The sequence below is a fragment of the Pseudomonas sp. NFACC04-2 genome (assembly GCF_900119265.1).
Classification (GTDB): Bacteria; Pseudomonadota; Gammaproteobacteria; order Pseudomonadales; family Pseudomonadaceae; genus Aquipseudomonas; species Aquipseudomonas fluorescens_AA.
In genome coordinates this window covers 55,066-170,408 of sequence record NZ_FPJC01000011.1, presented here as the reverse complement: position 1 = coordinate 170,408, position 115,343 = coordinate 55,066, and the positions used below count along the sequence as shown (strand labels likewise).

Sequence of the window (115,343 nt, the reverse complement as noted above, 5' to 3'; positions counted from 1 at the left end):
GAACTGGAAGCGGCTGGGCGAGTCGTGGGACGTGTTGCCTACGATACGCCCTCGATCATCGACATCGAGCGCCAGTCACCGGATGTGATCATCCTTCAGGGTCGCTACAACGTGGGTAAGTTCAAGGACATCACTCAAGTCAAGACTTACTCCAACGCCATGCGCATCTACGAATTGGATGACTACATCGCCAGGGTCCCGGAAAAAAACGAACACCGCCGCAATATGCCGGACAATCTCGAGGACTTGCTACGCCAAGGGATCGGCCTGTGTGATCGGGTGGTAGTGTCCACTCATCCGTTGGCGGATGCCTTGTCGAGCATGCACCACGATATCCGCGTGGTACCGAACATGCTGGCTGCCGGCCTGTGGAACCAGCTCAGAAGCCAGCGTGCTACCTCCAGCAAGCCGCGTATTGGCTGGGGCGGCGGCACCAGCCACCGTGGCGACCTGGAGCTGATCGCCGATGTCGTTCGGGAATTGGCCGACGAAGTCGAATGGGTGTTCTTTGGCATGTGCCCCGATTTGCTCAAGCCTTATATCCATGAGTTTCATCCGGGCGTGAGCCTGGCGGCTTATCCGGCGAAGCTGGCCAGCTTGAACCTCGACCTGGCCTTGGCGCCGTTGGAGTTCCATATTTTCAACGACTGCAAGAGCAACCTTCGCCTGTTGGAATACGGTGCGTGCGGCTATCCGGTCATTTGTTCGGATACCGAGGCTTACCGGGGGCACCTGCCTTGTACCCGGGTCCTCACCAACAGCACCGAGGAATGGCTGGAGGCCATCCGTATGCACCTGGCGGATCCGATTGCCAGTTACCGGATGGGCGATGAATTACGTGAAGTGGTGCTGCGCGACTTTATCTTGCGCGGCGATAACCTGCAGTACTGGGCCAATGGTTGGCTACCGGATTGACGGGGTTGAATCCCGAACATCCCAGTGTCGCTGATGTGGCAACCCACTTGTTAAGGAATGAATATGCAAAGCAATGCCCCAACAGAATCGACTGCGCCGTTGAATGAACGGTTTACCCTGGTGCTGCTCGCTCATGACCAGTCGACTGCCCTGCGGCGGGCGTTGCGCCATTATCGCGATAGTTCGTTCGCGGTGCTGGTGATCGACTCATCGAGCCTGATCGACGCTGATATCATGGCCGCATTCCCCGATGTGCAATACCTGCACGCACCCGCGGCCACTGGTTTCGGCGATAAGGTTCGCCAGGCTGTCGAGCGCGTCGCCACGCCTTACCTGGCGATGGCCGATGCCGAGAGTTTTCTGTTGCCCCGGGCGCTTGAACAAGCGTTGAGTTTCCTGGAAGCGCACGCTGAATACAGTGCCTGTCAAGGCTACAGCCTGGCGTTCGAGGCCCATGCCGACCGTGTCGACTATTACCTGCTCGATCGCAAGGGTTGTGAAGATTATTTCAGCGCATCGGCCGAAGCCCGGCTGGCCGTTTATGCCGAGGATTGCCCATCGCTGGTGAGCGCCCTCACACGCACTGAAAGCCTGCGGCGTAGCTACGCTTCGTTGCCCGCCGGCTTTGATTCATGGTTGCAGGAGGCTGGCCATTGCTTTGGGTTGGTGACAGATGCAAAGGTCCGCCTGCTGGACATTCCTTATGGTGTACACGAGCGCAGGCGCGTGGCGAAGCCTCGGGTCCCGGTTGGCATGGCGCGTGATGCCGAGGACTTGCGAGCAGTCGCTGAACAGGACCGCATGGGCACGATGCTGGGCGGCGCCTTTGGCACGGATGCTTCGGCGCGGGAACATGCCCGGGCCATACTCAAGAAGCTGGCCGAACGTTCGGTGCCGCAGACAGGGAAACTGTTCGAGTCGACCTGGGATTCGCGGCGCGGCGAACCGGTTCGGCGTTTCGAGCCGACGCAATACGTTGAGTTGCCCTTTTATAACCAGGCTTTTTTCGACGTGCTCACTTCGCTGGAATTCCTGCTTCATGCGGCGCCAAGCGGGCAGGTGCAGTTGAAAGAGCTGGAAGCCGTCATGCTCAAGCAGAAGGAACTGTCTCGCCCCCAGCGCAACACCAGCGCCGAGCCGCTTGATGAACAGCTGGCGAGGGCTTTCCTGAGCTATGCGTTCAACCAGGATCTGGTGAAGCAACTGCTGGAGGTCATGCAGGCCAAAGGTGACAAGCGCTACGTGCAAATGCTCCAGGCCTGGGACCAACGGCTCAAGGCGGCGGCGTTTGAAAATACCGCGAGGTTGTTCGACCTCACGCGCTCCGGTCAATTGCTGCGCTGGCTCGAGGCGCGTGAACCGAACGCCAGTGAGGCCCGGAAAGTGTCCAAATACCTGGCCGCTCGCAACGGTGGCCCGACGTTTGGCATTTTGATCCTGGACCTGGACGCCGACATCTTCAAGATGCAGGCAACCTTCGACAGCGTGATCAATGGCTATTGCCGGGCGTTCAAAATTGTCGTGTTCACTACCGGTGAGCTGCCGAGCGAGACTACACCGCAGAACGTCCTGCACTTCGTCAAAGTCAACGAAAGCAATTACATCGACAAAATCAATCAGGTTGTCAGCCAGAGCGATTGCGATTGGATCGTCATGGCCGAGGCAGGCGATGAATTGACGCCCGGCGGGCTGTTCCGCGCGGGTGTGGAATTGCTGGCCGCGCCGCAATGCCAGGCCGTGGCAATGGACGAGGTCCAGCGCCAGCCTGACGGGACCCTGGCCGATGTCTTCCGGCCAGGGTTCAACCTTGACTTGCTGCAAAGCGCTCCGGCGTTGATGGCCCGTCATTGGCTGGTACGCCGGGAGACATTGGTGAAACTCGGCGGTTATTCGCGCGAATTCAAGAACGCTATGGAGTTCGACCTGCTGCTGCGTCTTATCGAGCAGGAAGGCCTGGAGGGGCTTGCCCATCTGGATGAGCCGCTGCTGATTTGCCAGGCACCTCCAGTGGAAGACAACGCCGATGAACGCAAGACATTGCTGCGTCATCTGGCGGTTCGTGGCTATCAGGCCGATGTGAGCGCTGTCGTGCCGGGCACGCATAAAATCGACTACCGCTTTGCCGAGCGCCCCATGGTGTCGATCATTGTCCACGGTGCCTGCGACCTGACGACCCGACAACGCTGCCTGCTCAGCGTCCTGCAGCGCACGCGATATCAGCGCTACGAGGTATTGTTCTGCGCCGCCGCGGCAGACAATGCTGTCTTGCGTACCTGGCTCCAGGGGCAGGGGCACCAGGCAAGTCGTGTTCGCTTGTTGGATATCGAACCAGGCATGGCGACGGGCTCATTGATCAATACTGCCAGCCAGGAGGCCAAGGGCGACTATCTGGTGACGCTGGCGGCAGACGGTGAAGTGCTCAACGTCAACTGGATCGAATCGTTGCTCAACCAGGCCTTGCGTCCGGAAGTCGGCGTGGTCGGCGCCAAGCTGGTCGAGCGCGACGGACGTATCACCCAGGCGGGCCTGATTCTGGGCTTGAACGACGAAGTCGGCTCGGCGTTCGTGGGCGAGCCGAAGACTGCCAGAGGCTACATGAACAGGTTGGTTGTCGAGCAGAACTGTTCGGCGGTGTCGTTTGCTTGTCTGATGATTTCCAAGCAACTGTTCGAAGCGGCTGACGGCATAGACAGCGGTTTGTTCGACGATGCCTTGGGTGATGTGGACCTGTGCCTCAGGGTCGGCCAGGCCGGTTACCTGACGGTCTGGACGCCGCATGTGCAGGTTATCCAGTCCGGCGTGCTGGCGAGTACGCCACAGACGCGTGCGGCGCTGCGTGAGAAGTGGTCCGGGGTGTTCGCTCAGGATCGGTTCTATAACGCTAACCTGGCGCTGCAAGGCGCTGGTTTCGCCCTGGGGCCGGTGCGCAACGTACCCTGGACCGACTTGCTGGCATAACCCCGCCTTCCGAGGCGAACCATCGACGCTGGCAGGTAAAACCTGCCGGCGCTCTCGCCCCATTGCACCGCCATCCTCAAGATTTCTGTCTAGTACCCAATACCGTCGCGGGAAATGACACAGCTTGGTTTGTCATGAAAAAATGCCCCTTCAGGACAAAACAGCGTGACGTATAGGTCATAAAGTGCATCTTCACTGTATTGTATTCCCCGGAGTGGAGGCCTGTTCGTTCGCCTGATAAGGCATCCGCCCTTGGAAATCAACCATTTTTGAAGCGCCCCTGAGCTTTCGGGGGTGAACCTAGTCGCAGTTCATGATCGGGAAGCCATGATGATTGGCATAAAAAGCATAGCGAGTTATGTGCCGACCGCTGGTGTGGATAACTACGCTCAGGGTGCCAAATTCGAGAAGGATGAAGAGTTCATCCTTGGCAAGATCGGTTCGGCGTTCCTGCCGCGCAAAGACGCTGACCAGGAAACCTCGGACCTGTGTGTCGAAGCAGTGAATGCATTGTTCGCCAACAACCCGCAGCTTTCGCGCGAATCCATCGACGCGTTGATCGTTGTCACCCAGAACGGTGATGAAGAAGGGTTGCCGCACACGGCCGCCATCGTGCAGGACAAGCTCGGGTTGCCGACCCATGTGGCGGCATTCGATATATCGCTGGGCTGCTCGGGTTATGTATACGGCATTTATGCCCTGAAAGGCTTCATGGAGGCCGCAGGGTTGAAGAACGGGTTGCTGGTAACCGCCGACCCGTATTCGAAAATCGTCGACCCTGAAGACCGCAACACCACCATGCTGTTCGGCGATGCCGCCACGGCTACCTGGATGGCCGAGGGCGCCAACTGGCAATTGGGCAAGGCCAAGTTCGGCACCGATGGTTCCGGCGCGCCACACCTGAAGGTCAGCGACGGGGTGTTTTTCATGAACGGTCGCCAGGTGTTCAATTTTGCCTTGCTGAAAGTACCGGCTCATTTGCACGAACTGCTGGACGAATCCTCATTGCAAGCCAGCGACATCGACGCATTCTGTATCCACCAGGGCAGTGCGGCGATTGTCGATGCCGTGGCAAGGCGTTTCGAGGGGGAGCCTGAGAAATTCATCAAGGACATGGTCGAGACCGGCAATACCGTGTCCTCGAGCATTCCGCTGCTGCTGGAAAAGCATGTTCTGGATGCTGACTGGAAGCGCGTGGCGATCAGCGGTTTCGGTGTGGGCCTGTCGTGGGGCTCGGCGATTCTGTATCGCGATTGATCGAACCACGTTCTTCCAATAGCGCTTCAGGTTGACCTGCGGCGCTTTTTTTTGCCCGCGACATTGTTCTGCGGTTTATTGACGCCATTTTTCGGGCCTTCCCCCATGGCTAAGCCCTTGTTTCACAAGGGGTGGCAGTCTGCTAGCAAATTTTTTGAAAAAAGCCCTCAAGCAAGTTCCCAATCCGACGATAACTATTACGAAGGTTCTCTAGGCCACACCCGGCGGTTGCCAGGGCCGGAAGCCGCAGTACCCAACCAACGAGGAATTCGTCATGGCTTTAACAGTAAACACTAACGTCACATCGTTGAACGTTCAGAAGAACCTGAACAAGGCTTCCGATGCTCTGTCCACTTCGATGACCCGCCTGTCTTCCGGCCTGAAAATCAACAGCGCCAAAGATGACGCCGCCGGCCTGCAGATCGCTACCCGTATGACCTCGCAAATCCGCGGTCAGAACATGGCGATCAAAAACGCCAACGACGGTATCTCCATGGCGCAGACCGCTGAAGGCGCGATGCAGGAGCAGACCAACATTCTGCAACGTATGCGTGAACTGGCCATCCAGTCTCGTAACGACAGCAACAGCGCAGATGACCGTATTGCTCTGAACAAAGAGTTCTCGCAGATGAGCGACGAACTGACCCGTATCGCCAACAGCACCAACCTGAACGGCAAGAACCTGATGGACGGCACCGCGAGCACCATGACCTTCCAGGTCGGTGCTGAAAACGGTTCTGACAACCAGATCACCCTGACTCTGAGCGCCAGCTTCGACGCCGCAACCCTGGGTGTTGACTCGGCAATCACCATCGTTGGTTCCGACAGCGCTGCTTCGGAAACCAACTTCTCGGCCGCCATGGATGCAATCACCAGCGCGATCGACACCATCAACAGTGCTCGTGCCGACCTCGGTGCTGCCCAGAACCGTCTGAACAGCACCATCTCCAACCTGCAGAACATCAACGAAAACGCCAGTGCTGCACTGGGTCGCGTACAAGATACCGACTTCGCTGCTGAAACTGCACAACTGACCAAGCAGCAGACTCTGCAGCAAGCGTCTACCTCGGTTCTGGCCCAGGCCAACCAACTGCCATCCGCTGTACTGAAGCTGCTTCAGTAATAGCTGGATGAGTTTTAGCGGGGGAGTGCGCTTGCGTGCTCTCTCGCTTTTTCCGTTCAAGAGGTGATGGACATGGATATGAGCGTGAAGCTGAACTTGTCTTATCCAGCGGCGAAGCCGGCACCTACAGTGGCCGACAAGCCCGTGGAGAAGCCTCAAGCCGACGTTGCTACCTTGACCCCGGTCAAGGAAACTCCCAAGGATGCTGCCGCCGAGCAGGACAAACTCAAGAAGGCCGTTCAGGAAATCGAGAAGTTCGTCCAGTCGGTCAAGCGCAACCTGGAGTTTTCTATTGACGAGCCTTCAGGCAAAGTAGTGGTCAAAGTGATTGCCAGTGGTTCCGGTGAAGTGATTCGCCAGATCCCGAACGAAGAAGTTCTGAAGCTGGCCAATAGTTTGAATGATGCAAACAGCTTGTTGTTCAGCGCCGAAGCCTGACAGCCAGCACGAATTTTGTTGTTATGTTCTTTTGGGCGTTGTAAAGGTCAAAAGGCCGGCGACACACTGAAGGGAGTCCCACATGGCAAGTCCAATTCTACCTGGCTTGGGTCTAGGCTCTGGCCTTGATACTACTGCGATCGTCAAGGTACTGGTCGATTCCGACAAGGCCGCCAAGCAAGGTCAGATCACCCGAGCGACGACGAAGACTAACGACAGTATCTCCGGGGTCGGAACCCTGAAGTCGTTGCTGGCGGCGTTCAAGACCGCCATGAAGGACTTGTCCAGCACCACGACCCCGCAATTCTCGGGTTTTGCTGCAACATCCTCGACCCCCGCTGTTCTGACGGCAACCGCCAGTAACTCAGCGGTGGGCGGTACCTATGCAATCAAGGTCGACAACATCGCAACGGCTTCCAAGGTCACCTCGGCGGCCTTCGCCGGTGGCACTAGCAGTGCCATCCCGAGCGGCACGTTGACCATCAAGCAGAACGGTGTCGACTACAACCTCAACGTGGCGTCCGGTGCGACCCTGCAATCGGTTCGTGACGCAATCAATGCCGACACTTCGCTCAAGGCTGCGGGTTTCAGTGCCAACATCATCACCGACTCTTTCGGTTCGCGCCTGGTGCTGGGTTCAAGCACGACCGGCGCCGGTTCCGACATCTCGGTGAGCGGTATTGCGGGGCTGGAGATCGATGGAACGAACGTCGTGGGTGCTGGTGGGGCTGCGCTGACGGCCACTTCGGCGGGCGCCATCGGTGCCCTGGCCCAGGATGCCAAGTTCTCCGTCGACGGCATGGCGCTGACCAGCAAGAGCAATACGGTAAGCACGGCGATTTCCGGGTTGACCTTGAATTTGCTCAGTGGCGGACCGACCGCCAGTTCAACCGTCACCGTGGCGCCGAACAACGACGGCCTGAAAGCTTCGATCCAGAAATTCGTCGATGCCTATAACGCGATCGCCAATAGCGTCACCGCACTGACCAAGCCGTCGCTCGACGATGATGGGAAGTTGACGGTGTCGGCAAAGTTGACCGGTGACGCGTTGCCTCGCGCGCTGCTGGCATCGATTCGAACGCCTTTGTCTGAAACCGGCGCTGGCGACAAGCTGACGTCGCTGGCCCAATTGGGTATTACCACCGATCAGAAGACAGGTGCGTTGAACTTCGATACCACCAAGTTCAACGCGGCGATGAACGACAAGAAGCTCAGCGGTGAAGTCCAGACGTTGTTTACGGGCACCAATGGCCTGCTGGAACGCATGGGCAAGGCGATCGAACCCTACAGCCAGACGGGTGGTATCCTCGATCAACGGAGCACGACGCTGACCAGGACACAGACCCGCCTGAAGAACGATCAGGAGGCCCTGGATCGCCGGGTCGTGACCCTGACCGCCACGCTGACCAAAAAGTACAACGACATGGACGCCTTGGTCGGCAAGTTGAAGGCTACTGCTAACAATATCACCTCGATGTTTGAAGCAATGGCGGCGCAACAGAAAAACAGCTGATTTTCGACGGATACAAAAAGCCCGGCAACGTTTTGACAACGTTCCGGGCTTTCGGCTTTTCGACCTAAAGTTTTTTGACGCAGCGTCGATACGCTGTTTATACGAACCGAAGTTTTTTTGATGAGGTAGAACATGAATCCGATGTTAGCCCTTCGCCAATACCAGAAGATTGGCGCCCAGGCGCAAACCTCCGAAGCAAGTCCCCATCGTCTTGTGCAAATGCTCATGGAAGGCGGGCTGGATCGTATCGCCCAGGCCAAGGGCGCGATGGAGCGCAAGGATATTGCAAACAGAGGCATCCTGATCAGCAAGGCCATCGGCATTGTCGGTGGTTTGCGTGAAGGCCTGGACCTGGAAAACCAGGCCGAGTCGGTCGCCGAATTGGATGCTCTCTACGCTTACATGATGAAACGTCTGGCCGAAGCCAACATCAAGGCCGATCCGAAGATCCTCGACGAAGTCGCCGATCTGCTTCGCACGGTCAAGGAAGGCTGGGACGCCATTGCCGCACCTGGTCCGCAATTTTAAGGAGTGCTCTCATGAGTCTTGTCCTGCAGCGAATCGAACACACCCGTGATGCCCTGGTCGATGCCTTGGCTGAGCGCAATTGGGAGGCCATCGGACAATTGGACCTGGCCTGCCGTTCCTGCATGGAAGACGTCCTGAGCGAGTCCGAGGTGGATGAGGCGGCGTTGCGTAATAATCTTGAGGAGTTACTGGGGGTGTACCGGCAATTGCTGGAGGCGGCCACAGGAGAGCGTCAGGCGATCGTCGACGAGATGCAACAGATCCATCAAGCACAGAACGCCGCAAAGGTTTACCATCTGTTCGGTTAATGCTCAGTTAATCCGAGCCCGTTGCGCCATAAATTTGACTGTGCACGGTTTTTTGACTTAACTAGTATCTGTTTACAGATTTAAGGCGTCTACAGGCATGACAAGTCTGCAAGCGTCTAGCTTGCCCCCTAATTTCGGGCATTGGGTTGACTAGGGAAGTTGCTATTGCATGTGGCGTGAAACCAAAATTCTCCTGATCGATGACGATAGCGTCCGCCGCCGCGACCTGGCGGTGATCCTGAATTTTCTTGGCGAAGAAAATTTACCCTGCGGAAGCCATGATTGGCAGCAGGCTGTCGGCTCATTGTCGTCCAGTCGTGAAGTCATCTGTGTCCTTATCGGGACCGTAAATGCTCCCGCAACGCTTTTGGGCTTGCTAAAGACACTCTCAACCTGGGATGAGTTCCTTCCGGTTTTGTTAATGGGCGAAAATTCTTCCCTTGACTTGCCTGAAGACCAGCGTCGCCGGGTACTTTCCACGCTCGAAATGCCGCCCAGCTACAGCAAGCTGCTCGATTCGCTGCACCGCGCTCAGGTTTATCGCGAGATGTACGATCAGGCTCGCGAGCGCGGCAGGCATCGCGAACCCAACCTGTTCCGCAGCCTCGTCGGCACCAGCCGGGCGATCCAGCACGTGCGCCAGATGATGCAGCAGGTCGCCGATACCGACGCCAGCGTGCTGATCCTGGGCGAGTCGGGCACCGGCAAGGAAGTGGTCGCGCGCAACCTGCATTACCACTCCAAGCGCCGCGAAGCGCCGTTCGTGCCGGTCAACTGTGGCGCGATCCCGGCCGAGTTGCTGGAAAGCGAACTGTTTGGCCATGAGAAAGGCGCCTTCACCGGCGCGATCACCAGCCGCGCCGGGCGTTTCGAACTGGCCAACGGCGGTACGCTGTTTCTCGACGAGATCGGCGACATGCCGCTGCCGATGCAGGTCAAGCTCTTGCGGGTCCTGCAGGAGCGCACCTTCGAGCGCGTGGGCAGCAACAAGACCCAGAGCGTCGATGTGCGGATCATTGCCGCTACGCACAAGAATCTCGAGAGCATGATCGAGGTCGGCAGTTTCCGCGAAGACCTCTATTACCGCCTCAATGTTTTCCCGATCGAAATGGCACCGCTGCGTGAACGCGTCGAAGACATTCCGTTGCTGATGAACGAACTGATCTCGCGCATGGAGCACGAAAAGCGCGGTTCGATCCGATTCAACTCGGCGGCGATCATGTCCCTGTGTCGCCATGGTTGGCCGGGCAACGTCCGCGAACTGGCCAACCTGGTGGAGCGCATGGCGATCATGCACCCGTACGGGGTGATCGGCGTGAATGAGTTGCCAAAGAAATTCCGCTACGTCGACGACGAAGACGAGCAAATGGTCGACAGCCTGCGCAGCGACTTGGAGGAGCGGGTGGCGATCAACGGTCACACGCCGGACTTTACCGCCAATGCCTTGTTGCCGCCCGAAGGCCTGGATCTCAAGGATTACCTGGGAGGCCTTGAACAAGGGCTGATCCAGCAGGCGCTGGACGATGCCAACGGCATCGTGGCCCGCGCGGCAGAACGCCTGCGCATCCGTCGTACCACCCTGGTGGAGAAGATGCGCAAGTACGGCATGAGCCGTCGCGAAGGAGATGAACAGGCGGATGATTGACGCCTGTTTTCCAACCGCCTGATTTTCAGGCGGTTTTTTTTCGGCACGGGTATTGCTATAGCCCTCGCAACGTTCCGTTTAACTGACGGTCAGCCAAGCGAGAGAGCACGATGACCCAAGCCGCCCAGATGTCTCCTGTCCTTGAACCGGGACACATGCCGTCCGCCGAACAGGCAAGCCGGCTTGGACTTGAGCAGGCATTTTCGCTGTTCAGCCAGATGTCCAGCCAACTGACGGATTCCTACAGCCTGCTCGAAGCACGGGTCACCGAGCTCAAGGGCGAGTTGGCCGTGGTCAGCGCCCAGCGCATGCAGGAGCTGGCGGAAAAGGAACGCCTGGCCAATCGTCTGCAAAATCTCCTCGACCTGTTGCCCGGTGGCGTGATCGTCATCGACGCCCACGGCCGTGTGCGAGAAGCCAACCCGGCGGCCTGTGAGTTGCTCGGCCTACCCTTGGAAGGCGAGCTTTGGCGGCACGTCATCGCCCGTTGCTTTGCGCCCCGGGACGACGACGGCCATGAAGTGTCCCTCAAGGACGGTCGGCGCCTGTCCATCTCGACGCGCTCGCTGGACGCCGAGCCTGGGCAGTTGGTGTTGCTCAATGACTTGACTGAAACCCGTCATCTGCAAGATCAGTTGGCTCGCCACGAGCGCCTGTCTTCCCTGGGGCGGATGGTGGCCTCGCTGGCCCACCAGATTCGTACGCCGCTGTCCGCCGCGCTGCTCTATGCCAGTCACCTGACCGAGCAGCAATTGCCGATGGAAACCCAGCAACGCTTCGCCGGACGCTTGAAAGAGCGCCTGCACGAACTGGAGCACCAAGTGCGCGACATGCTGGTGTTCGCGCGCGGCGAGCTGCCGTTGACCGACCGCGTCACCCCCAAGGCCTTGTTGCAATCGCTGCAGGCCGCGGCGTCGCCCCATGTGCAAGAGCTGCCGATCCGCTGGCAGTGCGATAGCCATGTCGGTGAAGTGTTGTGCAACCGCGACACACTGGTGGGCGCGGTGTTGAACCTCATCGAAAATGCGATCCAGGCCAGCGGCGGCGACGTCCGGCTGAAAGTGCACTTGTACACACGCGACAACACCTTGCGCTTGTCTGTCAGCGACAACGGTAGCGGTATCGAGCCGGCCGTGCTGGCGCGCCTGGGCGAGCCGTTCTTTACCACCAAGACCACCGGCACGGGCCTGGGGCTGACCGTGGTCAAGGCCGTGGCCCGTGCTCATCAGGGAGAATTGCAGTTGCGCTCGCGGCTGGGCCGTGGCACCTGTGCGACGGTGTGCTTGCCGCTGTTTTCCAATGCGCCAGGGGTGGAGTGAAAGCAATGGCGATCAAGGTGTTGCTGGTTGAGGATGACCGGGCCCTGCGCGAGGCGCTGGCCGATACCCTGGCGCTGGCCGGGCACGATTACGCCGCCGTCGGTTCGGCGGAGGAAGCGCTGCTGGCGGTGGACCGGGAAGCGTTCAGCCTGGTGGTCAGTGACGTCAACATGCCGGGCATGGACGGCCATCAATTGCTCGGCCTGTTACGTGCCCGTCAGCCGCAACTGCCCGTCTTGCTGATGACCGCTCACGGTGCCGTCGAGCGAGCGGTGGACGCCATGCGCCAGGGCGCGGCGGATTACCTGGTCAAGCCGTTCGAACCAAAAGCGCTGCTGGACCTGGTCGCGCGCCATGCCTTGGGCAGTCTCGCGGTCGAGGGCGAAGGCCCGGTGGCCATCGAGCCGGCCAGTGCGCAACTGCTGGAATTGGCCGCACGGGTCGCTCGCAGTGATTCAACCGTATTGATTTCCGGCGAGTCCGGTACGGGCAAGGAAGTGCTGGCCCGCTACATCCATCAACAATCCCGGCGTGCCGGGGAGCCGTTCATTGCCATTAATTGCGCGGCGATTCCCGACAACATGCTCGAGGCGACACTGTTCGGCCACGAAAAGGGTTCCTTCACCGGCGCCATCGCGGCCCAGGCCGGCAAGTTCGAGCAGGCCGACGGTGGCACGATCCTGCTCGATGAAATTTCCGAAATGCCGTTGGGCCTGCAAGCCAAGCTGCTGCGGGTATTGCAGGAGCGGGAAGTGGAGCGGGTGGGGGCGCGCAAGCCCATCAACCTGGACATTCGCGTGGTGGCGACGACCAACCGCGACCTGGCCGGCGAAGTGGCGGCGGGGCGTTTCCGTGAAGACCTCTATTACCGTTTGTCGGTATTCCCGCTGGCCTGGCGTCCGTTGCGTGAGCGTACCGCCGATATCCTGCCGCTGGCCGAGCGCCTGCTGAACAAACACGTCAATAAAATGAAGCACGCGGCGGCCCGGCTTTCAGCCGAGGCCCGGGCCTGTCTGGTTGCCTATCCGTGGCCGGGCAATGTCCGAGAGCTGGATAACGCCATTCAGCGGGCCTTGATCCTGCAACAGGGCGGTTTGATCCAGCCGGAGGATTTCTGTCTGGCCGGTCCGGTGGCCTGCGCGCCATTGCCCGCATTAGCACCGGCACCGACCGCAACCCCTATGCCACCGATGGATGTCGAAGGCGATTCGGTCGGCGCCTTGGGCGATGACCTGCGGCGTCGCGAGTTCCAGATGATCATCGACACCCTGCGCGCCGAACGCGGACGTCGCAAGGAGGCCGCCGAACGCCTGGGGATCAGTCCGCGCACGCTGCGCTACAAACTGGCGCAAATGCGTGACGCTGGCATGGATGTCGAGGCTTATCTGTTCGCCAGTTGAACAAGCACCGAAACCCCTGTGGGAGCGAGCTTGCTCGCGATAGCGGTGGGTCAGTCAAGGTGAGGTAGGAGGTAGTGGGTTATCGCGAGCAAGCTCGCTCCCACAATGGGATTGCGCGCGCATTTGTTTTCTATCGCCATGGAGCTGGCACCCTTGTTGCTAATACCTGAATACCCGCTGAGTAAGTGTCAAAAAAATGCGGGCCGCCAGAGAGAGTAGACCATGAGCCAAGGTATTGAATTTAATCGGTTGATGTTGGACATGCGGGCCATGCAAATGGACGCCATGGCCCAGCCTAAATCGGTCGCGGTCCCCCAGGTGGGTGGCAGCAGCTTTTCCGACATGCTCGGTCAGGCCGTCAATAAAGTGAACGATACCCAGCAGGCGTCGAACCAGTTGGCCAGTGCTTTCGAGATTGGCAAAAGTGGCGTCGACCTGACGGACGTAATGATCTCCTCGCAGAAAGCCAGTGTCTCGTTTCAGGCGCTGACCCAGGTTCGCAACAAACTGGTTCAAGCCTACCAAGACATCATGCAGATGCCGGTTTAAGGAAATTATTGAGTCATGGCAGAAGCAGCCGTTGATAACGTTCCAGCCAAGGCCACTCCGGTAGACGGCAAACCGCCGTTGTTCGGCCTGTCCTTCCTGGAAAATCTCTCCGAGATGACCATGCTGCGTCAGGTTGGCCTGTTGGTCGGCCTGGCTGCCAGCGTGGCGATTGGTTTTGCCGTGGTGCTGTGGTCCCAGCAACCGGACTACCGTCCGCTGTATGGCAGTCTGGCCGGCATGGACGCCAAGCAAGTCATGGAGACCCTGGCTTCCGCCGACATTCCTTATACCGTCGAACCCAATTCCGGCGCCTTGCTGGTCAAGGCCGATGATGTCGCTCGTGCGCGCCTCAAGCTCGCCGCGGCCGGCGTGACCCCGACCGATGGCAACATCGGTTTCGAGATCCTCGACAAGGACCAGGGCCTGGGCACCAGCCAGTTCATGGAAGCGACCCGTTATCGCCGCGGCCTGGAAGGCGAGCTGGCACGCACCATCTCCAGCCTGAACAACGTCAAGGGGGCCCGTGTGCACCTGGCGATTCCGAAAAGCTCGGTGTTCGTGCGCGACGAGCGCAAGCCCAGCGCCTCGGTATTGGTCGAGCTGTATTCGGGCCGTTCCCTGGAGCCAGGGCAGGTGGTGGCCATCGTCAATCTGGTGGCGACCAGCGTACCCGAACTGAGCAAATCGCAAATCACCGTGGTCGACCAGAAGGGCAACCTGCTGTCAGACCAGGCGGAAAACTCCGAATTGACCATGGCCGGCAAGCAATTCGATTACAGCCGTCGCATGGAAGGCATGCTGACCCAGCGGGTGCACAACATTCTGCAACCGATCCTGGGTAACGATCGCTATAAAGCCGAAGTGTCGGCCGATGTCGACTTCAGCGCCGTCGAGTCCACTTCCGAGCAGTTCAACCCGGACCAGCCGGCGTTGCGCAGCGAGCAGTCGGTAAATGAACAACGCACCGCCAGCAATGGCCCGCAAGGCGTCCCGGGTGCCTTGAGCAACCAGCCGCCGTCGCCGGCCAGCGCGCCGCAAACCACCGGTGGCGCCACGGCGGCCGCTGGTATGGTGCAGCCGGGCCAGCCGCTGATCGATGCCAATGGCCAGCAGATCATGGACCCGGCCACCGGCCAGCCGATGCTGGCGCCGTACCCGGCCGACAAGCGTCAGCAGTCGACCAAGAACTTCGAGCTCGACCGTTCCATCAGCCACACCAAGCAACAGCAGGGCCGTTTGAATCGCTTGTCGGTCGCGGTGGTGGTGGACGATCAGGTCAAGGTCAACCCGGCCAACGGCGAAACCAGCCGTGCGCCATGGAGCGCCGACGAATTGGCACGCTTTACTCGCCTGGTACAGGACGCCGTTGGTTTCGACGCCAGCCGAGGCGACAGCGTCAGCGTGATCAACGTGCCGTTCTCCCTGGAGCGCGGTGAAGTGATCGCCGATATTCCATTTTATTCGCAACCCTGGTTCTGGGATGTGGTCAAGCAAGTACTGGGTGTGCTGTTCATCCTGATACTGGTGTTCGGCGTACTGCGTCCGGTGCTCAATAACATCACCAATGGCGGCAGGAACAAGCAGTTGGCCGGCTTGGGTGATGTGGAACTGGGCGGCATGGGCGGCCTGGATGGCGAATTGGCCAATGATCGCGTCAGCCTCGGCGGGCCGCAGAGCATTCTGCTGCCAAGCCCGAGCGAAGGCTATGACGCTCAGTTGAACGCTATCAAGAGTCTGGTGGCAGAAGACCCGGGTCGTGTGGCCCAGGTCGTGAAAGAGTGGATTAACGCAGATGAGTGATAATCGAGCCGCTGTTGCCAAATTGTCCCGGGTCGACAAAGCCGCGATCCTGCTGCTGTCCCTGGGCTCGACCGACGCCGCCCAAGTGCTGCGCCACATGGGGCCCAAGGAGGTCCAGCGCGTGGGCGTGGCCATGGCGCAGATGGGCAACGTGCACCGTGAGCAGGTCGAGCAGGTGATGAGCGAGTTCGTCGACATCGTCGGCGATCAAACCAGCCTGGGCGTGGGTTCCGACGACTACGTGCGCAAGATGCTCACCCAGGCGCTGGGCGAGGACAAGGCCAACGGTCTCATCGACCGGATCCTGCTGGGTGGCAATACCAGCGGCCTGGACAGCCTCAAGTGGATGGAGCCGCGGGCGGTTGCCGACGTGATCCGTTACGAGCACCCGCAGATCCAGGCGATCGTGGTGGCTTACCTCGACCCGGACCAGGCCGGCGAAGTGCTGGGCAATTTCGACCACAAGGTGCGCCTGGACATCATCCTGCGCGTGTCTTCGCTCAATACCGTGCAGCCGGCGGCCCTGAAAGAATTGAACCAGATTCTCGAGAAGCAGTTCTCGGGCAACTCCAATGCCTCGCGCACCACCCTGGGTGGTATCAAGCGTGCGGCGGACATCATGAACTTCCTCGACAGTTCGATCGAAGGTCAGTTGATGGACTCGATCCGCGAATTCGACGAAGACCTGTCCGGTCAGATCGAAGACCTCATGTTCGTGTTCAACAACCTGTCCGATGTCGACGATCGTGGCATCCAGGCTCTGTTGCGCGAAGTCTCGTCCGACGTGCTGGTACTGGCCCTCAAGGGCTCGGACGAAGGCGTCAAGGAAAAAATCTTCAAGAATATGTCCAAACGGGCGGCCGAACTGTTGCGCGACGATCTCGAGGCCAAGGGCCCGGTGCGCGTCAGCGATGTGGAAACCGCGCAGAAGGAAATCCTCACCATCGCCCGCCGCATGGCCGAAGCCGGGGAGATCGTTCTCGGTGGCAAGGGCGGCGAAGAGATGATCTAAGGTCGTTATGTCTGCCAAGAGTGATGAAGCCCCCAGCGACCTGATCCGCGCCCGGGACGTCGGTGGTTTCGACGTCTGGTCGCTGCCCAGCTTCGACCCCCACGTGCCCGAGCCTGAGCCGGCGCCGGTGGAAGAGCTGCCGGAAATGGAGGAGGTGCCGCTGGAAGAAGTCCAGCCACTGACCCTCGAGGAAGTCGAGAGCATCCGCCAGGAAGCCTATAACGAAGGCTTTGCGGTGGGTGAAAAGGAGGGCTTTCACAGCACCACGCTCAAGGTCCGCCAGGAAGCCGATGTGGCGCTGACGGCCAAGCTCCGTGCGTTGGAATCGCTGATGCTCAACCTGTTCGACCCCATCGCCGAGCAGGACACCCAGATCGAGAAATCCCTGGTGGGCCTGGTGCAACATATCGCCAAACAAGTGATCCAGCGCGAACTGGCCATCGATTCGAGCCAGATCGAACACGTCATGCGTGAAGCGCTCAAGTTGTTGCCGTTGGGCGTGGGTAACGTGCGGCTGTACATCAATCCCCAGGACTTCGAACTGGTCAAGGCCCTGCGCGAGCGCCATGAAGAAACCTGGCGTATCGTCGAGGACGCGGCGTTGCTGCCGGGCGGTTGTCGGGTGGAAACCGAACACAGCCGCATCGATGCCACCGTTGAAACCCGTATCAGCCAGATCATGGCCAAGTTGTTCGACCAACTGCACGAACAGGCCCTGCACCCGGCCGCAGCCGACCTGAGCCTGGAGTTGCCGGACGATCCCCTGATCAGTGCCGATGCCGCGCCGGTCGATGTGGAGCTGGAGATGCCTGAATTGGACGCTTCTGTATTGGACAGCCGCGATGCGCCTTGAGCGAACCAGCTTCGGCAAGCGCCTGGGCAGCTACGCCGAGGCCAGTGAGCTGGCCGGCCAACCGATCCTGGAAGGTCGCCTGCTGCGCATGGTCGGCCTGACCCTTGAAGCCGAGGGCCTGCGTGCCGCCATGGGTAGTCGCTGCATGGTGATCAACGACGACAGCTACCACCCGGTACAGGTCGAAGCCGAAGTCATGGGCTTCTCCGGCAGCAAGGTCTTCTTGATGCCGGTGGGCAGCGTCGCCGGCATCGCACCCGGCGCGCGCGTCGTGCCCCTGGCCGACAATGGTCGCCTGCCCATGGGCATGAGCATGCTCGGGCGCGTGCTGGACGGGGCCGGGCGCGCCCTGGACGGCAAGGGCGGCATGAAGGCCGAGGATTGGGTGCCGATGGACGGCCCGACGATCAACCCCCTCAAGCGTGACCCCATCAGCGTGCCGCTGGACGTGGGTATTCGTTGCATCAACGGTTTATTGACGGTCGGCCGCGGCCAACGCCTGGGCCTGTTTGCCGGTACCGGGGTGGGCAAGAGTGTGCTGTTGGGCATGATGACCCGCTTCACCGAAGCCGACATCATCGTGGTGGGGCTGATCGGTGAACGGGGCCGTGAGGTCAAGGAATTCATCGAGCACATCCTCGGCGAGGAAGGGCTCAAGCGCTCGGTGGTGGTGGCTTCGCCTGCGGACGATGCGCCGTTGATGCGGCTGCGGGCTGCCATGTATTGCACACGCATCGCCGAGTATTTCCGCGACAAGGGCAAGAACGTCCTGTTGCTGATGGATTCGCTGACCCGTTTCGCCCAGGCCCAGCGGGAAATCGCCCTGGCCATCGGCGAACCGCCGGCTACCAAGGGCTATCCGCCTTCGGTGTTCGCCAAGTTGCCGAAACTGGTGGAGCGCGCCGGCAATGCGGAGAAGGGCGGCGGTTCGATCACCGCGTTCTATACCGTGCTGTCCGAAGGTGACGACCAGCAAGACCCTATCGCCGACTCGGCCCGGGGTGTGCTCGACGGTCACATCGTGCTGTCCAGGCGCCTGGCCGAAGAAGGTCACTACCCGGCCATCGACATCGAGGCGTCCATCAGCCGGGTCATGCCGTCGGTGATCAGTGCCGAACACATGAAACGGGCCCAGCAGTTCAAGCAGTACTGGTCGCGCTACCAGCAGAGCCGTGACCTGATCAGCGTCGGTGCCTATGTGCCCGGCGGTGACCGCGAGACCGACACCGCCATCAGTCTTTACCCGGCCATGGCCGTCTACCTGCGCCAAAGCTTGAACGACAACATCGGCATGGGCGCCAGCGAGGCGCACTTGCAGACTATTTTCGCGCCGGTCTCAGGCACGTAACCGGCCATGGCCACGAGTCGTGCGGCGCGCCTGGCACCCGTAGTGGACATGGCGGAAAAGGCCGAGAAGACCGCCGTCCAGCGACTGGCGTATTTCCAGGGGCAAGTGGCCGTCGCCGAGAGCAAACTGGCAGACTTGGAGAACTTTCGACTCGAATACCAAGAGCAGTGGATTGCCCGAGGCAGCCACGGGGTCTCCGGGCAATGGTTGCTGGGTTACCAGGGGTTCCTGGCGCAGCTGGGCACCGCCATCGATCAGCAGCGCCAGAGCCTGGTCTGGCACCAGAACAACCTGGAGAAGGCTCGCCAGAGCTGGCAAGAGGCGTTTGCCCGAGTCGAAGGGTTGCGCAAACTGGTGCAGCGTTATATCGATGAGGCGCGACAGTTGGAAGACAAACGCGAACAGAAACTGCTCGATGAATTGTCCCAGCGTCTGCCGCGGCAGAACCCCTACTGATGCGAAATGAGGATTTTGTCGGATGAACGAGGCAAAACCTTGCTCAGAGCTGTACCAGATGCTACACCTTGTACACGTATGTCCATGACAAGGAAGCCGATCATGTCAGTCGTTACCGAAGTATCCCCCGATGGGCATAAGCTGACGATTTCGATCAAAGGTCGATTCGATTTCGGGCGGCATCAGGAGTTTCGCGAGTCCTATGAGCGGCTCGATACGAAACCCGAGTCCATCGTGGTGGATTTGAAAGAAGCCACTTATCTCGACAGTTCCGCCTTGGGCATGCTCCTGCTGTTGCGCGATCATGCCGGCGGCGACGAGTCGGATATCCGGGTCGTCAACAGCAGCTCCGACGTCAAGAAAATCCTCGCGATCTCCAATTTCGACAAGCTGTTCGACATCAGTTGATCGCCATGCAATCGTCGTCGGAGCCACTGACGGTCTTGATTGCCGAAGACAGTGCCGCTGATCGACTGCTGTTGTCGACCATTGTCCGCCGCCAGGGTCACCACGTGCTCACCGCGGCCAATGGCGCCGAAGCGGTCGACGCCTACCTGGAACAGCGTCCGCACTTGGTCCTGATGGACGCGATGATGCCAGTGATGGACGGCTTCGAAGCCGCACAGAGAATCAAGCAACTGGCTGGGGACCAATTGGTCCCGATCATTTTCCTCACTTCGCTGACGGAGAGCGAAGCCCTGGCCCGTTGCCTGGAAGCGGGCGGCGATGACTTCCTGGCCAAGCCCTACAACCAAGTAATCCTGGCGGCCAAGATCAAGGCCATGGACCGCTTGCGCCGCTTGCAGGCCACGGTAGTGGAGCAGCGCGACCAGATCGCCCGGCACCATGACTATCTACTCAACGAACAACGGGTCGCCAAGGCCGTCTTCGACAAGATCGCCCACTCCGGCTGCCTGAGTGCACCCAACATCCGCTACCTGCAATCGCCCTATGCCTTGTTCAATGGCGACTTGCTGCTGGCGGCGTTCAACCCGGCCGGCGACATGCACATCCTGCTGGGGGACTTCACCGGGCACGGTTTGCCGGCGGCGGTCGGTGCGATGCCGCTGGCGGAAGTGTTCTACGGGATGACGGCCAAGGGCTACGGCCTGGCGCAGATCCTGCGGGAGATGAATGCCAAGCTCAAGCGCATCCTGCCAGTGGACATGTTCTGTTGCGCAACGCTGTTGTGCCTCAGTTTCCAGCGTTGCACGGTGGAGATCTGGAACGGTGGCATGCCCGATGGTTACCTGCATGACAGCCTCAGTGGCGAGCGTACGCCTTTGCCGGCGCGGCACTTGCCGTTGGGCGTGCTCGCGCCGCACCTGTTCGATGACCGCACCGAGGTGCATTCGATGTCGCTGGGGGATCGGGTGTTCCTGCTGTCCGATGGCGTAATCGAGACCAGTGACCGCGATGACCGGCCGTTTGGCGTGGAGCGGTTGCAGCAGGTATTTTCGGCCAGCCGTGAACCTGACCGTCTTTTTGAGGACATTCAGCAGGCCCTGCGGGATTTTCGCGGTGAGGCCCGTGACGACTTCAGCATGGTCGAGGTGCGACTGGTCGCACCGACGCAACTCAATCCGCCACCACCGGTCTATTCCGATAGCGGGCAGTCCAGCCCACTGGACTGGTCGGTGAGCTTCGAATTCCGGGCGCAGACGCTCAAGCGCTTCAACCCGATGCCCTACCTGTTGCAGTTGCTGCTTGAGGTCCATGGGCTCAGGGCGCAGAGTGGTGCCCTTTATAGCGTGATGTCTGAGCTCTACTCCAATGCCCTGGATCACGGGGTGCTGGGGCTCGACTCGAGCCTCAAGCGCGATGCGGCGGGTTTTGCTCGCTACTACAGCGAGCGCAATACGCGCCTGGATGAACTGAGCGACGGTTACGTGCGGGTGCACTTGCACGTTTCGCCAAACGGCGAGGGTGGTCGCCTGGCCATCGAGGTCGAAGACAGCGGCGAGGGTTTCGATGTCGCCCAAGTGCTGGCACGGCCCGTGGACAGTGATCGGTTGTCGGGACGCGGCGTGAGCCTGGTACGCCAGTTGAGCCATCAGGCCAGTTGGGCAGACGATGGTCGTAGTGCGCGCGTGGAGTTTTTCTGGGAGGCTCTGGCATAATTGGCGCCATTCTTGATCAGGGAGCGAACAAGTGAACGAGATTCATCTGGACCGTGACGTGCTCAGCACGTTGAAAGAAGTCATGGAGGAGGGGTATCTGGAGTTGCTGGATACGTTTCTCAATGATTCCGAGGCTCGCCTGCGCGTGCTGCATGAAGCACGGGACGCTGAAAAATTGAGCGCCACCGCCCACAGCTTCAAAGGCAGCAGCAGCAACATGGGCGCCATTCGCCTCGCCCAGTTGTGCGGCGAGTTGGAACAGCGTGCCAAGCAGCCGTCATTGGGCGGTATCGAGAACCTGGTCAACGAAATCGACAGCGAGTTCGCCCATGTCCGCAAGCTTTGCCGGGAAGAGCGTGAAGGCTTCCACTGCTGAGATTTGACGGCCGGGCAAACGTTGGCCCGTGCCTTGCATTGCCTAGTCTCGACTGTGCAAATGATTCCAGTGCAGCGGAGACCTTTTTATGCCCGTTACCCCCAATTCACTGCTTCAGGCCTCTGTCCAGGCCAAGCCCAAGGTCGCCGTCAATTCACCGGCAGCGGCCCCGGACCTCGGGGATAGAGCCTCCAGCTTCGCTCAAGTCTTCGCCAAGCAGGCCCCTGCCAAAGCCGCGGCGGCCCCGGAGCCGGTGGTGAAATCGGCGCGCGACAAGGCCACCGATGACACCGTCAAAAAAGACACCGGCAACGAAAGTCCTGCCGCCCCGGAGCCGGCGGTTGCCGATAGCGGCAAACCCTTGCCCGCGGACAAACCAGCCAGCACCGACGACAAGGCTGCCAGCGATACCAGCGCCGACTCGGCTGAAACGCCCGTGGCGGATGCGGCACCGGTCGATCCAAGCCTTGACCCTGGTGTGCTGCCGGAGATGACGGTGCCGGTCGCGACAGCCCCGGTGGAACCTGCCCCCGTGGCGGTCACGACTGAGGCCCAGGTCGCCACCGCAGTCGCGGCGCCCGTTGTTCCATTGGCCGCCCCGGCCCAGCCTGCGGTCCCGGTCGTCGATCCAACCTTCGACCCACAAGCCGACCCTCTCGACGCATTGCCCGCCTTGCGCTTGGCGATGGAGCAGGGCGGTCATGTTTCCGCTACCAGCCAGGCGCAGCCCAAGAGCGCTGCCCCAGTGTCGCTCGACGGTGAGCCGACGTCGGCGCAGACCTTTGCCGCCGGTATGGACAGCATGCTCAGCGTGCAAGCCGATCAGAACAGTACCGAGTCCGGTAGCCAGGGGGGCGACAAGGCCTTCGGCGGTTTGATCAGCGAGGGTCTCAAGGACTTGGGCGCCGCGTCCAGCGACACCCGCGTGGATGATTTCGCCAACCGCCTGGCCGCACTGACCCAGGCCGCTACGCCCAAAACCGCCAACGCGGTGCCGGTCAACCAACCTATCGCGATGAATCAGAGCGGTTGGACCGAAGAGGTGGTCAACCGGGTGATGTACCTGTCCAGCGTCAATCTCAAGGCGGCCGACATCCAATTGCAGCCCGCTGAGCTCGGACGCCTGGATATCCGGGTGAACATGGTCCCGGACCAGCAGACCCAGGTCACGTTCATGAGCGCCCACTCCGGCGTTCGTGAAGCCCTCGAAGGCCAGTTGCATCGCTTGCGGGACAGTTTTAGCCAGCAGGGCATGGGCCAGGTCGACGTCAGCGTGTCGGATCAATCCCGGGGTTCGCAGAACCAGGAGCAGCAAGCCCAGCAGCAGGCTCGGGCCGGGCGCACGACGTCATCTGGCGGGCGGGTGGATTCAGCGGATGAAGTTGGCCCCGCCGGCATCGCTGAAGTGGCCGCCAGCACGACCAGTGTCATTGGCACCAGCGCGGTCGACTACTACGCCTGATCCAACGATGCTCTCCCCTGTGGGAGCGAGCTTGCTCGCGATAGCGGATTGTCAGTCACTTTTGCAGGGACTGGTTCATCGCTATCGCGAGCAAGCTCGCTCCCACATTGGTTTTTATGGGGACTGAAGATCCTATCTGCCTGTCATCCCGGGTACTGACACTTCTGGCATAACACTTGCTCCTGCCTTGCCGTGCAACAGTGAAAACCCCGATTAGTGACGGATTATTGGCATGGCGAAGAGTGAAGCAGCAGCTGTAAAAGACCCTGCAACCAAAGGCAAACTCAAGCTGATCATCATGATCGTGGTGGGTTTGCTCCTGGCGATCGGCGTGTCCGTAGGGGCGACCTGGTATTTCATGCACAGCGCTCAGAGCAAGCCGGCAGTGGCGGTCGAGGCTGCGCCGGTGGGCAAGCAGCCGGCGATTTTCGAACCGATGGCGCCCGCCTTCGTGGCCAACTACACCGTGAACGGTCGTCAACGCTACATGCAGGTCAGCATTACTTTGCAAGGTCGCAACCAGGCGGACCTGGAAGCGCTGCGGGTACACATGCCGCTGATCCGCAATAACCTGGTGATGCTTTTTTCCGGACAGAATTTCGACACCCTGGCCACGCCCGTTGGCCAGGAAATGCTGCGTCAGAAAGCCACGGCCAGCGTGCAGGAAGTGGCTCAGAAAGAGCTTGGCAAAGTGGTGATCGAACAGTTGCTCTTCACTAACTTCGTATTGCAGTAGGAACACGACATGGCCGTGCAGGACCTGCTGTCCCAGGACGAAATCGATGCGCTGTTGCATGGTGTCGACGACGGTCTGGTACAGACCGAGAACGCTGCTGAACCGGGCAGCGTCAAAAGCTATGACCTGACCAGCCAGGATCGCATCGTTCGCGGACGCATGCCGACCCTGGAAATGATCAACGAGCGTTTCGCCCGTTACACCCGCATCAGCATGTTCAACATGCTGCGCCGCTCGGCCGACGTGGCTGTCGGTGGCGTGCAGGTGATGAAGTTCGGCGAGTACGTGCATTCGCTGTACGTGCCCACCAGCCTCAACCTGGTGAAGATCAAGCCGTTGCGCGGCACCGCGTTGTTCATCCTCGACGCCAAGCTGGTGTTCAAGCTGGTGGACAACTTCTTTGGTGGCGACGGTCGTCACGCCAAGATCGAGGGGCGTGAATTCACCCCCACCGAGCTGCGGGTGGTGCGCATGGTGCTGGAACAGGCCTTCATCGATTTGAAGGAAGCCTGGCAGGCGATCATGGAAGTGAACTTCGAGTACATCAACTCGGAAGTGAACCCGGCCATGGCCAACATCGTCGGGCCGAGCGAGGCCATCGTGGTCTCGACCTTCCACATCGAACTCGATGGTGGTGGCGGCGACCTGCACGTGACCATGCCGTATTCGATGATCGAGCCGGTGCGCGAAATGCTCGACGCCGGTTTCCAGTCGGACCTCGACGACCAGGACGAACGCTGGATCAACGCCTTGCGCCAGGACGTGCTCGACGTCGATGTACCGATCGGCGCGACGGTCGCCCGGCGCCAACTGCGTCTGCGGGACATCCTGCACATGCAGCCGGGGGACATCATCCCCGTCGAGATGCCGGAAGATATGATCATGCGCGCCAATGGCGTGCCGGCCTTCAAGGTCAAGATGGGCTCTCACAAAGGCAACCTGGCGTTGCAGGTGATCGAGCCGATCGAACGCCGCTGAGCGCTGTCAGCTTCTTAAGCTTGTAACGGATTTTACGTTTTTTACTGATTTTTGCCCGCCGAGGACAAATGATGGCTAACGATATGAACACCCAGGATGACCAGGCGCTGGCCGACGAATGGGCCGCGGCCCTGGAAGAAACCGGCGACGCCGGGCAAGCTGACATCGATGCCTTGCTGGCCGCCGATAGCGGTAATCACGGGTCCAACCGCCTGCCGATGGAAGAGTTTGGCAGCGTGCCCAAGAGCAACGAGCCGGTCACGCTGGATGGGCCGAACCTGGATGTGATCCTCGACATCCCGGTGTCGATCTCCATGGAAGTGGGCAGCACCGATATCAACATCCGCAACCTGCTGCAGCTCAACCAGGGCTCGGTGATCGAGCTGGACCGTCTGGCCGGCGAGCCGCTCGATGTGTTGGTCAACGGCACTTTGATCGCCCATGGCGAAGTGGTGGTGGTCAACGAGAAGTTCGGCATTCGCCTGACGGACGTGATCAGTCCGAGCGAACGCATCAAGAAGCTGCGCTGAGTGAAAGGTTTCTTCGCTGCAGCGTCGATGCTGCCATTGAGCGTGCTGGCGGCCGAACCGGTTGCCACGGCGGCCGTTGCGCCGGCGGCAGGCAGCGGGGTCGCCGGGCAACTGGCGCAACTGGTGCTCGGCTTGCTGTTGGTGCTGGGCTTGATCTTCTTTCTCGCCTGGTTGTTGCGCCGCGTGCAACAAGCGGGACCGACCGGCAAGGGCCAGGTCATCGACATCGTCGGTTCGCGCGCGCTCGGGCCACGCGACCGGCTGGTGCTGGTGCAGGTCGGCAACGAGCAGATCCTGCTGGGCCTGAGCCCGGGCACTATCACCGCCTTGCACGTCCTCAAGGAGCCGGTGCAGGTACCCTCCACCGAGCCGGCAAGCCCCGAATTTGCCCAGCGCCTCATGGAGCTGCTGGGGAAAGACCAGAAGGATAAAAAGTAATGCCGTTGCGCATTCTGTTGGCATTGGCCCTGATGCTGGCCGCACCGTTGGCGTTCGCCGCCGATCCGCTGTCGATCCCGGCGATCACCCTGGGGACCAACGCCGAAGGGGCCCAGGAGTATTCGGTCAGCCTGCAGATCCTGCTGATCATGACGGCGCTGAGTTTCATTCCGGCGTTCGTCATGCTGATGACCAGTTTCACCCGGATCATCATTGTCTTTTCGATCCTGCGCCAGGCCCTGGGCCTGCAACAGACTCCCTCGAACCAGATCCTCACCGGCATGGCGCTGTTCCTGACCCTGTTCATCATGGCGCCCGTGTTCGATCGGGTGAATCAGGATGCGCTGCAACCCTACCTGGCAGAAAAAATCACGGCTCAAGATGCCGTGGCCAAGGCCCAGGTGCCGATCAAGGATTTCATGCTGGCCCAGACCCGCAGCAGTGACCTGGAGCTGTTCATGCGTCTGTCCAAGCGCACCGACATCCCCAGTGCCGACCAGGCACCGCTGACCATCCTGGTGCCGGCGTTCGTGACATCCGAGCTGAAAACCGCGTTCCAGATCGGTTTCATGATTTTCATCCCGTTCCTGATCATTGACCTGGTGGTCGCCAGCGTGCTGATGGCCATGGGTATGATGATGCTCTCGCCGCTGATCATTTCCCTGCCGTTCAAGATCATGCTGTTTGTGCTGGTGGACGGCTGGGCGTTGATCATCGGTACGCTGGCGGGCAGTTTCGGCGGTGTTTAGGCCTTTTGTGCGGGTAGGACGATATGACGCCTGAAGTAGCGGTAGACCTGTTCCGTGAAGCGCTCTGGCTGACGACCATGATGGTTGCCATCCTGGTGATCCCCAGCCTGTTGGTGGGGTTGCTGGTGGCGATGTTCCAGGCCGCGACCCAGATCAACGAACAGACCTTGAGCTTCCTGCCGCGCCTGCTGGTGATGCTGGTGACGTTGATCGTCGCCGGCCCCTGGATGGTACAAACCTTCATGGAATACATCCTGCAGCTGTACGGCAGTATTCCGCAGTTGATCGGCTGACCCCATGTCGATGCTCGAGCTGACGGACACCCAGATCAGTTCCTGGGTGGCATCGTTCGTCCTGCCACTGTTTCGCGTCACTGCGGTGCTGATGAGCATGCCGGTCTTCGGCACGACCCTGGTGCCCCGTCGCGTACGCTTGTATTTCGCCCTGGCGATCACGGTGGTCATCGCGCCCGGGCTACCACCGATGCCGCCGGTCAATGCCCTGGACCTCAGCGCACTGATGCTGGTGGCCGAGCAAATTCTCATCGGCGCCTTGATGGGATTCTCGTTGCAGCTGTTCTTCCAGGCATTCGTGGTGGCCGGGCAAATCATCTCGATCCAGATGGGCATGGCCTTCGCGTCTATGGTCGACCCCACCAATGGCGTGACGACGGCGGTGATCGGTCAGTTCCTGACGATGCTGGTGACCCTGTTGTTCCTCGCCATGAATGGGCATCTGGTGGTGTTTGAGGTGTTGACCGAGAGCTTTACCACCATGCCGGTGGGCAGTGCGCTCCTGGTCAATCACTTCTGGGAAATCGCCGGCAAGCTCGGCTGGGTCCTGGGTGCAGCGATGGTGCTGGTGTTGCCGGCGATCACCGCGCTGCTGGTGGTCAACATCGCGTTTGGCGTGATGACCCGCGCGGCGCCGCAATTGAATATTTTCTCCATTGGCTTCCCGCTCACCCTCGTGCTGGGCATGGTGATTTTCTGGGTCAGCCTGGGGGATATCCTCAATCAGTATCAGCCGCTGGCCACCCAGGCCTTGCAGCTTTTACGCGACATGGCACAGGCACGTTGAACCATGGCCGAGAGCGAGAGTGGTCAGGACAAGACAGAAGACCCCACGGAAAAACGCCTGCGCGAGTCCCGGGAAAAAGGCGAGACCGCTCGCTCCAAGGAGCTCAACACGCTGGCGATCATGCTGGCCGGGGCGGGCGGGTTGCTGATTTATGGCGGCGGGTTGGCCCTGGACCTGCTGGAAATCATGCGCCTGAATTTCTCCCTGCCCCGCGAGGTGCTGCTGTCTCCGGGGGCCATGTCCCAGTATCTGCTGCACTCGGGCAAGATCGCGATCCTGGCGGTGCAGCCAGTCTTGATCTGCTTGCTGCTGGCCGCTTTCATCGGCCCGATTTCCCTGGGCGGCTGGTTGTTCGCCGCCGGGAGCCTGGCTCCCAAGTTCAGCCGGATGAATCCGGCCGCCGGTCTCAAGCGCATGTTTTCCACCACGGCGCTGATGGAGTTGCTCAAGGCGTTTGGGAAATTCCTGCTGGTCCTGTTCGTCGCGCTGACGGTGTTGCAGGCCGACATCGACGATCTGCTGCGCATTGCCCACGAGCCGCTGGAGCAGGCGATTATCCACAGCGTGCAGTTGGTGGGCTGGAGCACGTTGTGGATGGCTTGCGGCCTGATCCTCATCGCCGCCATCGACGTGCCGATCCAGCTGTATCAGAGCAAGCAGAAGCTGATGATGACCAAGCAGGAGGTGCGCGACGAGCACAAGGATGCGGAGGGCAAGCCGGAGGTCAAGCAGCGCATCCGCCAATTGCAGCGCGAGGTCTCCCAGCGGCGGATGATGGCGGCCATCCCCGATGCCGATGTGGTCATCACCAACCCGACTCACTACGCCGTCGCCCTCAAGTACGACCCCGAAAAAGGCAACGCTCCCGTGTTGCTGGCCAAGGGCAGCGACTTCCTGGCGCTGAAGATCCGTGAGATCGCCGTGGCCAATGAGGTGATGCTGCTCGAGTCCCCGGCGCTGGCGCGATCGATCTACTACTCCACCGAACTCGATCAGGAAATCCCTGGAGGCCTGTACCTGGCCGTGGCCCAGGTATTGGCCTACGTCTATCAGATCCGCCAGCACCGCGCGGGCAAGGGCAAGCGCCCAGAGCCGCTCAAGGACCTGCCGATCCCGCCGGATTTGCGTCGCGATTCCTGACAGCGCCCGGTACTCCTGTACCTGTCAGTCCTGACAGTAGACAGCCATTCTCTCTGCCCATGTAATGCGCCTGTGGCTCACTCAACCCAGGGGTATGACATGACAACGCGCGAATACAAGAATCTTGGAGGCATGGAGCTGAACTTCGTGCTAGGGGTGGCCGAGGCCAATCCTGGCGACCGGGCCATCGCTTGTGCGTTCACCTTTGACCTGGCGCTCGATTTTGCGCGCTTCAAGGAAGCGGCAAACAAGTATGTGCCGAATTACCTGGAAAATGAGATCAATGCCATTCGACCCGAACTGGACGGGCTGGCCTACCACCTCTCCTACGATTACTTCGCCGATCAGGCGGGCAAGATCGTAAATAACGCGGCGCTGTTCCATGTCTTCACCGGTCCTGACAGCTATTTTGACGGGTGGTCGAGTGGTGTCATGGAGCGGCGTTATCACAAACCGATTTTCCAGATCCTTGACGGTAAATTGAGGCTGGCCGCGCGTACGGATTTTCGCTGGGAAGACCCCAAGCGGCTCATCACGATCGCGGATCTTCCTATCATTCAGTTCCAATGGGCGCTGAATGTGATGGAGGGCCACGATGTGAACGTTCCTGGACAGCCTGGGGCGGACATCAAGGCGCCGACTTCGATGGTGGTGTTCATGTACGCCAGCGAAGACCTGGTTGAAGTCGATGGGCAGCAAATGTACAGGGGGACGCGTTACGTCAGGGGCTGGGAACTGGATTTCGGCCCGATCGCACCGCAGCAGATACTGACAGCTCAGTGACCGACCGGTGCGTTGAAACCAGCTGAATGCATGCTGTTGCGAATGTTGGCAGCAAGTTGGAAGGCTTCTTGCAATACCCCGCCTGCGCCCCCTCCGGGCGTCAAAAGTTTGCTTCACAGGAACGGGGAAAATCGGTGGATCGCTCACAGTTACTCAGCACCGCGCGCAGCAATGTCGTAGACCTCAGCCGGGGTAATCTGGGCGTGCCGCTGTTGCTGCTGGTCATGCTCGCCATGATGATGCTGCCGGTGCCGCCGTTCCTGCTGGACGTGTTCTTCACGTTCAACATCGCGCTGTCGATCGTGGTGCTGCTGGTGTGCGTCTACGCCCTGCGGCCGCTGGATTTCGCCGTCTTCCCGACCATCCTGCTGGTGGCCACGCTGTTGCGCCTGGCGCTGAACGTGGCGTCCACCCGCGTGGTGATGCTCCACGGCCAGGACGGGCACGCCGCCGCCGGTAAGGTGATCCAGGCCTTCGGTGAGGTGGTGATTGGCGGTAACTATGTGGTCGGTATCGTGGTTTTCGCCATCTTGATGATCATCAACTTCGTCGTGGTGACCAAGGGCGCCGGGCGGATTTCCGAGGTGAGCGCGCGCTTCACCCTCGACGCGATGCCCGGCAAGCAGATGGCGATCGACGCCGACCTCAACGCCGGCCTGATCGACCAGAGCCAGGCCAAGCTGCGTCGCCTGGAAGTGGCCCAGGAAGCCGAGTTCTACGGTTCCATGGACGGTGCCAGCAAATTCGTGCGCGGTGACGCCATTGCCGGCCTGTTGATTCTGTTCATCAACCTGATCGGCGGCATGGCTGTCGGCATTTTCCAGCACAACATGTCGTTTGGCGACGCCGGCAGGGTTTACGCGTTGTTGACCATTGGTGACGGTTTGGTGGCGCAATTGCCATCACTGTTATTATCCACAGCGGCCGCGATCATGGTGACCCGTGCTTCGGGCTCCGAAGACATGGGCAAGCAGATCGGCCGGCAGATGTTCGCTTCGCCCAAGGCCCTGGCCGTCGCGGCCGGTCTGATGGCGGTGATGGGCCTGGTGCCGGGGATGCCGCACATTTCCTTCCTGACTATGGCCGCCGCCGCCGCGGGTGGTGCCTACCTGTTCTGGAAGAAGCAGAACGTGCAGAAAGTCCAGGCCCTGCAAGAGGTCAAGCGCCAGCAGGAACTGCTGCCGTCGCCGGCCCGCGCCATGGAAACCAAGGAGCTGGGCTGGGATGACGTGACCCCGATCGACATGATTGGCCTGGAGGTTGGCTATCGCTTGATTCCCTTGGTCGACCGTAACCAGGGTGGTCAGTTGCTGGCGCGGATCAAGGGCGTGCGCAAGAAGCTCTCCCAGGACCTGGGCTTCCTGATGCCTACTGTGCATATTCGCGATAACCTCGACCTGGCGCCGAGCGCCTATCGCCTGACCTTGATGGGGGTGATCCTGGCCGAAGCCGAGATCTACCCCGACCGTGAATTGGCAATCAACCCGGGCCAGGTCTATGGCAGCCTCAACGGCATCACCGCCAAGGATCCGGCTTTCGGCCTGGAAGCGGTGTGGATCGAAATCAGCCAGCGGGCCCAGGCCCAGTCCCTCGGTTATACCGTGGTGGATGCCAGTACCGTGGTGGCGACTCATTTGAACCAGATCCTGTACAAGCACTCCAGCGAGCTGATCGGCCACGAAGAAGTCCAGCAACTCCTGCAAGTGCTGGCCAAAGGCTCGCCGAAACTGGCTGAAGAGCTGGTGCCGGGCGTGGTTTCGTTGTCGCAGTTGCTCAAGGTGCTGCAGGCGCTACTGGCCGAACAAGTGCCCGTGCGCGACATACGCAGTATCGCCGAGGCCATCGCCAACAACGCCTCCAAGAGTCAAGATACCGCCGCCTTGGTGGCTGCGGTTCGGGTCGGCGTGTCCCGCGCAATCGTCCAAAGCATTGTAGGCACTGAGTCTGAGCTGCCTGTGATCACCTTGGAGCCAAGGTTGGAACAGATATTGCTCAATAGTCTGCAGAAGGCAGGACAAGGCTCGGAAGAGGGTGTTCTGCTGGAGCCAAGCATGGCCGAGAAGCTGCAGCGTTCGTTGATCGAAGCAGCCCAGCGGCAGGAGATGCAAGGCCAACCGGTGATCCTGCTGGTGGCCGGTCCGATTCGCGCGATGCTCTCGCGATTCGGTCGCCTCGCGGTCCCGGGGCTGCATGTGCTGGCGTACCAGGAAATACCGGACAACAAGCAAGTGACCATCGTTGCGACAGTAGGGCCCAACGGCTGAGGTAGTGGTTTATGCAAGTGAAGCGTTTTTTCGCCGCCGACATGCGTCAGGCCATGAAACTGGTTCGTGACGAGCTGGGCGCTGAAGCAGCCATCATTGGCAACCGTCGTATCGCCGGCGGTGTCGAGCTGACGGCGGCCCTGGATTACAAACTGTCTGCGCTGGCCCCGCGGGTTCCGAACATGGAACTCGAAGACGAGCTGCGCAAGACCCAATCGCGCATCGCCAGCGCCCAGGCCGAACTGAGCCTGCGCAGCAGCGAAGGCGAGGGTGCCGCGGGCACCAATCGTCAATTGTTCGCCGGCCAGCCGCTGACCGCGGGCCTGCCGTTGACCGCTGCCGAGCCGCTGATCGAGCAGGCCCAGGCCGAACCGCGTCGTCCTGAGCCGGCACCCGCCGCGCCTGCCCGCGGGCTCGACCCGCGCGCCCTGGACTCGATGCGCTTCGAACTCAACAGCCTGCGCGAACTGATGGAAGTCCAACTCGGCTCCCTGGCCTGGAATCAGCTGCAAGGCAGCCGTCCGGCCCAGGCCAACCTGTGGCGTCGCCTGCAACGCATCGGCTTGTCCGGCCCGTTGTCCCGGGACCTGCTGGCGCTGATCAATGGTATCGAAGAGCCTCGCCAGGCCTGGCGCATGTTGCTGGCGCACCTGGCGCGGATGATCGCCACGCCGGAAGTCGAGCCGCTGGAGGAGGGCGGGGTGATTGCCATGGTCGGTCCTGCCGGCATGGGCAAGACCACCACCCTGGCCAAGCTCGCCGCCCGTTATGTACTCAAGTACGGCGCCCAGAGCATCGCGCTGGTGAGCATGGACAGTTTCCGCATCGGTGCCCAGGAACAACTCAAGACCCTGGGCCGGATCCTCAATGTGTCGGTGACCCATGTGGATCCGGGCCAATCCCTGGCCCAGGCGCTCGAGCCGCTGCTGCGCAAGCGCGTCGTGCTGATCGATACCGCAGGCCTGCAAGCCAGCGATCCGGCCCTGCGCATGCAGCTCGAAAGCCTGGCCGGACGCGGTATCAAGTCAAAAAATTATCTCGTGTTGGCAACCACCAGCCAGAAACAGGTTCTAACCGCCGCATACCACAGCTACAAGCGCTGCGGACTGGCTGGCTGCATCCTGACTAAGCTGGACGAAACGGCAAGCCTGGGCGAGGTGTTGAGCCTGGCGATCGGTCATGAACTGCCGGTGGCCTACCTGACCGATGGGCCGCGGATCCCGGATGATTTGCATCTGCCGCGCCGTCATCAACTGGTCAGCCGTGCCGTGAGTGTGCAAATGCAGGAAGAACCCAGCGAAGAAGCCATGGCTGACATGTTCGCTGACATCTACCACAGCCCGACCAAACAGGTCGGCTGAGGTAATCATGAATATTTTTTGTACCTACATCGATGGTCTGCCATGCATTGTTCCTTATGCGAACGCGCAGCCAGTAATGTGGCCTCCGTCTAAGAAGACAAGGTAAAGAACGAACATGGGCAGCATGCATCCCGTACAGGTGATCGCGGTGACCGGCGGCAAAGGTGGCGTCGGGAAGACTAACGTGTCAGTGAACTTGTCCCTGGCTCTGGCAGAGCTTGGCCGACGGGTCATGCTGCTGGACGCCGACCTGGGCCTGGCGAACGTCGACGTGCTGCTGGGGCTTACCCCCAAACGCACCCTGGCGGACGTGATCGAGGGCCGTTGCGAACTGCGCGACGTGTTATTGCAGGGGCCGGGCGGGATTCGCATCGTGCCGGCTGCCTCCGGTACCCAGAGCATGGTTCACCTGACCCCGGCCCAGCATGCGGGTCTGATCCAGGCCTTCAGCGATATCGGCGACAACCTCGATGTGCTGGTGATCGACACTGCGGCCGGCATCGGCGACTCGGTCGTCAGTTTCGTCCGCGCCGCCCAGGAAGTGCTGCTGGTGGTCTGCGACGAACCGACGTCCATCACCGACGCCTACGCCCTGATCAAACTGCTGAACCGCGACTATGGCATGAACCGCTTCCGCGTCCTGGCCAATATGGCCCAGAGCCCGCAGGAAGGGCGCAACCTGTTCGCCAAGTTGACCAAGGTCACCGATCGTTTCCTGGACGTCGCCCTACAATACGTCGGCGCCGTGCCGTATGACGAAAGCGTACGCAAGGCTGTCCAGAAGCAACGTGCCGTTTATGAAGCTTTTCCACGTTCCAAATGCGCGCTGGCGTTCAAGGCGATCGCCCAGAAGGTCGATACCTGGCCACTGCCGGCCAACCCCCGCGGGCATCTGGAATTTTTCGTCGAGCGTCTTGTGCAACAAACAGCAGGGCCCGTGCTATGACAGCCAGCGGTTACAACCATCTCTACAAAAAATCGGCACGGGACGCCCAATACGAATTGATCGAGCGTTATGCGCCACTGGTCAAGCGTATTGCTTACCACTTGCTGGCGCGGTTGCCGGCCAGTGTCCAGGTGGAGGACTTGATCCAGGCCGGCATGATCGGCCTGCTTGAAGTGTCGAATAAATACGACGCCAGCAAAGGTGCCAGTTTCGAGACTTATGCCGGTATCCGCATTCGCGGGGCGATGCTCGATGAAGTCCGCAAGGGCGATTGGGCGCCGCGTTCGGTGCACCGCAATACCCGCATGGTCAGTGACGCGATTCGGGCAATTGAAGCGAAAACCGGGCGTGACGCTAAAGATCATGAAGTTGCGGCCGAACTCCAGTTGAGTCTCGACGATTATTACGGGATTTTGAACGATACCTTGGGCAGTCGCCTGTTCAGTTTCGACGACCTGTTGCAGGACGGCGAACACGAAGGGCTGCACGAGGATAACGCGAGTGCTCACATGGAGCCGTCGCGTGACCTGGAAGATGAACGTTTCCAGAGTGCGCTGGCGGATGCGATTGCCAATTTGCCGGAGCGTGAGCGGCTGGTCTTGGCGCTGTACTACGACGAAGAGCTGAACCTCAAGGAAATCGGTGAGGTCCTGGGGGTCAGCGAATCGCGGGTCAGCCAGTTACACAGCCAGTGCGCGGCCCGTTTGCGGGGGCGTTTGGGGGAGTGGCGAGCGCGTTGACAGGCAGTGTGGGGACACTGCGACGAGGCTGGCCTGGCAGGTGCTGCGCCAGTCTCCATCCGTTGTGCTCCAGACTGTTGTCGAGTGTTGTGCCGGATTGATTGAAATGGCGCGTCCAGGTGCTGGGCGCGTTTAAGACTGCTTGGAGGTCGAATTGGACAAGAACATGAAAATCCTCATCGTTGATGACTTCTCAACGATGCGGCGGATCATTAAAAACCTGTTGCGTGACCTTGGGTTCACCAACACGGCCGAAGCAGATGACGGGACCACTGCGCTCCCGATGTTGCACAGTGGCAACTTCGATTTTCTGGTCACCGACTGGAACATGCCGGGCATGACCGGTATCGACCTGCTGCGCCAAGTGCGTGCCGACGAAAAACTCAAGCATCTTCCGGTGCTGATGGTCACTGCCGAAGCCAAGCGCGAGCAGATCATCGAAGCGGCCCAGGCCGGTGTGAACGGCTATGTGGTCAAACCCTTCACGGCCCAGGCGTTGAAAGAGAAGATCGAAAAAATCTTCGAACGCATCGGTTAACGGCGCCACGGGGGAGCTATGGACAACGAATCTTCAATGGGCGATTTCGAATCGACCCTGAAAAAACATGCCCGCGAACTGGTCGACAGCCTTGAAAAAGGCCGCTTTGGCGATGCGGTTCAAATGATCCATGAGCTCAACCAGACCCGTGACCGCGGTCTGTATCAGGAAGTGGGCAAGCTCACGCGTGAACTGCACAGCGCGATTGTCAATTTCCAGATCGACCCGCACATGCCGCAGGCCGAGGAAGTCTCGCAGATCACCGACGCCACCGAGCGCCTGGGGTATGTGGTCAAGCTGACCGAAGCCGCGGCCAACCGCACCATGGACCTGGTGGAAAGCGCAACGCCGCTGGTCAATGGCCTGAGCGAAGACGCCCAGGCCTTGAGTACCGACTGGGGCCGGTTCATGCGTCGTGAAGTCGGTGCTGAAGAGTTTCGGGAGCTGGCCCGTCGGGTCGACGGTTTCCTGACGCGCAGCAGCACCGAGAACCGCGCCGTGGCAAGCAACCTCAACGACATTCTGCTGGCCCAGGACTATCAGGACCTGACCGGTCAGGTGATCAAGCGCGTGACCCAGTTGGTCACCGAAGTTGAAAGTAATCTGCTCAAACTGGTGTTGATGGCCAGCCAGGTCGACCGCTTTGCAGGTATCGAACACGACCGTGAAGCGATGCTCGCTGAAAAAGATCCACAAAAACATCTCTCTCAGGGTGAAGGTCCGCAAATTCATGCCGATAAAAGAGAAGACGTTATGTCCGGTCAGGACGATGTGGACGATTTGCTGTCCAGCCTTGGATTCTGAGTTTTAGCCCTGTTTTAGGAGCAGCCATTAATGAGCTTCGGCGCCGATGAAGAGATCCTTCAGGATTTCCTGGTTGAGGCCGGCGAGATTCTAGAGCAACTATCCGAACAACTGGTCGAGCTGGAAAGCCGACCTGATGATGCGGATCTGCTCAATGCAATTTTTCGCGGTTTCCACACTGTAAAAGGAGGCGCCGGCTTCCTCCAGCTCAACGAGCTGGTGGAGTGCTGTCACATTGCCGAGAACGTGTTCGACATCCTGCGCAAGGGTGAGCGTCGCGTTGACTCGGAGTTGATGGACGTGGTGCTCGAAGCGCTGGATGCGGTCAACAGCATGTTCAGCGAAGTGCGCGAGCGCTCGCCGATTACCCCTGCCACCCCTGAGTTGCTCGCCGCGCTGGCACGCCTGGCCGAGCCGCAATCGGCTGACGAAGCGGCGCCGGTTGCCGAAGCGGTGGTTGAAGAGCCGGTCGCCGCAGAATCGGGTGACATCACCGATAATGAATTCGAACAGCTGCTGGACTCCCTGAATACCGTCAAGGCCCAGGCCGAGGCGCCGGCCGCTCAGGTCGCACCTGCTGCGCAGGGCGCCGGGGCTGGCAGCGATGAAATCACCGATGCCGAGTTCGAGTCGCTGCTCGACCAGCTTCACGGCAAGGGCCAGTTCGCGCCGGATGCGGTCGTTCCGCCGACGGCCCCGGCCGCCCCGAAAGCGGCTGGCGACAGCTCCGACATCACCGACGACGAATTCGAAGCGTTGCTCGACCAGTTGCACGGCAAGGGCACCTTTGCCGTTGACGCGCTGGATTCGGCCATCGCTTCGGCACCGACGCCGGCCAAGCCTGCCGCCGCTGCCGCTGGCAGCGATCTGATCAGCGACCACGAATTCGAATCGCTGCTCGATGAGCTGCATGGCAAGGGCAAGTTCAGCGAAGTCGGTACGGCGTCTGCCGCGCCTGCCGCCACCGCGGCGGCACCGGCGGCCAAGGCCGCTGCGCCCAAACCCGCTGCCAAGGCACCGGAGCCCAAGGCCGAGCCCGCCAAGCCTGCCGCTGCCGCCCCGGCGCCAGCCCGGGCTCCGGCGGCTGCGCCAGCGGAAAAACCGGCCAGCGAAGCCGAGACCACCGTTCGGGTCGACACCGCACGCCTGGACGAGATCATGAACATGGTCGGCGAACTGGTGCTGGTGCGTAACCGTCTGGTGCGCTTGGGTCTCAACAGCCAGGACGAAGCCATGTCCAAGGCCGTGTCGAACCTCGACGTGGTCACGGCCGATTTGCAGACCGCGGTCATGAAGACGCGGATGCAGCCGATCAAGAAAGTCTTCGGGCGCTTCCCGCGCCTGGTTCGCGACCTGGCTCGCCAGCTCAAGAAAGAAATCAACCTGGAACTGGTGGGTGAAGAGACCGACCTCGACAAGAACCTTGTCGAGGCCCTGGCCGACCCGCTGGTCCACTTGGTGCGCAACGCGGTCGACCACGGCATCGAGTCGCCGGAAGAACGCGAAGCCTCGGGCAAGGTCCGCAGCGGCAAGGTGATCCTGGCCGCCGAGCAGGAAGGTGACCACATCCTGTTGTCGATCTCCGACGACGGCAAAGGCATGGACCCGAACGTGCTGCGTTCCATCGCGGTGAAACGCGGTGTAATGGACAAGGATGCCGCCGACCGCCTGAGCGACACCGAGTGCTACAACCTGATCTTCGCCCCGGGTTTCTCGACCAAGACCGAGATTTCCGACGTGTCGGGCCGTGGCGTGGGCATGGACGTGGTGAAAACCAAGATTTCCCAGCTCAACGGTTCGATCAACATCTACTCGACCAAGGGCCAGGGCTCGAAGATCGTCATCAAGGTCCCGTTGACCTTGGCGATCATGCCGACCCTGATGGTGATGCTGGGCAACCAGGCCTTCGCCTTCCCGCTGGTCAACGTCAACGAGATCTTCCACCTCGACCTGTCGCGCACCAACGTGGTGGACGGCCAGGAAGTGGTGATCGTACGGGACAAGGCATTGCCGTTGTTCTACCTCAAGCGCTGGCTGGTCAGCTCCGCGGCTCATGTGGAGCAGGGCGAGGGCCATGTGGTGATCCTTTCGGTGGGCACTCAGCGGATCGGCTTCGTCGTCGACCAGTTGGTGGGCCAGGAAGAAGTGGTCATCAAGCCGTTGGGCAAGATGCTCCAGGGCACCCCGGGCATGTCCGGCGCCACCATCACCGGCGACGGTCGCATCGCGTTGATTCTCGATGTGCCAAGCATGCTCAAGCGTTACGCCGCCCGGCGTATTTGATTCTGGAGGGGGGCGGCCCAGGGCCGCGTCTCGTCTAACGGAGTGTTTATGGTAGTTAAAGTCCTGGTGGTGGACGATTCGGGTTTTTTCCGTCGCCGCGTCTCGGAAATTCTTTCGGCGGACACGAGTATTCAGGTCGTCGGTACCGCGACTAATGGCAAAGAAGCGATCGATCAGGCCCTGGCACTCAAGCCGGACGTGATTACCATGGACTACGAGATGCCGATGATGGACGGCATCACGGCCGTGCGGCATATCATGCAGCGCTGCCCGACCCCGGTGTTGATGTTTTCGTCCCTGACTCACGAAGGCGCCCGGGTAACCCTCGATGCGCTGGACGCCGGGGCGGTGGACTTCCTGCCGAAGAATTTCGAAGACATTTCGCGCAACCCCGACAAGGTCCGGCAGTTGCTGTGCGAAAAGGTCCACAGCATTTCCCGCAGCAATCGTCGTGTCGGTGCCTACAGCACTCCGGCGCCAGCCCCGGTTGCGGCGCCAAGCCCTGTGCCAGCGCCGACGGCATCGAGCAGCTTCAATCCGGCCCCGGTACGCAGCGCCCCGGCACCTGCGCCGACGCGTTCGGCACCTGCCAGTGCAACGTCGCCGGCACCCAAGCGCAAAGCCTACAAGCTGGTGGCGATCGGTACGTCCACAGGCGGTCCGGTGGCGCTGCAACGGGTCTTGACCCAGTTGCCGGCCAACTTCCCGGCTCCCATCGTGCTGATCCAGCACATGCCCGCGGCGTTCACCAAGGCGTTTGCCGAGCGTCTGGACAAGCTGTGCAACATCAGTGTCAAGGAAGCCGAGGATGGTGACATCCTGCGTCCGGGGCTGGCCTTGTTGGCGCCGGGTGGTAAACAGATGATGATCGACGGCCGTGGCGCGGTGAAAATCCTGCCGGGCGATGAGCGCCTGAACTACAAGCCTTGCGTGGACATTACCTTCGGTTCCGCGGCCAAGTCCTACGGTGACAAAGTTCTGGCGGTGGTGCTCACCGGCATGGGCGCCGACGGTCGCGAAGGCGCACGGCTGCTCAAGCAGGGCGGCAGTGCGATCTGGGCCCAGGACGAAGCCAGTTGCGTGATCTACGGCATGCCGATGGCCATCGTCAAAGCCGATCTTGCCGATGCGGTGTACGGGTTGGACGACATCGGTAGACACCTGGTCGAGGCCTGCCTGTAATGGATGTGCTCAGCCTGATTGGCATCATCATGGCGTTCGTCGCCATCATTGGCGGCAATTACCTGGAAGGTGGTCATCTGGGCGCGTTGGCCAACGGTCCGGCGGCGTTGATCGTGCTGGGTGGCACCATTGGTGCGGCGCTGTTGCAGTCGCCCATGAGCGCTTTCAAGCGCGCCATGCAGGTGCTGATCTGGATTCTGTTCCCGCCCCGTGTCGACCTGGCCGGTGGCATCGACCGCGTGGTGAATTGGAGCCTGACCGCTCGCAAGGAAGGCCTGCTGGGCCTGGAAGGGGTGGCCGACGCCGAACCCGACAGCTACTCGCGCAAAGGCCTGCAATTGCTGGTGGACGGCGCCGAGCCGGAAGCCATCCGTAGCATCCTGGAAGTGGATTTCTACACCCAGGAAAGCCGCGACATCGAGGCGGCCAAAGTATTTGAAAGCATGGGCGGCTATGCGCCGACCATCGGCATCATCGGTGCGGTGATGGGCCTTATCCACGTGATGGGCAACCTGGCCGATCCATCGCAGCTGGGCAGTGGTATCGCCGTGGCGTTCGTCGCCACGATCTACGGCGTGGCGAGTGCCAACCTGGTGCTGCTGCCCATCGCGGCCAAGCTCAAGGCCATTGCGTTGCGCCAGTCGCGCTATCGCGAAATGCTGCTGGAAGGGATCCTGTCGATCGCCGAAGGTGAAAACCCGCGCTCCATTGAGTTGAAGCTCCAGGGCTTCATGGATTAATGGGGGATATGGCGCATGGCACGTCGCAGGCATCGTGAAGAACACGTCAACCATGAACGCTGGCTCGTTTCCTACGCCGACTTCATCACGCTGCTGTTCGCTTTTTTCGTGGTCATGTATTCGATTTCGTCGGTCAACGAAGGCAAGTACAAAGTGATTTCCGAGGCGTTGATCGGGGTCTTCACCGATTCCGACCGAGCCCTCAAGCCCATCCCTATCGGCGAGGAGCGGCCCAAGACCACCACCCCGGCCAAACCCTTGGTCAAGGACAGCGAGCAGGTCGATGCCGGTATCGCCGGCAGTAGCGATCCGTTGAAAAGCATCGCCGACGACATCAGCGCGGCGTTCGGTGACCTGATCAGCTCCAACCAGATGACCGTGCGCGGCAACGAGCTGTGGGTCGAGATCGAACTCAATTCCAGCCTGTTGTTCGGCAGTGGCGACGCCATGCCCAGCGACATGGCGTTCAACATCATCGATAAGGTCGCGGCGATCCTCAAGCCCTTCGACAACCCGATCCATGTCGAAGGCTTCACGGACGACCAGCCGATCCGTACCGCGCAATACCCGACCAACTGGGAACTGTCCTCGGCCCGTTCGGCGAGCATCGTGCGCATGCTGGCGATGCAGGGCGTGAACCCCGGTCGCCTGGCCTCGGTGGGCTACGGTGAGTTCCAGCCGGTGGCCAACAACGCGACGGCCGAGGGGCGTGCGCGCAACCGGCGGGTGGTGCTGGTGGTGTCGCGTAACCTCGATGTACGTCGTAGCCTGACCGGTACCGGTACGGCCAATGCAACCCCGGATGCGGCATTGAAGCGGGCTGGCACACAAACTGCACCGGCTCCGGTCAAGTCGCCGGGAAGACAGAGTGCCGTCAATTCTCCGTCACCCGCTTTATAACCGAGCTATTTCTCGGTCGAGCCTGTTTCGGCCGGGAGGAACGATCCGAATGAGAGTCTGGGCAGTCGCCAATCAAAAAGGTGGTGTGGGCAAGACCACATCTTCCATCGCTTTAGCCGGGTTGCTGGCCGAGGCGGGCAAGCGCGTGGTCATCGTCGATCTGGACCCCCATGGCTCGATGACCAGCTACTTCGGCTACGATCCCGACAGCTTGGAGCACAGCAACTTCGACCTGTTCCTGCACAAGGGCGTGGTGCCCGAGGGTTTGCCGGGGCAATTGTTGTTGTCCACCAGCGACGAACGGATTTCCCTGTTGCCGTCGAGCACCGCCCTGGCCACCCTGGAGCGACAATCGCCCGGGCAGAGTGGCCTGGGCCTGGTGATCGCCAAGAGTCTGGCGCAGCTGTGGCAGGATTTCGATTACGCGATCATCGACAGCCCGCCGTTGCTGGGGTTGCTGATGGTCAATGCTCTGGCCGCCAGTCAGCAATTGGTGATCCCCGTGCAGACCGAACATTTGGCCGTCAAGGGGTTGGAACGCATGGTCAATACACTGGCGATGGTCAACCGCTCGCGCAAACAGACGCTGGCCTTCAACATCGTGCCTACGCTGTTCGACCGTCGCACCCAGGCGTCCCTGGGGACCCTGCGGGTGTTGCGGGACAAGTACCCGGATGACATCTGGCAGGGCTATATCCCCGTCGACACCCGCCTGCGGGATGCCAGCCGCGCCGGTGTGACCCCTTCGCAATTCGATGGCAAGAGCCGTGGCGTGCTGGCTTACCGAGCGCTGCTCAAGCATCTGCTGGCCCAACAGCTTGTTTCGCAGCAGGTGGCTTAAGGTGACGAGGCTTTCCACTGGCAGTGTGTTCGCTTGCGAACGCTCAAGTCCTGCCGCATTCATGCCGATAACCTCTTCAAGTGGCGCACTGTTCCTATGAGCCGCCCAGTAAAGACAACCTCGCGTCCGCAAATGGCCCTGCAGTCCTATCTGGATGGCCTTTTGCAGGAAGCGACCGAAGAACTGCCACCGCCGCCAGGCGTGATCGAGGCGTTGCCCGAACACGTCGAAGCCGAGGGTGTGCTGGATGAATTTCAAGCGGCCGTGCTCGAAGAGCAGGCCCGTGACGCACAGAAGTCAGTGGTGGCCGCGGCGGTCGAAGCGCCGTTCATCAAGCCACAACTGGCGGTAATGGAGGCACCTGCTCCGATCCTGGCGCCGGTCTCGACCGTTGCGCCGTTGCTGCAGGGGTTGGTGACGCCGGTGGTGGAAGTCCACTTGCCGCCGAGCAACCCACCGCCACCGGTGCCGGGTGACGACCGTCCGGCCTGGGCCGCCGAGCCGTTCGAGTGTTTGTTGTTTGATGTGGCCGGGTTGACCCTGGCGGTGCCGCTGGTCTGCCTGGGATCGATTTATTCCCTGGCCGGGCAGGAGCTGACGCCGCTGTTCGGTCAGCCGGAATGGTTCCTCGGGATCCTGCCGAGCCAGGCGGGCAACCTGAAGGTACTGGATACGGCACGCTGGGTGATGCCGGACCGTTATCGCGATGATTTTCGCCAGGGCCTGCAATACGTGATTTCGGTGCAAGGTTATGAGTGGGGATTGGCGGTGCATCAGGTCAGCCGTTCGCTGCGCCTGGATCCGAACGAGATCAAGTGGCGCAGCCATCGAGGGCAACGGCCATGGCTGGCCGGTACGGTGATCGAACACATGTGCGCCTTGCTGGACGTTTCCGAGCTGGCGGAGTTGATCGCCAGCGGCGGGGCAAAACACCTGGGCGGCAGCAAGAAGCCGGTCCAGAAACCGAAATAAGACAACCGGTGCCGCACAGCGTCGCCGGACAGAATACACGCCGCCACAGGCGGTTTTTCGAGGGGTCAAGGTATGAATGATAAGGCGTCGTCTCAAAAGGGTTCTGAAGATCCGATTCTGCAATGGGTGACCTTCAAGCTCGATAACGAAACCTACGGCATCAACGTGATGCGCGTTCAGGAAGTGCTGCGCTATACCGAGATCGCCCCGGTACCGGGTGCACCCAGCTACGTGCTGGGCATCATCAACCTGCGTGGCAACGTCGTCACCGTGATCGATACCCGTCAGCGTTTCGGCCTGATGAACGCCGAGATCAGCGACAACACCCGGATCGTCATCATCGAAGCCGACAAGCAAGTGGTTGGCATCATGGTCGACAGCGTCGCCGAAGTGGTTTACTTGCGTCAGTCGGAAATCGAGACGGCGCCGAACGTGGGTAACGAAGAATCCGCCAAGTTCATTCAAGGCGTGTGCAACAAGAATAACGAGTTGCTGATTCTGGTTGAACTGGACAAGATGATGAGCGAAGAAGAGTGGTCGGAACTGGAGAGTATCTGATTGATTCTTGAGGTAGCAGTCATTGTCCTGTTCCTTTTCTGGGCAGGTACGCTGGCGATGTTCTTGGCATACATACGTGGCCAGCGGCAGATTGCCGCTCAGCAGGCCCAGGGCGATGCGCTGCGCGACCAGCGCATCAAGGACCTGGCCAAGCGCGTCGACGATTACCAGAACGGCACCGTGCGCATGGGCGAAGCGCTCCATGAGCTGCGTGCCGTGGTTGCGCCGTTGCCGGACAAACTCGCCCAGTTGGAGCAGCGTGACCCCTCCAGCCTGTCCTTCGCCCAGGCCGCCCGCCTGGTGGGCATGGGCGCCAGCGTCGACGAACTGACCCAAGCCTGCGGCCTGACCCAGGCCGAGGCGGAGTTGATGAGCAAGCTGCACCGAGGCGGCTGATCGCTTTCTTCGCAGCATTCATGTGGGAGCGAGCTTGCTCGCGATAGCGGTGTGACCGTCAACAGCGATGTTGAATGTGAGCCCATGATCGCGAGCAAGCTCGGCTCCCACAGTTTCTTCTGGCGCTCTCGTGGCTGTGATCAGTAATCGTCGCCGCGGTCGGTCACGTCCTTTTCGACACTCGGCGCATTCGGGTCATGGCCTTGGGGGAACTTGCCCTTGAGGTTCCAGGCGAACGCGATGATCTCGGCAATCGTGCGGTACAGCTCTTCCGGGATACTGTCCCCCAATTCCATCCGTGCCAGCAGCTTCACCAGCTCGGCATTCTCGTAGATCGGTACCTCACTTTCCCGGGCGATGCGCAGGATTTCCTCGGCCAGGGCTTCGTCGCCCTTGGCGGTGAGGGTGGGGGCGTGGTGGCCGTCGTATTTGAGGGCGATGGCCTGGCGAGGTTCGGTGTGGGTTGTCATGCGGTTTCGTCCACCCAGCGTTGTTCCAGGCGAGTCTTGGGGCCTTGGGGCGGGGTGCCGAGGTGGCAGTCCAGGTCGCCGACGGTCAGGCCACAGGTCACCAGGCGCTCACGCAGCACTGTCAGGTTGCTTTCGATCAGGCTCGCGGTGTACGGCCGTTCTGCCCACAATTGGCTGGACAGGCTGCCGCTGAGCAACTGGGCTTGAATCTGCAGCGGACCGAGCGGTTCCATGTCGAACGCCAGTTCGACCCGCCAGAGCTGCTGTTTCGGCTCGCGTTCTTCACGGCGTTCGTCTGGTTGTTCCCGGGGCGGGGTTTCCTCGCGCTGGAACTTGACCTGCAACGGCACGATGTCCTGCAGGTTGCGCATCGGGATTTCCAACTGCCAGGTGCTCATCAAGCGACCGTCGTCGGTCAGACCGGTTTGTTCCAGACTCGACAACTGATGGCTTTGCAGGCGTGACACGGCAGCGGCGGCCAGACGCAGCAGGTGCTCCAGATCGCCGCCTTCGTCCTGGTCTTTCAACTGGCGCGAGGGCAGGGGAAAACTGGTGGGTTGCGGCTTGGCGCTGACCTGGCCGAGCATCCCCAGGGCGCTGCGCACGAAACTCGGCAGGACCTGGGCCAGCGTATTGGCGGCAATGATGGCGCTCAGGTTGGTGGAGGCGGGCAGGGCCGGTGTCAGTTGGGCTATCAGTTTCAGCAGGTCGCCTTTCATGTCCGGCGCCAGGCTCGGTGGCTGGCCCGCGAGCAGTTTGCTTTCCAGGAACACCCCGCTGGCGACCATGGCCTGGGCCAAGCCCTTGGGCGTGCTCAGTTGCTGGACATCCGGCAGTCCAGCCAGCAAGCGAGTCACCGCGGCGCGCAGTTCGGTGCCGGTGTCGTCGGTGACCGGCAGGTTTTGCAGGGCAGTGATCAGGCTGTCCAGCGAACCCTGGCGGCTCACTTGGGTGAGCAGTTGCTGGCTCACAGCCAGTTGCTCCTGGCGGTTGCTCAGGGGAACGAATTTCAGCGTCTGGGCATCTTGCACCTGGGCGCTCAAGAGCGTGCCGATGCGCAGCGGTCGGGGGCTGTCGATGTCCAGGGTACTGCCGGCCTGGGCGGTATTGAGCAGGCTCACCAATGACCGATAGACCGCCGGCTGCCCGGGCAAGGACGGCAATGCCTGGCTGGTCAGCACCTTGCCTTGCAGCAGCGTGCCGACCGGCATCTGCGCCGTGTCGATGCGCGTCAAGGTGGCGACGCTGGAGGCAACGGCCTGCTGCACGGCAATCGTCAGGTTGCTGGGGGACGGTTGGGTCACGGCCAGGCTGGTGCCCTGGGGTAGCGGCTGGGTGCTGGTGGCTTGCACGGTGGTCTGGCGGCCGTTCTCCAAGGTGACCTTGAGCAACAGCTGAAAAGTCTGGTCGGCCTGCTTGAGCGACAGCACTTCGGCCTGGGCGGTCTGGCCGGGGCCGATCAGCCCTTCGGCCGGTGCCAGCAATTTGAGCAGCTCGCCCGTCACCGCTGGCATACGCGTCGTTGCCGTGGCCTGGGGCAGCGGCAGGATGTTGATGTCGCCTGTCATCTGCGGTCTTACCCTGGGAAAATAAGCCCTCTTGAGAGTAGGGCATCACATGTATAATGCCGCCCGTCTTTCAGGGAGTGGCGAAAACCTTGCAATTGTTTGACGCAGCTCTGTGGAACAGGCCGTCAAAGCATCTATGCTGCACCTCTTTAACGGCCGCTGCACCGCCGACTTGAACCGTATAAGGCCCGCGATCCCTTGACCAGTCCTCTCCTGCAAACCGTTGGCCTCGCCTGTGAGCGAGACTTGCGGCTGCTTTTCGAAAACCTGGAATTGAGACTCTCGCCGGGCGATATGGTGCAGATCAGTGGCCCCAACGGTAGCGGCAAGACCAGCCTGTTGCGCCTGCTCGCCGGATTGATGCAGCCCACCGCGGGCCAAGTGTTGCTCAATGGCCAGCCCTTGCACAGCCAGCGCAGCGAGCTGGCCCGTAACCTGCTCTGGATTGGCCATGCCGCCGGCATCAAGGACTTGCTGACCCCCGAAGAAAACCTCAGCTGGCTCTGCGCTCTGCATACGCCGGCCGGCCGCGAGGCGATCTGGCAGGCATTGGCGGCGGTCGGGCTGCGCGGCTTCGAGGATGTGCCGAGCCACACCCTGTCCGCCGGCCAGCAGCGCCGGGTGGCCCTGGCCCGGTTGTACCTGGACGGTCCACCGCTGTGGATTCTCGACGAGCCGTTCACCGCCCTGGACAAGCAGGGCGTCGCGCAGCTTGAGGAACACCTGGCCCAGCATTGCGAAAACGGCGGCATGGTGCTGTTGACCACCCACCATACGCTGGCGCGGATGCCGTCCGGCTATCGCAACATCGATCTGGGGAGCTGGGCCGTATGAGTGTGTTTGGCCTGTTACTGGCCCGCGAGGCGCGCCTGCTCTTTCGTCGTCCGGCCGAATTGGCCAATCCGTTGGTGTTCTTCGCGATCGTCATCGCACTGTTCCCGCTGGCGGTCGGTCCGGAGACTCAATTGTTGCAAACCTTGTCTCCGGGACTGGTCTGGGTGGCCGCGCTTTTATCGGTCCTGCTCTCGCTGGACGGGCTTTTCCGCAGTGATTTCGAAGACGGTTCCCTGGAACAGTGGGTCCTTTCGTCGCACCCCCTGGCCCTTCTGGTTTTGGCCAAGGTACTGGCACACTGGGTTTTTTCCGGGTTGGCGCTGGTGCTGCTCTCGCCGCTGTTGGCGATGATGCTGGGTTTGCCCGCCGCGTGCATGCCGGTGCTGCTGGTGTCGCTGCTGCTGGGCACGCCGGTGTTGAGCCTGCTCGGTGCGGTGGGCGCGGCGTTGACGGTGGGGTTGAAGCGCGGTGGCCTGTTGCTGGCGTTGCTGATCCTGCCCTTGTATATCCCGGTGCTGATCCTGGGCAGTGGTGCCTTGCAAGCGGCGTTGCAAGGCATGCCCGCGACCGGTTATCTGTTGTGGCTTGGGAGCCTGACCGCCCTGGCGATAACCCTGACACCCTTTGCAATAGCCGCTGGCCTGAAGATCAGCGTCGGCGAATAATAATGAGGCCTGGTCAAGAATTGACCACTTCTGCGGAAGTTAAGGCAGACCTGGCTGCTCGTGATGACGAGCCGCAACCGTGATGGAAACTGCAATGAACTGGACCTGGTTTCATAAGCTTGGCTCACCCAAGTGGTTCTACGGCATCAGTGGCAGACTGTTGCCCTGGTTGAGCCTCTTCGCACTGCTGCTGATTGGCGTCGGCGTGGTCTGGGGCCTGGCCTTCGCCCCACCGGATTACCAGCAGGGCAATAGCTTCCGGATCATCTACATCCACGTTCCCACCGCGATGCTGGCCCAGTCCATCTACGTGATGCTGGCGGTGTGTGGCGTGGTCGGGCTGGTGTGGAAAATGAAACTGGCCGACGTAGCCCTGCAATGCGCCGCGCCCATCGGCGCCTGGATGACCGCCGTGGCGCTGGTCACCGGGGCCATCTGGGGCAAGCCGACCTGGGGTTCCTGGTGGGTCTGGGATGCGCGACTGACGTCGATGCTGATCCTGCTGTTCCTGTACTTCGGTCTTATTGCGCTGGGCAACGCCATCAGCAATCGTGACAGTGCCGCCAAAGCCTGCGCGGTGCTGGCGATTGTCGGCGTGATCAACATCCCGATCATCAAGTATTCGGTGGAGTGGTGGAACACCCTGCACCAGGGCGCGACGTTCACCCTCACCGAAAAGCCGGCGATGCCCGTGGAAATGTGGCTGCCGCTGTTGCTGACGGTGCTGGGCTTCTACTGTTTCTTCGGCGCGGTGCTGTTGCTGCGCATGCGCCTGGAAGTGCTCAAGCGCGAATCCCGGGCCAGTTGGGTGAAGGCCGAAGTACAGAACAGCCTGGAGGCCGCTCGATGAGTTTCGCTTCATTCGGCGATTTCCTCGCCATGGGTCATCATGGCCTGTATGTCTGGTCGGCCTATGGCATTTGCCTGGTGGTGCTGGCCCTCAACGTGGCGGTGCCGATTCTGGCCCGCAAGCGGTATCTGCAACAAGAGGCGCGTCGTCTGCGCCGGGAGAACGGTCAGTGAATCCGCTGCGCAAAAAACGTCTTGTCATCATTCTGGCGATCCTGGTGGGTGTCGGTGCCGCGGTCGGCCTGGCCCTGAGTGCCCTGCAGCAGAACATCAACCTGTTTTATACCCCGACCCAGATCGCCAGTGGCGAAGCGCCCAAGGACACCCGCATCCGTGCTGGCGGCATGGTGGAGAAAGGCTCGCTGGTGCGCTCTGGAGATTCCTTGGACGTGAAATTCAATGTCACCGACTTCAACAAGACCGTGACCATCACCTATCGCGGCATCCTCCCGGACCTGTTCCGCGAAGGGCAGGGCATCGTCGCCCTGGGCAAGCTCAACGCCGATGGCGTGGTGGTGGCCGACGAAGTGCTGGCCAAGCACGACGAAAAATACATGCCGCCGGAAGTGACCAAGGCCCTGAAAGACAGCGGCCAGTCGGCGCCCGCTCCCGTGAAGGAGGGCTGATCGATGACTGCTGGCATCTTTGTTCCCGAGTTGGGCCACCTGGCGATGATCCTGGCCCTGTGTTTTTCCCTGGTACAGGCCATAGTGCCCTTGCTCGGCGCCTGGCGCGGCGACCGTCTGTGGATGAGCCTGGCCCAGCCCGCGGCGTGGGGGCAGTTCGCTTTTATGCTGTTTGCCTTTGGTTGCCTGACCTACGCCTTCATGGCCGATGATTTTTCCGTAGAGTACGTCGCCAGTAACTCCAACAGCGCCTTGCCCTGGTACTACAAGTTCAGCGCCGTGTGGGGCGCCCACGAAGGTTCGCTGTTGCTTTGGGCGTTGATTCTCGCCGGCTGGACCTTCGCGGTCTCGGTGTTTTCCCGGCAGTTGCCCCAGGTGATGCTGGCTCGGGTGCTGGCAGTGATGGGCATGATCAGCACCGGTTTCCTGTTGTTCCTGATCGTCACGTCCAACCCGTTCAAGCGCATCCTGCCCCAGATGCCGGTGGACGGACGCGACCTCAATCCGTTGCTGCAGGACATCGGCCTGATCGTTCACCCACCGATGCTCTACATGGGCTACGTCGGCTTCTCCGTGGCCTTCTCCTTTGCTATCGCCGCGTTGCTCGGTGGTCGCCTCGATGCCGCGTGGGCACGTTGGTCGCGGCCATGGACCATCGTCGCCTGGGCCTTCCTGGGCATCGGCATCACCCTCGGTTCGTGGTGGGCCTATTACGAACTCGGTTGGGGCGGCTGGTGGTTCTGGGACCCGGTGGAAAACGCTTCGTTCATGCCCTGGTTGGTGGGCACGGCGCTGATTCACTCCCTGGCTGTCACGGAAAAGCGCGGTGTGTTCAAGAGCTGGACCGTGCTGCTGGCCATCGCAGCGTTCTCCCTGAGCCTGCTGGGAACGTTCCTGGTGCGTTCCGGGGTGCTGACGTCGGTACATGCCTTCGCCTCGGACCCTGAGCGTGGCGTGTTCATCCTGATGTTCCTGCTGTTCGTCGTCGGCGGTTCGCTGACGTTGTTCGCCCTGCGTGCCCCGGTGGTCAAGAGCCAGGTTGGCTTCAACCTCTGGTCACGGGAAACCCTGTTGCTGGGCAACAACCTGGTGCTGGTGGTGGCCGCGTCGATGATCCTGCTGGGGACGTTGTACCCGCTGGTGCTCGATGCGCTGTCTGGCGCCAAGCTGTCGGTAGGCCCGCCGTATTTCAATGCGTTGTTCATCCCGCTGATGGCGATCCTGATGGTGGTGATGGCTATCGGTATGCTGGTGCGCTGGAAAGACACCCCGGTCAAGTGGCTGCTGGGCATGTTGACGCCGGTGCTGCTGGGCACGGCCGCCCTGGCCGTGGTGGCCGGCGTGGCCTATGGCGACTTCAACTGGGCGGTGCTGGCGACATTCGTGCTGGCGGCCTGGGTGTTGCTGGCCGGTGTCCGGGATATCTTCGACAAGACCCGCCACAAAGGCCTGATCAAAGGCCTGCCGACCCTGACCCGCAGTTACTGGGGCATGCAGATCGCCCACCTGGGCATCGCCGTCTGTGCCCTGGGCGTGGTGCTTTCCAGCCAGAACAGCGCCGAGCGCGACTTGCGCCTGGCGCCGGGCGAGTCCATGGACCTGGGCGGTTATCAGTTCGTGTTCGAGGGCGCCAAGCATTTCGAGGGGCCGAACTTCACGTCCGACAAAGGCACTGTGCGGGTCATTCGCAACGGTCAGGAAATCACCGTGCTGCATCCGGAAAAACGCCTCTACACCGTGCAGAACTCGGTCATGACCGAGGCTGGGATCGATGCCGGTTTCACCCGCGACCTCTACGTGGCCTTGGGCGAATCCCTGGGCGAAGGCGCATGGGCGGTGCGGGTCCACGTCAAGCCGTTCGTGCGCTGGATCTGGTTCGGTGGCTTGCTCACTGGCCTGGGTGGGGTACTGGCGGCGCTGGATCGTCGTTATCGGGTCAAGGTGAAAACCCGGGTGCGTGAAGCCCTGGGCGTGACGGGAGCCACTGCATGAAACGTTGGTTGATGGTGTTGCCGCTGGCGCTGTTCCTGTTGATGGCGGTGTTTTTGTATCGGGGGTTGTACCTGAACCCGAGCGAATTGCCCTCGGCGATGATTGGCAAGCCGTTCCCGGAGTTTTCCCTGCCTTCGGTGCAAGGTGACAAGACCCTGACCCGTGCCGACCTGCTGGGCAAGCCGGCGCTGGTCAACGTGTGGGGCACCTGGTGCATTTCCTGCCGGGTCGAACACCCGGTGCTGAACAAGCTGGCCCAGAACGGCGTGGTGATCTACGGCGTCAATTACAAGGACGTCAATGCCGACGCCTTGAAGTGGCTGGCCGAATTCCACAACCCGTATCAATTGGACATTCGTGATGAAGACGGCTCCCTGGGCCTGAACCTGGGCGTCTATGGCGCACCGGAAACCTTCTTCATCGATGCCAAGGGCGTGATCCGCGACAAGTTCGTCGGTGTGATCGACGAACAGGTCTGGCGCGAGAAACTGGCCGCCAAGTATCAGGCCCTGGTGGACGAGGCCAAGCCATGAAGCGCTGGTTAGCCGCCGCCATCCTCGGTTTGAGCCTGGTCGGTGTGGCTCATGCTGCCATCGACACCTACGAATTCGCCAACGATGGCGAGCGCGAGCGGTTTCGCGAACTGACCAAGGAACTGCGCTGCCCCAAGTGCCAGAACCAGGACATCGCCGACTCCAACGCCCCGATTGCCGCCGACCTGCGCAAGGAAATCTTTCGCATGCTCGGCGAGGGCAAGGACAACCAGCAGATCATCGACTTCATGGTCGATCGCTACGGTGAGTTCGTGCGCTACAACCCCGCCCTGTCCTCCAAGACCGCGCTGCTCTGGTTCGGCCCCGCCGGGCTGTTGCTCGGTGGTTTCGTGATCATCGCGGTGATCGTGCGCCGGCGCCGGGTCCAGCGTTCGGCCGCCCCGGACACGCTTTCTGTCGAAGAGCGCCAGCGCCTCGACCAACTGTTGGATAAAACCAAGCATGATTGATTTCTGGCTCGCCGCAGGTCTGCTTCTTCTGATTGCCCTGAGTTTTCTGTTGATCCCTGTCCTACGTGGTCGTCGCGCTCAACGCGAAGAGGACCGGACTGCGCTCAACGTGGCGCTGTACCAGGAGCGCGTGGCCGAATTGCAGGCCGAGCGGGAGGAGGGCGTGCTCAACGCCGCGCAACTGGACACCGGTCGCGCCGAAGCCGCCCGTGAACTGCTCGCCGACACCGAGGGCGCCGATGCCCCGCGTGAATCCCGGTTGGGCAAGCCGCTGCCACTGCTCGCTGCCGTGCTGGTGCCGGTGTTGGGTCTGGCGCTGTACCTGCATTTCGGTGCCAGTGACAAGGTCGAGCTGACCCGTGAATTCGCCCAGGCGCCGCAGTCGATGGAAGAGATGACCCAGCGCCTGGAGCGCGCGGTGGCGGCGCAGCCGGATAATGCCGAGGGGCTGTACTTTCTCGGGCGTACCTACATGGCTCAGGATCGGCCGGCGGACGCGGCGAAGATCTTCGAGCGCACCGTGGCCGTCGCCGGTCGTCAACCGGAACTGTTGGGCCAGTGGGCCCAGGCGCAGTATTTCGCCGATGGCAAGAAATGGTCGGATAAAATCCAGGCCTTGACCGACGAAGCGCTCAAGCTCGATCCGAAGGAGGTCACCAGCCTCGGCCTATTGGGCATCGCCGCGTTTGAAGGCGAGCGTTATCAGGATGCGATCGACTACTGGGGGCGTCTGCTCGCGCAACTGCCGGAAGGCGACAAATCTCGCGAGGCGTTGCAGGGCGGCATCACCCGTGCCACCGAGAAGCTGCAAGCCGCCGGTGGCAAAGTCGTCCAGGCCCCGGTGGCCAAGACCGGGGCATTGCTCAAGGTCCGTGTCGATCTGGCGCCGGCACTCAAGGCCAAGGTGCAGCCGGGCGACAGCGTGTTCATCTTCGCCCGTGCCGTTTCCGGCCCACCGGCGCCGCTGGCCGCCAAACGCCTGACGGTGGCCGATCTGCCGGTCACGGTGGAACTGGGCGACGCGGACGCCATGATGCCGCAGTTGAAACTGTCGAACTTCCCCGAAGTCCAACTGATGGCGCGCATCTCCCGGGCCGGTCAGCCGACCGCCGGTGAGTGGATCGGCCGCAGCCAGCCCCTGGCAAGCAGCACCACGGCGCAACAACAATTGACCATCGACAGCCCGGACAAATAACAGGAATTCGCACCATGACCGCCATCGCTCGTATCACCCTGCTCACGCTCGTCATGGGCCTGAGCGCTTGTGCGGTCCAGCGTCCGTCGGAGCCCTCGGCGCCGCTGCCACCGATTCCACCGTCGACCCCAACCACCAAACCGGCCCCATCCACGCCTCCAGGCAAGCCGACCATCCCGAACAAACCGGCCAAGCCGCTGCCGCGCACTTCCGCCAGCTTCGCCCCGCCACCGGGTGGCAACAGCCATTGGGACGCCAAGCTGGGAGTGTATGTGCTGGACAACCAGACCAATACGTTCTATCGCCAGCGTACCTATTACCGCTGGAACAACGGTTGGAGCCGTTCCGTCAGCCCGAATGGTCCGTGGGAGGACACCACCATCGAAGGCGTGCCGGCGGGCCTTGGGCGCCAGTTTCATTGACGATGATCGTTTTCACACTGGACTGGATGTGATCGGCAACCCTGTGGTGAGGGAGCTTGCTCCCGCTGGGCTGCGAAGCAGCCCCAATCCAGCCACCGCGGTCCGTCAGGCATATTTCGTTATTCGGGTTTTACGACTGCTTCGCAGCCGAGCGGGAGCAAGCTCCCTCGCCACAATAGCGTTCGGCTCAACTTCATCAGCAGGCCGGGATTTTTGTGTTTCTGGATATTCTTTGAACGAAATTTTCACTAAATCTTGCGGACAATCCCCCGCGCTCATATCGCCGTCGGTTATTTAATGGCAATGCCATAGCCGTTCGTGCAACATTTGCGCACTCGCGCAAGCCCCGGGGCCAGACTTTGGCCAACAGAGGGCGCGCCGTTGTTTCTCTTTTGTCACTCCAATTCCAATAGGGTCCTTAAACGACATGGCAATCCCGGACGCCCTGAGTCAGCAGCGCACCACGCATCGCCTGCTGCAACCGACCGTCAAATCGCACCTGGCCTACACGTTGCTTTGCGCCCTGGTGATGATGGTCATGTTAAGCCTGCTGCGCGTGGCGCTGCTGGTCTATAACCGCGAGATGATTCTCGACACCCCAGCCTCGACCTTCGTTGAAGCGTTCGCCAACGGCCTGCGCTTCGATTTGCGCCTGGTGGTCTACCTCTGCATCCCGTTGCTGCTGGCGTTGTTCAGCGCAAGGGCCATGGCTGCCCGTGGTTTTTTTCGTTTCTGGCTGACCGTCACCTCCAGCATCGCGCTGTTCCTCGGCTTGATGGAGATGGACTTCTACCGTGAGTTCCACCAGCGCCTCAACGGCCTGGTCTTCCAATATGTGAAGGAAGACCCGAAAACCGTAATGAGCATGCTCTGGTACGGTTTTCCGGTGGTGCGCTACCTGCTGGCCTGGGTCGGCGGTACCCTCATCCTCGCCTTGGCGTTCAAGGGCGCCGACCGCGCCACCCGTCCCCGTGGGCCGTTCAGTGGCGGTACTATCGGCACCCGGCAGATCGCCCCGTGGTATGGGCGTGTCGCGGTGTTCATGGTTTGCCTGCTGGTGGCCGTGGCCGCCGCGCGCGGCACCCTGCGCCAAGGTCCGCCGCTGCGTTGGGGGGATGTCTACACCACCGATTCGAACTTCGCCAACCAGTTGGGACTCAATGGCACGTTGTCGCTGGTGGCGGCGGCCAAGAGCCGGATGTCCGAAGACCGTGACAACATCTGGAAAGCTACCCTCGAGCAGCCGCTGGCACAGCAGACCGTGCGTGACATGCTGGTGATGCCTGACGACAAACTCGTGGACACCGAGACCGCCGCCGTGCGCCGCGACTACACGCCGCCGGCGGACAAGACCCTGCCGATCAAGAACGTGGTCGTGATCCTCATGGAAAGCATGGCCGGTCACTCGGTGGGCGCCTTGGGCGCGCCGGGCAACATCACGCCTTACATGGACAAACTGGCCAAGGAAGGCCTGCTGTTCGACCGTTTCTTCTCCAACGGCACCCACACCCACCAGGGTATGTTCGCCACCATGGCGTGCTTCCCGAACCTGCCGGGTTTCGAATACCTGATGCAGACGCCGGAGGGCAGCCACAAGCTGTCAGGCTTGCCGCAACTGCTCAGCGCCCGAAACTATGACGACGTGTATGTCTACAACGGCGATTTCGCCTGGGACAACCAGTCGGGGTTCTTCAGCAGCCAGGGCATGACCAACTTCATCGGGCGTAACGACTATGTGAACCCGGTGTTTTCCGATCCCACCTGGGGTGTGTCTGACCAAGACATGTTCGACCGTGGCCTGATCGAGCTCAAGGCGCGGGAAAATGGCAAGCCGTTCTATGCCTTGCTGCAAACCCTGTCCAACCACACGCCTTATGCGTTGCCGACGCCGTTGCCGGTCGAGCCGGTCACCGACCGTGGCAGCCTGAACGAGCACTTGACGGCCATGCGCTACGCCGACTGGGCGCTGGGCCAGTTCTTCGAGAAAGCCCGCAAGGAGCCTTACTTCAAGGAAACCCTGTTCGTGGTGGTGGGCGACCATGGCTTTGGCAACGAACGCCAGATCACCGAAATGGACCTGGGCCGTTTCAACGTGCCGATGCTGTTGATCGGCCCGGGCGTGCAGGAAAAATTCGGCCAGCGTAGCCATACCGTGGGTACCCAGGTCGACATCGTGCCGACCATCATGGGCCGGCTCGGTGGGCAGGTACGGAACCAGTGCTGGGGCCGTGACCTGTTGAACCTGCCGGAAGGCGACACCGGTTTTGGCGTGATCAAGCCGTCGGGCAGTGAACAGACGACGGCGATCATTCGCGACGACAAGATCCTGGTCCTGCCGAAGGAAAAGGAAATGCCGCCGAAGATGTACCGCTATGAACTGGGTGCCAACCCTCATGCGCAAATCATCCCCGACGCACCGGACACGGCGGAGATGAAACTCAAGCTCGAATCGTTCCTGCAAACGGCGACCAAGAGCCTCTTGGATAACACCGCCGGCGTCGTTGACGGCAAGCCGGACTGATAAACGGCGAGCATAAAAAAAGAGGCCTGCAAAGGCCTCTTTTTTTTTGCGCTTACTTAGCGGTTTATATTTTGCCCAGTAATAGCAGGACCAACAGCACCACCAACACTACACCAATGATACCGGACGGACCGTAACCCCAACTTCTGGAGTGCGGGAAGACCGGAAGACCACCGATCAGCAGGAGGATCAGGATGATGATAAGTATTGTGCCCATTGTAGATTTCCTTATTGGTCAGTTTTGGAGTGTTGCAACTTCCAACTACCAGCACGCATGTGTTAAATCCGGGCGGCTTAATAAGTCCGACCGTAACGTCTGGTAAAAAATTCAAAGTTTTTGTAGCGGCGACGGTTTGCCCTCGCCATTCAGCAATCTGATGGAGCGTGGGTCCGGCAGGTGCCTTCGCTACACTCGGCCTATCTCTCCCGGAACAAGGCTGTTTGCTATGCAAAATCGCATGATGATCACTGGTGCCGGCTCCGGCCTGGGTCGCGAAATCGCGCTGCGCTGGGCCCGCGAAGGCTGGCGCCTGGCCTTATCGGATGTCAGCGAACCAGGCCTTTTGGAAACCCTCAAACTTGTGCGCGCGGCGGGTGGCGACGGCTTCATCCAGCGCTGCGATGTGCGCGACTACAGCCAATTGACTGCGTTCGCCCAGGCTTGCGAAGAGAAGCTCGGTGGCATCGATATCATCGTCAACAATGCCGGCGTCGCCTCGGGCGGGTTCTTTAGCGAACTCTCCCTGGAGGATTGGGACTGGCAGATCGCGATCAACCTGATGGGCGTGGTCAAGGGCTGCAAGGCGTTCCTGCCGCTGCTGGAAAAAAGCCGCGGCAAGATCATCAATATTGCTTCCATGGCCGCCTTGATGCAGGGACCCGCCATGAGCAACTACAACGTGGCCAAGGCCGGTGTGGTGGCGTTGTCGGAAAGCCTGTTGGTGGAATTGGCGCAGCAGGAGGTCGGCGTACACGTAGTGTGCCCCTCGTTCTTCCAGACCAATCTGCTGGACTCCTTTCGCGGTCCGACCCCGGCCATGAAGGCCCAGGTGGGCAAATTGCTGGAAAGCTCGCCGATCAGCGCCGCCGACATTGCCGACTACATCTATCAGCAAGTCGCCCAGGGCCAGTTCATGATCCTGCCCCATGAACAGGGGCGCATGGCGTGGGCCCTCAAGCAGAAGAACCCAAGGTTGCTGTACGACGAAATGACCGTCATGGCCGACAAGATGCGCGCCAAGGCCCGGCAGAACCTGAATTGACCTGGCTGCCCGATGTCCTCAGGATGGCGCCATTCGGCCTTCCTGATGGACATCTGCATGCTCAATTACTTGTGGTTTTTTCTCGCCGCGCTGTTTGAAATCGCCGGTTGCTACGCCTTCTGGATGTGGCTGCGCCAAGGCAAGAGCGCCTGGTGGATCGCCCCAGCGCTACTCAGCCTGACCTTCTTCGCCCTGTTGCTGACTCGCATCGAAGCGACGTACGCCGGGCGGGCCTACGCCGCCTATGGCGGCATCTACATCATTGCCTCGATTGGCTGGCTGGCCGTGGTGGAGCGGGTCCGGCCACTGGGTTCCGACTGGATTGGCGTGGCGCTCTGCGTGTTGGGGGCGAGCGTGATTCTATTCGGCCCGCGGTTCTCGGCGTCCTGAAATCACCTACGGTCTGGGAGGGTTTTGCAGGAAGTTTCCTTCAGTCGCAAGAACTTTGCTTGTAGGGCCTTACTGAATTCTCGCCGGTGTCTTGAGAACGAGAGGCGGGCCGGGCATGGTCAGGGTCCAGACATTCTTAAGGACAAGGACCATGCTCGTATTAAGCCGTGCTGTGGGTGAGTTGATTTCCATCGGTGACGATATTTCCGTCCGCGTGCTGTCGGTCAGCGGCACCACCGTGCGTTTTGGCGTGGAAGCGCCACGGCACGTCGATGTCCATCGCTCCGAAATCTACGAAAAGATCCAGAGGAAAAAGGCCCACGCCGCCCGCAAGGCGTGTTCAGTCGAATAGGTGCTTGGGCACATCGTGCTTGAGCATCAGTTGGCACTGTTCGCTTTCGGGGTCGAAGACGATCAACGCCTGGCCTTTGGTCAGCGCTTGCCGGACCCGTAGAACCCGCGTTTCCAGGGGCGTGTCGTCACCGTTGTCGGTGCCGTCGCGGGTCACGAAGTCCTCGATCAGGCGAGTGAGTGTGTCGACTTCGAGTTGGTCGTGGGGGATGAGCATGGGGTACCTCGGCTAGACAATGAGGCGATGCTACGGCCAATGGGCTTTTGCGGCTAGCCTTGGGTTTTGTGGGGCCTGTTCTGGCCTCATCGCGAGCAAGCTCGCTCCCACAGGGGAATGCATTTCAAGTGTGGGAGCGAGCTTGCTCGCGATGGCAATAGCCCAGACAGTGAATGTTGGATCAGCTATCCGACCGCTGCCCCACCAGGCTGTCCACCGACGGCACCCGAGTATCGCTTTCCATCTGTGCATCATGCTCGATCTGGTGACTGAAGCGGTCCAGCGAGCCTTGGGACGGTTGTGCGTCGCTGGCGAACACCGGTGGGCTGAGAATGTAGGCGCCGAGCAGGCGGCTGAGGGCGGCCAGGCTGTCGATGTGGGTACGTTCGTAGCCATGGGTGGCGTCGCAGCCGAAGGCGAGCAGGGCGGTACGGATATCGTGGCCGGCGGTGATGGCCGAATGAGCGTCGCTGAAGTAGTAGCGGAACAGGTCGCGGCGTGCCGATATGTCGTTCTCCTTGGCCAGTTTCAGCAAGTGCCGCGACAGGTGATAGTCGTAGGGACCTCCGGAGTCCTGCATCGCCACGCTGACCGAATGTTCGCTCGAGTGCTGGCCGGGAGCGACGGGGGCGATGTCGATGCCGACGAATTCGCTGACGTCCCAAGGCAACGCGGCCGCGGCACCGCTGCCGGTTTCCTCGGTGATGGTGAACAGTGGGTGACAATCGATCAGCAGTTCTTCACCGCTGTCGACAATCGCCTTGAGCGCCGCCAGCAGCGCCGCGACCCCGGCCTTGTCGTCCAGGTGACGGGCGCTGATGTGGCCGCTTTCGGTGAATTCCGGCAGGGGATCGAAGGCCACGTAATCGCCGATGCCCACCCCCAGGGTTTCGCAGTCGGCGCGGGTGGCGCAATACGCGTCCAGGCGTAATTCGATGTGGTCCCAACTGATGGGCATTTCGTCCACGGCGGTGTTGAACGCGTGCCCGGACGCCATCAACGGCAGCACGCTGCCGCGAATCACGCCGGTGTCGGTGAACAGGCTGACCCGGCTGCCTTCGGCGAACCGGCTGGACCAGCAACCTACCGGGGCCAGGGTCAGGCGACCGTTGTCCTTGATGGCTCGCACCGCGGCGCCGATGGTATCCAGGTGCGCCGAGACGGCCCGGTCGGGGCTGCTCTTGCGGCCCTTGAGCGTGGCGCGGATCGTGCCGCGACGGGTCATTTCGAACGCGATACCCAGCTCCTCGAGCCGCTCGGCGACGTAGCGCACGATGGTGTCGGTAAAGCCGGTGGGGCTGGGAATGGCGAGCATTTCCAGCAGGACTTTCTGCAGGTATTCGAGATCCGGTTCGGGAATTTTACTGATCATGGAAACTCCTGATGGGTTAAGCGCATCGATGGTTTCGATGAGTGAGTCCGACGGTTGGATGACGGTGCCTGCACTGGCCTTATCGCGAGCAAGCTCGCTCCCACAGGGTTTCTGCAGTGAACACAGAATGTATAAACACCAAAAATTCCATGTGGGAGCGAGCTTGCTCGCGATGGGGACTGTTCAGGCACCACACTTGTGCTAGGCCACCGTCTGGCTATGAGGAAACAACAAATCCACAAAGCGCTCGGCGGTGGGTTGGGGTTCGTGGTTGGCCAGGCCGGCGCGTTCGTTGGCTTCGATGAACACGTACTCGGGTTGATCGGCCGCCGGCACCAGCAGGTCGAGGCCGACCATGGGAATGTCCAACGCCCGCGCGGCGCGCACCGCCGCATCGACGAGGGTCGGATGCAGGATGGCGGTGACATCCTCCAGCACGCCGCCGGTGTGCAGGTTCGCCGTACGCCGGACGAACAGGTGTTCCCCGGCCGGCAGCACGCTGTCGTAGTCGAACCCCGCCGCGTTGAGTGTGCGCAGGGTCTCGGCATCCATCGGGATCTTGCTTTCGCCGCCCGTGGCGGCCTGCCGTCGGCGGCTTTGGGCTTCAATCAGCGCGCCGATGGTGTGCCGGCCGTCGCCGATCACCTCCGCCGGACGCCGGATCGCCGCCGCCACCACTTCAAAGCCGATCACCAGGATGCGCAGGTCCAGGCCTTCGTGGAAGCTTTCCAGCAACACCTGGCTATCGAACTGCCGAGCCGTCTCGATGGCGCTCTGCACTTCCTCGATGGTGCGCAGATCCACCGCCACGCCTTGGCCCTGTTCCCCGTCCAGCGGCTTGACCACCACCCGTTCGTGCTCATCGAGGAACGCCAGGTTGTCATCGGCATTGCCCGCCAACTGTTGGGCTGGCAGGTTCAGGCCGGCGCTTTTCAGCACCTTGTGGGTCAGGCTTTTGTTCTGGCACAAGGTCATGCTGATGGCGCTGGTCAAGTCGCTCAGGGATTCTCGGCAGCGCACCCGGCGGCTCCCGTGGATGAGGGTGAACAAGCCGGCCTCGGCATCGTCCACCTGCACTTCGATGCCGCGACGGTGAGCTTCTTCGACGATGATTCGAGCATAGGGGTTGAACTGCGCCTCGGGGCCCGGGCCGAGGAACAACGGCTGGTTGATGCCGTTCTTGCGTTTGATGGCGAAGGTCGAGAGATTGCGAAAACCAAGCTTGGCGTAGAGGTTTTTCGCCTGGCGATTGTCATGCAGTACCGACAGGTCGAGGTAACTCAAGCCCCGGCTCATGAAATGCTCGATGAGATGGCGCACCAGTACTTCGCCCACACCGGGCCGTGAACATTGCGGGTCTACGGCCAGGCACCAGAGGCTGCTGCCGTTTTCCGGATCGTTGAAGGCTTTCTGGTGATTCAGGCCCATGACGCTGCCGATCACCGCGCCAGTGTCGTCGTCTTCGGCCAGCCAGTACACCGGACCACCCTCATGCCGCGGGGTCAAACGGTGTGGGTCGATGGGCAACATGCCCCGGGCCTGGTAGAGCTGGTTGATCGCCTGCCAATCGGTCTCGCTCTGGGCCCGACGAATCCGGAAACCGCGAAACACCCGGGTGGACTGGCGATAGTCGCTGAACCACAGGCGCAAGGTGTCGGATGGATCGAGGAACAGTTGCGCCGGTTCCAGCCCCAGCACTTGCTGGGGCGCGGCCACGTACAAGGCAATGTCGCGTTCACCGGGTTGTTCGTTGAGCAGTTCCCGGGCCAGGCTCGCCGGGTCCGGGAAGGTGTGGCCGATCAGCAGTCGGCCCCAGCCGCAATGCACCGCGATCGGGTCGGCGCCCAATTCGCTGCCGTCTTCGGCCAAGCGTGCCTGCAGGCGTTCATAAGAAGGCGCCTGGCCGCGCAAGAGGCGTTGGTTGTGAACGGTTGCGTGAGGTTTCATCGATCAGATTCCTTGCTCGCTGAGCCACAGGTTCAGCGCCGCCAGTTGCCACAGCCGCGAACCGCGCAACGGCGTGAGCTGGCCGTTGGGGTCGGTGAGCAGGCGGTCGAGCATGGCCGGGTTGAACAGGCCGCGATCCTGGCTTGGATCCAGCAGCAGTTCGCGGACCCAGGTCAGGGTTTGGCCTTCCAGATGCTTGAGGCCTGGCACTGGGAAATAACCTTTCTTGCGGTCGATCACCTCGCTGGGGATCACCCGTCGGGCGGCTTCCTTGAGCACCTGCTTGCCGCCATCAGGCAGCTTGAACTTCGCCGGGACTCGGGCCGAAAGCTCCACCAAGCGGTAGTCCAGGAACGGCGTGCGCGCTTCCAGGCCCCAGGCCATCGTCATGTTGTCGACGCGCTTGACCGGGTCGTCCACCAGCATCACGGTGCTGTCCAGGCGCAGGGCCTTGTCCACCGCGGCATCGGCCCCGGGTTGGGCGAAATGCTCCTTGACGAAGTCACCGGCCGCGTCATGGGCCGTCAGCCAGTTGGGCTGCACGGTAGCGGCATATTCTTCGTAGCTGCGGTCGAAGAACGCAGCGCGATAGGCGGCGTACGGATCGCTGGCGCCATCGACCTGCGGGTACCAATGGTAACCGGCGAACAGCTCGTCGGCGCCCTGGCCGCTTTGCACGACTTTGCAATGCTTGGCCACTTCCCGCGACAGCAGGTAGAAGGCAATGCAGTCGTGGCTGACCATCGGTTCGCTCATGGCGCGGAACGCCGCGGGCAGTTGCTCGATGATCTCTTTTTCGTCGATGCGCAGTTGGTGGTGGCGGGTGCCGTAGTGCTTGGCGATCAGGTCCGAATATTGGAATTCGTCACCGCGTTCGCCGCCGGCATCCTGGAAACCGATGGAGAACGTGGACAGGTCTTCCACGCCCACTTCCCGCAACAGACCCACCAACATGCTTGAGTCGACGCCCCCGGACAGCAGCACGCCGACATCCACGGCGGCACGCTGACGAATGGCGACGGCTTCACGGGTGCTGTCGAGCACGCGGTCGGTCCAGTCTTCCAGGTTCAGGTGCTGTTCATCGGTCCGAGGGCCGTAGGGCAGGGTCCACCAGGTTTTCTGCTCAGTGGTACCGTCGGCTTCGATCCGCATCCAAGTCGCGGGCGGCAGTTTTTCAACACCGGCCAGCAGGGTGCGTGGCGCCGGGACCACCGCGTGGAAATTCAGATAATGGTTGAGGGCCACCGGGTCGAGCATGGGGTTGATGTCGCCGCCCTTGAGCAGGGCCGGCAATGCCGAGGCGAAGCGTAGACGCTGGCCGGTGCGCGACAGGTACAGCGGCTTGACGCCGAGGCGGTCGCGGGCGATGAACAGCCGCTTGGCATCGCGCTCCCAGATGGCGAACGCGAACATGCCGTTGAGCTTGGGCAGCAGCGCTTCGCCCCAGGCGTGGTAGCCCTTGAGCAGCACTTCGGTGTCGCCGCCGGAGTAGAAGGTGTAGCCCAGGGCTTCAAGTTCGGTGCGCAGTTCCGGGTAGTTGTAGATCGCACCGTTGAAGGCCAGGGACAGGCCCAATTGATTATCGATCATCGGCTGGGCCGAGCCGTCCGACAGGTCCATGATTTTCAGGCGCCGATGGCCCAGGGCAATCGGCCCCTGGCTATGAAAACCCCACGCGTCAGGGCCGCGAGGGGCCAGGTGATGGGTGATTCGCTCTACGGCCGCAAGGTCCGCAGGTTGTTGATCGAAACGTAACTCTCCAGCTAATCCGCACATAAGTCCTTACCGGTTTTTCCGTTGGGGAGGGGTCAAGCAGTACGCGCCAAAAGGGCAGGTACCCTGAAACTGACCGGAGGGATTGCTGTGAGTTTTAGATCGATGCGTTATAAGCCGGCGGGCGGGGTTGGGTTGAATGTCGCGTGATCCTTGTGGGAGCGAGCTTGCTCGCGATAGCGGAGGATCAGTTGGCCTCTGAGTTGACTGACCCAACGCTATCGCGAGCAAGCTCGTTCCCACAGGGGGTGTGACAGGTCTTAAGAAGTCGGTGCTAAGCCTTGCCCCGAATCAAGGCCCGCAACGCAAACCGGTTCGGGTGGCAGGCCTCGGCCACGCTGCGAGGCAGTGGCAGTGGTTCGTTGTCCAGCCAGGCGGCGATCAGTTCGCCCGACAGGGGCGCGGTGATCAGGCCTCGGGAACCGTGGCCGCTGTTGATGTACAGGCCCTCGAGCCACGGGCAGGGGGCGTCCGGTACTTGGCGGGCGTCTTTGCCCAGGGCCGCATAGGCGTCGGTAAAGGCCTGGCGGTCGGCCAACGGTCCGACAATCGGCAGGTAATCCGGGCTGGTGCAACGAAACGCCACGCGGCCTTGGAGGTGCTCCGGGTCCAAGGTAGCGGCGTTCAAGCGCTGCACCAGATCTTGGGAGATTTCTTCGAGCATCCGCAGGTTGCCGGCGTGCTCGGCGGCGGTGGGGGTCAGGTCGTCGCTGTTGAAATCGAAACTGGCACCCAGGGTGTGTTCGCCCTGCCGCGACGGCGCCACATAACCTTCGGCGCAGACCACCGTCGCCAGGCTCTGGCTGCCAGGGGTTTGCGGCAGACGGGTGATCTGCCCGCGAATGCGCTTGAGCGGCAAGTCGGCAGCCGGTTCGAAGCGTTTGATCTCGGCAGCACTGGCGAGGATCACTACCGGCGCACTGGCCAGGCAGCGTTCGCTGTCCCACGCCTGCCATTGGCCGTCGACACGGCGCAGGTGTAGCACGTCATGATGGGGTTGCACATCGATCGCCGGTCCTGAGGCTTGCCAGCGACACAACGCCGGCGGATGCACCCAGCCGCCCTCGGGATAAAACAAGCCTCCACAGACCAGGCCGATGCCGGATCGGGCCTGGGCCTCGGACTGATCCAGGGTGTGCAGTAACTCCGCTGGGAATGCCTCGGCCAGTTGTGCCTGGCGTTCGGCTTCCTTGCTGTTGAAGGCCAACTGCAAGACGCCACAGGCATCCCAGTCAACACCGCGTTGCAGTTGCTCCAGCACGCGTCGGGTGTAGCCGAAGCCGCTGAGGATCATCTGCGACAACGCAGTGCCGTGGGCCGACAACTTGAGGTACAGCACGCCCTGGGGGTTGCCGGAGGCCTCCTCGGCCAACCCGGCATGCCGCTCCAGTAGCGTCACCTGCCAGCCACGGGCGGCGAGGCTCGCCGCGCTGGCACAACCGGCCAGGCCGCCCCCGATCACCAGGGCCCGGCGCTCGCCAGTGGGGGGCACGGGGCGGGCGTACCAGGGTTTTGCCGGGGATGGCGCCGCTGTCTGCTCCGGCCAGCCAAGAAACACGCCCCGCAGGATTTCCCACTTATGGCCGATGCCCGGCGTGCGCTTCATCTTGAAGCCCGCCGCGTTCAGCAAGCGCCGGACCCAGCCGGTGCTGGTGAAGGTGCTGAGGGTGGCGCCGGGTGCGGCGAGCCGGGCCAGTTCGGCGAACAGCTCGGCGGTCCACATCTCGGGGTTCCGGGCCGGTGCGAAACCGTCCAGAAACCAAGCGTCGATCTGCCCGTCCAGTTGCGGCAACTGCTCCAGGGCGTCGCCGATCAACAGGGTCAGTGTCACCCGCCCATTGGCCAGGACCAGGCGCTGGAAACCCTGATGGATCGCCACGTATTGCCCAAGCAGTTGCTCGGCCTGGAGGGCGAGCTGCGGCCAGAGGGCCAGGGCCCGACACAAGTCCTGCGGGGTCAATGGATACTTCTCGACGCTGACGAAATGCAGTCGCGCCCCGGTCGGTGCGCATTGTTCGAACAACTGCCAGGCGCAGAGGAAGTTCAAGCCGGTGCCAAAGCCGGTTTCGCCGATCACCAGGCGCCCGTCGGCGGGCAGCGCGGCAAAGCGCTCGGCCAGGTTGTTCTGCTTGAGGAACACGTAACGGGTTTCTTCCAGCCCGGACTGATCGGAGAAATACACGTCGTCGAACACCCGCGAACGCGGGCGACCCAGGTCGTCCCAGTCGAGTTGGGCGTGGTGCTGTACAGGCGTCATGGCAGGCTCGGTCGAAACTGAGCGGCCATTCTAGCCGATCGATTACCGATTGCTTCTGTGCATACGCATCCGTAGGAGCTGACGAGTGCACAGTTCCTACCCGGGCCGCATCCAATCCGCTAGTCTTGCCCCAATCCCTGGAAGGAGCTGTCCATGTTCGAATCCGCTGAAATCGGTCACGTCATCGATAAAGACACCTTTGAGGCCGAGGTGCCGGCCCTGCGTGAAGCACTACTGGAAGCTCAGTTCGAGTTGCAGCAGCAGGGTCGGTTTCCGGTCATCGTGTTGATCAACGGCATCGAAGGTGCGGGCAAGGGCGAGACGGTGAAGTTGCTCAATGAATGGATGGACCCGCGGCTGATCGAAGTGCGCACCTTCGACCAGCAGACCGACGAGGAACTGGCGCGGCCTCCGGCGTGGCGTTATTGGCGGATGCTACCGGCCAAGGGGCGCATGGGGATTTTCTTCGGCAACTGGTACAGCCAGATGCTGCAAGGCCGGGTCCATGGCGAATTCAAGGACCCACGGCTCGACCAGGCGATCGCCGGTGCCGAGCGCCTGGAAAAAATGCTCTGCGACGAAGGCGCGCTGATCTTCAAGTTCTGGTTCCACCTGTCCAAGAAGCAGATGAAGGCCCGGCTCAAGGGGCTCAAGGATGACCCCTTGCACAGTTGGCGCATCAGCCCGCTGGATTGGCAGCAGTCCCAGACCTATGACAAGTTCGTCAAATACGGCGAGCGTGTGTTGCGCCGCACCAGTCGCGATTACGCGCCGTGGCATGTGATCGAAGGCATGGACAGCTGTTATCGCAGCCTCACCGTCGGGCGGATCCTGCTCGACGGCTTGCGCCAGGCCCTGGACCGGCCGAAGATCAAGCCGCAAAAGGTCAGCGTGGCGCCGCTGGCCGAGTTGGATGGCCAGATCACGTTGCTCGACAGCCTGGACATGACCCGGCGCCTGGACAAGGCCGACTACGAAGAACAACTGATCACCGAGCAGGCGCGCTTTGCCGGGCTGCTGCGGGACAAACGCATGCGCCAGCATGCCTTGGTGGCGGTGTTCGAAGGCAATGACGCGGCGGGCAAGGGCGGGGCGATCCGGCGGGTCACGGCGGCCCTGGACCCGCGCCAATACAGCATCGTGCCCATTGCCGCGCCCACGGAAGAAGAGCGCGCCCACCCCTACATGTGGCGGTTCTGGCGGCATATTCCCGCACGCGGCAAGTTCACCATGTTCGACCGCTCTTGGTACGGCCGGGTGCTGGTGGAGCGGGTCGAAGGGTTTTGCAGCCAGGCCGACTGGCTGCGGGCCTACGGGGAAATCAACGACTTCGAGGAACAGCTCGCCGATGCCGGCGTGGTGGTGGTGAAGTTTTGGCTGTCCATCGACAAGGAAACCCAGCTGGAGCGTTTCCAGGAGCGCGAGGACATCCCGTTCAAGCGCTTCAAGATCACCGAGGATGACTGGCGCAACCGCGACAAGTGGGAAGCCTACCGCGCCGCGGTGTGCGATATGGTCGACCGCACCAGCACCGAGATTGCCCCCTGGACCTTGGTGGAGGCCAACGACAAGCGCTGGGCGCGGGTCAAGGTGTTGCGCACCCTCAACCAGGCGCTGGAGACGGCTTTCGAACGCAGTGCGAAACAGGCTCGCAAGAAGAAGCGCTAGGGCGATGGGCGTGCATACGCGAGGTGAATGATTGTCGCGGTCGGTTATCCAGTGGATCTATGCTCGATCCACTCTCAACCGACTACAACAATGAGGTACAGCCATGCGTGAAGTGGTGATCGTCGACAGCGTACGGACCGGCCTGGCCAAGTCCTTTCGTGGCAAGTTCAACATGACCCGTCCGGATGACATGGCGGCCCATTGCGTCAATGCCTTGCTGGCGCGCAACGACATCAACCCGGCCAGTGTCGAGGACTGCATCGTCGGGGCCGGGTCCAATGAAGGTGCCCAGGGCTACAACATCGGGCGCAACGTGGCGGTGCTCTCGAAATTGGGCATCGGCACGGCCGGCATGACCCTCAACCGCTTCTGTTCTTCGGGCCTGCAAGCCATTGCCATCGCCGCCAACCAGATCGCTTCCGGTTGCAGCGACATCATCGTGGCCGGCGGGGTGGAGTCCATCAGCCTGACGATGAAAAGCGTCAACACCGACAACCTGATCAACCCGCTGCTCAAGGAACAGGTGCCCGGGATTTATTTTCCCATGGGCCAGACCGCCGAGATCGTCGCCCGTCGTTACCAGGTCAGCCGCGAGGAGCAGGATCGCTACGCCTTGCAGAGCCAGCAACGCACCGCCAAGGCCCAGGCGGCCGGGTTGTTCGATGACGAAATCATCCCGATGGCGGTCAAGTACCGGGTCGAGGAAAAGAACACGGGTGCCGTGCAGATGCTCGATGGCGTGGTCGATCGTGATGATTGCAACCGTCCCGACACCACCTATGAAAGCCTGGCCGGCCTGAAGCCGGTGTTCGCCGAAGACGGCTCGGTGACGGCGGGCAACTCCTCGCAGTTGTCCGACGGGGCTTCGATGACCTTGGTAATGAGCCTGGAAAAGGCCCTGGCCCTGGGGCTCAAGCCCAAGGCGTTTTTCCGCGGCTTTACGGTCGCCGGTTGCGAGCCGGACGAAATGGGCATTGGCCCGGTGTTTTCGGTGCCCAAGCTGCTCAAGGCCAAGGGCTTGCAGATCGCCGATATCGACCTGTGGGAACTCAACGAGGCGTTCGCTTCCCAGTGCCTGTACAGCCGCGACCGGCTGGAAATCGATCCAGAGAAATACAACGTCAACGGCGGCTCGATCTCCATTGGCCATCCGTTCGGCATGACCGGTTCGCGACAGGTGGGGCATCTGGTGCGTGAGCTGCAACGGCGCAACCTGCGTTACGGCATCGTGACCATGTGCGTGGGCGGCGGGATGGGGGCTACGGGGTTGTTCGAGGCGGTGAGATAAGCAAGGGCTTATGGCGGTCGGCGGCTTTTCTAGCCAGGGAGCTTGTGTGGCAGGGGAGCTTGCTCCCGCTCGGCTGCGAAGCAGTCGTTATCCTGTCGATGCGGTTTATTGACGGGGCAGGGGGCCGCTTCGCGACCCAGCGGGAGCAAGCTCCCTCGCCACAAAGAGAGCGGTGCGTTAGCTGGCGACCTGAGTCAGTTGCAGCATTCGCTGTACATATGCCTCCACCTCCCGCAGCGCATCCTCGCGACTGGCGAACGGCCCTTCCTGGGTGCCTTCCCGGGTGTTGAAGTAAAATTCGCCGTTTATCCGGCAAATCCGGTCACTGGGAAAGACCATCGCAGGGGCGAGGTCCTGGGCACGTTTGCCGAGCATGAGGGGCTCCAAAAGAGACGGCGGGATCAGATTGAATGAAGTTTAGGAGCTGGCGCTGACGGCTGCTTGACGAGCCGATAGGCGGCCATGTGCCATATCCGTACCCGGTTCAATTAATCCCCAACTGTTCCTGTGTTGCTGGGCGATAGACGCCTAGAATGGGCATTCTTTGTCTTGGGCTTCGAGGGTTGCATGCACATATCGTCCGGTCGCTGGGTCTACGGCTTGTTCCTTGCCCTGTTGACCGCCCTGCTCTGGGGAATCCTGCCTATCAAGCTCAAGCAAGTGCTGCAAGTGATGGACCCGGTCACCGTGACCTGGTTTCGCTTGCTGGTGTCCGGCGGTTTGCTGTTCATCTATCTGGCGGCCACCCGGCGCCTGCCCAGTCGCAAAGTGCTGGGCCCTCGCGGCGGCTGGCTGGTGGCGATGGCGGTGCTCGGACTGGTGGGCAACTACGTGTTGTACCTGATGGGCCTGAATCGCTTGAGCCCCGGCACCGCGCAACTGGTGGTGCAGATGGGGCCGATCATGTTGCTGGTCGCCAGCCTGTTCGTGTTCAAGGAGCGGTTCAGCGTGGGGCAGGGCATCGGCCTGTTGGTGCTGCTGATCGGTTTCACGCTGTTTTTCAACCAGCGCCTGGGCGAGTTGCTGACGTCCCTGAGCGACTATACCGCCGGGGTGCTGATGGTGTTGCTGGCGTCGACGGTCTGGACGTTCTATGCCCTGGGCCAGAAGCAATTGTTGACGGTGTGGAATTCGCTGCAGGTGATGATGGTGATCTACCTGTTCTGCGCGCTGCTGCTCACACCCTGGGTGCATCCGTTGGAGGCGCTGCAATTGAGCCCGTTGCAAGGCTGGTTGTTGCTCGCTTGCTGCCTCAACACCCTGATTGCCTATGGCGCGTTCGCCGAAGCCCTGGCCCATTGGGAAGCGTCGCGGGTCAGCGCGACCCTGGCGATCACGCCGCTGGTGACCTTCGCCGCGGTGGCGATGGCGGCCTGGTGGTGGCCTGATTATGTCCATGCCGAGCAGATCAACCTGCTGGGCTATGGCGGGGCGGTGCTGGTGGTACTGGGTTCGGCGCTGGTTGCCCTGGGACCCTCGCTGATCGCCGGGCTCAGGGCCCGGCGCGAGCGTTTGGCTGTCGGGCGTTAAACCGCGTTATCGTTCTTCGCGAGCAAGCCCGCTCCCACGGTGAATCTCAGTGTATGCAATATTGCGGCTCACATGGATTCCCTGTGGGAGCGGGCTTGCCCGCGAAAGCGGCTTGGCAGGCGATGAGGATGTCGAGCCGACCGGCCCCGTCGCGAGCAGGCTCGCTCCCACAGGGACGGCGTCAGCCCTGGCTACCCGCTTCCAGCATATTCTCCGGCCTCACCCAGGCATCGAACTCTTCATCGGTCAGGTACCCCAGTTGCAACGCCGCCTCGCGCAAGGTCAGCCCTTCACCGTAGGCTTTCTTGGCGATTTCCGCTGACTTGTCGTAGCCGATGTGCGGGTTCAGCGCGGTTACCAGCATCAACCCACGTTCCAGGTGCGCGGCCATCTGCTCGGCGTCCGGCTCGAGCCCGGCGATGCAGTGCTGCTGGAAGTTGCTGCAGCCATCGGCCAACAGGCGGATCGATTGCAGCAGGTTATGGATGATCACCGGCTTGAACACGTTCAACTGCAAATGCCCCTGGCTGGCGGCGAAACCGATGGTCACGTCGTTGCCCATGACCTGGCAGGCCAGCATCGACAAGGCTTCGCACTGGGTCGGGTTGACCTTGCCGGGCATGATGGAACTGCCCGGTTCATTGGCCGGCAATTTCACTTCGGCGAACCCGGCCCGCGGCCCGGAGCCCAGCAGGCGCAGGTCGTTGGCAATTTTCATCAGGGTCACGGCCAGGGTTTTCAGCGCGCCGGACAGGGCGGTCAGGGGCTCATGGCCCGCCAGCGCGGCAAATTTGTTCGGCGCGGTGACGAACGGCAGGCCGGACAGCGCCGCCAGCTCGGCGGCAATCGCTTCGCCAAAGCCATGGGGTGAATTGAGTCCGGTGCCCACCGCCGTACCGCCCTGGGCCAGTTCGCAGACCGCTGGCAGGGCGGCGCGGATGGCGCGTTCGGCATAATCGAGCTGGGCAATGAAGGCCGACAGCTCCTGGCCAAAGGTGATCGGCGTGGCGTCCATCATGTGGGTACGACCGGTCTTGACCAGTTTCATGTGGCGCGCCGCCAGCTCCGCCAGGCCGCCGGACAGTTCACCAATGGCCGGCAGCAATTGCTGCTGGACGGCCTGCACCGCAGCGATGTGCATGGCGGTGGGGAAGCAGTCGTTGGAACTCTGCGAACGGTTGACGTGGTCGTTGGGGTGCACCGGGCTCTTGCCGCCGCGGGGGTTGCCGGCCAGTTCGTTGGCGCGTCCGGCGATCACTTCGTTGACGTTCATGTTGCTCTGGGTCCCGCTGCCGGTTTGCCAGACCACCAGCGGGAACTGGTCGTCATGTTGGCCGGCCAACACTTCGTCGGCGGCCTGTTCGATCAAGCGGGCGATGTCGGCGGGCAGGTCTCCGTTGCGGTCGTTAACCCTTGCGGCGGCTTTCTTGATCAGCGCCAGGGCGTGCAACACCGACAGCGGCATGCGTTCGTTGCCAATGGCGAAGTTGATCATGGAGCGCTGCGTCTGCGCGCCCCAGTAGGCGTCGTCCGGGACTTCAACCTGGCCAAGGCTGTCGGTTTCGATACGGCTCATCGGGTCAAACTCCTTAAAGGCTGAATGCGCAGTTTAGGCCCAGATGGGCGGCTCCGGTTCCCTCAATCATCCCTCGATCCAGCAACGCTGGCTTCGGCCCGTCAATCGGACCCAACAACCATCGGGGTTGAGCCCCGGCGTTTTTTAGGCGCAGAATGGTCGCCCTTGGGGTTTTACCTCGCCTGTAATGAAAGGAAACTCGATGACCCGTCTTCGTGCCATCTGTACCGCAGTTGCTCTGGTGTGTGCCAGCGGCCCTGTTTTCGCCGATACCGCCAGCCACAACGCCAGCGCCGAAGCGTTCCTGACCCTGGCGCACGCTGACAAACTGGGCACTCCGGTGTACATGCAAGTGCAACAGATGTTCGCCCAGCGCTTTGAACAGACCAAGGCCCCCGAGTCGAAGAAAGCCACCCTGGAAACCTACCAGGCCAAGGCCAATGCCGCGCTGGACCAAGCCATCGGCTGGAACAAGCTCAAGCCGGACATGGTCAAGCTCTACACCAGCAACTTCAACGAATCGGAGCTCAAGGACCTGGTCGCTTTCTACCAGTCGCCATTGGGCAAGAAAGTCCTGGAAAAAATGCCACAGTTGACCCAGCAATCGGCCCAACTGACCCAGGCCAAGCTTGAAAGCGCGGTGCCGGTGGTCAACAAGCTGCTGGCCGACATGACGGCCGAGCTCGAGCCAAAAGCCGCTCCAGCCAAGAAAAAGCCGTAAGCGGAGCCCGGTATGAGCATGCAACAACGCATCGAATCAACGCTAGGGCTGTTGCAGCCCGAGCATCTGCAAGTGCTGGATGAGAGCCACATGCACAGCCGGGGGCTGCAGACCCACTTCAAGGCCGTGGTGGTCAGCCAGCAGTTCGAAGGGCTCAATCGCGTCAAGCGTCACCAGAAGGTCTATGGCACGCTGGGCGAGCTGATGGGCGAATTCCATGCGTTGGCGCTGCACACTTACACCCCTGAAGAGTGGGCCCGGATCGATGCGGCCCCGGCTTCGCCGACCTGTGCCGGTGGTAGCAAGCACTGATTTGCTGAGGGGCACTGCTGCTGGTGAGGGTTTTATCTGTGGCGAGGGGATTTATCCCCGTTGGGCTGCGAAGCGGCCCTGAAAGCCGTCACCCAGATGTATCAGGCTGATTGCCTGCAGCTGGCTTAACCAGCGGGGATAAATCCCCTCGCCACAGGAAGGCCTTCGAATCGCAGTCCTGTAACCCACCGGTTTTTGTTAGAATCCGCAACGCGCCGCTCACCCGGCGCGTTTTTTTTTCGCATCCGGTTCACCCTTTACGAGGGTAGCCACCTGGAGAAACACCCATGACACAACCCATTGTCGTGGCGGCACTGTATAAGTTCGTCACTCTGGAAGATTACGTCGAGCTGCGTGAGCCCTTGCTCAAGGCCATGCTCGACAACGGTATCAAAGGCACGTTGCTGATCGCCGAAGAAGGCATCAACGGCACGGTCTCCGGCACCCGCGAAGGCATCGACGGCCTTCTGGCCTGGCTCAAGAACGATCCGCGCATGATCGACATCGACCATAAAGAGTCGTATTGCGATGAGCAGCCGTTCTACCGCACCAAGGTCAAGCTCAAGAAAGAGATCGTCACCCTTGGCGTCGAAGGCGTGGACCCGAACAAGCAAGTTGGCACCTATGTCGAACCGCGGGACTGGAACGCGCTGATCAGCGATCCGGAAGTGCTGCTGATCGACACTCGCAACGATTATGAAGTGTCCATCGGCACCTTCGAAGGCGCCATCGACCCCAAGACCACCAGCTTTCGCGAGTTCCCCGAGTACATCAAGGCCCACTTCGACCCGGCCAGACACAAGAAAGTCGCGATGTTCTGCACCGGTGGCATTCGCTGTGAAAAAGCCTCCAGCTACATGCTTGGCCAGGGGTTCGACGAGGTCTATCACCTCAAGGGCGGCATCCTGAAATACCTCGAAGAGGTTCCTCAGGAAGAAACCAAGTGGCGCGGCGACTGCTTCGTGTTCGATAACCGCGTGACCGTTCGCCACGACCTCAGCGAAGGGGACTACGATCAATGTCACGCTTGTCGTACCCCGGTGAGCGTAGAAGACCGCGCTTCGGAGCACTATGTGCCTGGCATCAGTTGCCCGCATTGCTGGGATAAGCTGAGCGAGAAAACCCGTCGCAGCGCCATCGACCGGCAGAAGCAGATCGAGTTGGCCAAGGCGCGCAACATGCCGCACCCGATCGGCTACAACTACAAGCAAACATCTTCCGAGGCTTGAACCATGACGTCACGCCTGCTCTATGTGATGGACCCGATGTGTTCCTGGTGCTGGGGCTTTGCGCCGGTGGCCGAGGCGTTGGTCGAGCAGGCCCACGCCGCGGGTGTGGCGTTGCACCTGGTGGTGGGCGGTTTGCGCACCGGCAGCGGTTCGGCGTTGGAGCCAACCACCCGGCGCTACATTCTCGAGCATTGGCAGGCCGTGACCCAAGCCACCGGCCAGCCCTTCAAGCTTGAAGGCGCGTTGCCGGACGGTTTCGTCTACGACACCGAGCCCGCCTGCCGGGCAGTGGTGACGGCCCGCAGCCTAGCCCCGGACCTGGCCTGGACGCTGTTGAAGCTGATCCAACAGGCCTTTTATGTAGAAGGCCGTGACGTCACCCACGCCAGCGTGCTGGTGGAGCTGGCCGAGCAGGCCGGGCTGCCACGCATCGAATTCGCCGCGGCCTTCGACCGCGCCGATCAACATGCGGCCACCGCGGCGGATTTCACCTGGGTGCAGGATTTGGGCATTGCCGGGTTCCCCACGCTGCTGGCCGAGCGTGACGGCCAGTTGGCCTTGCTGACCAACGGTTACCAGCCCCTGAACCAGTTGTCGCCCTTGCTTGGCCGCTGGCTGGAGCGCGCGACCTGTGCCTGAGCGGCCGTCAGCCCCATCCACTTCGCAGCGCATCGATCGGTTGAGCTGGGCGGAAATCCGTCGCCTGGCCCTCAAGCATAAAAAAGCCCTGTGGATCGCCAACGGCGTGGCCGTGCTGGCGACGCTGTGCAGCGTGCCGATTCCGTTGCTGTTGCCGCTGCTGGTGGACGAGGTCCTGCTGGGCCACGGCGATGCGGCCCTGAAAGTCATGAACCATGCCTTGCCAACGGCGTGGCAGAGCGCAGCGGGCTATATCGGGCTGATGTTGCTGGCGACCCTGACACTGCGCTGTGGCGCCTTGCTGTTCAACGTGGTGCAGGCGCGCTTGTTCGCCAGGCTGGCCAAGGACATCGTCTATCGCATTCGCATCCGCTTGATCGAACGCCTCAAGCGAATCTCCCTGGGCGAGTACGAAAGCCTGGGCAGCGGTACCGTGGCCGCCCACCTGGTCACCGACCTGGACACCCTCGACAAATTCATCGGCGAGACCCTCAGCCGTTTCCTGGTGGCGATGCTGACCCTGGTGGGCACCGCCGGGATCCTGGTGTGGATGCACTGGGAACTGGCGCTGCTGATCCTGCTGTTCAACCCGCTGGTGATCTACGCCACGGTGCAACTGGGCAAGCGGGTCAAACACCTCAAGAAACTGGAGAACGACAGCACCTCGCGCTTCACCCAGGCCTTGACCGAAACCCTGGATGCCATCCAGGAAGTGCGCGCCGGCAACCGCCAGGGTTATTTCCTTGGCCGATTGGGGATGCGTGCCAAGGAGGTCCGCGATTACGCCGTGAATTCGCAGTGGAAAACCGACGCCTCGAACCGCGCCAGTGGTTTGCTGTTCCAGTTCGGCATCGATATTTTTCGCGCGGCGGCCATGCTCACCGTGGTGTTTTCCGACCTGTCCATCGGCCAGATGCTGGCGGTGTTCAGCTACCTCTGGTTCATGATCGGCCCGGTCGAGCAGTTGTTGAACCTGCAGTACGCCTATTACGCGGCCGGCGGCGCCTTGAACCGGATCAACGAATTGCTGGCCCGGGCCGACGAGCCCCAGTACACGGGGGGCGTCGATCCGTTCAAGGGCCGTGACACCGTGGGCATTGAAATCCAGGGGTTGAGTTTTGGTTACGGCGAGGAACTGGTGCTCGACCAGTTGAACCTGTCCATTTCGCCGGGCGAGAAAGTCGCCATCGTCGGGGCCAGTGGCGGCGGCAAGAGCACCTTGGTGCAGTTGCTGCTGGGGTTGTACACGCCACAGTCGGGCAGTATTCGTTTCGGCGGCGCCACGCAGCAGGAGATCGGCCTGGACACCATTCGAGAGAATGTGGCAGTGGTGTTGCAACATCCGGCGCTGTTCAACGATACGGTACGGGCCAACCTTGCCATGGGCCGTGAGTGCAGCGACGACGACTGCTGGCGGGCACTGGAAATCGCCCAGCTCGACGCCACGGTCCGGGCGCTGCCCCAGGGCCTGGAAAGCGTAGTCGGGCGTTCCGGGGTTCGGCTGTCGGGCGGGCAGCGCCAACGGCTGGCCATCGCCCGCATGGTACTGGCCGACCCTCGGGTGGTGATTCTCGACGAAGCCACCTCGGCATTGGACGCGGCCACCGAGTACAACCTTCACCAGGCATTGGCGCGTTTTTTGAGCGCACGCACCACATTGATCATCGCCCACCGGCTTTCGGCGGTGAAGCAAGCTGATCGGGTATTGGTGTTCGACGGTGGGCAAGTCGCCGAAGACGGCGACCATTTGCAGTTGATTGCCGACGGGGGCCTCTACGCTCGACTTTATGGCCATTTGCAACAGATACAACAGCCTTGAGTTTCCCGCCGTTTTCTGTGCTTAGTATCGGAAAAAACAGGCAAACACGCCGATTCTTCCAAATTCCACGCAAAGATCTCTTCATCCATTCATTCGATGGGTCGAAAACTAGCCTAGGCTGTTGAGTCAGGAGCGGAATTCTGGCGGGTGTTCGTCCGGCAGTACCTGTGCAAGGGACCTCATGAAGCAAAAGCAGACTCTCGGAACACCACGGCTGCTGGGCATCGTCTGGCCCTTTATTGCCGTTGTGCTATTTCAGGCATTGCTTGGCGGTGTCAGCCTTTACGTGCTGTCCGCGGTTCGTGGCTATGTAGCGGGGGAGAGTCTCTGGTCCAAGGGCCAGAAAGACGCCATCTATTACCTCAACCTCTACGCCGACAGCCGTGACGAGGTGATTTTCCGCAAATACCAGCAAGCCATTGCCGTGCCCGAGGGCGGTCATGAGCTGCGGGTAGCGCTGGACCGCGAACCGCCGAACCTGGAAGCGGCACGGGCCGGCATCCTCAAGGGCGGCAATCACCCGGACGATGTGTCCAGCCTGATCTGGCTTTATCTGAATTTCCGTCACTTCAGTTACCTGGAGGAAGCCATCGATCTCTGGACGGTGGGCGATGGCTACCTGACCGAATTGGATAACGTCGCCCGGCAGATGCACAGCAGTATTGCCGCGGGCCAGGCGTCAGAGGTGGATATTCGCGGCTGGAAGGCCCAGATCTTTGCGATCAACGATTCCGTCACCCCGGCTGCCAAGGCGTTCAGCGACGCGTTGGGCGAAGGCTCGCGTTTCATTCTGCGGCTCTTGCTGGTGACCAATTTCGCCACAGCCCTGGGGTTGATCGTCCTGGCGTTGTTGCGTACCCATAAACTGCTGGCCCAACGGCAGGTGTTTGCCAATGCACTGCAGATGGAGAAAGAACGGGCACAGATCACGCTGCAATCCATCGGTGATGGGGTGATCACCACCGACGTGGAAGGGGCCATCGCCTACATGAACCCCGCCGCCGAAGCGATGACCCATTGGAAAGCCGAACACGCTACGGGCTTGCCCCTGGCCGCGCTGTTCAATTTGCTCGATGACAATGCCCAGACCGAAGGACTGACTCTGATCGAGCACATCCTCAGCGGTCGGCTCAGCGGCGCCAGTGAGCATTCGAAACTGATCCAGCGCCTGGATGGCAGCACCGTGTCAGTCACCCTGGTGGGCGCGCCGATCCGCCATGCGGGCAAGGTCAGTGGCGCCGTGCTGGTGCTGCATGACATGACCCAGGAGCGGCAATACATCGCCAACCTGTCATGGCAAGCCACCCATGACGCCCTGACTGGCCTGGCCAATCGCCGGGAATTCGAGTATCGCCTCGAGCAGGCCTTGCACAACCTCACTCGCCAGATCGGGCGCCATGCCTTGATGTTTCTCGACCTGGATCAGTTCAAGCTGGTCAACGACACCTGCGGCCATGCGGCGGGTGACGAATTGTTGCGGCATATCTGCGCCTTGCTGCAGTCAGGGTTGCGGGAAAATGACACCCTGGCCCGGCTGGGTGGCGATGAGTTCGGGATCTTGCTGGAGAACTGTTCACCGGAGGCGGCGGAAAAGATCGCCGAAGGGCTGCGCCAGACCGTGCAGAACCTGCATTTTGTCTGGAAGGGCCGGCCGTTCGTGACCACCGTGAGTATCGGCCTGGTGCATATCGCCCAGACCCCGACGACCCTGGAGGCTTCCCTGCGGGCCGCCGACATGGCCTGTTACATGGCCAAGGAAAAAGGGCGCAACCGGGTCCAGGTCTATCACGCCGACGACTCGGAGTTGTCCCTGCGCTTTGGCGAGATGGCCTGGGTCCAGCGCTTGCACATGGCCCTGGAGGAAAACCGCTTTTGTCTCTACGCCCAGGAAATCGCCGCGCTGGGGCCGGGCGATCATGGCGGCGGGCACATTGAAATCCTGTTGCGCCTGCATGACGAAGCCGGGCGGATGATCCTGCCGGACAGCTTCATTCCCGCGGCGGAACGCTACGGGCTGATGACGTCCCTGGACCGTTGGGTGGTGGAGAATGTCTTCAAGATCATCCGCCAGTGCCTGAATGAATCGCGGCAGGGGCCCATGGCGATGTGTGCGATTAATCTGTCAGGCACAACTATCGGAGATCAGGCGTTCCTCGACTTCCTGCGTAAACAGTTCGCGGCTTACTCGATTCCCCCGGAAATGATTTGTTTTGAAATTACAGAGACCAGCGCTATTTCGAATCTGGGCAGTGCGATCCGCTTTATCAATGAACTCAAGAGCTTGGGCTGCTATTTCTCGCTGGATGACTTTTGCGCCGGAATGTCTTCATTCGCTTACCTGAAACATTTACCTGTAGACTTCTTGAAGATCGACGGGAGTTTCGTAAAGGATATGCTGGACGACCCGATTAACCGTGCAATGGTCGAAGTGATCAATCACATCGGTCACGTCATGGGTAAGCGCACGATTGCCGAGTTTGTTGAAACCGCCCAGATCGAGCAGGCATTGCTGGAGATAGGGGTGGACTACGCTCAGGGGTATGTGATCGAACGCCCGCAATTGTTTACCTGCGACACGTTGCAATGTCGGCCGGCCCGGCCCCAGCCGCTGTTATTCAAGGCCCCCGGCACGTTCCGCTGAACCTCTTGTTGATCCGAGAAAATCACAATCAAAAGGAGCCCGACAGTGATCGACACATTCAACCGAACAGGCCCGCTCATGGACGCCACAAGCTATCCGAAATGGGCACAGCAGCTCATTACCGATTGCAGCGAGAGCAAGCGCCGGGTTGTCGAACACGAACTGTATCAGCGCATGCGCGACAATAAGCTCAGCGCCAAGACCATGCGCCACTACCTCATAGGTGGTTGGCCGGTCGTCGAGCAGTTCGCTTTATACATGGCACAAAACCTCACCAAGACCCGCTTTGCCCGCCACCCCGGCGAGGACATGGCGCGTCGCTGGCTGATGCGCAACATTCGTGTCGAACTCAACCATGCCGACTACTGGGTCAACTGGAGCGCCGCCCATGGCGTGACCCTGGAAGACCTGCAAGCCCAGCTGGTACCGCCTGAGCTTCATGCCTTGAGTCACTGGTGCTGGCACACCAGTTCCTCGGACTCGTTGATCGTGGCCATCGCCGCGACCAACTACGCTATCGAGGGCGCCACGGGAGAGTGGTCGGCGCTGGTGTGTTCCAACGGTGTCTATGCGGCTGCCTTCGCCGAGGAAGACCGCAAGCGGGCCATGAAGTGGCTGAAGATGCATGCCCAGTACGACGATGCCCATCCTTGGGAAGCCCTGGAAATCATCTGTACGCTGGCTGGGATGAATCCGAGCAAGGCCCTGCAAACGGAGCTGCGTCAGGCCGTGTGCAAGAGCTATGACTACATGTACTTGTTCCTGGAGCATTGCATGCAACTGGAACAGGCGGAGCCTGCCAGCAGGGCGGCATCTACCCGTGAGCGTCTGGCACTGGCCGGGAGCTGATTACTACCGCTACAGATAGCCACAACCTGTGGGAGCGAGCCTGCTCGCGAAGAGGCCTGACAGTCGACGGGGAGGTTGACTGCCAGGCCGCTATCGCGAGCAAGCTCGCTCCCACAGTTGTTTCGGATGAGCGCTGGCTTCACCCCAAATCCCTGTGGGAGCGAGCTCGGTCCCACAATTGCTTTCAGCCGGCCATGGCCAGTCGGTTGCGGCCTTCGCGCTTGGCTACGTACAGCGCGCTGTCGGCCCTGCGCAGCAGGCTTTCCGAGGATTCCCCCGGTAGCAGGGTGGCGCACCCCAGGCTGACCGTCAGCTCGATCCTTTTGCCTGCGGCGAAGTAATCCTGGGTCTGGGCGGCATAACGCAGTCGTTCACCGACCATCGCCGCGGCATCCCGGCTGGTATTGGCCAGCAGGATGAGAAATTCTTCACCACCGAACCTGAAAACCATGTCCACATTGCGCAGTTGGCCCTTGATCGACTCGGCCACGGCCTTGAGCACGTCGTCGCCAACGCCGTGACCATGGTTGTCGTTGATGCGCTTGAAATGATCGATATCGAGCATCAGTACCGACAAGGGTTGCGAATGACGCTTGGCCATATCGATTTCCCGCATCAGGGTCTGGTCCATGGCGATGCGGTTGCCGGTACCTGTCAGCGGATCGCGCAGGGCGCTTTGGGTCGCGGCGCGGTAGAGCAGCGCGTTGCGCAGTGGATACAGCAGCGTCGACATGATGGATTCAAGGTCGCTCTGTTCCGTCTCGGAGAACCGTTGGTTACGACGGAATACCAGCTCACCCAGATGTTCGCCTTCATGGCTGAGGTTGTAGCTGAGGGTGTGATGCCCGCGTTGCCCGAACTCCAGGCGCAGGTCACTGGCCTTGTGCTGATAAGCCAACGCATCCAGGGGCACCAGCCGCTGGATTTCCCGGAAAAACAGGCCCAGGATGCGCTGCGGCTCCAGGCTGGTCTGTAGTTGCTGGCTCAGTTGCTGGCGCAATTGCGACAGACTGACGGAGCGTGCAGGGAGCGGCGATGGCTGGGACAGGCCCAAACGCTGCAATTTGGCGCTGTCGAAGTCGAACGCGTTGATCTGGTTGGGCGTTTTCATTTGGCGTTAGCCCCTAAGCTAAATCTGTCCCGCAGGTTGGGTGCGGCGGCTTTGGGCTGCACGTCGTACTGGTCCTTCAGTCCCGTAGGACAACTGATTTGAGTTTAGTCCGCTTCCATGGCAGGCATAAGTCTCGTCTCACCGTCCATTACCTGCCGAACATGGCATGTTTGAAGAGGTTAGAGCGAAAGTCGTGCCATTCGGTTCACTTCCGTAAAAACCGATTAGGAATCAATGAATTGATAGCGAGTCGCGAAAGCAGGAGCGACGTGGGCTTGGCGGTTCGCCTGGTTTGGCATCGACCAGGGCCGGTATCGTGACGGTAAATCGTCGCACTACCGGCCAGGGGCATTATTGCGCGTTGAACGCCTGACCGTTGACACCGGCGCTGTCCGGGCCCATGAGGTACAGGTAGACCGGCATGATCGCCTCGGGCGTCGGATTGTTGAGCGGGTTTTCTCCCGGATAGGCCTGGGCACGCATGCTGGTGCGGGTGGCGCCGGGGTTGATGCTGTTGGCGCGCACGGCAGCGACGGTATCGACTTCGTCGGCCAGGGTCTGCATCAGCCCCTCGGTGGCGAACTTGGACACGCCATAGGCACCCCAGTAGGCCCGGCCCTTGCGGCCGACGCTGCTGGAGGTGAACACCACGGACGCATCCTTGGACAGTTTGAGCAGCGGCAGCAAGGTGCTGGTGAGCATGAACATCGCGTTGACGTTGACGTGCATCACCCGCATGAAGTTCTCACCGGACAATTGTTCCAGTGGGGTGCGTGGGCCGATGATCGAGGCGTTGTGCAGCAAGCCGTCCAGATGACCGAATTCGGTTTCGATCATCGCCGCCAGTTCATCGTACTGATGAGGCAGTGCGGTTTCGAGGTTGAACGGGATCACGGCTGGCTGTGGATGACCGGCCGCTTCGATTTCATCGTAGACCTGGGTCAGGTTGGCTTCGGTCTTGCCCAGCAGCAGTACGGTGGCACCGTGGGCGGCGTAGGTTTTCGCCGCTGCGGCACCGATCCCGCGACCCGCGCCGGTGACCAGGATCACCCGGCCATTGAGCAGGTCGGGACGGGCGGAATAATCAAACATAAAAAACCTCACGAAACATAACGATGCGTGGTGGTGCGTTGTTGTGGCGAGGGGATTTATCCCCGCTGGGCTGCGAAGCAGCCCCTGTTTTTCATGCCATCGGGATCCAGGCTTTCTGAACTGGCGATGGAGGGGGCGCTTCGCGCTCCAGCGGGAGCAAGCTCCCTCGCCACAACGGCTCAGTTCAGCAACTGCACAACGCGTTATCCAGCACTTCACGTAGTGCCGAAGGGTGGTCGATCACGACATCCGCGCCCCAATGATTCGGGTTGTCGTCCGGGTGGATGTAGCCGTAGGTCACGGCGCAGGTCTTGGTGCCGGCACTGCGGCCGGACTCGATGTCCCGCAGGTCATCGCCCACGAACAGCACGCTGGCCGGATCCAGGTCGAGCATCTTGCAGGCCAGGGTCAGCGGTTCCGGGTCCGGCTTGCTGTTTTTCACGTGGTCAGGGCAGATCAGCACTTTCGAACGCTCGGCCAGGCCCAGTTGCTGCATGATCGGTTCGGCGAAACGCACTGGCTTGTTGGTGACCACGCCCCAGATCAGGTTGGCCGCTTCGATATCGGCCAGCACTTCGGCCATGCCGTCGAACAGGTGGCTGTGGACCGCACAACCTTTGAGGTAACGGTCGAGGAACTCCTGGCGCAGCTCCTCGAACCCTGGTGATTCCGGATCCATGGAAAAGGTCACCGCGACCATCGCCCGGGCGCCACCGGAAATCTCGTCACGAATGTGCTGGGTGTTCATCGGTGGCAAGCCACGGTCGGCGCGCATGGCCTGGCAGATGGCGATGAAGTCTGGCGCGGTGTCGAGCAGCGTGCCGTCCATGTCGAAGAGAACCGCTTTGAGACGCATCGCCTTACTCCTCGCGCAGGGTCTGGATCATGTAGTTGACGTCAACGTCGGTGGCCAGCTTGTAATGCTTGGTCAGCGGGTTGTAGGTCAGGCCGATGATGTCCTTGACGGTCAGCCCGGCCGCGCGGCTCCAGGCGCCCAGTTCGGAGGGGCGGATGAATTTCTTGAAGTCGTGAGTGCCCCGTGGCAACAGCTTCATGATGTACTCGGCGCCGATGATGGCGAACAGGTAGGCCTTCGGGTTGCGGTTGATGGTGGAGAAGAACACCTGGCCGCCCGGCTTGACCATGCGGAAGCAGGCGCGGATGACCGAGGACGGGTCCGGCACGTGTTCGAGCATTTCCAGGCAGGTGACCACATCGAATTGGCCGGGCATTTCTTCGGCCAGGGCTTCGGCGGTGATCTGCCGGTATTCCACGCTGACGCCGGACTCCAATTGATGCAGTTGCGCCACCGCCAGCGGCGCTTCGCCCATGTCGATGCCCATCACCGTCGCCCCACGCTGGGCCATGGCTTCGCTGAGGATGCCGCCGCCGCAACCGACGTCGAGGACCTTCTTGCCGGCCAGGTTGACCCGTTCGTCAATCCAGTTGACCCGCAGCGGGTTGATGTCGTGCAGCGGTTTGAATTCGCTTTCACGGTCCCACCAGCGATGGGCCAGGGCTTCGAACTTGGCGATTTCGGCGTGGTCGACGTTGCTCATGTGCAGATCCTCGAAAAGCTTGAAAAATCAGATGCCCCGAGCCGCGGCTCCAGGGGCGTGGTCATTCGTTGTGGCCGCTGATGCGCCGACCCCAGGCCTGGGCCGCGGCGATCAGTGTCGGTTCGTCCATGCGGGTCAGCCGGCCATCCTCCAGTAACGGCTTGCCGCCTACCCACAGGTGTTTGACGCAATCGCGGCTGGTGGCATAAATCAGTTGCGACACCGGGTCGTAGATCGGCTGTTGGGCCAGGCCTGACAGATCGAAGGCCACCAGGTCGGCGGCCTTGCCGACCTCCAGGGAGCCGACGGTCGCTTCGATGCCCAGCGCCCGGGCACCGTTGAGCGTGGCCATGCGCAGCGCCCGATGGGCATCCAAGGCCGTGGCCGAACCGGCGACGGCCTTGGCCAGCAGGGCGGCGGTGCGGGTTTCGCCGAGCAGGTCCAGGTCGTTGTTGCTCGCCGCACCGTCGGTGCCGAGGGCGACATTGACGCCGGCTTGCCACAGGCGTTCCACCGGGCAGAAACCGCTGGCCAGCTTCAGGTTCGATTCCGGGCAATGGATCACGCTGCAATTGTTTTCTACCAGCAGGGCCTGGTCCTCGTCGCTGATCTGAGTCATGTGCACGGCCTGGAAGCGTGGCCCCAGCAGGCCAAGGCGTTCCAGGCGAGCCATTGGCCGCTCAGCGGTGTTATCCACAGCCTGCTGCACTTCGAAGGCGGTTTCGTGAACATGCATATGAATGGCCGCGTCCAGTTCCTCGGCGATCACGCGGATTTTCTCCAGGTTTTCGTCGCCCACCGTGTAGGGCGCATGCGGGCCGAATGCGACTTTGATCCGCGGGTGGTGCTTGAGGTCGCCAAACAATTCGATGCCCTGACGAATGGCGTCGTCGGCGCTGGCGGCACCGGGGATCGGAAAGTCGAGGATCGGAATGGCGATTTGCGCGCGAATACCGCTGTCGTGGACGCACTCGCTGGCGATCTTGGGGTAGAAATACATGTCGGAAAAGCAGGTGATGCCACCCTTGATCTGCTCGGCGATTGCCAGGTTGGTCCCATCACGGACGAAATCTTCATCGACCCATTTGGCTTCAGCCGGCCAGATGTGCTGTTCCAGCCAGGTCATCAAGGGCAGGTCGTCGGCCAGGCCGCGAAACAAGGTCATGGCTGCGTGGCCGTGGGCGTTGATCAGGCCGGGGCTGAGCAGCATGCCGGGCAGTTCACGGACCTCGGTGGCGTCACACTTGAGGGCTTCTACCCGTGGACCGATGAACACGATGCAGCCGTCGCGAATGCCCAGGCCATGGTCCTTGAGCACTACACCGGCGGGTTCGACAGGTACCAACCAGGTCGGCAGCAATAATAAGTCGAGCGCAACGGCAGGCTTGGGCATCGTGGAACGGTTCCATGGGGTATAAAGGATGGCGAAGTATACCCGAGCGTCTTCGCGGAGGGATCGCTATAATCGGCGGCTTTTGTTCATGAGTACGGGGTGAAGGATGCGCGATCGACTATTGGCTGCGGAGAAGGTGAAGGCCATCGATTGGCGTGATGGCGTCCTGTACCTGCTGGACCAGCGTAGCTTGCCGTTCGAGGAAAGGTGGATCGCCTGCACCCGTGTCGCCGATGTGGCCGAGGCCATTGGCTCGATGGCCGTGCGCGGTGCGCCGGTCATTGGCATCAGTGCGGCGTATGGCGTGGTGCTGGCGGCGCGGGCCAGGATGGCCGAAGGCGGCGATTGGCAAGCGGCCCTGGAGGCCGATTTTGCCTTGCTGACCGCGGCCCGGCCGACGGCGGCGAACCTTTTCTGGGCGCTGGATCGAATGCGCGACCGGCTGGGGCGCTTGAAAGAGCATGCCGAGCCGCTGGCGGTACTTGAGGCCGAAGCCATTGCGATCCACGTGAGCGATCGCGAAGCCAACCTGACCATGGCCCAGTTGGGGGTCGACCTGATCCGCAAGCACCAGGGCAACGCCCAGGCCATTCTCACCCATGGCAACACCGGCGCCCTGGCCTCCGGCGGTTTTGGCACGGCCTTGGGGGTTATCCGGGGTGCGTATATCGAAGGCATGGTGGAATGCGTCTATGCCGATGAAACCCGGCCGTGGCTGCAAGGCTCGCGCCTGACGGCATGGGAACTGGCCCGGGAAGGCATTCCGGTGACCCTCAACGCCGATTCCGCCGCTGCCCATATCATGAAGACCAAGGGCGTGACCTGGGTGATCGTCGGTGCCGATTGCATCGCCGCCAATGGCGACGTGGCGAACAAGATCGGCACTTATCAGTTGGCGGTCTGTGCCATGCACCATGGTGTGCGCTTCATGGTGGTGGCGCCGAGCTCGATCATCGACATGAGCCTGGCCAGCGGTGAAGACATCCCGGCGGAGGAGCGCGACGGGCGCGAACTGCTGGAAATCGGCGGCAGGAGGCTCGGCGCGCAGGTGGGCGCCTTCAACCCGGTCTTCGATATCACCCCGGCGGACCTGATCGACGTTATCGTCACGGAAAAGGGCATCATCGAGCGCCCGGACACCGCGAAGCTGGCGCAGTTGATGTGCCGCAAGCGGTTGCATTGATGGTTTGTGGTGCCCGGTCCATTGCCTTCGCGAGCAAGCCCGCTCCCACATGGGATGTGTGCCGTGCAGTGACGCTGTGAGTGCCTGGATCAAAATGTGGGAGCGGGCTTGCTCGCGAAGCGGCCCTCAAAGGCAATAAATACCTTGCATTTGACCTCTGTTTCTTCATTCATCGCGCCTCTGAGGCTCTCTGGCCCTCTATCAGCCTGTCACCGGTCAACTAACTACGCACCATGCGCATCTGGGGGATAGGTGCGTGGCGGCTCTTGTGATAACATCCGGCGGTTTCCAGGGTTGCCTCGCGAGGTGGCCTTTACTGCGCAGATCCATGGCATAACTCGTTGATTTGTCGTAAGTCGCTGCACGGCATTTGTTCTGCAGCGGCGAGCTTCGTTCGTCCCATCTGGATGTGACGAGGTTTCACCAGAAAAAGGAATCAGGCTTCTCATGGGCGAACTGGCCAAAGAAATCCTCCCGGTCAATATCGAAGACGAGCTGAAACAGTCCTACCTCGACTACGCAATGAGCGTAATCGTCGGGCGGGCGCTGCCGGATGCGCGCGATGGCTTGAAGCCCGTGCACCGGCGCGTGCTGTTCGCGATGAGCGAGCTGGGCAACGACTTCAACAAGCCGTACAAGAAATCCGCCCGTGTCGTCGGCGATGTGATCGGTAAGTATCACCCCCACGGCGACACTGCCGTGTACGACACCATCGTTCGTATGGCGCAACCCTTCTCCTTGCGCTACCTGCTGGTAGACGGCCAGGGCAACTTCGGTTCGGTGGACGGCGACAACGCCGCGGCCATGCGATACACCGAAGTGCGCATGACCAAGCTGGCCCACGAGCTGCTGGCCGACCTGCACAAGGAAACCGTGGACTGGGTGCCGAACTACGACGGCACCGAAATGATCCCGGCGGTCATGCCGACCCGTATCCCGAACCTGCTCGTCAACGGCTCCAGCGGTATCGCCGTGGGCATGGCGACCAACATCCCGCCGCACAACCTCGGTGAAGTCATCGACGGTTGCCTGGCACTTATCGACAATCCCGAGCTGACCGTCGATGAGCTGATGCAATACATCCCCGGTCCGGACTTCCCGACCGCGGCGATCATCAACGGTCGCGCCGGCATCATCGAAGCCTACCGCACCGGCCGTGGACGCATTTACATGCGCGCCCGCTCGACGGTGGAAGACATCGACAAGGTCGGCGGTCGCCAGCAGATCGTCATCACCGAACTGCCGTACCAGCTGAACAAGGCTCGCCTGATCGAGAAGATCGCCGAGCTGGTGAAAGAGAAGAAGCTCGAAGGCATCACCGAGCTGCGCGATGAGTCCGACAAGGACGGCATGCGTGTCGTGATCGAGCTGCGCCGTGGCGAAGTGCCTGAGGTGATTCTCAACAATCTCTACGCCCAGACCCAGCTGCAAAGCGTGTTCGGCATCAACATCGTTGCGCTGATCGACGGCCGTCCGCGGATCCTGAACCTCAAGGACCTGCTGGAAGCCTTCGTGCGTCACCGTCGCGAAGTGGTCACCCGCCGCACGGTGTTCGAACTGCGCAAGGCTCGCGAGCGTGGCCATATTCTCGAAGGGCAGGCCGTCGCCCTGTCGAACATCGACCCAGTGATCGCCTTGATCAAGGCCTCGCCAACTCCGTCGGAAGCCAAGGAAGCGCTGATCAGCACCCCTTGGGAGTCCACCGCGGTGGTGGCGATGGTCGAGCGCGCTGGCGCCGATTCGTGCCGCCCGGAGAACCTCGACCCGCAATACGGCCTGCGCGAAGGCAAGTACTTCCTGTCCCCGGAACAGGCGCAAGCCATCCTGGAACTGCGCCTGCACCGCCTCACCGGCCTTGAGCACGAAAAGCTGCTGGCCGAGTACCAGGAAATCCTCAACCAGATCGGCGAGCTGATCCGCATCCTCAACAGCGCTACGCGCCTGATGGAAGTGATCCGCGAAGAACTGGAAGTGATCCGCGCCGAATACGGCGACGTGCGCCGCACCGAGATCCTCGATGCGCGCCTGGACCTGACCCTGGGTGACATGATCCCGGAAGAAGAGCGCGTGGTGACCATTTCCCACGGCGGCTACGCCAAGACCCAGCCGCTGGCCGCGTACCAGGCCCAGCGTCGCGGCGGCAAGGGCAAGTCCGCGACTGGCGTCAAGGACGAGGACTACATCGCTCACCTGCTGGTCGCCAACAGCCACACCACGCTGCTGCTGTTCTCCAGCAAGGGCAAGGTTTACTGGCTCAAGACCTACGAAATCCCGGAAGCATCCCGTGCCGCTCGCGGCCGTCCGCTGGTCAACCTGTTGCCGCTGGACGATGGTGAATACATCACCACCATGTTACCGGTGGAGGAGTACACCGAGGGTCACTACATCTTCATGGCCACCGCCAACGGAACCGTGAAGAAGACCCCGCTGGAGTCTTTCAGCCGTCAGCGCAGCGTCGGTCTGATCGCCCTGGAGCTGGACGAGGGTGACGTGCTGATCTCCGCTGCCATCACCGACGGCGAGCGTGAAGTCATGCTGTTCTCCGACGGCGGCAAGGTCACTCGCTTCAAGGAGTCCGACGTTCGCGCCATGGGCCGTACCGCTCGCGGTGTGCGCGGCATGCGCCTGCCGGAAGGCCAGAAGCTGATTTCCATGCTGATCCCTGAAGAAGGCAGCCAGATCCTCACCGCTTCGGCCCGTGGTTATGGCAAGCGCACGGCCATCAGCGAGTTCCCAGAGTACAAGCGTGGCGGCCAGGGCGTGATCGCCATGGTCAGCAACGAGCGTAACGGTCGTCTGGTCGGTGCGGTCCAGGTGCTCGATGGCGAGGAGATCATGCTGATCTCCGACCAGGGCACCCTGGTGCGCACGCGGGTCGCCGAAGTGTCGAGCCTGGGTCGTAACACCCAGGGCGTGACGCTGATCAAGCTGGCCAGCGACGAAACGCTGGTCGGGCTTGAGCGGGTCCAGGAACCGTCGGAGGTTGAAGGCGAGGAGTTGGAAGGCGAGGAAGGCGTTGCGTTCGACGGCACCCTCGGGGCCGATGTCGACGACGCTGTCGGCGACCAACCGCTCGACGCTGCCGCAGACGAAGAAGAACCGCAGGACTAAGCGGGCACGCAGGGGGCGGATGAAGATTCGCCCCCTTGTTGTTTGTCCCTTTTGAAAATTTGCGACACTGCGCATTTCTCCTTGTGGGAGCGGGCTTGCTCGCGAATGCGGTAGATCAGTTAATGAGATGTCGACTGACACACCGCATTCGCGAGCAAGCCCGCTCCCACTGGGGAAGATGGGTTTGAATCAAGATTTAAGTGACCACCAGATCAGAGCGAGATTGGATGTGAGCAAGAGAGCCTATAACTTCTGTGCCGGCCCGGCGGCGCTTCCTGAGGCGGTCCTGAAGCGTGCCCAGGGTGAACTTCTCGACTGGCACGGCAAGGGCCTGTCGGTCATGGAAATGAGCCATCGCAGCGATGAGTTCGTGTCCATTGCCACCAAGGCCGAGCAGGACCTGCGTGATCTGCTGAACATCCCGTCCAACTACAAGGTGCTGTTCCTGCAAGGCGGCGCGAGCCAGCAGTTCGCCCAGATCCCGCTGAACCTGCTGCCGGAAAGCGGCAAGGCCGACTACATCGACACCGGCATCTGGTCGCAGAAAGCCATCGAAGAAGCTTCGCGCTACGGTCACGTCAACGTGGCCGCCACCGCCAAGCCCTACGACTATTTCGCGATTCCCGGTCAGAACGAGTGGAACCTGTCCAAGGACGCGGCCTACGTTCACTACGCACCGAACGAAACCATCGGTGGCCTGGAATTCAACTGGATCCCGGAAACGGGCGACGTGCCATTGGTGGCCGACATGTCCTCGGACATTCTCTCGCGCCCTGTGGATATTTCCCGTTTCGGCATGATCTACGCGGGTGCCCAGAAGAATATCGGCCCAAGCGGCATCCTGGTCAGCATCATTCGTGAAGACCTGCTGGGGCGTGCCCGCTCCCTGTGCCCGACCATGCTCAACTACAAGGTCGCGGCCGACAACGGCTCGATGTACAACACCCCGCCGACCCTGGCCTGGTACCTGTCGGGCCTGGTGTTCGAATGGCTGAAAGAGCAGGGCGGTGTCGAAGCCATCGGCAAGCTCAACGAAGTGAAGCAGCGCACGTTGTATGACTTCATCGACGCCAGCGGCCTCTATAGCAACCCGATCAACAAGACCGATCGCTCGTGGATGAACGTGCCGTTCCGCCTAGCCGATGACCGTCTCGACAAACCATTCCTGGCCGGTGCCGACGAACGTGGCCTGCTGAACCTCAAGGGTCACCGTTCGGTCGGTGGCATGCGCGCCTCCATCTACAACGCCGTCGACATCAACGCCGTCAATGCGTTGATCGCCTACATGGCAGAGTTCGAGAAGGAACATGGCTGATGTCTGAGCAAGAACTCAAGGCGCTGCGCCTGCGTATCGATGCCCTGGACGAAAAGGTCCTGGAGCTGATCAGCGAGCGCGCGCGCTGCGCCCAGGAAGTCGCCCGGGTGAAGATGGCCTCCCTGGCCGAAGGCGAAGTGCCGGTGTTCTATCGCCCCGAGCGTGAAGCGCAGGTGCTCAAGCGTGTGATGGAGCGCAACAAGGGGCCGCTGGGCAACGAAGAGATGGCGCGTCTGTTCCGCGAAATCATGTCTTCGTGCCTGGCGCTCGAGCAACCGCTGAAAGTCGCTTACCTGGGCCCGGAAGGTACCTTCACCCAGGCGGCGGCCATGAAGCACTTTGGTCACGCCGTGATCAGCAAGCCGATGGCGGCCATTGACGAAGTGTTCCGTGAAGTGGCCGCCGGCGCGGTGAATTTTGGCGTGGTGCCGGTGGAGAACTCCACCGAAGGCGCGGTCAACCACACGCTGGACAGCTTCCTCGAGCACGACATGGTGATCTGCGGCGAAGTCGAATTGCGCATCCACCACCACCTGCTGGTGGGCGAGAACACCAAGACCGACAGCATCAGTCGGATCTATTCCCACGCCCAGTCGCTGGCCCAGTGCCGCAAGTGGCTGGACGCCCACTATCCGAACGTCGAGCGCGTGGCAGTATCGAGCAACGCCGAGGCGGCCAAGCGGGTCAAGGGCGAGTGGAACTCGGCGGCGATTGCTGGCGATATGGCGGCCGGCCTCTATGGGCTGACGCGCCTGGCGGAAAAAATCGAGGATCGCCCGGACAACTCCACGCGATTTCTGATGATCGGCAGCCAGGAAGTCCCGCCTACCGGCGACGACAAGACCTCGATCATCGTTTCCATGAGTAACAAGCCCGGCGCGCTCCATGAACTGCTGGTGCCGTTCCATGACAACGGTATCGACCTGACGCGGATCGAGACCCGTCCGTCGCGCAGCGGTAAATGGACCTACGTGTTCTTCATCGATTTCGTCGGCCATCACCGCGATCCGCTGGTAAAAGGTGTGCTGGAGAAAATCAGTCAGGAAGCAGTGGCACTCAAGGTGCTGGGTTCCTACCCCAAAGCAGTTCTTTAAGGGCGGATAGCAAATGAGTGGCAACTTCCTCGCTCTGGCTCAGCCAGGCGTGCAACAACTCTCGCCTTACGTTCCGGGCAAGCCCGTGGACGAACTGGCCCGCGAGCTGGACCTGGATCCGGCCAGCATCGTCAAGTTGGCGAGCAACGAAAACCCGTTGGGCGCGAGCCCCAAGGCACTGGCGGCGATCCGCGACGAACTGGCCGAGCTGACCCGTTACCCCGATGGCAATGGCTTTGCACTCAAGAGCCTGCTGGCCGAGCGCTGTGGTGTCGAGCTGAACCAAGTGACGCTGGGCAATGGTTCCAACGACATCCTTGAGCTGGTCGCTCGTGCCTACCTGGCGCCAGGTCTCAACGCGGTGTTCAGCGAGCACGCGTTCGCGGTCTACCCGATCGCGACCCAGGCCGTCGGCGCGGATGCCCGTGTGGTTCCCGCCAAGGACTGGGGGCACGACCTGCCAGCCATGCTGGCCGCCATCGACGCCAACACCCGCGTGGTTTTCATTGCCAACCCGAACAACCCGACCGGCACCTGGTTCGATGCCCAGGCCTTGGATGACTTCCTCCAGGACGTGCCCGCGCACGTGCTGGTGGTGTTGGACGAGGCTTACATCGAATACGCCGAAGGCAGCGATTTGCCCGATGGCCTGGATTTCCTCGCGGCCTACCCGAACCTGCTGGTTTCGCGCACCTTCTCCAAAGCCTATGGCCTGGCCTCGCTGCGGGTCGGCTACGGCCTGTCCACCGCCGTGGTGGCCGATGTGCTGAACCGCGTGCGTCAGCCATTCAACGTCAACAGCTTTGCCCTGGCCGCCGCCTGTGCGGCCTTGCAGGATGAAGCCTACCTGGCTGAAAGCCGTCGCCTCAACGCGGCCGGCATGCAGCAGTTGGAGGCAGGGCTGCGTGAGCTGGGCCTGGGCTGGATTCCATCCAAAGGCAATTTCATCTGCATCGACCTGGGGCGTATCGCCGCGCCGGTGTACCAGGGGCTGTTGCGCGAAGGTGTGATCGTGCGTCCGGTGGCCAATTACGGCATGCCGAACCATTTGCGCGTCACCATCGGCTTGCCGGCGGAAAACAGCCGTTTCCTCGAGGCGTTGAGCAAGGTCCTGGTTCGTGGTTGATGTCACTTCGCTGCAACCTGCAGCCCCTATGATCGGTCGCCTGGTGGTGGTCGGCCTGGGGCTGATCGGCGGTTCGTTCGCCAAGGGCTTGCGTGAAAGCGGCCTGTGTCGCGAGGTGGTCGGTGTCGACCTGGATCCGCAGTCGCGCAAGCTGGCCGTGGAGCTGGGTGTGGTCGATCGCTGCGAGGACGACCTGGCGATCGCTTGCCAGGGCGCGGACGTGATCCAGCTGGCGGTGCCGATCCTGGCCATGGAAAAACTGCTGGCCCGCCTGGCGGGCATGAATTTGGGGCAGGCGATCCTGACCGATGTCGGCAGCGCCAAGGGCAACGTCGTGCGCGCCGCCACCGAGGCCTTCGGCGGGATGCCGGCGCGCTTCGTGCCTGGTCATCCGATTGCCGGTTCCGAGCAGAGCGGGGTGGAAGCCTCCAACGCCGAACTGTTTCGTCGTCACAAAGTGATCCTCACGCCGCTGGACCAGACGGATCCAGCCGCGCTGGCGGTGGTGGATCGTTTGTGGCGTGAACTGGGCGCCGATGTCGAGCACATGCAGGTCGGGCGTCACGATGAAGTATTGGCCGCCACTAGCCATTTGCCGCACCTGTTGGCGTTCGGCCTGGTGGACTCATTGGCCAAACGCAATGAAAATCTTGAGATCTTCCGTTACGCTGCCGGCGGTTTCCGCGATTTCACGAGAATCGCCGGAAGCGACCCGGTCATGTGGCACGACATCTTCCTCGCCAACCGCGAAGCTGTCTTGCGCACACTCGATACATTTCGCAGCGACCTCGACGCCTTGCGCGACGCGGTCGATGCAGGGGACGGGCACCAATTGCTGGGCGTTTTCACACGCGCCAGGGTGGCCCGCGAGCATTTCAGTAAAATCCTGGCCCGTCGGGCCTATGTGGACGCTATGAACTCCAACGATCTGATTTTCCTGGCACAACCTGGTGGCTCCCTGAGTGGGCGTATTCGTGTACCGGGCGATAAATCGATTTCCCACCGTTCGATCATGCTCGGCTCCCTGGCCGAAGGCGTGACCGAAGTGGAAGGCTTCCTTGAGGGCGAAGATGCTCTGGCGACGCTGCAAGCGTTTCGCGACATGGGGGTGGTCATCGAAGGTCCGCATCACGGTCGCGTGACCATCCATGGTGTCGGCCTGCATGGTCTCAAGCCTGCCCCGGGGCCGATCTACCTGGGTAACTCCGGGACTTCGATGCGTCTGTTGTCCGGCTTGTTGGCTGCGCAGGACTTCGACAGCACCCTGACCGGCGACGCCTCGCTGTCCAAGCGCCCGATGAACCGCGTCGCCAACCCGTTGCGGGAAATGGGTGCGGTCATCGAGACTGCCGCCGACGGTCGTCCGCCGATGACCATTCGCGGTGGCAACAAGCTCAAGGGCCTGACCTACACCATGCCGATGGCCAGCGCCCAGGTGAAATCCTGCCTGCTGCTGGCCGGTCTCTACGCCGAGGGCAAGACCACCGTCACCGAGCCGGCCCCGACCCGCGACCACACCGAGCGCATGCTGCGCGGCTTCGGCTACCCGGTGACGGTGGATGGCGCCACAGCATCCGTCGAGTCCGGTAGTAAGCTGACCGCGACCCACATCGAAGTGCCGGGCGACATCTCGTCGTCGGCGTTCTTCCTGGTGGCCGCCTCCATCGCGGAAGGTTCCGACCTGGTGCTTGAGCACGTCGGCATCAACCCGACCCGTACCGGCGTGATCGACATCCTGCGCCTGATGGGCGCTGACATTACGCTGGAGAACCAGCGTGAAGTCGGCGGCGAACCCGTAGCGGACCTGCACGTACGAGCAGCTAAACTCAAGGGTATCGAGATTCCGGAGGCGCTGGTTCCGCTGGCCATCGACGAGTTCCCGGTGCTGTTCGTGGCGGCCGCCTGTGCGCAAGGGCGCACCGTGCTGACTGGTGCCGAAGAGCTGCGGGTCAAGGAGTCGGATCGCATCCAGGTGATGGCTGATGGCTTGCTCACCTTGGGCGTCAAGTGCCAGCCGACGCCGGACGGCATCATCATCGATGGCGGCCAGATTGGCGGCGGCGAAGTCCATGGTCACGGTGATCACCGCATCGCCATGGCCTTCAGTGTTGCGTCTTTGCGCGCCAGCGCGCCGATTCGCATCCATGATTGCGCCAACGTCGCCACGTCGTTCCCGAACTTCCTGGCGCTGTGCGCGCAGGTCGGTATTCGAGTAGCACAAGAGGCGCAGTCGTGAACATCAAGGCACCGGTCATCACCATCGATGGCCCAAGCGGTTCGGGCAAGGGCACCGTCGCCGGGATCCTGGCCAGGCAGTTGGGCTGGAACCTGCTCGATTCGGGTGCCTTGTACCGTCTGCTGGCGTTCGCCGCCGCCAACCATGGCGTCGACCTGACCAACGAGGAGTTGCTCAAGGCGCTGGCGGCTCACCTGGACGTACAGTTCATTGCGGCGACCGACGGTCAGCTCCAGCGCATTATCCTAGAGGGTGATGAAGTCAGTGATGTCATCCGTACCGAAAGCGTGGGCGCCGGGGCCTCCCAGGTCGCTGCGCTGCCGGCGGTACGCGAAGCGTTGCTGCAACGTCAGCGCGCTTTCCAGGAGCCGCCGGGGCTGGTGGCTGATGGTCGCGACATGGGCACGGTGGTCTTTCCTGACGCGCCGTTGAAGATTTTCCTCACCGCCAGCGCCGAGGAGAGGGCGCGTCGCCGATATTTGCAGTTGAAGGGCAAAGGCGAGGATGTTAGTCTGTCGAGTCTGCTAGATGAGATCCGTGCACGCGACGAGCGTGATACCCAGCGCGCAGTAGCCCCGCTAAAGCCGGCGGCCGACGCGATACAGCTGGATTCAACGGAGTTGTCCATCGATCAGGTGCTGCAACGCATCATGAGCGAGATCGCCATTCGCGATATCGCCGGGTGACAGGAGGCTCCGCAGGGGACCAGTCATAGTCCTGCGGCGCTTCTTTTATATGAAACTAACCCACATCGTCTGGGGTGTGGAGATGGGCGTTTACTTCGCCCTAATCAACAGGAATTAAAATGAGCGAAAGCTTTGCGGAACTCTTTGAAGAAAGCTTGAAAACCCTGAACCTTCAGGCAGGCTCCATCATCACCGGCGTTATCGTTGATATCGATTACCAGGCTCGCTGGGTAACCGTTCACGCTGGTCTGAAGTCTGAAGCGCTGATCCCGCTTGAGCAGTTCTACAACGACGCTGGCGAACTGAACATCAACGTCGGTGACGAAGTTCACGTTGCGCTGGACTCGGTTGAAGATGGCTTTGGTGAAACCAAGCTGTCCCGTGAAAAAGCCAAGCGCGCTGAATGCTGGATCGTTCTGGAAGCGGCCTTCGCAGCTGAGGAAGTGGTCAAGGGCGTTATCAACGGTAAGGTTAAAGGCGGCTTCACTGTCGACGTTAACGGCATCCGTGCGTTCCTGCCAGGTTCCCTGGTTGACGTCCGTCCAGTGCGCGACACCACGCACCTGGAAGGCAAAGAGCTGGAATTCAAGGTCATCAAGCTGGACCAGAAGCGCAACAACGTTGTCGTTTCCCGTCGCAGTGTCCTGGAAGCCGAGAACTCCGCCGAGCGTGAAGCTCTGCTGGAATCGCTGCAGGAAGGCCAGCAGGTCAAGGGTATCGTCAAGAACCTCACTGATTACGGCGCATTCGTCGATCTGGGTGGCGTCGATGGCCTGCTGCACATCACCGACATGGCCTGGAAGCGTATCAAGCATCCTTCGGAAATCGTCAACGTTGGCGACGAGATCGATGTCAAGGTTCTGAAGTACGATCGCGAGCGCAATCGTGTTTCCCTGGGCCTCAAGCAACTGGGTGAAGATCCATGGGTTGCTATCAAAGCCCGTTACCCAGAAGGCACCCGCGTCACCGCTCGTGTTACCAACCTTACCGACTACGGCTGCTTCGCTGAGCTGGAAGAAGGCGTTGAAGGCCTGGTACACGTTTCCGAAATGGACTGGACCAACAAGAACATCCACCCTTCGAAAGTCGTACAAGTCGGCGACGAAGTGGAAGTCATGGTTCTGGACATCGACGAAGAGCGTCGTCGTATCTCCCTTGGCATCAAGCAGTGCAAGTCCAACCCATGGGAAGACTTCTCTGGCCAGTTCAACAAGGGCGATAAAATCTCCGGCACCATCAAGTCGATCACCGATTTCGGTATCTTCATTGGTCTGGATGGCGGCATCGACGGCCTGGTTCACCTGTCCGACATCTCCTGGAACGAAGTGGGCGAAGAAGCCGTACGCCGTTTCAAGAAGGGCGACGAGCTGGACACCGTTATCCTGTCGGTTGACCCAGAGCGCGAGCGTATCTCCCTGGGTATCAAGCAACTGGAAAGCGATCCGTTCTCCGAGTACGTTCAAGAGAACGACAAAGGCGCAATCGTTAAGGGCATCGTGAAAGAAGTTGACGCCAAAGGCGCCATCATCACCTTGGCCGACGATATCGAAGCGACTCTGAAAGCCTCCGAAATCAGCCGTGACCGCGTTGAAGACGCGCGCAACGTTCTGAAAGAAGGCGAAGAAGTAGAAGCCAAGATCATCAGCGTTGACCGCAAGAGCCGCGTAATCCAGCTCTCCATCAAGTCGAAAGACGATGCTGAAGAGAAAGAAGCAATCCAGAGCCTGCGCGACAAGCCAGCCGCTGATATTGCTGCTGGTCCTACCACTCTGGGTGACCTGCTGCGTGCACAAATGGAAAAACAGAACTGAGTTCTGTCAGACCATGAAAAAGGGCGACTTCGGTCGCCCTTTTTTGTGGGTGCGATTCGGGAAAGCCAGACTTTGCTCGTTCCAGATGCGCTGTCTGGTCTCGCTGTGAAACCAATCCTGCAGCCTGGCTGTCTCTTCTTTAAGCGGATCAGCCATCTATCAAGGTTGGACCACAGATGTCCTGGTTTTCTTGGAGTAATGTTGGAGCGAGCTTGCTCGCGATAGCGTCAGATCAGGCGCCACCCAGTCGAGTGATGGATATTTAAGGAGATGAATGAACAGACTCATCCTGATATTCGCAATATTGGCATTGGCAGCTTGCACCACAAGTGCCAAGACCCACGCAGTGCGTGGTGTCAGCGGTATCGAGGTCGACTGCTCAGGGTTGGGCTCTGGCTGGGAGAAGTGCCATAAGAGAGCCGCAAGAGAGTGCAAGGGCGCAGGCTACAAGGTCATTACCCGATCTGACGACGCGAAGGATGATGATCAGTATCCCTTTGGTTTCAATCCGGCTGGCTATCTGACTCGCACGATGCTGGTTATCTGTCGCTAGCTTTAGAAAATCTCCCCGTCTGCATGAAAGAAGCGATAGGGGAGCAAAGAAGAATGTCAATACTTGGGCTGTTCAAATCCCTCCGGTCATGCTAAAACCTTTTCAAGCGATTTTCCTAGCTGCTTGAAAAAGAAGGGAAAAATATGACGAAGTCGGAGTTGATCGAACGAATTGTCACCCATCAAGGGCTACTCTCATCCAAGGATGTGGAACTGGCCATCAAGACCATGCTTGAACAAATGTCCCAGTGCCTGGCGACGGGGGATCGTATTGAAATCCGTGGTTTTGGCAGCTTTTCCCTGCATTACCGTGCCCCGCGGGTTGGGCGCAATCCCAAGACCGGTCAGTCCGTCAGTCTTGATGGAAAGTTTGTCCCTCATTTCAAGCCGGGCAAAGAGCTCAGGGATCGTGTGAATGAGGAGGAGGGGGATGAGCTCTGACGCAGCACCTAATCTAAGGAGTTTTCATGCGGAACTTTAAGCGCTTGGCCCTTGTCGTACTGGCGCTGCTTGTGGCCTCGGCTATCGTCCTGTTTGTACTGGAAAACAACCAGCCGGTCGCACTCCTGTTTCTGGGCTGGTCAGCTCCTCAGCTTCCCGTCTCGGTTTTCGTGATCCTGGCGCTTCTCGCTGGTATGATAGTCGGGCCGTCGCTCGCGTGGTTCTTGGGAATGCGTAGACGGCCGAAATAATGGATATGTGAGCCCAGTAGTCTCTTGGTGTAAGGATCACGGCCAACAATTTTTTCTGACTTTGGGTGCGTTTTGTTCAAATTTAACTTGATTCAGTCTATCGCTGTGCCCGTCTTGCCTTTTAGTGAGTTCGATGTGTCTGTAGAGGCAATGCCAAAAAAGGGAGGCGGGATCACCCATGCCCAATAATCGTATTGAAACCCAGGGCGTCGATGAGATCGATCTGATCGCACTAGCGCGCGGGCTCTGGGGGCAAAAGTGGTTGATCCTTGCGGTCACCTTGCTGGTTACCGCGGGTGCAGCGGCTTATGCATACCTCAGCAAGCCGGTTTATCAAGCCCAGCTTTTTATCATGCCTCCTACTCAGAACGGTATTGCTGAGTTGAACTATGGCCGAGGGAAAAGCACAGAGCTGGATCCTTATTCCATCAAACATGTCTATGACGTATTTGCCCGAAATCTACAGGGTGAGTCTCTTCGTCAGACATTCTTCAATGAGGTTTATCTTCCTTCACTTGATGAGTCCCAGCGTAAGGGCGCGCTTGACCGTTTGTATGAGCGTTTCTCCCGAGAGCTCGTGATAAAGGGCCCTGGTAAAGATACGCCGGACCGCTATTCGGTAACGGTCCAGGGTGGAGACCCCGTTCGAGCCACGGAGTGGGCGAAGGCTTATGTGGCGCGCGCCAGTGAAGCGGCTGAATCAGAGCTGATCAAGAACGTTACGGCTGAGGCTGCGGTAAGAGCGCGTAATCTGGAGCAGCGTATTGTCGGTTTGCGCGAGACTGCGCAGCGAATACGTGAGGATCGGATTCAGCAGTTGCGCGAAGCGTTGAAGATCGCGGAGGCAATTGGTCTCACCAGCCCGAGTATAAACTCTACGGCGGCTGTTGATATAACGGTAGAAACTGGCAATAAAATGGATTACCAGCGAGGCAGCAAAGCCCTGGCTGCGGAAGTGAAGGCGCTGGAGTCGAGGGCTTCTGACGATGCCTTCATATCGGATTTGCGTTCGCTCCAAATGCGCTACAGTTTCTATCGTAAATTGAATATTGATCCAGAAAGCATTTCGGTTTATAGGCAAGACGGTAGCGTTGAGGTGCCGCAAAGCCCAATTAAGCCAAGAAAAATTTTGATTTTATTGTTGGGTGTTATTATGGGGGGCTTGTTAGGGGGGGGCATGGCCTTGATTCGAATTGTTATAAATCGAAGCAAAGAGCAGTGAGTCAATGGCGTAAAGAGTGATCTGTAACGGTATATTGCTGTTTCGACGATAGTCGTCGAGCAGCTGTATTTTTGGGTTTTCACGGAATCCGGGGAAACATGGCAGCGCCGATTTGATTGATGATGTTCGTGCGAGCAACACATCTAGCAAGCAGGCATCCTTATGTGCGATTTAGTACTTTCCTCCCTTTTTGAAGGGGTTTTCTATTGTCACGATCAAGCTTGATGGCGATGGCCTGCAGATTGATCTGATCCCTCAGCTCACCCGTTTTCCCACTTGCGGCGGCTGTCAAGGGCCTAGTTCAACTATTCATGAATACTGCCAGCGGGTCATCCGTAATCTGCCCATTCTTGCGCGAGCGGTGCAGCTCAGCGTCGAGCTTGGGCGAGTTGGGTGTGGGGCTTGTGGTAAGTGGATGAGGGCCGTCAGCTAGCTTGATCGCTATTTCCAGATGACGCGACGCTTGTCTGAAGCCGTCATTCAGGCCTGTCAGCGTCTACCACTTTGCATGTTACCCAGCTGTTGGGATTGCATTGGGCTCTGTACGAAATCTTAAGAAACCCATCACCGCCCTTCGAACGCTGAGATTTTGTAGAGTCACCCGCCATGAGTGGAAAGTAATTCTGTGATGGCAAAGCGTTATGAGCTCTCGGACGAGGCCTGGGATGTGGTCTCCGATCTTTTCATCCATGTTTGGATGGTTGAAAGAGAATCGCCGAATCGTGACGCGTTTTGTCAAGCTCGCGAAAAGCTATCCTGCCATGTTCTCGCTGGCTTGTTCCACGAGGTGTTTGCGACATCTCATTTCGTACAGAGCCTAGGTTGCGAGCTGTGGGGGCAAGCAGATTTAGGTTACAATCGTCAGATAATGCAGGACGCTATTGAAAGGTCACATATGGCTATACGAATATCCACCATGCTGTTTGCTATAACTTTTCCGGGAACAATCCTGTATTACGTTGCGGTTTCCAAGCACTTAATTCCACCTATCAGCTCCGGTTATTTTGGGTTGATGTGCATTGTTTCTTTGCTATTAGCTCTGCCGAGCTATGCATACGATGCATTGAAGACCGGAAGGCTTCAGATTACTGACCTATCATTTTTTTTGTTTTTATTGTTCTTTGCTATGATCGTATTTTGGCATGGCGCGCAGTCTTCAGACAAGTCGTTAATGTCATGGCATTTGGTTTCTATAGCCCAAAGCGTGGCGGTTTTTTTACTATGCAAACGCGCTTTCACTAACAGTGATAAAATCTCCTCTGTTATAGCTATTGGTTGGTTGCTGGCGTCACTGTGTATAATGACAGTGACGGTCGACGGCAGGTTCTCACTGAGGGAAACAGCCGATGACGTAGGCGCAATTCCCAGCTACCAGACTTTTGCATTATGCTACATGATAACTAGCGTATTCCTGGCAAAAACCATTGATAGTAGAAAGCTACGATACATTGTTCACTCCGTCTCGCTTATCTGTCTTTACCTTAACTCCGCCAGAAGTGAGTTTGCCGGATATCTATTCTTCCTTGGGGTACTGGAGTTTTTGAGCTACAGGAACAAGTCAACGCCAATAATCGTGGCCTCCATAGTAATTACAATTTCATTTGTTGCGATTGTCACTGGCTCGGTCAAGCTGCCTGAAAGTCGGATAACCGCTCTTGCCAACCTAAATAGCGACAATTCCAGCAATGAGCGTGACCGCATGGCGAGAGAAGGGTTGGATAAAATATTCAACAGCCCCATCATCGGCGCATATGGACAATATGAAGAAGGCGGGTATATCCATAATATAATGTCGGTGTGGCAGGAAACAGGCATTCTCGGTGCCATCTTCTTTATATCGATACTGTCTGCGCCAACTGCCATGTCAATTGCCAAGGTGCTGAAGCGCAGGTCGTATCACGACACGCACGTTGCTCTATCACTTCTGCTTACTGCGATTCTTTTACTCGTAGCTGGTAAATATTTCACATATTTGCTTGTTCCGGCGGCGCTAGCTGTGTATTCGACTACCCGAAACCAGACCAGAGTATTGGGATAACCAATCATGAAAAAGTGACGATCCGGCACTGTACGAAAAGTACTGTCTCAAACACCGAATGGCACAAGCCAGTGAGACCATCGCGCATAACTTTTAGCGAGCTTGTCGACGCGCGTAACGATGCGGTGGTTCTCCTTCAACAAGCCAAACATGCGCTCAATGATGTTGCGCTGTCGGTATTTGGGGCGATCAAACAGTCTGGGTAAGCAGACTTGGGATTGCGCTTCATCGCACGCAGCGGGATGAGCGGCTGCATCCGATAGCGGTCGCAATGGCGCCGCAACGTTTCGGCGTTATCGCCTTTATCGGCCAGCAATCATCGGCAGCGTTGCGAGGGTGCCCTCGCAAACTTGGGATGTAAACGTTATCCAGTAGCGCGGTGCAGTCGGTGTATAGGCGGCCTGAGCTCAACACAGGCTTCGATATGGAGCGTGAGAACCTCGCCTTTGATGTTGACACGGCCGATGCGCTGACCTTGCAAAAAAGCTTAATTGCATTGACAGGCCAGGTTAGAAGCGATCGTGGCGTATCGGGAGGCTAATGGGTCGTTTGCTACGGTGGGAACTGCTGGAGATCCAGGGCTCCGCCCAGCGCGTTCCAGCATTGGAGCTGGCACAGGTCAACGGTGCCGGCTGGCGGAAGTTCAGCCTTAGGGTTCCAAGAGCGAACGATATCGTTTTGAAAACCTTTCGGGCGCTCAGTCGCTCTGGAAAACTTTGATGGATCGCCGAAGCCGAACCCCCTATGATTGTGGCCCCTTTCAGTTTTGGCAGCCGCCAGGCAGCCCTCTGGCAAAATGGACGAGCGCCTTTTCTCGATGTCGCGGTGGCTGCGTGTTGCTGCGGAATGGATTCACTCGACTGACGAATGAATCGGTGAAGGTTCAATTACCCGTTATGCAGTCGTGGAAACGGGCAGGTAAATCAAGGTGAGTTGGAAAGCATGACAGATATGAATGCGGTGATTGAAAAGTTCAAAAGTCGGCAGGCTTTGATTGGTATCGTTGGTCTCGGTTACGTCGGTTTGCCCCTGATGCTGCGTTACAATGCCATTGGTTTTAATGTCCTAGGTATCGATATCGATCAAGCCAAGGTCGAAAAACTGAATGTTGGTCAGAGCTACATCGAGCATATTCCGGCTGCCAGCATCGCCAAGGCGCGTGAGTCGGGTTTTGAGGCCACCGTCGATTTCAAGCGTGCCAGCGAGTGTGACGCGCTGATTCTGTGTGTGCCGACGCCGCTGAACAAGTATCGCGAGCCGGACATGAGCTTCGTGATCAATACCACCGATGCACTCAAGCCGAACCTGCGTGCAGGCCAGGTGGTTTCGCTGGAAAGCACCACCTACCCAGGCACCACCGAAGAAGAACTGCTGCCACGCGTGCAGGAAGGTGGCTTAGAAGTCGGTGAGGACATCTTCCTGGTCTACTCGCCAGAGCGCGAAGACCCGGGCAATCCGAACTTCGAAACCCGTACCATTCCAAAGGTCATCGGTGGCCACACGCCAAAATGCCTGGAAGTCGGTGTTGCGCTGTACGAGCAAGCCATTGACCAGGTTGTACAGGTCAGCTCCACCAAAGCTGCCGAGATGACCAAGTTGCTGGAAAACATCCATCGTGCGGTGAACATCGGCCTAGTCAACGAAATGAAGATCGTCGCCGACCGCATGGGTATTGACATCTTCGAAGTGGTCGATGCCGCGGCAACCAAGCCTTTCGGTTTCACCCCTTACTACCCAGGTCCGGGCCTGGGTGGCCACTGCATTCCAATTGACCCTTTTTACCTGACTTGGAAGGCACGCGAATATGGCCTGCACACCCGTTTCATTGAGCTGTCTGGCGAAGTCAACCAGGCGATGCCTGAGTACGTGTTGAACAAGCTGATGGATGGCTTGAACGAATCGGGCAAGGCGCTCAAGGGCAGCCGCATCCTGGTATTGGGCATTGCCTACAAGAAAAACGTCGACGACATGCGTGAATCGCCCTCCGTGGAGATCATGGAACTCATCGAGGCCAAGGGCGGTATCGTCGCGTACAGCGACCCACATGTGCCGCAATTCCCGAAAATGCGCGAGCATCACTTCGAACTGGACAGCGAGCCGCTGACTGCCGAGAACCTGGCAAGCTTCGATGCAGTCGTCCTGGCGACCGACCATGACAAGTTCGACTATGCGTTGATCGAGTCCAAGGCCAGGCTGATCATTGACAGTCGTGGTAAATACCGCATCCCGGCCACGCACATCATCAAAGCCTGATCAGCGTCGCTCGCCCGTCGATCCGCCTGTGCCCCAGGGCAAGGCGGATTCCTTCGTTTTCAAAGGAAGCCTCATGAAAAACTTTGCTCTCATCGGCGCCGCTGGCTATATCGCCCCTCGGCATATGCGCGCCATTAAAGATACCGGCAACCGCCTGGTCTCCGCCTACGATATCAATGACTCGGTAGGCATCATCGACAGCATTTCACCGCAAAGCGAATTCTTTACCGAGTTCGAGTTCTTCCTTGATCACGCTCACAGCCTCAAGCGCGACCCAGCGAACGCCTTGGATTACGTGTCGATCTGCTCGCCCAACTACCTGCACCAACCGCACATTGCCGCCGGTCTGCGCCTGGGCTGTGACGTGATCTGCGAAAAACCGTTAGTGCCGACCCCGCAGCAGTTGGACCAGTTGGCACTGATCGAGCAGGAAACCGGTAAGCGCCTGTTCAACATCCTGCAGCTGCGCCATCACCAGGCAATCATTGCCTTGAAGGACAAGGTTGCCCGCGAGAACAACCCGCACAAGTACGAAGTCGATCTGACCTACATTACTTCCCGTGGCAAGTGGTACCTGCAAAGCTGGAAAGGTGACCCACGCAAGTCCTTCGGCGTAGCCACCAACATTGGCGTGCACTTCTACGACATGCTGCACTTCATCTTTGGCAAGTTGCAGCGCAACGTTGTGCACTTCACTTCCGAACACAAGGCGGCCGGTTACCTGGAGTACGAGAAAGCACGTGTACGCTGGTTCCTGTCGGTCGACGCCAACGATCTGCCGGAATCGGTAAAGGGCAAGAAGCCAACTTACCGTTCGATTACCGTCAACGGAGAGGAAATGGAGTTCTCCGAAGGCTTCACTGACCTGCACACCACCAGCTACGAGGAAATCCTGGCTGGGCGTGGTTATGGCATCGAGGATGCTCGCCACTGCGTGGAGACGGTCAACACCATTCGCAGTGCGGCCATCGTCGTTGCAGCGGACAACGAAGCGCATCCGTTCGTCCAAGCCCTTTCTCGCTGATCGGCGAGACAGCACGGGTGGCCTTGCGCCACCCGTTTCAAGTTTCTCAAGCAGGATCGCAAGCCAGCGTGTCGAACGATAATTTCAACAAGCCAAACGAAGCGGGTGCGATGCGCCGCGTGCGCAGCATTCGTCTCGATATTCAGGGCTTGCGTGCAATCGCGGTGCTGGCGGTCATGCTTTATCACGCCAATAGTGGCTGGCTGAAAGCGGGCTATGTCGGCGTCGACATCTTTTTTGTCATCTCTGGCTTCATCATAACGGCATTGTTGACCGAGCGAAGCGACAAGGTCGATCTCGTTTCATTCTATGCCAGCCGCATCAAGCGCATTCTGCCGGCGTATTTCGTCATGCTGGTGGTGGTGTCCGCGCTGTCCGCGCTCCTGTTTCTGCCTGATGACTTCGCATTTTTCCTCGACAGCCTGAAGTCCTCGGCGTTGTTTACCAGCAACCAGTACTTCTCTGGCTTCGGCAGTTATTTCGCGCCGCGGGCCGATGAATTGCCGCTTCTGCATACCTGGTCATTGGCCATCGAGATGCAGTTCTATCTGTTCTTCCCGGTGCTGGTCATTTGCTTGCCAAAGCAATGGCGTCTCATAACGTTTGCCTTGCTAGCCGCCAGTCTGTTTGCCTGGAGCGGTTACCGTGGACTGGGTGAATCGCAAGAAGGGATGTACTTTGCCCTGTCGGCACGGATTCCCGAATTCATGGTCGGTGCCATCGTTGCTTTGCTGATGCGCCAGCGCGAGCTGCCCATGTTACTTGCAAGCGTATTCGGTGGGCTGGGCGCAATCCTGCTGGCTTGGGCGGTGCTGGCTATCGATAAGCAACACTTTCCAGGCTTCTGGTCTATCCTGCCTTGTGTCGCGGCAGGGCTGCTCATCGTTGCCCGGCGTGGTCCGGTCAGCGCGTTGCTAGCCACTCGGCCGATGGTCTGGATCGGTGGTATTTCCTATTCGTTGTACCTGTGGCATTGGCCGGTGCTGGCGTTCATTCGTTATTACACGGGGCAGTACGAGCTGACGGCTGCATGGTTGCCGATTTTCGTGGCCAGCTCTGTGCTGCTGGCATGGCTTTCCTTTCGCTTGGTCGAAACACCCGCCAGAAACGCTCCCGGCATGATGCGCCAGCTGCCCAAGTGGGCTGTAACCGGTGCTGTGGTCGCGCTGGTGGCGTGGGGTGGACAACGTGTCAACGCCTCGCTGGTCGCTCCGTTGCCTGTGGAACTCACCCGTTATGCTGCTCCAGAGCTTATCTGCCATGGCACCCAAGTGGGCGCGTGCAAGCGAGGCAAGGCGGATGCCGAAGTGTCCGTTCTGGTAATTGGCGATAGCCATGCTGCCCAATTGAACTACTTCTTCGACCAGGTGGGCGAAGAGCAGGGCGTTGCTTACCGTGTGCTCACTGCCAGCAGTTGCGTGCCTATCCCCGGCTTTGACATTGAACACCTGCCAGCCTGGGCGCAAAAACCTTGCCGCGCGCAGATCGAGGCCGTGGCTCGTGAGTTGCCGAAGGTGGAGCGGGTGATTGTCGCAGGCATGTGGCAGTACCAGATGCAGAGCCAAGCATTCGCCAAGGCGTTTGCTGAATTTCTCGTCGATGCTGCAGGAGCCCATAAACATATTGTGGTGCTTGCTCAGGTACCGATGTTTGAAACAGACGTGCAGCGGGTAAGGCGCTTTACCGAGCTTGGCCTGCCGGCGCCATTGACATTCAATCGTGAGTGGCAGGTTGCCAACCAGCAAGTGCAGGCCATTGTCGACCGCACGCCCGGTGTGCGTTTCCTGGACCTTTCCAATAGCAGCTTCTTTGCCGCTGCGCCTTACCAGCAAGGTTTGCTCATCTACCGTGACAGCCACCACCTCAACGAGGTAGGTGCACGTCGTTATGGGCACTATGCTGCCGAGCCACTGCAGCGTGCTTTCGATCAACCTCAGTCTAATGTGAGTCTGAAGCCATGAGTTACTATCAGCACCCAAGCGCGATCGTCGATGAGGGCGCGCAGATCGGTGAAAACTCCCGTGTCTGGCACTTTGTCCATGTTTGCGCGGGCGCCCACATCGGTGTTGGCGTTTCGCTCGGTCAGAATGTGTTCGTGGGCAACAAAGTCGTGATCGGCGACCGCTGTAAGATCCAGAACAATGTTTCGGTCTACGACAATGTCACGCTGGAAGAGGGCGTATTCTGTGGCCCCAGCATGGTCTTCACCAATGTCTATAATCCGCGTTCGCTGATCGAGCGCAAGGACCAGTACCTCGATACGCTGGTAAAAAAGGGCGCGACGCTCGGCGCCAATTGCACCATCGTCTGCGGCGTTACCATTGGTGAATATGCCTTCGTCGGTGCCGGCGCGGTCATCAACAAGGATGTACCGGCCTATGCATTGATGGTGGGTGTGCCCGCACGGCAGATTGGCTGGATGAGCGAATTTGGTGAGCAATTGCAGTTGAACGAGCAGGGTGAGGCCTTCTGCTCGCATACGGGAGCGCGCTACGTGCTGAACGGAAAACTTTTGAACAAGACGGATGCCTGAGCATGATTGAATTCATTGACCTGAAAAGCCAGCAAGCACGTATCAAGGACAAGATCGATGCCGGCATCCAGCGCGTCTTGAGCCACGGCCAGTACATTCTCGGCCCGGAAGTGCAAGAGCTGGAGGAGCGTCTGGCCGCCTTTGCCGGCGCTAAGTTCTGCATCAGTTGCGCCAACGGCACCGATGCTCTGCAGATCGTGCAGATGGCCCTGGGCATTGGCCCAGGTGACGAGGTGATCACTCCGGGCTTCACCTATATAGCCACTGCCGAAACAGTTGCGTTGCTGGGCGCCAAGCCTGTCTACGTAGACATCGACCCACGTACCTACAACCTTGATCCACAATTGTTGGAGGCGGCGATTACTCCGCGCACAAAGGCGATCATCCCGGTCTCGCTGTATGGCCAGTGTGCTGATTACGATGCGATCAACGCCATTGCGGCCAAACATGGCATCCCTGTGATCGAGGACGCGGCGCAGAGCTTTGGTGCTTCATACAAAGGCAAGCGTTCGTGCAACCTCACGACTGTTTCCTGCACCAGCTTCTTCCCTAGCAAGCCGTTGGGTTGCTATGGCGATGGCGGCGCGATCTTTACCAATGACGAAGCGCTGGCTACTGTCATTCGCCAAATTGCCCGGCATGGCCAGGATCGTCGTTATCACCACATCCGGGTTGGGGTGAACAGTCGACTGGATACCCTGCAAGCGGCCATTCTGTTGCCCAAGCTTGAAATCTTCGAAGAGGAGATTGCGTTGCGTCAGCAAGTGGCGGGTTGGTACGACGTAGCCCTCAAGCAGACTGGTGTCGACACTACCCCTTTTATCGAAGCAGGCAATATCAGCGCCTACGCGCAATATACTGTGCAAGTGGACGATCGGGATGCAGTCCAGAAACGATTGCAGGCCGCCGGCGTTCCGACTGCCGTGCATTATCCTATCCCACTGAACAAGCAACCTGCAGTGGCGGACGAAGCATCGTCGTTGCCAGTTGGTGACAAGGTTGCCACTCGCGTGATGAGTCTGCCTATGCATCCCTATCTGGACAAAGCTTCCATCGATACCATTTGTGCTGCGTTGACGAGCTGACGGATGTGCATACTTGCTCGGGCCGACAGGTCTGTCCTGCGGGATACCGTTTTGGTTTTCGCCTGCTTTGCCGTTGCTCTGTGGGTGAACACCTATGCCAAGGTTTTTCTTCTTGAGTATATGGGCGCGGCCAACAAGTCTGTCGATGTCGGGCTGTATCTGTTGATTCTGGCATTTGCCAGTGCGGGGCTGTGTGGCGGAGGGATTCGCAGGCTAGGCCATTCTTCGTGCTTATCTCCTTCCCGTTCAAGATATCTTGGAGTGTGAAGCGATGAGCGCAATCTTCATCCAGCGCGTGGCGCGAGTATTGGTGGGCACACTTGGCGCTCAACTGATTACCATCGGCGTCACCCTGCTGCTGGTTCGTCTGTATTCCCCTGCCGAAATGGGCGATTTTAGTGCTTGGCTTTCGTTCGCTACCATTTTTGCGGTGATGGTCACCGGGCGCTATGAGTTGGCAATCTTCGCCACCAAGGCGGAAAACGATTTTCATGCCGTGATCAAGCTCGTATTGCTACTCACACTATCAATTACCATTTTAGTGGCTGGCGGTCTTGTATTGGCAGCGCCTTTTATGGACGCACTGCCTGCTGTAGTGGGTGATTATTGGTTGGCCCTGGCAATCGTTTCGTTGGGCTTGGGTGCAAACAAACTGGTCCTGTCCCTCCTAACCTTCCAACAGTCCTTTAACAGGCTGGGAGGCGCGCGTATCAGCCTTGCTGCCTGCGTCGCAGTCGCCCAAGTGTCCGCCGCTTATTTACTAGGCGGCGTCTCGGGTCTTATCTACGGCCAATTGTTCGGCGTCATCGTTGCCACGGCGCTGGCGGCTATCTGGGTTGGAAAACCGTTGATCGTAGCCTGTGCCGCGACGCCTTGGCGCGCGGTGAGGCAAAGCGCGGTGAAGTATATAAACTTCCCCAAGTTTTCCTTGCCCGCAGACCTGATCAACACGGTCGCCAGCCAAATTCCGATCGTGCTGTTGGCAGCGAAGTTCGGCGGGGAGAGTGCGGGCTGGTTCGCTTTGACACTGAAGATCATGGGCGCTCCTATTTCCCTGCTAGCCGCCTCGGTACTTGATGTCTTCAAGGAGCAAGCTGCCCGTGACTATCGGGAGACGGGAAGCTGCCGCGGCATCTTCATCAAGACCTTCAAGCTACTCGCAGTACTGGCGCTCCCTCCCTTCGTAGCCTTCTGGTTCGTAGGTGAATGGGCGTTCAGTTTCATATTTGGCGCCGCCTGGGCTGAATCAGGGCGCTATGCCGTGTTGATGATTCCGTTGTTCTACATGCGGTTCGTCGTTAGCCCCCTGAGTTACACGATCTATATCGCGCAGCGGCAGAATCTGGACTTGGTGTGGCAGCTGACCCTGCTAGCCTTGACGTTTGCCTGCTTCACCCTGCCAGATACCGTGGATTCGGTGTTGTGGTTCTACTCCATGGGCTATGCAATCATGTATTTCATTTATTTCTGGATGTCCTTCTACTGCACCAAGGGAGATGCCAAGTGATCGTTGTTGTTGATTATGGTGTAGGGAACATCGCCTCGGTTTTGAACATGCTGAAGCGAGTGGGCGCCAAAGCCAAGGCCTCGAACAGTCGTGAGGATATCGAGCAGGCGGACAAACTCATTCTGCCAGGAGTGGGCGCTTTCGACGCTGGCATGCAAACACTGCGAAAAAGCGGCCTGATCGAGGTGTTGAATGAGCAGGTGCAGGGTAAGCAAAAGCCGGTAATGGGTGTATGCCTCGGCAGCCAGATGCTTGGCAATGGCTCTGAGGAGGGCAGCGAGCCTGGTCTTGGCTGGATCGACATGGACATTGTCCGTTTCGAGAGGCGTGAGGGGCGTAAGGTGCCGCACATGGGGTGGAACGAAGTTACTCCTCGGTTGCAGCACCCAATTCTGACGGGGCTCAATCAACTGAGCCGTTTCTATTTTGTCCACAGTTATTACATGTTGCCGCGACATGCGGAGAACACCTTGCTGACCGCTAACTACGATCAACAGTTTACCGCCGCAGTGGTCAGGGACAATATTTTGGGCTTTCAATTTCATCCGGAAAAAAGCCATAAATTTGGTATGCAACTATTCAAGAATTTCGTGGAGTTGGTCTGATGGTCAGGAGGCGCGTAATTCCCTGCTTGTTACTTAAAGATCGCGGCCTGGTCAAGACCGTGAAATTCAAAGAGCCGAAATACGTCGGCGATCCCATCAATGCCATCCGGATCTTCAACGAGAAGGAAGTTGATGAGCTGGTGTTGCTCGACATTGAGGCTTCAAAACTCAATCGTGAGCCCAACTACGAATTGATCGCCGAGGTGGCGGGTGAGTGTTTCATGCCCATTTGTTATGGTGGGGGGATCAAAACCCTGGAGCATGCCGAGAAGGTGTTTGCCCTCGGTATCGAGAAAATTTCCATCAATACGGCTGCGCTCGCCGACCTTTCGCTGATCCGTCAAATCGCCGACAAGTTCGGGTCGCAAAGCGTCGTGGGGGCCATGGATTGCCGGAAGGGCTTCTGGGGCGGGTATTCTGTATACTCGGAAAACGGCACAAAAGATACCAAGCGCTCCCCAGTCGAGTGGGCCCAAGCGCTTGAGACGGCAGGGGTCGGCGAAATCTTCCTGAACTCAGTCGACCGTGACGGCACACAGAAGGGTTTCGATACTGCGCTAGTAGAAAGCGTTGTCTCCGAGGTGCACGTACCTGTCATCGCTTGCGGTGGCGCTGCTTCCACGGCGGACCTGATCGAGCTTTTTGACCGTACTGGCATTTCTGCCGTGGCGGCAGGCAGCCTTTTTGTGTTCCACGGCAAGCACCGCGCCGTACTTATTAGCTATCCAGACATCAATATGTTGATTGCTGAGTAAGCAAAATTGAAATTTCTCAAAGGCAGCGTCTCTTGGAAGCCTTCCGGCTTTACAGACTCTTCGCTGCCTTGATTGTCATACATATCGGGCCTGCTGCTGGGTTGCCCAATCAAGCAGGCCGACGAAAACGTTTTGGAGGTAGGTAGTGGTGAAGGTCTGTTCGCGCTGTGTCATGGATACATCTGACGCTGAAATAGTGTTCGATGATATGGGAGTGTGCAATCACTGCCACAAGTTCGACAATGTCCAATCCAAGCAACTGTTTACCGATGCTAGTGGTGAGCAGCGTCTCCAGAAGATCGTCGATCAGATCAAGAAAGAGGGTGCCGGCAAAGAGTACGACTGCATCATTGGCCTTAGTGGCGGTGTAGACAGCTCCTACTTAGCGCTGAGGGTCAAGGACTTCGGGTTACGCCCACTCGTGGTGCATGTGGATGCAGGCTGGAATAGCGAGCTGGCTGTCAGCAACATCGAAAAAATTATCAAATATTGCGGATATGACCTGCATACCCATGTTATGAATTGGGAAGAGGTTCGGGATCTGCAGTTAGCGTACATGCGTGCAGCTGTCGCGAATCAGGATGTGCCTCAAGATCATGCCTTCTTTTCAAGCATGTATCACTTTGCTGTTAAGAATGATATTAAGTATATTCTTAGTGGCGGAAACCTGGCGACCGAGGCGGTTTTTCCTGAGACATGGCACGGTAGCGCTATGGACGCTATTAATTTGCGTGCAATACATAGAGCTTATGGGGAGCGCGCGTTGAATGATTATAAGACCATTAGCTTTTTTGAATATTATTTCTGGTATCCCTTCGTAAAGGGGATGCGAACTGTTCGCCCGTTGAATTATATGAGCTATAATAAAGCTGAGGCGGAGGTTTATTTACGGGATACAATAGGATATCGATCCTACGCTCGTAAACATGGTGAATCTATCTTTACTAAACTTTTCCAGAATTATTATCTGCCAACTAAATTTGGTTACGATAAGCGAAAGCTTCATTACTCCAGTATGATTCTTTCAGGTCAATTGACCCGCGAAGCTGCTCTGATAAAGCTTGCCGAGCCACTGTACGACACGGAGGAGTTGGAGGTTGATATCGAGTACTTTTGCAAGAAGATCAGGATCTCACGATCTCAGTTCAACGAGCTGATGCATGTGCCAATACACAACTACTCCGACTTCAAGAACTGGGATGGATTGCAACGTTTTGCTAAGCGTGCGCAAGGATTGCTTCAGAAGCTGACGGGTAGAAAAGTTCAAATCTATTCCTGAAAGCCATTTGCATAGGTTTATATGATGAAAGTAGTTCACTTGACGTCCGTGCATTCTCGATACGATATTCGAATTTTTCAAAAAGAATGTCGTACGCTTGCAAGTGCAGGTTATGATGTCACGTTGATCGTTGCAGATGGGAAAGGTGATGAAAAATTAAGCGGGATCCAGATATTGGATGTCGGTAAGCCTAAAGGCAGGCTGCAACGGATATTCAAAACTACGGGTGACGTTTTTACTAAAGCGCTGTCGCTTAATGCGGATATATATCAGTTTCACGATCCCGAACTGCTTCCGGTGGGTGTGAAATTGAAAAAAAAAGGGAAGGTTGTTATTTTTGATTCGCATGAAGATGTTCCTAAACAACTTTTGAGTAAGCCTTACCTACATCCGTTTCTTATGAGATGCATATCTGTTGCCTTTTTCGTGTATGAGCGCTTTGCATGTCGTAATCTGGATTTTATCTTTGCGGCGACGCCTTTTATTCGCGATAAGTTTTTACGCATCAATCCGGCCAGTATCGATATAAATAACTTCCCAATGGTTGGCGAGTTGGACGCGGCTGTTTCTTGGGAGGAGAAAAAAAAAGAAGTATGCTATGTCGGAGGCATCGCAAACATTCGTGGTATCTCACAAGTCGTTGATGCCTTCAAACACGTTTCGGAGGGCGTGCGTCTCAATCTGGTTGGGCGTTTCAGCGAATCTCATGTCGAACAACGGGTGCAGGACCTCGACGGTTGGGCTTCTGTTAATCAGTTGGGGCAACTCGAGCGATCGCAGGTAAGAGATGTCCTGTCTAGATCTTTGGCTGGTCTGGTAACCTTTCACCCGTTACCCAATCACATTGATGCTCAACCTAATAAGATGTTCGAGTATATGTCTGCAGGGATACCAGTAATTGCGTCGGACTTTCCTCTGTGGCGCCAGATAATAGATGGTAGTAAGTGTGGCATATTGGTTGATCCAATGGATCCACGCTCAATTGCCCGCGCCATCGATGATTTAGCCAAAGACCCTGAGCGCGCACGTCTTCTTGGTGAGAATGGCCGGAAAGCAGTAAGCGTACAGTACAATTGGGATATCGAGTCAAAAAAGCTTTTGGCGTGTTATGAACAACTTTCGAAGAAGGTAAAAAAATGAAGATATTAACAGTTTTGGGTGCTCGCCCTCAGTTTATTAAGGCGAGTGTTGTGTCCCACTTCATTTCCACTTTGCCGGGGGTCGAAGAAATCGTTGTTCATACAGGGCAGCATTTCGATTCTAATATGTCCGATGTTTTCTTTGAGGAGCTGGGCATGAGTACGCCAGCTTACCAATTAGATATCCACGGGGGGGGGCATGGCGACATGACCGGTAGGATGCTAGTTGAAGTAGAGAAGGTTCTATTGCAAGAGCGTCCGGATATAGTATTGGTATATGGCGATACTAATTCCACGTTGGCTGGTGCATTAGCTGCGGTCAAGTTGCATATTCCAGTTGCCCATGTTGAAGCTGGACTGCGCTCTTTTAACATGGCGATGCCAGAGGAAGTAAATCGGATTCTGACCGACAGGATTTCACGTTGGATGTTTACCCCAACCGCAACAGCTGCGAAGCATCTGAAAGAAGAGGGCGTTGGGGCAGCCAGCATCATTCCTGTCGGAGACGTCATGTATGATGTTGCGAAGTTCCATGGCGAGCGGGTTGATGCCAGTGGGCGTGTGATGGCCAAGCTTGGCCTCAAGGAAGCCGGCTTTGTACTTGCGACAGTTCATCG

At 60.0% G+C, this 115,343-nt stretch carries 107 protein-coding genes and 2 pseudogenes (2 of these 109 only partly in view); 93 read left to right on the top strand and 16 right to left on the bottom strand.

Going from position 1 to position 115,343, the window contains the following annotated elements; genetic code table 11:
* From BT125_RS16640 to BT125_RS16425, 44 genes are all read left to right on the top strand, one after another.
* Window positions 1-915: the 3' end of a glycosyltransferase gene (locus tag BT125_RS16640; protein WP_072408592.1), read on the top strand. Its footprint begins 2,667 nt before the window's first position; only the last 915 of its 3,582 coding nucleotides appear in the window; the start codon falls outside the window, past its left edge; the stop codon is at window positions 913-915.
* Between the two features lie 63 nt (window positions 916-978).
* Complete coding sequence (locus BT125_RS16635; protein WP_072408537.1) at window positions 979-3,873, top strand: TIGR00180 family glycosyltransferase; 2,895 nt, start codon at window positions 979-981, stop codon at window positions 3,871-3,873.
* Window positions 3,874-4,203: 330 nt separating this feature from the next.
* Complete coding sequence (locus BT125_RS16630; protein ID WP_072408591.1) at window positions 4,204-5,130, top strand: ketoacyl-ACP synthase III; 927 nt, start codon at window positions 4,204-4,206, stop codon at window positions 5,128-5,130.
* A 274-nt stretch (window positions 5,131-5,404) separates the two neighbouring features.
* Window positions 5,405-6,253, top strand: coding sequence for a flagellin domain-containing protein (locus BT125_RS16625; protein ID WP_072408535.1), 849 nt, complete (start codon window positions 5,405-5,407; stop codon window positions 6,251-6,253).
* A 72-nt stretch (window positions 6,254-6,325) separates the two neighbouring features.
* Window positions 6,326-6,691, top strand: coding sequence for a flagellar protein FlaG (locus tag BT125_RS16620; RefSeq protein WP_072408533.1), 366 nt, complete (start codon window positions 6,326-6,328; stop codon window positions 6,689-6,691).
* An 82-nt stretch (window positions 6,692-6,773) separates the two neighbouring features.
* Window positions 6,774-8,204: a flagellar filament capping protein FliD gene (gene fliD / locus BT125_RS16615; RefSeq protein WP_072408531.1), complete on the top strand. Its 1,431-nt coding sequence runs from the start codon at window positions 6,774-6,776 to the stop codon at window positions 8,202-8,204.
* Between the two features lie 132 nt (window positions 8,205-8,336).
* Window positions 8,337-8,732: a flagellar export chaperone FliS gene (gene fliS / locus BT125_RS16610; protein ID WP_053178499.1), complete on the top strand. Its 396-nt coding sequence runs from the start codon at window positions 8,337-8,339 to the stop codon at window positions 8,730-8,732.
* An 11-nt stretch (window positions 8,733-8,743) separates the two neighbouring features.
* Window positions 8,744-9,040 (top strand): flagellar protein FliT, encoded by a 297-nt coding sequence (locus tag BT125_RS16605; protein WP_072408529.1) that lies wholly within the window; start codon window positions 8,744-8,746, stop codon window positions 9,038-9,040.
* Between the two features lie 169 nt (window positions 9,041-9,209).
* Window positions 9,210-10,685 carry a sigma-54 dependent transcriptional regulator gene (locus BT125_RS16600; RefSeq protein ID WP_003199076.1) on the top strand — a complete coding sequence of 492 codons (1,476 nt, stop codon included), beginning with the start codon at window positions 9,210-9,212 and terminating at the stop codon, window positions 10,683-10,685.
* Window positions 10,686-10,795: 110 nt separating this feature from the next.
* Window positions 10,796-12,004 (top strand): sensor histidine kinase, encoded by a 1,209-nt coding sequence (locus tag BT125_RS16595; protein WP_072408527.1) that lies wholly within the window; start codon window positions 10,796-10,798, stop codon window positions 12,002-12,004.
* Between the two features lie 5 nt (window positions 12,005-12,009).
* Window positions 12,010-13,404, top strand: coding sequence for a sigma-54-dependent response regulator transcription factor FleR (fleR, locus tag BT125_RS16590; protein ID WP_072408526.1), 1,395 nt, complete (start codon window positions 12,010-12,012; stop codon window positions 13,402-13,404).
* A 222-nt stretch (window positions 13,405-13,626) separates the two neighbouring features.
* Entirely contained in the window at window positions 13,627-13,953 is a 327-nt protein-coding gene (fliE, locus tag BT125_RS16585; RefSeq protein WP_003199082.1) for a flagellar hook-basal body complex protein FliE, read from the top strand.
* 15 nt (window positions 13,954-13,968) lie between these two features.
* Window positions 13,969-15,753, top strand: a complete 1,785-nt coding sequence (gene fliF / locus BT125_RS16580; protein ID WP_072408524.1) for a flagellar basal-body MS-ring/collar protein FliF — start codon at window positions 13,969-13,971, stop codon at window positions 15,751-15,753.
* On the top strand, window positions 15,746-16,765 hold the full coding sequence (fliG, locus tag BT125_RS16575; protein ID WP_003199086.1) for a flagellar motor switch protein FliG: 1,020 nt from the start codon (window positions 15,746-15,748) through the stop codon (window positions 16,763-16,765). Before fliF ends, fliG begins: the two co-directional genes overlap by 8 nt.
* A gap of 7 nt (window positions 16,766-16,772) precedes the next feature.
* Window positions 16,773-17,618, top strand: coding sequence for a flagellar assembly protein FliH (gene fliH, locus BT125_RS16570; protein WP_072408523.1), 846 nt, complete (start codon window positions 16,773-16,775; stop codon window positions 17,616-17,618).
* Window positions 17,608-18,966 (top strand): flagellar protein export ATPase FliI, encoded by a 1,359-nt coding sequence (gene fliI, locus BT125_RS16565; protein ID WP_003199089.1) that lies wholly within the window; start codon window positions 17,608-17,610, stop codon window positions 18,964-18,966. The genes fliH and fliI overlap by 11 nt, the downstream gene beginning before the upstream one ends.
* Before the next feature lie 6 nt (window positions 18,967-18,972).
* Entirely contained in the window at window positions 18,973-19,422 is a 450-nt protein-coding gene (gene fliJ / locus BT125_RS16560; protein WP_053182982.1) for a flagellar export protein FliJ, read from the top strand.
* Window positions 19,423-19,524: 102 nt separating this feature from the next.
* Complete coding sequence (locus tag BT125_RS16555) at window positions 19,525-19,830, top strand: STAS domain-containing protein (protein WP_072408521.1); 306 nt, start codon at window positions 19,525-19,527, stop codon at window positions 19,828-19,830.
* Between the two features lie 5 nt (window positions 19,831-19,835).
* A complete protein-coding gene (locus BT125_RS16550) occupies window positions 19,836-21,542 on the top strand; it encodes an ATP-binding SpoIIE family protein phosphatase (RefSeq protein WP_072408519.1) in 1,707 nt (568 codons plus the stop codon).
* Window positions 21,543-21,573: 31 nt separating this feature from the next.
* Window positions 21,574-21,918 (top strand): Hpt domain-containing protein, encoded by a 345-nt coding sequence (locus tag BT125_RS16545; RefSeq protein WP_072408517.1) that lies wholly within the window; start codon window positions 21,574-21,576, stop codon window positions 21,916-21,918.
* A gap of 88 nt (window positions 21,919-22,006) precedes the next feature.
* Window positions 22,007-23,380 carry a flagellar hook-length control protein FliK gene (locus BT125_RS16540; protein ID WP_072408514.1) on the top strand — a complete coding sequence of 458 codons (1,374 nt, stop codon included), beginning with the start codon at window positions 22,007-22,009 and terminating at the stop codon, window positions 23,378-23,380.
* A gap of 232 nt (window positions 23,381-23,612) precedes the next feature.
* The gene (gene fliL / locus BT125_RS16535; protein WP_072341628.1) at window positions 23,613-24,116 is read left to right on the top strand and encodes a flagellar basal body-associated protein FliL; all 504 of its coding nucleotides are present in this window, start codon (window positions 23,613-23,615) and stop codon (window positions 24,114-24,116) included.
* A gap of 9 nt (window positions 24,117-24,125) precedes the next feature.
* Window positions 24,126-25,094, top strand: a complete 969-nt coding sequence (fliM, locus tag BT125_RS16530) for a flagellar motor switch protein FliM (protein WP_053120288.1) — start codon at window positions 24,126-24,128, stop codon at window positions 25,092-25,094.
* Window positions 25,095-25,165: 71 nt separating this feature from the next.
* The gene (gene fliN / locus BT125_RS16525) at window positions 25,166-25,624 is read left to right on the top strand and encodes a flagellar motor switch protein FliN (RefSeq protein ID WP_072408512.1); all 459 of its coding nucleotides are present in this window, start codon (window positions 25,166-25,168) and stop codon (window positions 25,622-25,624) included.
* Window positions 25,625-26,062 (top strand): flagellar biosynthetic protein FliO, encoded by a 438-nt coding sequence (gene fliO / locus BT125_RS16520; protein ID WP_060738642.1) that lies wholly within the window; start codon window positions 25,625-25,627, stop codon window positions 26,060-26,062.
* Entirely contained in the window at window positions 26,062-26,811 is a 750-nt protein-coding gene (gene fliP, locus BT125_RS16515; RefSeq protein WP_072408510.1) for a flagellar type III secretion system pore protein FliP, read from the top strand. The genes fliO and fliP overlap by 1 nt, the downstream gene beginning before the upstream one ends.
* Before the next feature lie 23 nt (window positions 26,812-26,834).
* Complete coding sequence (gene fliQ / locus BT125_RS16510; RefSeq protein ID WP_038858957.1) at window positions 26,835-27,104, top strand: flagellar biosynthesis protein FliQ; 270 nt, start codon at window positions 26,835-26,837, stop codon at window positions 27,102-27,104.
* Between the two features lie 4 nt (window positions 27,105-27,108).
* The gene (gene fliR / locus BT125_RS16505) at window positions 27,109-27,891 is read left to right on the top strand and encodes a flagellar biosynthetic protein FliR (protein ID WP_072408508.1); all 783 of its coding nucleotides are present in this window, start codon (window positions 27,109-27,111) and stop codon (window positions 27,889-27,891) included.
* Window positions 27,892-27,894: 3 nt separating this feature from the next.
* Window positions 27,895-29,031, top strand: a complete 1,137-nt coding sequence (gene flhB, locus BT125_RS16500; RefSeq protein WP_072408506.1) for a flagellar biosynthesis protein FlhB — start codon at window positions 27,895-27,897, stop codon at window positions 29,029-29,031.
* A gap of 99 nt (window positions 29,032-29,130) precedes the next feature.
* Window positions 29,131-29,814, top strand: a complete 684-nt coding sequence (locus BT125_RS16495; RefSeq protein WP_072408505.1) for a hypothetical protein — start codon at window positions 29,131-29,133, stop codon at window positions 29,812-29,814.
* Window positions 29,815-29,948: 134 nt separating this feature from the next.
* On the top strand, window positions 29,949-32,078 hold the full coding sequence (gene flhA / locus BT125_RS16490; RefSeq protein WP_072408503.1) for a flagellar biosynthesis protein FlhA: 2,130 nt from the start codon (window positions 29,949-29,951) through the stop codon (window positions 32,076-32,078).
* Between the two features lie 11 nt (window positions 32,079-32,089).
* A complete protein-coding gene (gene flhF, locus BT125_RS16485) occupies window positions 32,090-33,439 on the top strand; it encodes a flagellar biosynthesis GTPase FlhF (RefSeq protein ID WP_060738636.1) in 1,350 nt (449 codons plus the stop codon).
* Window positions 33,440-33,554: 115 nt separating this feature from the next.
* A complete protein-coding gene (gene fleN / locus BT125_RS16480; RefSeq protein ID WP_003184001.1) occupies window positions 33,555-34,385 on the top strand; it encodes a flagellar synthesis regulator FleN in 831 nt (276 codons plus the stop codon).
* Window positions 34,382-35,125 (top strand): RNA polymerase sigma factor FliA, encoded by a 744-nt coding sequence (gene fliA / locus BT125_RS16475; RefSeq protein ID WP_014337177.1) that lies wholly within the window; start codon window positions 34,382-34,384, stop codon window positions 35,123-35,125. The genes fleN and fliA overlap by 4 nt, the downstream gene beginning before the upstream one ends.
* A gap of 166 nt (window positions 35,126-35,291) precedes the next feature.
* Complete coding sequence (locus tag BT125_RS16470; protein WP_003199125.1) at window positions 35,292-35,663, top strand: chemotaxis response regulator CheY; 372 nt, start codon at window positions 35,292-35,294, stop codon at window positions 35,661-35,663.
* Window positions 35,664-35,681: 18 nt separating this feature from the next.
* Window positions 35,682-36,467, top strand: a complete 786-nt coding sequence (locus BT125_RS16465) for a protein phosphatase CheZ (RefSeq protein ID WP_072408501.1) — start codon at window positions 35,682-35,684, stop codon at window positions 36,465-36,467.
* Window positions 36,468-36,497: 30 nt separating this feature from the next.
* Window positions 36,498-38,750, top strand: coding sequence for a chemotaxis protein CheA (locus BT125_RS16460; protein ID WP_072408499.1), 2,253 nt, complete (start codon window positions 36,498-36,500; stop codon window positions 38,748-38,750).
* A 48-nt stretch (window positions 38,751-38,798) separates the two neighbouring features.
* On the top strand, window positions 38,799-39,932 hold the full coding sequence (locus BT125_RS16455; RefSeq protein ID WP_072408497.1) for a protein-glutamate methylesterase/protein-glutamine glutaminase: 1,134 nt from the start codon (window positions 38,799-38,801) through the stop codon (window positions 39,930-39,932).
* Window positions 39,932-40,672: a flagellar motor protein gene (locus tag BT125_RS16450; RefSeq protein WP_072408495.1), complete on the top strand. Its 741-nt coding sequence runs from the start codon at window positions 39,932-39,934 to the stop codon at window positions 40,670-40,672. The genes BT125_RS16455 and BT125_RS16450 overlap by 1 nt, the downstream gene beginning before the upstream one ends.
* A gap of 15 nt (window positions 40,673-40,687) precedes the next feature.
* On the top strand, window positions 40,688-41,572 hold the full coding sequence (gene motD / locus BT125_RS16445; protein ID WP_060738632.1) for a flagellar motor protein MotD: 885 nt from the start codon (window positions 40,688-40,690) through the stop codon (window positions 41,570-41,572).
* Between the two features lie 49 nt (window positions 41,573-41,621).
* Window positions 41,622-42,413, top strand: coding sequence for a ParA family protein (locus tag BT125_RS16440; RefSeq protein WP_072408494.1), 792 nt, complete (start codon window positions 41,622-41,624; stop codon window positions 42,411-42,413).
* A 96-nt stretch (window positions 42,414-42,509) separates the two neighbouring features.
* Window positions 42,510-43,385 carry a CheW domain-containing protein gene (locus BT125_RS16435; RefSeq protein ID WP_072408492.1) on the top strand — a complete coding sequence of 292 codons (876 nt, stop codon included), beginning with the start codon at window positions 42,510-42,512 and terminating at the stop codon, window positions 43,383-43,385.
* A 72-nt stretch (window positions 43,386-43,457) separates the two neighbouring features.
* Window positions 43,458-43,943 (top strand): chemotaxis protein CheW, encoded by a 486-nt coding sequence (locus BT125_RS16430; protein WP_003199144.1) that lies wholly within the window; start codon window positions 43,458-43,460, stop codon window positions 43,941-43,943.
* A complete protein-coding gene (locus tag BT125_RS16425; RefSeq protein ID WP_060738629.1) occupies window positions 43,944-44,339 on the top strand; it encodes a DUF2802 domain-containing protein in 396 nt (131 codons plus the stop codon).
* 140 nt (window positions 44,340-44,479) lie between these two features.
* Here the strand turns inward: BT125_RS16425 and BT125_RS16420 are convergent, their stop codons facing one another.
* Both BT125_RS16420 and BT125_RS16415 read right to left on the bottom strand, forming a co-directional pair.
* Window positions 44,480-44,809 (bottom strand): EscU/YscU/HrcU family type III secretion system export apparatus switch protein, encoded by a 330-nt coding sequence (locus BT125_RS16420; protein WP_014337186.1) that lies wholly within the window; start codon window positions 44,807-44,809, stop codon window positions 44,480-44,482.
* Window positions 44,806-46,377 carry a flagellar hook-length control protein FliK gene (locus BT125_RS16415; RefSeq protein ID WP_072408490.1) on the bottom strand — a complete coding sequence of 524 codons (1,572 nt, stop codon included), beginning with the start codon at window positions 46,375-46,377 and terminating at the stop codon, window positions 44,806-44,808. Before BT125_RS16415 ends, BT125_RS16420 begins: the two co-directional genes overlap by 4 nt.
* Before the next feature lie 198 nt (window positions 46,378-46,575).
* On the opposite strand from BT125_RS16415, the gene ccmA reads away from it, so the two are divergent.
* From ccmA to BT125_RS16360, 11 genes are all read left to right on the top strand, one after another.
* A complete protein-coding gene (gene ccmA / locus BT125_RS16410) occupies window positions 46,576-47,211 on the top strand; it encodes a cytochrome c biogenesis heme-transporting ATPase CcmA (protein WP_072408488.1) in 636 nt (211 codons plus the stop codon).
* Window positions 47,208-47,876 carry a heme exporter protein CcmB gene (gene ccmB, locus BT125_RS16405; protein ID WP_003183957.1) on the top strand — a complete coding sequence of 223 codons (669 nt, stop codon included), beginning with the start codon at window positions 47,208-47,210 and terminating at the stop codon, window positions 47,874-47,876. The genes ccmA and ccmB overlap by 4 nt, the downstream gene beginning before the upstream one ends.
* 94 nt (window positions 47,877-47,970) lie before the next feature.
* Window positions 47,971-48,726, top strand: coding sequence for a heme ABC transporter permease (locus tag BT125_RS16400; protein ID WP_072408486.1), 756 nt, complete (start codon window positions 47,971-47,973; stop codon window positions 48,724-48,726).
* On the top strand, window positions 48,723-48,899 hold the full coding sequence (gene ccmD, locus BT125_RS16395; RefSeq protein ID WP_003199159.1) for a heme exporter protein CcmD: 177 nt from the start codon (window positions 48,723-48,725) through the stop codon (window positions 48,897-48,899). Before BT125_RS16400 ends, ccmD begins: the two co-directional genes overlap by 4 nt.
* A complete protein-coding gene (ccmE, locus tag BT125_RS16390) occupies window positions 48,896-49,351 on the top strand; it encodes a cytochrome c maturation protein CcmE (RefSeq protein WP_060738623.1) in 456 nt (151 codons plus the stop codon). Before ccmD ends, ccmE begins: the two co-directional genes overlap by 4 nt.
* Before the next feature lie 3 nt (window positions 49,352-49,354).
* Entirely contained in the window at window positions 49,355-51,343 is a 1,989-nt protein-coding gene (locus BT125_RS16385; protein ID WP_072408485.1) for a heme lyase CcmF/NrfE family subunit, read from the top strand.
* Window positions 51,340-51,876, top strand: coding sequence for a DsbE family thiol:disulfide interchange protein (locus BT125_RS16380; protein ID WP_072408483.1), 537 nt, complete (start codon window positions 51,340-51,342; stop codon window positions 51,874-51,876). The genes BT125_RS16385 and BT125_RS16380 overlap by 4 nt, the downstream gene beginning before the upstream one ends.
* On the top strand, window positions 51,873-52,346 hold the full coding sequence (locus tag BT125_RS16375) for a cytochrome c-type biogenesis protein (RefSeq protein WP_072408480.1): 474 nt from the start codon (window positions 51,873-51,875) through the stop codon (window positions 52,344-52,346). The genes BT125_RS16380 and BT125_RS16375 overlap by 4 nt, the downstream gene beginning before the upstream one ends.
* Complete coding sequence (ccmI, locus tag BT125_RS16370) at window positions 52,339-53,541, top strand: c-type cytochrome biogenesis protein CcmI (RefSeq protein WP_072408477.1); 1,203 nt, start codon at window positions 52,339-52,341, stop codon at window positions 53,539-53,541. The genes BT125_RS16375 and ccmI overlap by 8 nt, the downstream gene beginning before the upstream one ends.
* A gap of 14 nt (window positions 53,542-53,555) precedes the next feature.
* The gene (locus BT125_RS16365; RefSeq protein WP_072408475.1) at window positions 53,556-53,963 is read left to right on the top strand and encodes a hypothetical protein; all 408 of its coding nucleotides are present in this window, start codon (window positions 53,556-53,558) and stop codon (window positions 53,961-53,963) included.
* 427 nt (window positions 53,964-54,390) lie between these two features.
* Window positions 54,391-56,484 carry an LTA synthase family protein gene (locus tag BT125_RS16360; RefSeq protein WP_072408473.1) on the top strand — a complete coding sequence of 698 codons (2,094 nt, stop codon included), beginning with the start codon at window positions 54,391-54,393 and terminating at the stop codon, window positions 56,482-56,484.
* Between the two features lie 64 nt (window positions 56,485-56,548).
* On the opposite strand, the gene BT125_RS16355 is transcribed toward BT125_RS16360, so the two are convergent.
* Window positions 56,549-56,701, bottom strand: coding sequence for a DUF3309 family protein (locus tag BT125_RS16355; protein ID WP_003183939.1), 153 nt, complete (start codon window positions 56,699-56,701; stop codon window positions 56,549-56,551).
* 229 nt (window positions 56,702-56,930) lie between these two features.
* On the opposite strand from BT125_RS16355, the gene BT125_RS16350 reads away from it, so the two are divergent.
* The 3 genes from BT125_RS16350 (at window position 56,931) to csrA (ending at window position 58,488) form a co-directional block, all read left to right on the top strand.
* A complete protein-coding gene (locus BT125_RS16350; protein WP_072408472.1) occupies window positions 56,931-57,746 on the top strand; it encodes an SDR family oxidoreductase in 816 nt (271 codons plus the stop codon).
* Between the two features lie 57 nt (window positions 57,747-57,803).
* On the top strand, window positions 57,804-58,136 hold the full coding sequence (locus BT125_RS16345) for a YnfA family protein (protein WP_072408590.1): 333 nt from the start codon (window positions 57,804-57,806) through the stop codon (window positions 58,134-58,136).
* 151 nt (window positions 58,137-58,287) lie between these two features.
* The gene (csrA, locus tag BT125_RS16340; protein WP_060738615.1) at window positions 58,288-58,488 is read left to right on the top strand and encodes a carbon storage regulator CsrA; all 201 of its coding nucleotides are present in this window, start codon (window positions 58,288-58,290) and stop codon (window positions 58,486-58,488) included.
* Here csrA and BT125_RS16335 read toward each other — a convergent pair.
* The 5 genes from BT125_RS16335 to mnmC all read right to left on the bottom strand — a co-directional run bounded on the left by BT125_RS16335 (window position 58,477) and on the right by mnmC (window position 66,053).
* Window positions 58,477-58,704, bottom strand: coding sequence for a YheU family protein (locus BT125_RS16335; protein WP_003199186.1), 228 nt, complete (start codon window positions 58,702-58,704; stop codon window positions 58,477-58,479). The genes csrA and BT125_RS16335 overlap by 12 nt on opposite strands.
* A gap of 181 nt (window positions 58,705-58,885) precedes the next feature.
* Complete coding sequence (locus BT125_RS16330) at window positions 58,886-60,076, bottom strand: osmoprotectant NAGGN system M42 family peptidase (RefSeq protein ID WP_072408470.1); 1,191 nt, start codon at window positions 60,074-60,076, stop codon at window positions 58,886-58,888.
* A gap of 201 nt (window positions 60,077-60,277) precedes the next feature.
* Complete coding sequence (gene ngg, locus BT125_RS16325) at window positions 60,278-62,023, bottom strand: N-acetylglutaminylglutamine synthetase (protein ID WP_072408468.1); 1,746 nt, start codon at window positions 62,021-62,023, stop codon at window positions 60,278-60,280.
* A 3-nt stretch (window positions 62,024-62,026) separates the two neighbouring features.
* The gene (locus BT125_RS16320; protein ID WP_072408466.1) at window positions 62,027-63,799 is read right to left on the bottom strand and encodes an N-acetylglutaminylglutamine amidotransferase; all 1,773 of its coding nucleotides are present in this window, start codon (window positions 63,797-63,799) and stop codon (window positions 62,027-62,029) included.
* A gap of 271 nt (window positions 63,800-64,070) precedes the next feature.
* Window positions 64,071-66,053, bottom strand: coding sequence for a bifunctional tRNA (5-methylaminomethyl-2-thiouridine)(34)-methyltransferase MnmC2/FAD-dependent 5-carboxymethylaminomethyl-2-thiouridine(34) oxidoreductase MnmC1 (mnmC, locus tag BT125_RS16315; RefSeq protein ID WP_072408464.1), 1,983 nt, complete (start codon window positions 66,051-66,053; stop codon window positions 64,071-64,073).
* A 153-nt stretch (window positions 66,054-66,206) separates the two neighbouring features.
* Here mnmC and pap point away from each other — a divergent pair, with 153 nt between their 5' ends.
* Together pap and BT125_RS16305 are read left to right on the top strand one after the other, a co-directional pair.
* Entirely contained in the window at window positions 66,207-67,721 is a 1,515-nt protein-coding gene (gene pap, locus BT125_RS16310; RefSeq protein ID WP_072408462.1) for a polyphosphate:AMP phosphotransferase, read from the top strand.
* 103 nt (window positions 67,722-67,824) lie between these two features.
* Window positions 67,825-69,009, top strand: coding sequence for a thiolase family protein (locus BT125_RS16305; protein ID WP_072408460.1), 1,185 nt, complete (start codon window positions 67,825-67,827; stop codon window positions 69,007-69,009).
* A 177-nt stretch (window positions 69,010-69,186) separates the two neighbouring features.
* Here BT125_RS16305 and BT125_RS16300 read toward each other — a convergent pair whose 3' ends face one another.
* Window positions 69,187-69,384, bottom strand: coding sequence for a DUF6316 family protein (locus BT125_RS16300; RefSeq protein ID WP_060738608.1), 198 nt, complete (start codon window positions 69,382-69,384; stop codon window positions 69,187-69,189).
* A 192-nt stretch (window positions 69,385-69,576) separates the two neighbouring features.
* Here BT125_RS16300 and BT125_RS16295 point away from each other — a divergent pair, with 192 nt between their 5' ends.
* Window positions 69,577-70,539, top strand: coding sequence for a DMT family transporter (locus tag BT125_RS16295; protein WP_041475797.1), 963 nt, complete (start codon window positions 69,577-69,579; stop codon window positions 70,537-70,539).
* A 181-nt stretch (window positions 70,540-70,720) separates the two neighbouring features.
* On the opposite strand, the gene BT125_RS16290 is transcribed toward BT125_RS16295, so the two are convergent.
* The gene (locus BT125_RS16290; RefSeq protein ID WP_072408458.1) at window positions 70,721-72,115 is read right to left on the bottom strand and encodes a class II fumarate hydratase; all 1,395 of its coding nucleotides are present in this window, start codon (window positions 72,113-72,115) and stop codon (window positions 70,721-70,723) included.
* Between the two features lie 202 nt (window positions 72,116-72,317).
* Between BT125_RS16290 and BT125_RS16285 the strand changes: the two genes are divergently transcribed.
* The 7 genes from BT125_RS16285 (at window position 72,318) to BT125_RS16255 (ending at window position 80,325) form a co-directional block, all read left to right on the top strand.
* A complete protein-coding gene (locus tag BT125_RS16285; protein WP_060738605.1) occupies window positions 72,318-72,836 on the top strand; it encodes a DUF2059 domain-containing protein in 519 nt (172 codons plus the stop codon).
* A 12-nt stretch (window positions 72,837-72,848) separates the two neighbouring features.
* Window positions 72,849-73,148 carry a BolA family protein gene (locus tag BT125_RS16280; RefSeq protein WP_060738604.1) on the top strand — a complete coding sequence of 100 codons (300 nt, stop codon included), beginning with the start codon at window positions 72,849-72,851 and terminating at the stop codon, window positions 73,146-73,148.
* 287 nt (window positions 73,149-73,435) lie between these two features.
* Window positions 73,436-74,377 (top strand): oxygen-dependent tRNA uridine(34) hydroxylase TrhO, encoded by a 942-nt coding sequence (locus tag BT125_RS16275; protein WP_072408456.1) that lies wholly within the window; start codon window positions 73,436-73,438, stop codon window positions 74,375-74,377.
* Window positions 74,378-74,413: 36 nt separating this feature from the next.
* On the top strand, window positions 74,414-75,016 hold the full coding sequence (locus tag BT125_RS16270; RefSeq protein WP_170866842.1) for a DsbA family protein: 603 nt from the start codon (window positions 74,414-74,416) through the stop codon (window positions 75,014-75,016).
* Window positions 75,009-76,835, top strand: coding sequence for an ABC transporter ATP-binding protein (locus tag BT125_RS16265; RefSeq protein WP_072408452.1), 1,827 nt, complete (start codon window positions 75,009-75,011; stop codon window positions 76,833-76,835). Before BT125_RS16270 ends, BT125_RS16265 begins: the two co-directional genes overlap by 8 nt.
* A gap of 181 nt (window positions 76,836-77,016) precedes the next feature.
* Window positions 77,017-79,476 carry an EAL domain-containing protein gene (locus BT125_RS16260; RefSeq protein WP_072408449.1) on the top strand — a complete coding sequence of 820 codons (2,460 nt, stop codon included), beginning with the start codon at window positions 77,017-77,019 and terminating at the stop codon, window positions 79,474-79,476.
* Window positions 79,477-79,554: 78 nt separating this feature from the next.
* On the top strand, window positions 79,555-80,325 hold the full coding sequence (locus BT125_RS16255) for an iron-containing redox enzyme family protein (RefSeq protein ID WP_371857814.1): 771 nt from the start codon (window positions 79,555-79,557) through the stop codon (window positions 80,323-80,325).
* A gap of 184 nt (window positions 80,326-80,509) precedes the next feature.
* Here the strand turns inward: BT125_RS16255 and BT125_RS16250 are convergent, their stop codons facing one another.
* The 5 genes from BT125_RS16250 to BT125_RS16230 form a co-directional block, all read right to left on the bottom strand.
* Window positions 80,510-81,436, bottom strand: coding sequence for a GGDEF domain-containing protein (locus BT125_RS16250; RefSeq protein WP_072408445.1), 927 nt, complete (start codon window positions 81,434-81,436; stop codon window positions 80,510-80,512).
* 351 nt (window positions 81,437-81,787) lie between these two features.
* The gene (locus tag BT125_RS16245; RefSeq protein ID WP_072408443.1) at window positions 81,788-82,528 is read right to left on the bottom strand and encodes a YciK family oxidoreductase; all 741 of its coding nucleotides are present in this window, start codon (window positions 82,526-82,528) and stop codon (window positions 81,788-81,790) included.
* A 184-nt stretch (window positions 82,529-82,712) separates the two neighbouring features.
* Complete coding sequence (gene mupP / locus BT125_RS16240) at window positions 82,713-83,384, bottom strand: N-acetylmuramic acid 6-phosphate phosphatase MupP (RefSeq protein ID WP_072408441.1); 672 nt, start codon at window positions 83,382-83,384, stop codon at window positions 82,713-82,715.
* 4 nt (window positions 83,385-83,388) lie between these two features.
* Window positions 83,389-84,087, bottom strand: coding sequence for a bifunctional 2-polyprenyl-6-hydroxyphenol methylase/3-demethylubiquinol 3-O-methyltransferase UbiG (gene ubiG, locus BT125_RS16235; RefSeq protein WP_072408439.1), 699 nt, complete (start codon window positions 84,085-84,087; stop codon window positions 83,389-83,391).
* 61 nt (window positions 84,088-84,148) lie between these two features.
* Window positions 84,149-85,480 carry a TRZ/ATZ family hydrolase gene (locus BT125_RS16230; RefSeq protein ID WP_072408437.1) on the bottom strand — a complete coding sequence of 444 codons (1,332 nt, stop codon included), beginning with the start codon at window positions 85,478-85,480 and terminating at the stop codon, window positions 84,149-84,151.
* Window positions 85,481-85,586: 106 nt separating this feature from the next.
* Here BT125_RS16230 and mtnA point away from each other — a divergent pair, with 106 nt between their 5' ends.
* The 14 genes and pseudogenes from mtnA to BT125_RS16160 all read left to right on the top strand — a co-directional run bounded on the left by mtnA (window position 85,587) and on the right by BT125_RS16160 (window position 102,546).
* A complete protein-coding gene (mtnA, locus tag BT125_RS16225) occupies window positions 85,587-86,663 on the top strand; it encodes an S-methyl-5-thioribose-1-phosphate isomerase (protein ID WP_072408435.1) in 1,077 nt (358 codons plus the stop codon).
* Between the two features lie 447 nt (window positions 86,664-87,110).
* Window positions 87,111-89,774 carry a DNA gyrase subunit A gene (gene gyrA, locus BT125_RS16220; RefSeq protein WP_072408434.1) on the top strand — a complete coding sequence of 888 codons (2,664 nt, stop codon included), beginning with the start codon at window positions 87,111-87,113 and terminating at the stop codon, window positions 89,772-89,774.
* Between the two features lie 229 nt (window positions 89,775-90,003).
* Window positions 90,004-91,089 (top strand): 3-phosphoserine/phosphohydroxythreonine transaminase, encoded by a 1,086-nt coding sequence (serC, locus tag BT125_RS16215; RefSeq protein WP_003199231.1) that lies wholly within the window; start codon window positions 90,004-90,006, stop codon window positions 91,087-91,089.
* Window positions 91,089-92,183 carry a prephenate dehydratase gene (pheA, locus tag BT125_RS16210; RefSeq protein ID WP_003199233.1) on the top strand — a complete coding sequence of 365 codons (1,095 nt, stop codon included), beginning with the start codon at window positions 91,089-91,091 and terminating at the stop codon, window positions 92,181-92,183. Before serC ends, pheA begins: the two co-directional genes overlap by 1 nt.
* 13 nt (window positions 92,184-92,196) lie before the next feature.
* The gene (gene hisC, locus BT125_RS16205; protein ID WP_072408433.1) at window positions 92,197-93,309 is read left to right on the top strand and encodes a histidinol-phosphate transaminase; all 1,113 of its coding nucleotides are present in this window, start codon (window positions 92,197-92,199) and stop codon (window positions 93,307-93,309) included.
* A 28-nt stretch (window positions 93,310-93,337) separates the two neighbouring features.
* Window positions 93,338-95,545, top strand: coding sequence for a bifunctional prephenate dehydrogenase/3-phosphoshikimate 1-carboxyvinyltransferase (locus BT125_RS16200; RefSeq protein WP_256573780.1), 2,208 nt, complete (start codon window positions 93,338-93,340; stop codon window positions 95,543-95,545).
* Window positions 95,542-96,231 (top strand): (d)CMP kinase, encoded by a 690-nt coding sequence (gene cmk, locus BT125_RS16195; RefSeq protein WP_014337227.1) that lies wholly within the window; start codon window positions 95,542-95,544, stop codon window positions 96,229-96,231. Before BT125_RS16200 ends, cmk begins: the two co-directional genes overlap by 4 nt.
* A gap of 119 nt (window positions 96,232-96,350) precedes the next feature.
* Window positions 96,351-98,042, top strand: a complete 1,692-nt coding sequence (gene rpsA / locus BT125_RS16190) for a 30S ribosomal protein S1 (protein ID WP_053120388.1) — start codon at window positions 96,351-96,353, stop codon at window positions 98,040-98,042.
* A 274-nt stretch (window positions 98,043-98,316) separates the two neighbouring features.
* Window positions 98,317-98,595, top strand: a complete 279-nt coding sequence (locus BT125_RS16185; RefSeq protein ID WP_072408430.1) for a hypothetical protein — start codon at window positions 98,317-98,319, stop codon at window positions 98,593-98,595.
* Window positions 98,596-98,738: 143 nt separating this feature from the next.
* Window positions 98,739-99,035: an integration host factor subunit beta gene (gene ihfB / locus BT125_RS16180; protein ID WP_003199243.1), complete on the top strand. Its 297-nt coding sequence runs from the start codon at window positions 98,739-98,741 to the stop codon at window positions 99,033-99,035.
* Window positions 99,036-99,061: 26 nt separating this feature from the next.
* Window positions 99,062-99,286 carry a lipopolysaccharide assembly protein LapA domain-containing protein gene (locus BT125_RS16175; RefSeq protein WP_041475801.1) on the top strand — a complete coding sequence of 75 codons (225 nt, stop codon included), beginning with the start codon at window positions 99,062-99,064 and terminating at the stop codon, window positions 99,284-99,286.
* Between the two features lie 178 nt (window positions 99,287-99,464).
* Window positions 99,465-100,508: an LPS O-antigen chain length determinant protein WzzB gene (locus BT125_RS16170; protein ID WP_072408428.1), complete on the top strand. Its 1,044-nt coding sequence runs from the start codon at window positions 99,465-99,467 to the stop codon at window positions 100,506-100,508.
* Window positions 100,509-101,185: 677 nt separating this feature from the next.
* Window positions 101,186-101,329, top strand: a pseudogene (locus BT125_RS28860) (IS5/IS1182 family transposase); the annotation flags it as partial.
* Window positions 101,330-101,424: 95 nt separating this feature from the next.
* A complete protein-coding gene (locus BT125_RS16160) occupies window positions 101,425-102,546 on the top strand; it encodes an O-antigen ligase family protein (RefSeq protein ID WP_139271744.1) in 1,122 nt (373 codons plus the stop codon).
* A gap of 30 nt (window positions 102,547-102,576) precedes the next feature.
* Here BT125_RS16160 and BT125_RS16155 read toward each other — a convergent pair.
* A pseudogene (locus BT125_RS16155) lies at window positions 102,577-102,921 on the bottom strand (transposase); the annotation flags it as partial.
* A gap of 567 nt (window positions 102,922-103,488) precedes the next feature.
* Between BT125_RS16155 and wbpA the strand changes: the two are divergent.
* The 11 genes from wbpA to wecB form a co-directional block, all read left to right on the top strand.
* Entirely contained in the window at window positions 103,489-104,799 is a 1,311-nt protein-coding gene (gene wbpA, locus BT125_RS16150; RefSeq protein WP_072408424.1) for a UDP-N-acetyl-D-glucosamine 6-dehydrogenase, read from the top strand.
* Window positions 104,800-104,872: 73 nt separating this feature from the next.
* A complete protein-coding gene (gene wbpB / locus BT125_RS16145) occupies window positions 104,873-105,823 on the top strand; it encodes a UDP-N-acetyl-2-amino-2-deoxy-D-glucuronate oxidase (RefSeq protein WP_072408422.1) in 951 nt (316 codons plus the stop codon).
* Between the two features lie 110 nt (window positions 105,824-105,933).
* Window positions 105,934-107,784, top strand: coding sequence for an acyltransferase family protein (locus tag BT125_RS16140; protein ID WP_072408589.1), 1,851 nt, complete (start codon window positions 105,934-105,936; stop codon window positions 107,782-107,784).
* Window positions 107,781-108,356, top strand: a complete 576-nt coding sequence (gene wbpD, locus BT125_RS16135; protein ID WP_072408420.1) for a UDP-2-acetamido-3-amino-2,3-dideoxy-D-glucuronate N-acetyltransferase — start codon at window positions 107,781-107,783, stop codon at window positions 108,354-108,356. The genes BT125_RS16140 and wbpD overlap by 4 nt, the downstream gene beginning before the upstream one ends.
* Window positions 108,357-108,358: 2 nt before the next feature.
* A complete protein-coding gene (locus BT125_RS16130) occupies window positions 108,359-109,441 on the top strand; it encodes a DegT/DnrJ/EryC1/StrS family aminotransferase (protein WP_072408418.1) in 1,083 nt (360 codons plus the stop codon).
* Window positions 109,442-109,712: 271 nt separating this feature from the next.
* Window positions 109,713-110,948 (top strand): oligosaccharide flippase family protein, encoded by a 1,236-nt coding sequence (locus tag BT125_RS16125; RefSeq protein WP_072408416.1) that lies wholly within the window; start codon window positions 109,713-109,715, stop codon window positions 110,946-110,948.
* Entirely contained in the window at window positions 110,945-111,553 is a 609-nt protein-coding gene (gene hisH, locus BT125_RS16120) for an imidazole glycerol phosphate synthase subunit HisH (RefSeq protein WP_072408414.1), read from the top strand. The genes BT125_RS16125 and hisH overlap by 4 nt, the downstream gene beginning before the upstream one ends.
* Window positions 111,553-112,308 (top strand): AglZ/HisF2 family acetamidino modification protein, encoded by a 756-nt coding sequence (locus tag BT125_RS16115; protein WP_072408412.1) that lies wholly within the window; start codon window positions 111,553-111,555, stop codon window positions 112,306-112,308. Before hisH ends, BT125_RS16115 begins: the two co-directional genes overlap by 1 nt.
* A 145-nt stretch (window positions 112,309-112,453) precedes the next feature.
* The gene (locus tag BT125_RS16110; protein ID WP_072408409.1) at window positions 112,454-113,587 is read left to right on the top strand and encodes an N-acetyl sugar amidotransferase; all 1,134 of its coding nucleotides are present in this window, start codon (window positions 112,454-112,456) and stop codon (window positions 113,585-113,587) included.
* 24 nt (window positions 113,588-113,611) lie between these two features.
* On the top strand, window positions 113,612-114,727 hold the full coding sequence (locus tag BT125_RS16105; RefSeq protein WP_072408587.1) for a glycosyltransferase: 1,116 nt from the start codon (window positions 113,612-113,614) through the stop codon (window positions 114,725-114,727).
* A protein-coding gene (wecB, locus tag BT125_RS16100; protein ID WP_072408407.1) for a non-hydrolyzing UDP-N-acetylglucosamine 2-epimerase crosses the window boundary here: on the top strand, window positions 114,724-115,343 show its 5' portion. The gene runs 472 nt beyond the window's last position; only the first 620 of its 1,092 coding nucleotides appear in the window; it begins with the start codon at window positions 114,724-114,726; its stop codon lies off the right edge, out of view. The genes BT125_RS16105 and wecB overlap by 4 nt, the downstream gene beginning before the upstream one ends.

Coding starts and splice junctions, on each gene's coding strand:
- ubiG (WP_072408439.1), bottom strand. CDS start 84,087: ATGAGCAACGTCGACCACGCCGAAATCGCCAAGTTCGAAGCCCTGGCC.
- pheA (WP_003199233.1), top strand. CDS start 91,089: ATGTCTGAGCAAGAACTCAAGGCGCTGCGCCTGCGTATCGATGCCCTG.
- mtnA (WP_072408435.1), top strand. CDS start 85,587: ATGCGCGATCGACTATTGGCTGCGGAGAAGGTGAAGGCCATCGATTGG.
- BT125_RS16450 (WP_072408495.1), top strand. CDS start 39,932: ATGGATGTGCTCAGCCTGATTGGCATCATCATGGCGTTCGTCGCCATC.
- BT125_RS16250 (WP_072408445.1), bottom strand. CDS start 81,436: ATGAAAACGCCCAACCAGATCAACGCGTTCGACTTCGACAGCGCCAAA.
- BT125_RS16350 (WP_072408472.1), top strand. CDS start 56,931: ATGCAAAATCGCATGATGATCACTGGTGCCGGCTCCGGCCTGGGTCGC.
- fliE (WP_003199082.1), top strand. CDS start 13,627: ATGAGCCAAGGTATTGAATTTAATCGGTTGATGTTGGACATGCGGGCC.
- gyrA (WP_072408434.1), top strand. CDS start 87,111: ATGGGCGAACTGGCCAAAGAAATCCTCCCGGTCAATATCGAAGACGAG.
- BT125_RS16280 (WP_060738604.1), top strand. CDS start 72,849: ATGAGCATGCAACAACGCATCGAATCAACGCTAGGGCTGTTGCAGCCC.
- pap (WP_072408462.1), top strand. CDS start 66,207: ATGTTCGAATCCGCTGAAATCGGTCACGTCATCGATAAAGACACCTTT.
- BT125_RS16185 (WP_072408430.1), top strand. CDS start 98,317: ATGAACAGACTCATCCTGATATTCGCAATATTGGCATTGGCAGCTTGC.
- fliD (WP_072408531.1), top strand. CDS start 6,774: ATGGCAAGTCCAATTCTACCTGGCTTGGGTCTAGGCTCTGGCCTTGAT.
- fliR (WP_072408508.1), top strand. CDS start 27,109: ATGTCGATGCTCGAGCTGACGGACACCCAGATCAGTTCCTGGGTGGCA.
- BT125_RS16260 (WP_072408449.1), top strand. CDS start 77,017: ATGAAGCAAAAGCAGACTCTCGGAACACCACGGCTGCTGGGCATCGTC.
- BT125_RS16270 (WP_170866842.1), top strand. CDS start 74,414: ATGTGTTCCTGGTGCTGGGGCTTTGCGCCGGTGGCCGAGGCGTTGGTC.
- fliS (WP_053178499.1), top strand. CDS start 8,337: ATGAATCCGATGTTAGCCCTTCGCCAATACCAGAAGATTGGCGCCCAG.
- hisC (WP_072408433.1), top strand. CDS start 92,197: ATGAGTGGCAACTTCCTCGCTCTGGCTCAGCCAGGCGTGCAACAACTC.
- ccmD (WP_003199159.1), top strand. CDS start 48,723: ATGAGTTTCGCTTCATTCGGCGATTTCCTCGCCATGGGTCATCATGGC.
- BT125_RS16295 (WP_041475797.1), top strand. CDS start 69,577: ATGCACATATCGTCCGGTCGCTGGGTCTACGGCTTGTTCCTTGCCCTG.
- BT125_RS16415 (WP_072408490.1), bottom strand. CDS start 46,377: ATGACAGGCGACATCAACATCCTGCCGCTGCCCCAGGCCACGGCAACG.
- ccmI (WP_072408477.1), top strand. CDS start 52,339: ATGATTGATTTCTGGCTCGCCGCAGGTCTGCTTCTTCTGATTGCCCTG.
- BT125_RS16160 (WP_139271744.1), top strand. CDS start 101,425: ATGCTGTTTGCTATAACTTTTCCGGGAACAATCCTGTATTACGTTGCG.
- mnmC (WP_072408464.1), bottom strand. CDS start 66,053: ATGACGCCTGTACAGCACCACGCCCAACTCGACTGGGACGACCTGGGT.
- BT125_RS16465 (WP_072408501.1), top strand. CDS start 35,682: ATGGACAACGAATCTTCAATGGGCGATTTCGAATCGACCCTGAAAAAA.
- flhF (WP_060738636.1), top strand. CDS start 32,090: ATGCAAGTGAAGCGTTTTTTCGCCGCCGACATGCGTCAGGCCATGAAA.
- BT125_RS16170 (WP_072408428.1), top strand. CDS start 99,465: ATGCCCAATAATCGTATTGAAACCCAGGGCGTCGATGAGATCGATCTG.
- fliI (WP_003199089.1), top strand. CDS start 17,608: ATGCGCCTTGAGCGAACCAGCTTCGGCAAGCGCCTGGGCAGCTACGCC.
- BT125_RS16635 (WP_072408537.1), top strand. CDS start 979: ATGCAAAGCAATGCCCCAACAGAATCGACTGCGCCGTTGAATGAACGG.
- fleN (WP_003184001.1), top strand. CDS start 33,555: ATGGGCAGCATGCATCCCGTACAGGTGATCGCGGTGACCGGCGGCAAA.
- wbpB (WP_072408422.1), top strand. CDS start 104,873: ATGAAAAACTTTGCTCTCATCGGCGCCGCTGGCTATATCGCCCCTCGG.
- BT125_RS16430 (WP_003199144.1), top strand. CDS start 43,458: ATGAATGATAAGGCGTCGTCTCAAAAGGGTTCTGAAGATCCGATTCTG.
- fliQ (WP_038858957.1), top strand. CDS start 26,835: ATGACGCCTGAAGTAGCGGTAGACCTGTTCCGTGAAGCGCTCTGGCTG.
- BT125_RS16335 (WP_003199186.1), bottom strand. CDS start 58,704: ATGCTCATCCCCCACGACCAACTCGAAGTCGACACACTCACTCGCCTG.
- BT125_RS16330 (WP_072408470.1), bottom strand. CDS start 60,076: ATGATCAGTAAAATTCCCGAACCGGATCTCGAATACCTGCAGAAAGTC.
- BT125_RS16305 (WP_072408460.1), top strand. CDS start 67,825: ATGCGTGAAGTGGTGATCGTCGACAGCGTACGGACCGGCCTGGCCAAG.
- BT125_RS16245 (WP_072408443.1), bottom strand. CDS start 82,528: ATGTTTGATTATTCCGCCCGTCCCGACCTGCTCAATGGCCGGGTGATC.
- fliP (WP_072408510.1), top strand. CDS start 26,062: ATGCCGTTGCGCATTCTGTTGGCATTGGCCCTGATGCTGGCCGCACCG.
- BT125_RS16550 (WP_072408519.1), top strand. CDS start 19,836: ATGCAATCGTCGTCGGAGCCACTGACGGTCTTGATTGCCGAAGACAGT.
- BT125_RS16630 (WP_072408591.1), top strand. CDS start 4,204: ATGATTGGCATAAAAAGCATAGCGAGTTATGTGCCGACCGCTGGTGTG.
- csrA (WP_060738615.1), top strand. CDS start 58,288: ATGCTCGTATTAAGCCGTGCTGTGGGTGAGTTGATTTCCATCGGTGAC.
- fliM (WP_053120288.1), top strand. CDS start 24,126: ATGGCCGTGCAGGACCTGCTGTCCCAGGACGAAATCGATGCGCTGTTG.
- motD (WP_060738632.1), top strand. CDS start 40,688: ATGGCACGTCGCAGGCATCGTGAAGAACACGTCAACCATGAACGCTGG.
- rpsA (WP_053120388.1), top strand. CDS start 96,351: ATGAGCGAAAGCTTTGCGGAACTCTTTGAAGAAAGCTTGAAAACCCTG.
- BT125_RS16355 (WP_003183939.1), bottom strand. CDS start 56,701: ATGGGCACAATACTTATCATCATCCTGATCCTCCTGCTGATCGGTGGT.
- mupP (WP_072408441.1), bottom strand. CDS start 83,384: ATGCGTCTCAAAGCGGTTCTCTTCGACATGGACGGCACGCTGCTCGAC.
- BT125_RS16620 (WP_072408533.1), top strand. CDS start 6,326: ATGGATATGAGCGTGAAGCTGAACTTGTCTTATCCAGCGGCGAAGCCG.
- BT125_RS16470 (WP_003199125.1), top strand. CDS start 35,292: ATGAAAATCCTCATCGTTGATGACTTCTCAACGATGCGGCGGATCATT.
- BT125_RS16540 (WP_072408514.1), top strand. CDS start 22,007: ATGCCCGTTACCCCCAATTCACTGCTTCAGGCCTCTGTCCAGGCCAAG.
- BT125_RS16140 (WP_072408589.1), top strand. CDS start 105,934: ATGCGCCGCGTGCGCAGCATTCGTCTCGATATTCAGGGCTTGCGTGCA.
- BT125_RS16385 (WP_072408485.1), top strand. CDS start 49,355: ATGACTGCTGGCATCTTTGTTCCCGAGTTGGGCCACCTGGCGATGATC.
- BT125_RS16595 (WP_072408527.1), top strand. CDS start 10,796: ATGACCCAAGCCGCCCAGATGTCTCCTGTCCTTGAACCGGGACACATG.
- BT125_RS16605 (WP_072408529.1), top strand. CDS start 8,744: ATGAGTCTTGTCCTGCAGCGAATCGAACACACCCGTGATGCCCTGGTC.
- fliN (WP_072408512.1), top strand. CDS start 25,166: ATGGCTAACGATATGAACACCCAGGATGACCAGGCGCTGGCCGACGAA.
- BT125_RS16380 (WP_072408483.1), top strand. CDS start 51,340: ATGAAACGTTGGTTGATGGTGTTGCCGCTGGCGCTGTTCCTGTTGATG.
- BT125_RS16600 (WP_003199076.1), top strand. CDS start 9,210: ATGTGGCGTGAAACCAAAATTCTCCTGATCGATGACGATAGCGTCCGC.
- wbpD (WP_072408420.1), top strand. CDS start 107,781: ATGAGTTACTATCAGCACCCAAGCGCGATCGTCGATGAGGGCGCGCAG.
- BT125_RS16275 (WP_072408456.1), top strand. CDS start 73,436: ATGACACAACCCATTGTCGTGGCGGCACTGTATAAGTTCGTCACTCTG.
- BT125_RS16440 (WP_072408494.1), top strand. CDS start 41,622: ATGAGAGTCTGGGCAGTCGCCAATCAAAAAGGTGGTGTGGGCAAGACC.
- BT125_RS16420 (WP_014337186.1), bottom strand. CDS start 44,809: ATGACAACCCACACCGAACCTCGCCAGGCCATCGCCCTCAAATACGAC.
- BT125_RS16455 (WP_072408497.1), top strand. CDS start 38,799: ATGGTAGTTAAAGTCCTGGTGGTGGACGATTCGGGTTTTTTCCGTCGC.
- BT125_RS16400 (WP_072408486.1), top strand. CDS start 47,971: ATGAACTGGACCTGGTTTCATAAGCTTGGCTCACCCAAGTGGTTCTAC.
- BT125_RS16360 (WP_072408473.1), top strand. CDS start 54,391: ATGGCAATCCCGGACGCCCTGAGTCAGCAGCGCACCACGCATCGCCTG.
- fliG (WP_003199086.1), top strand. CDS start 15,746: ATGAGTGATAATCGAGCCGCTGTTGCCAAATTGTCCCGGGTCGACAAA.
- BT125_RS16375 (WP_072408480.1), top strand. CDS start 51,873: ATGAAGCGCTGGTTAGCCGCCGCCATCCTCGGTTTGAGCCTGGTCGGT.
- BT125_RS16105 (WP_072408587.1), top strand. CDS start 113,612: ATGAAAGTAGTTCACTTGACGTCCGTGCATTCTCGATACGATATTCGA.
- BT125_RS16200 (WP_256573780.1), top strand. CDS start 93,338: ATGATCGGTCGCCTGGTGGTGGTCGGCCTGGGGCTGATCGGCGGTTCG.
- fliL (WP_072341628.1), top strand. CDS start 23,613: ATGGCGAAGAGTGAAGCAGCAGCTGTAAAAGACCCTGCAACCAAAGGC.
- ihfB (WP_003199243.1), top strand. CDS start 98,739: ATGACGAAGTCGGAGTTGATCGAACGAATTGTCACCCATCAAGGGCTA.
- flhB (WP_072408506.1), top strand. CDS start 27,895: ATGGCCGAGAGCGAGAGTGGTCAGGACAAGACAGAAGACCCCACGGAA.
- fliA (WP_014337177.1), top strand. CDS start 34,382: ATGACAGCCAGCGGTTACAACCATCTCTACAAAAAATCGGCACGGGAC.
- BT125_RS16625 (WP_072408535.1), top strand. CDS start 5,405: ATGGCTTTAACAGTAAACACTAACGTCACATCGTTGAACGTTCAGAAG.
- BT125_RS16435 (WP_072408492.1), top strand. CDS start 42,510: ATGAGCCGCCCAGTAAAGACAACCTCGCGTCCGCAAATGGCCCTGCAG.
- BT125_RS16365 (WP_072408475.1), top strand. CDS start 53,556: ATGACCGCCATCGCTCGTATCACCCTGCTCACGCTCGTCATGGGCCTG.
- wbpA (WP_072408424.1), top strand. CDS start 103,489: ATGACAGATATGAATGCGGTGATTGAAAAGTTCAAAAGTCGGCAGGCT.
- BT125_RS16115 (WP_072408412.1), top strand. CDS start 111,553: ATGGTCAGGAGGCGCGTAATTCCCTGCTTGTTACTTAAAGATCGCGGC.
- BT125_RS16460 (WP_072408499.1), top strand. CDS start 36,498: ATGAGCTTCGGCGCCGATGAAGAGATCCTTCAGGATTTCCTGGTTGAG.
- fliH (WP_072408523.1), top strand. CDS start 16,773: ATGTCTGCCAAGAGTGATGAAGCCCCCAGCGACCTGATCCGCGCCCGG.
- fliJ (WP_053182982.1), top strand. CDS start 18,973: ATGGCCACGAGTCGTGCGGCGCGCCTGGCACCCGTAGTGGACATGGCG.
- BT125_RS16125 (WP_072408416.1), top strand. CDS start 109,713: ATGAGCGCAATCTTCATCCAGCGCGTGGCGCGAGTATTGGTGGGCACA.
- BT125_RS16345 (WP_072408590.1), top strand. CDS start 57,804: ATGCTCAATTACTTGTGGTTTTTTCTCGCCGCGCTGTTTGAAATCGCC.
- BT125_RS16130 (WP_072408418.1), top strand. CDS start 108,359: ATGATTGAATTCATTGACCTGAAAAGCCAGCAAGCACGTATCAAGGAC.
- ngg (WP_072408468.1), bottom strand. CDS start 62,023: ATGAAACCTCACGCAACCGTTCACAACCAACGCCTCTTGCGCGGCCAG.
- BT125_RS16320 (WP_072408466.1), bottom strand. CDS start 63,799: ATGTGCGGATTAGCTGGAGAGTTACGTTTCGATCAACAACCTGCGGAC.
- BT125_RS16300 (WP_060738608.1), bottom strand. CDS start 69,384: ATGCTCGGCAAACGTGCCCAGGACCTCGCCCCTGCGATGGTCTTTCCC.
- BT125_RS16495 (WP_072408505.1), top strand. CDS start 29,131: ATGACAACGCGCGAATACAAGAATCTTGGAGGCATGGAGCTGAACTTC.
- BT125_RS16255 (WP_371857814.1), top strand. CDS start 79,555: ATGGACGCCACAAGCTATCCGAAATGGGCACAGCAGCTCATTACCGAT.
- BT125_RS16175 (WP_041475801.1), top strand. CDS start 99,062: ATGCGGAACTTTAAGCGCTTGGCCCTTGTCGTACTGGCGCTGCTTGTG.
- fleR (WP_072408526.1), top strand. CDS start 12,010: ATGGCGATCAAGGTGTTGCTGGTTGAGGATGACCGGGCCCTGCGCGAG.
- BT125_RS16285 (WP_060738605.1), top strand. CDS start 72,318: ATGACCCGTCTTCGTGCCATCTGTACCGCAGTTGCTCTGGTGTGTGCC.
- BT125_RS16290 (WP_072408458.1), bottom strand. CDS start 72,115: ATGAGCCGTATCGAAACCGACAGCCTTGGCCAGGTTGAAGTCCCGGAC.
- BT125_RS16230 (WP_072408437.1), bottom strand. CDS start 85,480: ATGCCCAAGCCTGCCGTTGCGCTCGACTTATTATTGCTGCCGACCTGG.
- ccmB (WP_003183957.1), top strand. CDS start 47,208: ATGAGTGTGTTTGGCCTGTTACTGGCCCGCGAGGCGCGCCTGCTCTTT.
- BT125_RS16555 (WP_072408521.1), top strand. CDS start 19,525: ATGTCAGTCGTTACCGAAGTATCCCCCGATGGGCATAAGCTGACGATT.
- fliF (WP_072408524.1), top strand. CDS start 13,969: ATGGCAGAAGCAGCCGTTGATAACGTTCCAGCCAAGGCCACTCCGGTA.